The organism is Clostridium sediminicola (genome assembly GCF_050402865.1).
GTDB lineage: Bacteria > Bacillota > Clostridia > Clostridiales > Clostridiaceae > Clostridium_AF > Clostridium_AF sediminicola.
Genome location: NZ_BAABMF010000004.1, coordinates 115,343 through 230,685, shown reverse-complemented (window position 1 = coordinate 230,685; position 115,343 = coordinate 115,343). Strand labels below are relative to the sequence as shown.

Annotated in this window: 96 protein-coding genes and 3 pseudogenes (2 of these 99 running past the window's edge); 10 read left to right on the top strand and 89 right to left on the bottom strand. The window is 29.9% G+C overall.

The annotated features are described in order from the left end of the window. The 39 genes and pseudogenes from ACQ3F0_RS09835 to ACQ3F0_RS09645 form a co-directional block, all read right to left on the bottom strand. Positions 1-571 carry the 5' end (the start) of an alpha-glucosidase gene (locus ACQ3F0_RS09835; protein ID WP_428865056.1) on the bottom strand. 1,412 nt of this gene lie to the left of the window's left edge, so 571 of the gene's 1,983 nt are visible here — the first part of the coding sequence; the start codon lies at positions 569-571; its stop codon lies beyond the left edge, outside the window. Positions 572-635: 64 nt separating this feature from the next. Beyond that, positions 636-2,132 (bottom strand): tripartite tricarboxylate transporter permease, encoded by a 1,497-nt coding sequence (locus ACQ3F0_RS09830; protein ID WP_428865055.1) that lies wholly within the window; start codon positions 2,130-2,132, stop codon positions 636-638. A 3-nt stretch (positions 2,133-2,135) separates the two neighbouring features. Then, positions 2,136-2,588 carry a tripartite tricarboxylate transporter TctB family protein gene (locus tag ACQ3F0_RS09825; protein WP_428865054.1) on the bottom strand — a complete coding sequence of 151 codons (453 nt, stop codon included), beginning with the start codon at positions 2,586-2,588 and terminating at the stop codon, positions 2,136-2,138. Between the two features lie 88 nt (positions 2,589-2,676). Then, entirely contained in the window at positions 2,677-3,744 is a 1,068-nt protein-coding gene (locus ACQ3F0_RS09820; RefSeq protein ID WP_428865053.1) for a type 2 periplasmic-binding domain-containing protein, read from the bottom strand. A gap of 701 nt (positions 3,745-4,445) precedes the next feature. Next, complete coding sequence (locus tag ACQ3F0_RS09815) at positions 4,446-5,660, bottom strand: ROK family protein (RefSeq protein ID WP_428865052.1); 1,215 nt, start codon at positions 5,658-5,660, stop codon at positions 4,446-4,448. Positions 5,661-5,875: 215 nt separating this feature from the next. Next, positions 5,876-7,438 (bottom strand): AAA-like domain-containing protein, encoded by a 1,563-nt coding sequence (locus tag ACQ3F0_RS09810; RefSeq protein ID WP_428865051.1) that lies wholly within the window; start codon positions 7,436-7,438, stop codon positions 5,876-5,878. A 109-nt stretch (positions 7,439-7,547) separates the two neighbouring features. Beyond that, a complete protein-coding gene (locus tag ACQ3F0_RS09805; RefSeq protein WP_428865050.1) occupies positions 7,548-8,660 on the bottom strand; it encodes an NADase-type glycan-binding domain-containing protein in 1,113 nt (370 codons plus the stop codon). Positions 8,661-8,808: 148 nt separating this feature from the next. Continuing rightward, positions 8,809-10,089, bottom strand: coding sequence for a hypothetical protein (locus tag ACQ3F0_RS09800; protein ID WP_428865049.1), 1,281 nt, complete (start codon positions 10,087-10,089; stop codon positions 8,809-8,811). A 147-nt stretch (positions 10,090-10,236) separates the two neighbouring features. Next, positions 10,237-12,012 carry an oleate hydratase gene (locus ACQ3F0_RS09795; protein ID WP_428865048.1) on the bottom strand — a complete coding sequence of 592 codons (1,776 nt, stop codon included), beginning with the start codon at positions 12,010-12,012 and terminating at the stop codon, positions 10,237-10,239. A gap of 144 nt (positions 12,013-12,156) precedes the next feature. Next, positions 12,157-12,717 carry a TetR-like C-terminal domain-containing protein gene (locus ACQ3F0_RS09790; RefSeq protein ID WP_428865047.1) on the bottom strand — a complete coding sequence of 187 codons (561 nt, stop codon included), beginning with the start codon at positions 12,715-12,717 and terminating at the stop codon, positions 12,157-12,159. Between the two features lie 63 nt (positions 12,718-12,780). Beyond that, positions 12,781-13,629 carry an Nmad3 family putative nucleotide modification protein gene (locus ACQ3F0_RS09785; RefSeq protein WP_428865046.1) on the bottom strand — a complete coding sequence of 283 codons (849 nt, stop codon included), beginning with the start codon at positions 13,627-13,629 and terminating at the stop codon, positions 12,781-12,783. Positions 13,630-13,670: 41 nt separating this feature from the next. Further along, entirely contained in the window at positions 13,671-15,515 is a 1,845-nt protein-coding gene (locus ACQ3F0_RS09780; RefSeq protein ID WP_428865045.1) for an MASE3 domain-containing sensor histidine kinase, read from the bottom strand. A 307-nt stretch (positions 15,516-15,822) separates the two neighbouring features. Further along, positions 15,823-15,996 (bottom strand): MYG1 family protein, encoded by a 174-nt coding sequence (locus tag ACQ3F0_RS09775; RefSeq protein ID WP_428865176.1) that lies wholly within the window; start codon positions 15,994-15,996, stop codon positions 15,823-15,825. Next, on the bottom strand, positions 15,993-16,520 hold the full coding sequence (locus ACQ3F0_RS09770; protein ID WP_428865044.1) for an AAA family ATPase: 528 nt from the start codon (positions 16,518-16,520) through the stop codon (positions 15,993-15,995). The genes ACQ3F0_RS09775 and ACQ3F0_RS09770 overlap by 4 nt, the downstream gene beginning before the upstream one ends. Positions 16,521-16,809: 289 nt before the next feature. Continuing rightward, the gene (locus tag ACQ3F0_RS09765) at positions 16,810-18,402 is read right to left on the bottom strand and encodes an AAA family ATPase (protein ID WP_428865043.1); all 1,593 of its coding nucleotides are present in this window, start codon (positions 18,400-18,402) and stop codon (positions 16,810-16,812) included. A gap of 101 nt (positions 18,403-18,503) precedes the next feature. Continuing rightward, on the bottom strand, positions 18,504-21,620 hold the full coding sequence (locus tag ACQ3F0_RS09760; protein WP_428865042.1) for a hypothetical protein: 3,117 nt from the start codon (positions 21,618-21,620) through the stop codon (positions 18,504-18,506). 8 nt (positions 21,621-21,628) lie between these two features. Then, the gene (locus ACQ3F0_RS09755; RefSeq protein ID WP_428865041.1) at positions 21,629-21,961 is read right to left on the bottom strand and encodes a hypothetical protein; all 333 of its coding nucleotides are present in this window, start codon (positions 21,959-21,961) and stop codon (positions 21,629-21,631) included. 143 nt (positions 21,962-22,104) lie between these two features. Beyond that, positions 22,105-22,230, bottom strand: a pseudogene (locus ACQ3F0_RS09750) (HIT family protein); the annotation flags it as partial. A 47-nt stretch (positions 22,231-22,277) separates the two neighbouring features. After that, entirely contained in the window at positions 22,278-22,925 is a 648-nt protein-coding gene (locus ACQ3F0_RS09745) for a hypothetical protein (protein WP_428865040.1), read from the bottom strand. Between the two features lie 219 nt (positions 22,926-23,144). After that, positions 23,145-23,744: a DUF3841 domain-containing protein gene (locus tag ACQ3F0_RS09740; protein ID WP_428865175.1), complete on the bottom strand. Its 600-nt coding sequence runs from the start codon at positions 23,742-23,744 to the stop codon at positions 23,145-23,147. 122 nt (positions 23,745-23,866) lie between these two features. Continuing rightward, positions 23,867-24,673 carry a flavodoxin family protein gene (locus tag ACQ3F0_RS09735; protein ID WP_428865039.1) on the bottom strand — a complete coding sequence of 269 codons (807 nt, stop codon included), beginning with the start codon at positions 24,671-24,673 and terminating at the stop codon, positions 23,867-23,869. Positions 24,674-24,754: 81 nt separating this feature from the next. Beyond that, positions 24,755-25,462, bottom strand: coding sequence for a PadR family transcriptional regulator (locus ACQ3F0_RS09730; protein ID WP_428865038.1), 708 nt, complete (start codon positions 25,460-25,462; stop codon positions 24,755-24,757). A gap of 103 nt (positions 25,463-25,565) precedes the next feature. Beyond that, complete coding sequence (locus tag ACQ3F0_RS09725; RefSeq protein ID WP_428865037.1) at positions 25,566-26,726, bottom strand: iron-containing alcohol dehydrogenase; 1,161 nt, start codon at positions 26,724-26,726, stop codon at positions 25,566-25,568. A gap of 38 nt (positions 26,727-26,764) precedes the next feature. Next, positions 26,765-27,562 (bottom strand): HAD-IIA family hydrolase, encoded by a 798-nt coding sequence (locus ACQ3F0_RS09720; protein ID WP_428865036.1) that lies wholly within the window; start codon positions 27,560-27,562, stop codon positions 26,765-26,767. A 20-nt stretch (positions 27,563-27,582) separates the two neighbouring features. Beyond that, positions 27,583-29,757, bottom strand: a complete 2,175-nt coding sequence (locus ACQ3F0_RS09715) for a beta-galactosidase (protein WP_428865035.1) — start codon at positions 29,755-29,757, stop codon at positions 27,583-27,585. A gap of 13 nt (positions 29,758-29,770) precedes the next feature. Beyond that, on the bottom strand, positions 29,771-31,108 hold the full coding sequence (locus tag ACQ3F0_RS09710) for an L-fucose/L-arabinose isomerase family protein (protein WP_428865034.1): 1,338 nt from the start codon (positions 31,106-31,108) through the stop codon (positions 29,771-29,773). A gap of 32 nt (positions 31,109-31,140) precedes the next feature. Beyond that, positions 31,141-31,992, bottom strand: coding sequence for a class II fructose-bisphosphate aldolase (locus tag ACQ3F0_RS09705; RefSeq protein WP_428865033.1), 852 nt, complete (start codon positions 31,990-31,992; stop codon positions 31,141-31,143). Between the two features lie 26 nt (positions 31,993-32,018). Beyond that, a complete protein-coding gene (locus ACQ3F0_RS09700; protein ID WP_428865032.1) occupies positions 32,019-33,017 on the bottom strand; it encodes a dihydroxyacetone kinase subunit DhaK in 999 nt (332 codons plus the stop codon). Between the two features lie 48 nt (positions 33,018-33,065). Continuing rightward, positions 33,066-33,701 (bottom strand): dihydroxyacetone kinase subunit DhaL, encoded by a 636-nt coding sequence (gene dhaL, locus ACQ3F0_RS09695; RefSeq protein ID WP_428865031.1) that lies wholly within the window; start codon positions 33,699-33,701, stop codon positions 33,066-33,068. After that, complete coding sequence (locus tag ACQ3F0_RS09690; protein WP_428865030.1) at positions 33,702-34,550, bottom strand: sugar phosphate isomerase/epimerase family protein; 849 nt, start codon at positions 34,548-34,550, stop codon at positions 33,702-33,704. 71 nt (positions 34,551-34,621) lie between these two features. Beyond that, a complete protein-coding gene (gene ulaA, locus ACQ3F0_RS09685; RefSeq protein WP_428865029.1) occupies positions 34,622-35,929 on the bottom strand; it encodes a PTS ascorbate transporter subunit IIC in 1,308 nt (435 codons plus the stop codon). A gap of 176 nt (positions 35,930-36,105) precedes the next feature. Next, on the bottom strand, positions 36,106-36,405 hold the full coding sequence (locus ACQ3F0_RS09680; RefSeq protein WP_428865028.1) for a PTS sugar transporter subunit IIB: 300 nt from the start codon (positions 36,403-36,405) through the stop codon (positions 36,106-36,108). A 44-nt stretch (positions 36,406-36,449) separates the two neighbouring features. Beyond that, a complete protein-coding gene (locus ACQ3F0_RS09675; protein ID WP_428865027.1) occupies positions 36,450-38,471 on the bottom strand; it encodes a BglG family transcription antiterminator in 2,022 nt (673 codons plus the stop codon). 295 nt (positions 38,472-38,766) lie between these two features. Then, positions 38,767-39,237 carry a C-GCAxxG-C-C family protein gene (locus tag ACQ3F0_RS09670; RefSeq protein ID WP_428865026.1) on the bottom strand — a complete coding sequence of 157 codons (471 nt, stop codon included), beginning with the start codon at positions 39,235-39,237 and terminating at the stop codon, positions 38,767-38,769. Positions 39,238-39,435: 198 nt separating this feature from the next. After that, the gene (locus ACQ3F0_RS09665) at positions 39,436-39,921 is read right to left on the bottom strand and encodes a hypothetical protein (protein WP_428865025.1); all 486 of its coding nucleotides are present in this window, start codon (positions 39,919-39,921) and stop codon (positions 39,436-39,438) included. Between the two features lie 434 nt (positions 39,922-40,355). Continuing rightward, the gene (locus ACQ3F0_RS09660; protein ID WP_428865024.1) at positions 40,356-41,372 is read right to left on the bottom strand and encodes a GGDEF domain-containing protein; all 1,017 of its coding nucleotides are present in this window, start codon (positions 41,370-41,372) and stop codon (positions 40,356-40,358) included. A 41-nt stretch (positions 41,373-41,413) separates the two neighbouring features. Next, positions 41,414-43,420, bottom strand: a complete 2,007-nt coding sequence (locus tag ACQ3F0_RS09655; RefSeq protein WP_428865023.1) for a sensor domain-containing diguanylate cyclase — start codon at positions 43,418-43,420, stop codon at positions 41,414-41,416. Positions 43,421-43,608: 188 nt separating this feature from the next. Then, the gene (locus tag ACQ3F0_RS09650) at positions 43,609-45,315 is read right to left on the bottom strand and encodes an ATP-binding protein (RefSeq protein WP_428865022.1); all 1,707 of its coding nucleotides are present in this window, start codon (positions 45,313-45,315) and stop codon (positions 43,609-43,611) included. Positions 45,316-45,365: 50 nt separating this feature from the next. Beyond that, entirely contained in the window at positions 45,366-47,165 is a 1,800-nt protein-coding gene (locus ACQ3F0_RS09645; protein ID WP_428865021.1) for a glycerophosphoryl diester phosphodiesterase membrane domain-containing protein, read from the bottom strand. Between the two features lie 437 nt (positions 47,166-47,602). Between ACQ3F0_RS09645 and ACQ3F0_RS09640 the strand changes: the two genes are divergently transcribed. Continuing rightward, positions 47,603-48,421, top strand: a complete 819-nt coding sequence (locus tag ACQ3F0_RS09640; protein WP_428865020.1) for a hypothetical protein — start codon at positions 47,603-47,605, stop codon at positions 48,419-48,421. Positions 48,422-48,549: 128 nt separating this feature from the next. After that, on the top strand, positions 48,550-49,209 hold the full coding sequence (locus ACQ3F0_RS09635; RefSeq protein WP_428865019.1) for a cytidylate kinase-like family protein: 660 nt from the start codon (positions 48,550-48,552) through the stop codon (positions 49,207-49,209). A 77-nt stretch (positions 49,210-49,286) separates the two neighbouring features. Here ACQ3F0_RS09635 and ACQ3F0_RS09630 read toward each other — a convergent pair whose 3' ends face one another. Both ACQ3F0_RS09630 and ACQ3F0_RS09625 read right to left on the bottom strand, forming a co-directional pair. Further along, the gene (locus ACQ3F0_RS09630) at positions 49,287-50,231 is read right to left on the bottom strand and encodes an MYG1 family protein (RefSeq protein WP_428865018.1); all 945 of its coding nucleotides are present in this window, start codon (positions 50,229-50,231) and stop codon (positions 49,287-49,289) included. Positions 50,232-50,323: 92 nt separating this feature from the next. Next, on the bottom strand, positions 50,324-50,629 hold the full coding sequence (locus tag ACQ3F0_RS09625; RefSeq protein ID WP_428865017.1) for a cupin domain-containing protein: 306 nt from the start codon (positions 50,627-50,629) through the stop codon (positions 50,324-50,326). A 230-nt stretch (positions 50,630-50,859) separates the two neighbouring features. On the opposite strand from ACQ3F0_RS09625, the gene ACQ3F0_RS09620 reads away from it, so the two are divergent. Further along, entirely contained in the window at positions 50,860-51,042 is a 183-nt protein-coding gene (locus ACQ3F0_RS09620; RefSeq protein WP_428865016.1) for a hypothetical protein, read from the top strand. Between the two features lie 90 nt (positions 51,043-51,132). Here the strand turns inward: ACQ3F0_RS09620 and ACQ3F0_RS09615 are convergent, their stop codons facing one another. From ACQ3F0_RS09615 to ACQ3F0_RS09605, 3 genes are all read right to left on the bottom strand, one after another. Beyond that, a complete protein-coding gene (locus ACQ3F0_RS09615; RefSeq protein ID WP_428865015.1) occupies positions 51,133-51,414 on the bottom strand; it encodes a hypothetical protein in 282 nt (93 codons plus the stop codon). 45 nt (positions 51,415-51,459) lie between these two features. After that, a complete protein-coding gene (locus tag ACQ3F0_RS09610; RefSeq protein ID WP_428865014.1) occupies positions 51,460-52,101 on the bottom strand; it encodes a TetR/AcrR family transcriptional regulator in 642 nt (213 codons plus the stop codon). Between the two features lie 153 nt (positions 52,102-52,254). Continuing rightward, a complete protein-coding gene (locus tag ACQ3F0_RS09605; RefSeq protein ID WP_428865181.1) occupies positions 52,255-52,572 on the bottom strand; it encodes a hypothetical protein in 318 nt (105 codons plus the stop codon). Here ACQ3F0_RS09605 and ACQ3F0_RS09600 point away from each other — a divergent pair. Next, positions 52,469-52,753, top strand: a complete 285-nt coding sequence (locus ACQ3F0_RS09600) for a helix-turn-helix domain-containing protein (protein ID WP_428865174.1) — start codon at positions 52,469-52,471, stop codon at positions 52,751-52,753. The genes ACQ3F0_RS09605 and ACQ3F0_RS09600 overlap by 104 nt on opposite strands. Then, complete coding sequence (locus tag ACQ3F0_RS09595; RefSeq protein ID WP_428865013.1) at positions 52,725-52,871, top strand: helix-turn-helix domain-containing protein; 147 nt, start codon at positions 52,725-52,727, stop codon at positions 52,869-52,871. The genes ACQ3F0_RS09600 and ACQ3F0_RS09595 overlap by 29 nt, the downstream gene beginning before the upstream one ends. A 105-nt stretch (positions 52,872-52,976) precedes the next feature. Here the strand turns inward: ACQ3F0_RS09595 and ACQ3F0_RS09590 are convergent, their stop codons facing one another. From ACQ3F0_RS09590 to ACQ3F0_RS09565, 6 genes are all read right to left on the bottom strand, one after another. Next, positions 52,977-54,893: a DUF3604 domain-containing protein gene (locus ACQ3F0_RS09590; RefSeq protein WP_428865012.1), complete on the bottom strand. Its 1,917-nt coding sequence runs from the start codon at positions 54,891-54,893 to the stop codon at positions 52,977-52,979. Between the two features lie 72 nt (positions 54,894-54,965). Continuing rightward, on the bottom strand, positions 54,966-55,694 hold the full coding sequence (locus ACQ3F0_RS09585) for an N-acetylmannosamine-6-phosphate 2-epimerase (protein ID WP_428865011.1): 729 nt from the start codon (positions 55,692-55,694) through the stop codon (positions 54,966-54,968). 11 nt (positions 55,695-55,705) lie between these two features. Continuing rightward, the gene (locus ACQ3F0_RS09580) at positions 55,706-56,173 is read right to left on the bottom strand and encodes a PTS sugar transporter subunit IIA (RefSeq protein ID WP_428865010.1); all 468 of its coding nucleotides are present in this window, start codon (positions 56,171-56,173) and stop codon (positions 55,706-55,708) included. A 2-nt stretch (positions 56,174-56,175) separates the two neighbouring features. Beyond that, entirely contained in the window at positions 56,176-57,543 is a 1,368-nt protein-coding gene (locus ACQ3F0_RS09575; RefSeq protein WP_428865009.1) for a sulfatase family protein, read from the bottom strand. A 41-nt stretch (positions 57,544-57,584) separates the two neighbouring features. Further along, positions 57,585-59,168, bottom strand: coding sequence for a PTS transporter subunit EIIC (locus ACQ3F0_RS09570; RefSeq protein WP_428865008.1), 1,584 nt, complete (start codon positions 59,166-59,168; stop codon positions 57,585-57,587). 273 nt (positions 59,169-59,441) lie between these two features. After that, the gene (locus ACQ3F0_RS09565; RefSeq protein WP_428865007.1) at positions 59,442-60,158 is read right to left on the bottom strand and encodes a GntR family transcriptional regulator; all 717 of its coding nucleotides are present in this window, start codon (positions 60,156-60,158) and stop codon (positions 59,442-59,444) included. A 118-nt stretch (positions 60,159-60,276) separates the two neighbouring features. Between ACQ3F0_RS09565 and ACQ3F0_RS09560 the strand changes: the two genes are divergently transcribed. After that, entirely contained in the window at positions 60,277-60,513 is a 237-nt protein-coding gene (locus ACQ3F0_RS09560; RefSeq protein WP_428865006.1) for a TetR-like C-terminal domain-containing protein, read from the top strand. 51 nt (positions 60,514-60,564) lie between these two features. Here ACQ3F0_RS09560 and ACQ3F0_RS09555 read toward each other — a convergent pair whose 3' ends face one another. The 27 genes and pseudogenes from ACQ3F0_RS09555 to ACQ3F0_RS09425 form a co-directional block, all read right to left on the bottom strand. Next, the gene (locus ACQ3F0_RS09555) at positions 60,565-61,860 is read right to left on the bottom strand and encodes a competence protein CoiA (RefSeq protein ID WP_428865005.1); all 1,296 of its coding nucleotides are present in this window, start codon (positions 61,858-61,860) and stop codon (positions 60,565-60,567) included. Between the two features lie 25 nt (positions 61,861-61,885). Then, on the bottom strand, positions 61,886-62,251 hold the full coding sequence (locus ACQ3F0_RS09550) for a nuclear transport factor 2 family protein (protein WP_428865173.1): 366 nt from the start codon (positions 62,249-62,251) through the stop codon (positions 61,886-61,888). An 18-nt stretch (positions 62,252-62,269) separates the two neighbouring features. Beyond that, positions 62,270-62,542, bottom strand: a pseudogene (locus tag ACQ3F0_RS09545) (nucleotidyltransferase family protein); the annotation flags it as partial. A gap of 5 nt (positions 62,543-62,547) precedes the next feature. Next, a complete protein-coding gene (locus ACQ3F0_RS09540) occupies positions 62,548-62,985 on the bottom strand; it encodes an HI0074 family nucleotidyltransferase substrate-binding subunit (protein ID WP_428865004.1) in 438 nt (145 codons plus the stop codon). A gap of 104 nt (positions 62,986-63,089) precedes the next feature. Then, positions 63,090-67,976 carry a DUF4132 domain-containing protein gene (locus tag ACQ3F0_RS09535; protein ID WP_428865003.1) on the bottom strand — a complete coding sequence of 1,629 codons (4,887 nt, stop codon included), beginning with the start codon at positions 67,974-67,976 and terminating at the stop codon, positions 63,090-63,092. Positions 67,977-67,984: 8 nt separating this feature from the next. After that, the gene (locus ACQ3F0_RS09530) at positions 67,985-68,404 is read right to left on the bottom strand and encodes a hypothetical protein (RefSeq protein WP_428865002.1); all 420 of its coding nucleotides are present in this window, start codon (positions 68,402-68,404) and stop codon (positions 67,985-67,987) included. Between the two features lie 214 nt (positions 68,405-68,618). Beyond that, positions 68,619-69,566: an AEC family transporter gene (locus ACQ3F0_RS09525; protein WP_428865001.1), complete on the bottom strand. Its 948-nt coding sequence runs from the start codon at positions 69,564-69,566 to the stop codon at positions 68,619-68,621. Between the two features lie 220 nt (positions 69,567-69,786). After that, positions 69,787-70,617: a 5-dehydro-4-deoxy-D-glucuronate isomerase gene (gene kduI / locus ACQ3F0_RS09520; protein ID WP_428865000.1), complete on the bottom strand. Its 831-nt coding sequence runs from the start codon at positions 70,615-70,617 to the stop codon at positions 69,787-69,789. 394 nt (positions 70,618-71,011) lie between these two features. Further along, positions 71,012-72,775: a sodium:solute symporter family transporter gene (locus ACQ3F0_RS09515; protein WP_428864999.1), complete on the bottom strand. Its 1,764-nt coding sequence runs from the start codon at positions 72,773-72,775 to the stop codon at positions 71,012-71,014. A gap of 589 nt (positions 72,776-73,364) precedes the next feature. Next, on the bottom strand, positions 73,365-74,105 hold the full coding sequence (locus tag ACQ3F0_RS09510; protein WP_428864998.1) for an SDR family NAD(P)-dependent oxidoreductase: 741 nt from the start codon (positions 74,103-74,105) through the stop codon (positions 73,365-73,367). A gap of 74 nt (positions 74,106-74,179) precedes the next feature. Further along, on the bottom strand, positions 74,180-74,671 hold the full coding sequence (locus tag ACQ3F0_RS09505) for a flavin reductase family protein (RefSeq protein WP_428864997.1): 492 nt from the start codon (positions 74,669-74,671) through the stop codon (positions 74,180-74,182). Between the two features lie 77 nt (positions 74,672-74,748). Then, complete coding sequence (locus tag ACQ3F0_RS09500) at positions 74,749-75,096, bottom strand: cupin domain-containing protein (RefSeq protein WP_428864996.1); 348 nt, start codon at positions 75,094-75,096, stop codon at positions 74,749-74,751. A gap of 54 nt (positions 75,097-75,150) precedes the next feature. Further along, complete coding sequence (locus tag ACQ3F0_RS09495) at positions 75,151-77,037, bottom strand: heparinase II/III domain-containing protein (RefSeq protein ID WP_428864995.1); 1,887 nt, start codon at positions 77,035-77,037, stop codon at positions 75,151-75,153. Next, entirely contained in the window at positions 77,021-79,111 is a 2,091-nt protein-coding gene (locus ACQ3F0_RS09490; RefSeq protein ID WP_428864994.1) for a DUF4962 domain-containing protein, read from the bottom strand. The genes ACQ3F0_RS09495 and ACQ3F0_RS09490 overlap by 17 nt, the downstream gene beginning before the upstream one ends. A gap of 541 nt (positions 79,112-79,652) precedes the next feature. Next, positions 79,653-81,779, bottom strand: coding sequence for a DUF4962 domain-containing protein (locus ACQ3F0_RS09485; protein ID WP_428864993.1), 2,127 nt, complete (start codon positions 81,777-81,779; stop codon positions 79,653-79,655). Between the two features lie 32 nt (positions 81,780-81,811). Beyond that, the gene (gene kduD / locus ACQ3F0_RS09480) at positions 81,812-82,573 is read right to left on the bottom strand and encodes a 2-dehydro-3-deoxy-D-gluconate 5-dehydrogenase KduD (RefSeq protein WP_428864992.1); all 762 of its coding nucleotides are present in this window, start codon (positions 82,571-82,573) and stop codon (positions 81,812-81,814) included. Between the two features lie 283 nt (positions 82,574-82,856). Next, complete coding sequence (locus tag ACQ3F0_RS09475; protein WP_428864991.1) at positions 82,857-83,612, bottom strand: IclR family transcriptional regulator; 756 nt, start codon at positions 83,610-83,612, stop codon at positions 82,857-82,859. 573 nt (positions 83,613-84,185) lie between these two features. Further along, on the bottom strand, positions 84,186-85,316 hold the full coding sequence (gene uxuA, locus ACQ3F0_RS09470) for a mannonate dehydratase (RefSeq protein WP_428864990.1): 1,131 nt from the start codon (positions 85,314-85,316) through the stop codon (positions 84,186-84,188). Positions 85,317-85,475: 159 nt separating this feature from the next. Further along, positions 85,476-86,546, bottom strand: a complete 1,071-nt coding sequence (locus ACQ3F0_RS09465; protein ID WP_428864989.1) for a type I phosphomannose isomerase catalytic subunit — start codon at positions 86,544-86,546, stop codon at positions 85,476-85,478. Positions 86,547-86,643: 97 nt separating this feature from the next. Further along, positions 86,644-87,918: an MATE family efflux transporter gene (locus ACQ3F0_RS09460; protein WP_428865172.1), complete on the bottom strand. Its 1,275-nt coding sequence runs from the start codon at positions 87,916-87,918 to the stop codon at positions 86,644-86,646. A 351-nt stretch (positions 87,919-88,269) separates the two neighbouring features. Then, positions 88,270-89,019 (bottom strand): SDR family NAD(P)-dependent oxidoreductase, encoded by a 750-nt coding sequence (locus ACQ3F0_RS09455; protein WP_428864988.1) that lies wholly within the window; start codon positions 89,017-89,019, stop codon positions 88,270-88,272. Continuing rightward, complete coding sequence (locus tag ACQ3F0_RS09450) at positions 89,019-89,372, bottom strand: cupin domain-containing protein (RefSeq protein WP_428864987.1); 354 nt, start codon at positions 89,370-89,372, stop codon at positions 89,019-89,021. The genes ACQ3F0_RS09455 and ACQ3F0_RS09450 overlap by 1 nt, the downstream gene beginning before the upstream one ends. A 47-nt stretch (positions 89,373-89,419) precedes the next feature. Continuing rightward, a complete protein-coding gene (locus ACQ3F0_RS09445; protein ID WP_428864986.1) occupies positions 89,420-90,622 on the bottom strand; it encodes an enolase C-terminal domain-like protein in 1,203 nt (400 codons plus the stop codon). A gap of 154 nt (positions 90,623-90,776) precedes the next feature. Beyond that, the gene (locus ACQ3F0_RS09440; protein ID WP_428864985.1) at positions 90,777-92,405 is read right to left on the bottom strand and encodes an extracellular solute-binding protein; all 1,629 of its coding nucleotides are present in this window, start codon (positions 92,403-92,405) and stop codon (positions 90,777-90,779) included. Positions 92,406-92,510: 105 nt separating this feature from the next. Then, positions 92,511-93,389 (bottom strand): carbohydrate ABC transporter permease, encoded by an 879-nt coding sequence (locus ACQ3F0_RS09435; RefSeq protein ID WP_428864984.1) that lies wholly within the window; start codon positions 93,387-93,389, stop codon positions 92,511-92,513. 12 nt (positions 93,390-93,401) lie between these two features. Beyond that, positions 93,402-94,346: an ABC transporter permease gene (locus ACQ3F0_RS09430; RefSeq protein ID WP_428864983.1), complete on the bottom strand. Its 945-nt coding sequence runs from the start codon at positions 94,344-94,346 to the stop codon at positions 93,402-93,404. A gap of 156 nt (positions 94,347-94,502) precedes the next feature. Next, positions 94,503-94,910: a hypothetical protein gene (locus tag ACQ3F0_RS09425; RefSeq protein ID WP_428864982.1), complete on the bottom strand. Its 408-nt coding sequence runs from the start codon at positions 94,908-94,910 to the stop codon at positions 94,503-94,505. A gap of 297 nt (positions 94,911-95,207) precedes the next feature. Here ACQ3F0_RS09425 and ACQ3F0_RS09420 point away from each other — a divergent pair, with 297 nt between their 5' ends. Next, on the top strand, positions 95,208-96,230 hold the full coding sequence (locus ACQ3F0_RS09420) for a LacI family DNA-binding transcriptional regulator (RefSeq protein WP_428864981.1): 1,023 nt from the start codon (positions 95,208-95,210) through the stop codon (positions 96,228-96,230). A gap of 371 nt (positions 96,231-96,601) precedes the next feature. On the opposite strand, the gene ACQ3F0_RS09415 is transcribed toward ACQ3F0_RS09420, so the two are convergent. From ACQ3F0_RS09415 to ACQ3F0_RS09370, 10 genes are all read right to left on the bottom strand, one after another. Then, on the bottom strand, positions 96,602-96,775 hold the full coding sequence (locus ACQ3F0_RS09415) for a Spo0E family sporulation regulatory protein-aspartic acid phosphatase (RefSeq protein ID WP_428864980.1): 174 nt from the start codon (positions 96,773-96,775) through the stop codon (positions 96,602-96,604). 138 nt (positions 96,776-96,913) lie between these two features. Then, positions 96,914-98,677: a sodium:solute symporter family transporter gene (locus tag ACQ3F0_RS09410; RefSeq protein ID WP_428864979.1), complete on the bottom strand. Its 1,764-nt coding sequence runs from the start codon at positions 98,675-98,677 to the stop codon at positions 96,914-96,916. Between the two features lie 180 nt (positions 98,678-98,857). After that, the gene (locus ACQ3F0_RS09405) at positions 98,858-100,228 is read right to left on the bottom strand and encodes an MATE family efflux transporter (protein WP_428864978.1); all 1,371 of its coding nucleotides are present in this window, start codon (positions 100,226-100,228) and stop codon (positions 98,858-98,860) included. 86 nt (positions 100,229-100,314) lie between these two features. Then, positions 100,315-101,055, bottom strand: a complete 741-nt coding sequence (locus ACQ3F0_RS09400) for an SDR family NAD(P)-dependent oxidoreductase (protein ID WP_428864977.1) — start codon at positions 101,053-101,055, stop codon at positions 100,315-100,317. A 41-nt stretch (positions 101,056-101,096) separates the two neighbouring features. Next, positions 101,097-101,588 carry a flavin reductase family protein gene (locus ACQ3F0_RS09395; protein ID WP_428864976.1) on the bottom strand — a complete coding sequence of 164 codons (492 nt, stop codon included), beginning with the start codon at positions 101,586-101,588 and terminating at the stop codon, positions 101,097-101,099. Between the two features lie 77 nt (positions 101,589-101,665). Then, positions 101,666-102,013 carry a cupin domain-containing protein gene (locus tag ACQ3F0_RS09390; protein WP_428864975.1) on the bottom strand — a complete coding sequence of 116 codons (348 nt, stop codon included), beginning with the start codon at positions 102,011-102,013 and terminating at the stop codon, positions 101,666-101,668. Between the two features lie 44 nt (positions 102,014-102,057). Continuing rightward, the gene (locus ACQ3F0_RS09385) at positions 102,058-103,944 is read right to left on the bottom strand and encodes a heparinase II/III domain-containing protein (RefSeq protein WP_428864974.1); all 1,887 of its coding nucleotides are present in this window, start codon (positions 103,942-103,944) and stop codon (positions 102,058-102,060) included. After that, positions 103,931-106,018 (bottom strand): DUF4962 domain-containing protein, encoded by a 2,088-nt coding sequence (locus ACQ3F0_RS09380; RefSeq protein WP_428864973.1) that lies wholly within the window; start codon positions 106,016-106,018, stop codon positions 103,931-103,933. Before ACQ3F0_RS09380 ends, ACQ3F0_RS09385 begins: the two co-directional genes overlap by 14 nt. A gap of 49 nt (positions 106,019-106,067) precedes the next feature. Further along, positions 106,068-107,174, bottom strand: coding sequence for a type I phosphomannose isomerase catalytic subunit (locus tag ACQ3F0_RS09375; protein WP_428864972.1), 1,107 nt, complete (start codon positions 107,172-107,174; stop codon positions 106,068-106,070). 11 nt (positions 107,175-107,185) lie between these two features. After that, the gene (locus tag ACQ3F0_RS09370; RefSeq protein WP_428864971.1) at positions 107,186-109,129 is read right to left on the bottom strand and encodes a heparinase II/III family protein; all 1,944 of its coding nucleotides are present in this window, start codon (positions 109,127-109,129) and stop codon (positions 107,186-107,188) included. Positions 109,130-109,382: 253 nt separating this feature from the next. On the opposite strand from ACQ3F0_RS09370, the gene ACQ3F0_RS09365 reads away from it, so the two are divergent. The 3 genes and pseudogenes from ACQ3F0_RS09365 to ACQ3F0_RS09355 all read left to right on the top strand — a co-directional run. Next, positions 109,383-110,381, top strand: coding sequence for an ABC transporter permease (locus tag ACQ3F0_RS09365; protein ID WP_428864970.1), 999 nt, complete (start codon positions 109,383-109,385; stop codon positions 110,379-110,381). 10 nt (positions 110,382-110,391) lie between these two features. After that, on the top strand, positions 110,392-111,273 hold the full coding sequence (locus tag ACQ3F0_RS09360; RefSeq protein ID WP_428864969.1) for a carbohydrate ABC transporter permease: 882 nt from the start codon (positions 110,392-110,394) through the stop codon (positions 111,271-111,273). A 152-nt stretch (positions 111,274-111,425) separates the two neighbouring features. Then, positions 111,426-111,613 (top strand): annotated as a pseudogene (locus tag ACQ3F0_RS09355) (transposase); the annotation flags it as partial. A gap of 227 nt (positions 111,614-111,840) precedes the next feature. On the opposite strand, the gene ACQ3F0_RS09350 reads toward ACQ3F0_RS09355, so the two are convergent. Next, positions 111,841-113,487 (bottom strand): type 2 periplasmic-binding domain-containing protein, encoded by a 1,647-nt coding sequence (locus ACQ3F0_RS09350; RefSeq protein ID WP_428864968.1) that lies wholly within the window; start codon positions 113,485-113,487, stop codon positions 111,841-111,843. A 197-nt stretch (positions 113,488-113,684) separates the two neighbouring features. Next, positions 113,685-115,343: the 3' portion of a helix-turn-helix domain-containing protein gene (locus ACQ3F0_RS09345; RefSeq protein ID WP_428864967.1), read on the bottom strand. Its footprint extends 687 nt past the window's final position; only the last 1,659 of its 2,346 coding nucleotides appear in the window; the start codon falls outside the window, past its right edge — the gene reads right to left on this strand; its stop codon occupies positions 113,685-113,687.

Genomic DNA, 115,343 nt, shown 5'->3' with positions numbered 1-115,343 from the left:
AATCAAAATCACTATAATAAGATGTATCCATATGAAAGATATACTTATCGCTTGATATAAATGTCGGCTGTGGAAAATTCGTTGTATAATAGTCCCCACCACCAATTCCCATTTGATCTGCCTGGAAGGTAATTAAAGAGGTGTGGTCACGACCCACTCCCGGTTCAGAGGTCCAAATTGGGAAATTGCGACCCTTAAGATTCAAATATGAAAACTGTTCACCACAACCGAAAAATCTTTCTTCTTTTCTTGATTTCAATACAAAGAACATTCGGTTGATTCTATCATCCATTTCAATATTATCAATGACAAAACTATTTCCTTGTAGCTTCATTTGCAATGTTACTTTATAGTCGCAGTTACTGAAGGTTGCACAATCACCATTGAAATCAACGTTCTTTAGGGGAATTTTTTCAATGGTTTTGTCTTTAATTTTAAAATCACCTAAATGTTGTTTAATTGATTCTTTCCCTATTCCTACATAAATAAATGGACAACTTTCCTTATGCTCGATGACTGCCACGCCATTACTGTAAATTGAAAAGGAATTATCTTTTTTTATAAGTTTCATAATGCACCTCGCTAAAATTTTTCAAACACAAAACACATCAGCCCATTGCTGCCATTTCTTCCTCTTATGCTTTGTTCATCTTTTCCACTTTCTTGTTAACCTTCATAAAGGAGTAAACAAGAACGGCTGTTAAAATTAGGATAATAAGGCTTACAGGACGTTTAAAGAAAATCATAATATCTCCATTATAAATAATCATACTGTTAACAAAGTTTTGCTCCATAATAGGGGCCAAAATCATACCCAGCATAATCGGAATCACTGAAATATCTAGTTTCATTAAAATATAACTGATGATTAGTATACCCATCATCAAGATAACTTCATATACAGAACCATTGGCAGCAAAAGCACCTGCAAAACAAAACGTAATAATCAAAGGTCCCAGATAGCTGTATCTTACTTGGACAATCTTTGCCACTTGTTTTGTGAAAACCAATCCAATAAAATATAGTAATATATTAGCAATCAAAATACCGAATATAATAGCATAGGCTGTTACCCCCTGCTTTGTAAACATTGTGGGACCAGGAATAATACCATGCAAGATAAATGCACCAAGCAAAATTGCAGTTACCCCGTCTCCAGGAATACCTAATGTAAGAAGTGGAATCATAGCTGTACCAACAATAGAATTATTGCTAGCTTCTGCTGCTGCAATTCCCTCTAGGCTTCCTTTTCCAAATTCCTCCGGGTGCTTTGATGCCCGTTTAACTTCGTTATAACAAAGAAACTGAGCAACTCCACCGCCAACTCCCGGCATGGTTCCGATAATTGATGAGATTCCCGTTGACCTGAGTATTGCAGGCATAATGGATTCTCTTTCCTTATTGGTTATACCTTCTTTATCGATTTTTGATATATCACCTAGGGCACCCTTTGTATTAATAAAGTCTCGCGCTTTAATCATAACCTGCGTAAGGGCTATAAATGCAATCATTGCAGGCATAATAGATAATCCTTCATATAAAAGCATGGTTTTAAAAGAAAATCTAGAAACCCCAGTGACACTATCCAGCCCGATGACGGAAATAAACAATCCTAAAAAACCACCAATAACCCCTTTAAAAATATTATCTCCACTTACACCTGCAATCAATGAAAGACCTAAAATAGCAAGGGCAAAATACTCTGTTGAAGTAAAATTGGATACCAATTTTGAAATCAACCCTGATGTAAACAAGAGGATCAGAGATGCTATGATACCGCCAATAACGGAAGCGAACAGGGATACGTCTAAAGCTTTTTTAACCTTACCTTTTTTCGCTAGGGGATATCCATCAAAAGTAGTTACTATAGCTGCATTGGTTCCAGGCGTGTTCAATAGAATTGCACTGATGGAACCACCATACATACCACCAACATATACGCTCAGCAAGGCAATGATTGCCGTTGAAGGTGAACTAAACGAATAGGTAAGGGGCAACATCAGTATGATTCCAAGTGTTACTGTAAGACCCGGAATACAACCCACAATCATTCCTAAAATAAGGGATAAAAAAATAACTATAAAATTGTATAAAGACAAGACTTCTAATAAACCACTCATTATAGTTTCCATGACTTAACCTCCAAATGCAGGAAGAGAAATGTTAAAAATCTCGATAAACAGGTAATAAACACCGATCCCTCCCAGTATTGTGAATCCATAAATAAAAAGTTTTCTTTCCCCAAGGGCAAAAAGCAAAATAGGTAAAACCACCACTACACTTACGATAAAACCGAATTTCAGCATAACAACCCCAAATAAAACCATAATACCAAGTATCGTTAGTGCTGCCTTTTCGATTTTAAAATCAAAAACAATAATCTTTTCTTTCTTAAAAACAAGACTTTGAATAATTAATGCAATAGAACAAATCAATGTACCCCATAAAATGATATAAGGAATAATACGCGGGCTGGGACCGCCGTTATCATATGCTGGGACTGCTACTTGCGAAGGAACCAACAAAATAAATATGATACTAAATATTCCAAATATTATCCCGCTGACTAAATTCGTCCGAATTTTCATTTCAAACCCCCTAAAATGTTTAAAATATAGGGAATTACAGCAGTAAAAATCTGTAATTCCCTTTTGTTTTTAAATATAGTACAATCAATTACTTACCGCTAAGCAATTCGAATGCATTAACTGCCTTTTCAATTCCAGAATCCATAGCCGCTTGAGCATCATCACCGTAAATTTCAAGACGGTTCAAGCCGATTTCACTAATCCAGTCACTGAATTCAGGTGCATTCCAAACTTCTTTACTGATTTCAACAACCTTGTCAGCCCATGCCTGATCCATTCCAGTACGGCCTGCAAGGAAGCCTCCTGCTGGAAGAATTGATCCTGAATAATCTTTGTTAGGATTAAGTGCAGCATGTCCATTATTTACTAATCCTGGAACAGTTATAGGACCATCAGGACCTACCAATCCTTCATATGGGTTTTCAGAGAATGCAAGAACTGGAATCAATGTTCCTGCTTCAACTTCTTCCATACCTGCTTGTGTTGTTCCGACAAATACGTCAACTTCACCATTTGAAAGACCTTGCTTTTGTGCAGCACCACCATCATAAGAAACAACTGTAACTTTACCACCTTCAACGGCTAACAAAGAACCAAGAGTTAAATGTGGGTCAGACAACGGATTACCACCAGACATTTTTAAATTTCCAGCTTTTGCTTTTTCTATTATATCTTCAAGAGTATCTCCAGGATTTGCGTAGAGAATCCAAGTTCTATCATCAACGCATGCTAACGGTTTGAATGCACTTAAATCATAAGGAACCTCTTCAGTACCGAAAGTTTTACCAAGTTCGTATCTATAAGCATTACCATATCCAAGTAAAAATAGTTCTTTTGCATTTTGATCAATATTTTGGAAGTATGCTGCTCCAACAAACCCGTCGCCACCAGTTTTTTGTTCTACAACGAATTCATACTCTGGAAATAATCCCCCTGCAACCTTTGCATACTTTCTACAAATTGCGTCAGCTGTTCCACCAACACCGTAAGGACAAATAACCTTAACAACTTCCTTTGTTCCCGATGAATCGGTTGAGCTGGACTCCGCTTTTGCAGATGAAGACTCACTGTTGCTCTTTTGCTGGCACCCTATCGCTGCAACCATCAAAGACATTGCCATTACTAATGCTAAAACCACCCTAAAAAATCTTTTCATATTTTTTTACCTACCTTCCTTTTATTATTTATATATTGTGGCAAATTTGCCATTTACCATCTCATTACCGTCAATATACACAAAGTATTCGATATCGTTTTCAATTGAAGATTTATAACTGGTGTTAGTCCTACAGATTGTCCTATTAATAAATTCCCATTTAACATTTTTAACTCTACAATAGTTTTTTTGCAATCCTTTACAAACTGGTTAAGTTTTTCATATTAAATCTGCGCCAATCTAAATGGAGTGTTGGCACCTCTAATTCTTTTTCTACTGCATTCATAATGTTCATTGTTCGTTTATTGTAAAGTAAATTTATTGATTTATCTAAAACGATAAATCACCTTTTCTATAATGTACCATTCCTATATTAAAATGTCAATGTTTTTTATCGTTTTAGATAAAAAACTTTGAATTTTTCCAATTCAATAATTTAAAACTCTTGTGGAATACCTTATAAATCATATCTATAAAGCAAAAAAGCAAAACAAAATTGCGAATGAAGCCACAATTTTGTTAACATTCTCCATCAGACTACTTAAGATTGCATTCATCAGCATTAACGCCAATTAATTGTATTAGTCACCTAAAAAATGCACTCTAGATAACCCATGCAGAAATTATGTAAAATAAACACTTTTAAGTTCGATTTTTATCGTTTGCGATATAATTAGTTAATAAATTACTTCAAATTCACATTAATTACCTTCAACTTCCATAAATTCCTTTTCCATAATAAGCATTGCAGCCCCTATAGCTCCTGTATATTTTTCGATGGTAATACACTCGACATCAAAATTTTTAATCAACACAGGCGTAATATTTTCTTCTAAAGTCTTATAAACCTTATCCGAAAATAGCTTTCCTCCAAGACCACTTCGACTAGCTACAATCACTCTCCTAGGATTTAAAGTAGCTAATACCGGTGCAAGACATTGTCCTAAATACATAGCCACTTCCTCCAAAAGATTTTTAGCATCCTGGTCTCCTTCTAATACACTTTTTACAAATAGTTCCATACTAATCTTGCTAAAATCTCCATGAATTTGTTTTTTCATATCTCCAAAATAACCAAACATCATTCTTTCGATAATCTTAGTTTTTATAGCTTTAAATGACACTTCAGTATCAACACATCCTTTTCTTCCACAAGAACACATCCTGTCCCCATTAACAAGTCTCATATGTCCAATTTCGCCAGCATTTCCGCCATTACCTTTAAACAGCTTGTTATCAATAATCGAAACTATTCTCATTCCGTATTCCATAGATACTAATACAAAATCATCAGATATTTCTCCACATTTTAGCCATCGATATGCTACAGCAAGGGTGTTTACATTATTTTCGATAACAACCTCATACTTAAACTCTTTTTCGATAATTTGTTTTACCATAACATTATCCCAACCTTTTATGTAAGGATAATCCAATCCTATTCCACTCTCACTATCAACATATCCAGGCAACCCAATTCCTATTCCCAAAACTCTATCTAGTCTTTTTCCTAGAAATTTTAGAGCATCACGTATATTCTTTTTAATCAAGTTTATAACTACATCAACTGTTTTTTCATCATAAATCTTATCCCTGAACTCATATATCACTTCAAATTCAAAATTAATCACAACACAATTCATTTCATTAGCATTAAATTCAACACCAATAAAAAATTGACCATCTGGATTAATATGTAGCCAAGTAGGTTTTCTACCTGCTTTTACCGCTACGCATTCTTCTTCAATTAATAACTTATTCTTTAGCAGATCATTAATTGTATTTAGCACAGTAGTCATACTATAGGATGTGATTTTTTTGACATCATGCCTAGAAACTTCATCTGTATAACGAATAGTTCTAAGAATTTTATTTCTTTTCATATTTTTTCGATTTCCAACTAACCCTTCTTCCATAATCCCCCTCCTCACCTATCTCTTCATGAATATATTATAGAGTATCCTTAAACTTGATGTCAATATTTCATATCCATAGGCAACATCAAAGAACAAACTTAATTAGTAACAACCCTCACAGGAATGTCATCAACTTAAGAATACACAATTAAAAAACCACCATAGTGGTGGTTTCAAATACTATCATAAAAATTAATCATATTTTATTACCGAATCTAAACATAAATCTCAAATATATTTTTTCCATCAGTACTTATTTTTTCTTCTTTGAACTCTTTATTTTTATTAAAGTTAAAGATTAGTAAATACCCTTTATCCAAACCATGAATATCTAAATAATCACAAAGCTGTTTTATTCCATCTTCATGATACTTAGAACCTCTCCATATTTTCATTTCAATAATATATTTAAAATTATTATAGGTTATTACTAAGTCCAATCTTTTTTCTTCTGATATTTGGACTTCTTTAAAATCAAAACCAGTCCCATTAATTATAGGTTTTATAAATGCTAAAAATAATAACCTGCCATGATGCTCTATAAACTCCTGGTCTTTAGATGAGTATTGTTCTTTCATAAATTGTTGAAATCTTTTAAGAATTTTTTCTATATCAAGCTCTCCATTTTCTTTTATAAAGCTTGACTTAATGTTGTATAAACTCATATTTTTAGCTGTTGTTCTTATCTTTGATATCATATAATTATATATTATTTCCTCAAATATCTTGCTACTTATTTGTACTCCTTCTTCACCTTTTTTAAATATGCCATAGGTTAGTCCTATGCTTATTGTTGGATCTAATGGGTTGAAAATTATTTGCTCACCTTCAATTAAAATTCTCTCTGTTAATTCATAAAGTTCATTATTATTTTCTAAATTTTTAACTATACTTTCAAATAAAGTATTGACTTCTTCATTAATTATTTTAACTGCTTTTTTAACTACTTCTTTAGTCCAAGGCTTTTTACAATCTTTATTTATTTTTTCATCTATAATCTGACAAAGTCTACTTACTAAATAAGGGTATCCATTTGTAAAAAAATATAATTCATCACTAATTGATTTAATATCAAAGTTTAAATTATTAACTTTTAAATATTCTTCTAACATTGTAGAAATCTCTTCTGGTAAAAAACTCATTTCTACATTAAAATCAACTGCTATATTCCATGGAGAATTATACTTTGTCTCTTCTTCAGATCTCAGCTTTAATTTTAGACTTTTAACATCATACATTCCAGCTAGAATAACAGATTTAAAAGTATAATCTTTACCAACTTCCCTAGCCAAATATTTATTTCTAAGCATTCCTATAAAACTTAAAAACAGTTGGTTATTTGAACTTTTATCTACTTCATCTATAAATAAAATAACTTCTTTTGAAGCTTTCTTAACAAAGTTGGTTATTGCCCTAGATAAATCTTTTATATTATGTACATTATTAGCTAAAGAAATAAGTCTTCTACTCTCTTCTTCATCAGTTAATTCTATATTCTCACTTAATAGTTCAATAAAAACCTTTGAAAACTCTTCTTCATCTTCAAAAACTTTATCTCCAATTCCTTCAAAGCTAATACTTATAACTAAATATTCTTCTCCAAGAGCATTAACTAGCCCATTTAAAGTTGTTGTTTTACCATATTGTCTTGGTCTATTTATAGTAAAATAAAATTCATTATCTATTAATTCTCTTATTTTGTTAAGCTTATTGCTTATATCAACCATATAATGTTTTCTTGAAACACAAACTCCAGTGCTATTAAATCTTTTTTTCATAAACTTAAGATTACACCTCCGTTCTTATATCCTTAATTATATCCAAGTAATCATTTTTTAACAATATAAAATATGGTGTATTTAAATACATTGTATCTATCCTGAAAGCTCAATATTGAGTTTTCGGTGGATAATCAAATTCACTTAAAATTTCCTTTGCAAACCCATCGTAAACCATGTCATCACTATTAGAATTAAAGTTATAATAAGGGTGATTTCCAATAATAAATTTTTTAAACAACATTCCATTTTTTGAAATATATTTTTCGCTACTGCCATTATCCCAAATGATTATTACATTGCCATCTTTCACTGACCATTTTCCTGCATAGTAGGAATCAGCCCCTTCATTCATAGAAACTTTTCCTGTTTCTAGCAAAGCAAAATTATAAGAACATTGAACTTGATCTTTCATGTAATCATATTTTTCTATAAGATGAAAATTTTCATCAAAAAATCCACCACCATCATTATCAAGGCAATAAGATCCTGCAAATGACGATTTATTATTTACAGGTTGAGTATTATCTGCTTTAAATTCAGTTGGTTCAGCATTATCTTTTGTTAATACTAAGTTTAAACTTTGATTATTAAAATTTAATTCACTAATACATAAATCATTATATTTAGTTCCTTTGTAAATTTTGGTAATAACTATCTTTACTCCAGTTATATCATGAAAATTAACATCACAGTTTTGCATAGTTAGTGTATTGTCATCAAAATTAAAATACCTTTTATCCCCCTTTGAAGATATAATTTCTATCTCTGCCACTCTATTATTCTTATTATAAGAGCTTTCACTTTTGGAATACCCATTAGCCAATTGTAAACTATCTAAGTTAAACTTTTCATTGCTATTAAAGGAAATCCATTCACCGATACCATCCCCCTTAGTGCCTTCAACCCACGCAGTAGACATATCACTATTAGAAATATTAATAATGCTATGTACATTTGTTTTTCCGCTAACTGTTTCCTGAAGTGTAGAAGATGCTTCTACAGTAAATGTTATTTTATCAATTTCTACAATATCACTTACTTCTGGTTCTTCTATTGAAATATCTGATTTTTTGTCTGAAATATTATCATTAGCTTCAATAGATGATGAGTTGATTTTAATAGCTTGTTCATGAGTTTTTCCACAACCTGTAGTCATTACTGTGATAGCTATAAGTCCAATACATACCAACATAGTAATTAATCTTTTATTCATATTCATAAAACACTCCTTATTTTACAATGATATCTAAATTATATTTTATCACAATTTTACAATTTTCTTTGTCGACTTATGGAATAGAAAAACAAAAAAAAGCAGTCGAAGTAACTTTACATCACCTCAACTGGCTCACCAAATTTATTATGATTTACATATCCTTATCCGTAAATCTCAGCACCTCAATATTAATAAGTGTATTTACTCCATCTCTGCCTTTAACTGAGTCAGTTACTAGAGTAACATCATTTTTTTGCTCTACAGTATATTCCCTTGAAGCACCATGAAACTGTACAATATCATGACCAGATTTACCATCGATTGTATTTACGCCGCTATTTACCATCAAGATATTGTCAAGTGCATTTGCAGAAATACTACTATCGTTAGTACCAGTTAAGGTGACGCACTGAAGATATTGTGACTTTGCTGTATAGGGTTTGTCCTCAGCACGTGTCATAACAAATTCACCGTTAAATGATGGATCAATTCTCATCATCTGTGTGATATTTTCAGGTAAAAAACTCTCAAGTGCTGCTTTGCCCATTGGATCTTTAGCTGTAATTTCATTACGATTTTTTGCACAATAGGTTCCCCACATTCCTCCTTTTCCATCAGTCCAAGGTTCCCAGAGACCATAGTAGCTGTCAATTACAGAAACAATGTATTCCTGTTCAAGACTGCCCTCTTTAGAAAGTTCCTTAAGCCAACTAGCTGAATTCAAACCCCAAAGACCTTTTTTACCCCAATCAGATTCATTTGCTGGAAGAGCATTGTTCTTTCCTTGTGCAATAATTTTTGAAATTTCAGGATTTGCTCCCGGATTTTGCATCGTACCAATACCGTAATCGTGAACCATGTGGAAAATTTCCTCAAAGGATGCATCGCGATGCTCATAATCGCAGTCGATATACCATTTTGATCCAACATTTGCAATTTCCATCTGATTCAAATTCTGACCGAGCATCATTGCCCTTGACGGTGTTTTACCATCTCTGTCGGCTCCATTAGGTATTATTAGTGTAGTTCCAGTTTCCGACATTCTATTTGCTATAGTTGTCTTATCGATTTTGTCATTACTTTTCAAATAAAAACTCAGCATATCGTAGGCATATAAAAGCTGTTCATCTGTGACCTTGTCCATTGCAAGCAGACGAATTGGCTTACCATTTGGTGCTGTATAGTCAATATATTTACTATAAAATTTCTTTGCTGCACCGCTCAACGCATCCGTACTACGCACTATATCATATTCGTCTACATAATTGCTGTAGTTCGGATTACTAATACTTTGTTCTGTTTTCCATTTAGGAATATCAAGTTTTTCCACTGAAACCTTTTTAAATCCTAATCCCCAAAATTTCCACGCTGCGAAATTGAATGCAAGCAAAACAACGATAATAATAGAAATAATGATTTTCTTTTTATTCAAATTCCAAATCCCCTTTATATCTTTTTTTAAATTATAATAAAAAGATGTATCCATTGTGTGTCCAAAAAAACAAAGGCATATACAATAAAAACCACCAAAGTGGTGGTTTCAAATACTATCATAAAACTAACAATAAGTTATATTGCTTTAAACTAACTGATACTCCTTTAATATCTTTTCAATATCTGTACCTTCAATAGCTTTTAATGCCCTTTTCAGTACAAATCGTTCTTTAAATCCTAACTTCATATCGGTAATTTTTTTACCATCTCTTAGTTGAACAGTTGAATCGAATAAAGATCTTACATCAAAAACACTTCCCCATACTTCTGGTACGCCTCTATCTACATTTAATAGGGTATACACAGATTCCATTCCCGTACGAATAGAATACTCAGTAGTAAAAATCGTATCTCTAACTGTTTCTGCAAATTGTCCTATGAAGGCAAAGTTCACCGCTCCTTTAGGTACAACATCAGGTCTGTCACCTGCAGCTCTTGGCATAAAGAATGCTGAAATATACGGCATCATACATGGTACAGTATTTGCACTGTTTTCAGCCATATCTGGAATCTCATTTTCAGGCACACCCATATGATAAAGCCATTCCATACAAATTTCTTTACCGGTACAATCTCTCATAGCTTTCTTCACATAGTTACCAGGTTTATCACTAAATAATCCATAAATCCAACCGACTAATTGGTCTTTTGGTTGATTTCTAAATTGAGGTTGTCTGTTAAATGTCCAACTCATTAACCAGTTGGAATCTTTTACTGTTACTATACCTCCTGTAACTACATTTCCTGAAAACGGATCACGTTTACAGATTTTTTCAACATAGGGTGGAATTTTAGTATCCAATGTAGTCACTGTTGCACTAATCCAATTACACTGTTCTGGATTATGACAGAACTTTTCTGGATTACCGAAGGACGGATCTTGAGCAGCAATTTTGCGCCACATATCCCAACCGCCACCTTCTTTGATTTCCGTATTAAACGGTGCTGGTTCATTCTGACTTCCTAATGTTGAATTTTCAACACAACCACCATTAGTAATAAACACCATATCATCTTCAGTTAAATCAATGAATTCTTTTTTACCATCTCTAATAAACTCCAGTTTTTGAGCTACTTTTTTGTCTTTTCTAATATCAAACTGGATATTTACAACTTGGGTTCCGTAATGAAATTGAACATCAAAAGATTCAAGATATTTAATCATAGGTAAAATCATTGATTCATATTGATTATATTTTGTAAACCTCAACGCTTTAAAATCAGGTAATCCACCTACATGATGAATAAATCGTTTAATGTATAATTTCATTTCTAATGCGCTGTGCCAATTTTCAAAAGCGAACATGGTTCTCCAATACAACCAAAAATTAGTATTTAATACCTCATCACTAAACAACTCATCTATACGTTTATCATAAAGTTTTTCATCCGGTGTAAAAAACAATTTCATTATTTCGGTAGACGCTTTATCAGATAAACCAAATTCACCATTAGTTTGCCCATCTTCACCACGATTCATTGTTGCACGCATCAAAGAATAATTTGGATCTTTTTTATTCAGCCAATAATATTCATCTAGAACACTGACACCTTCTGTCTCAATAGAGGGAATATCACGAAACAAATCCCACATACATTCAAAGTGATTGTCCATTTCTCGACCACCACGCATAACATATCCTAAATTGTCATACTCATAACCATCACATGCTCCACCGGGAATCGGATCTTTTTCCAATATATGAATACGCTTCCCTTTCATCTGTCCATCCCTCACTAGAAAACAAGCTGCAGCAAGAGCTGCTAAACCTGAACCGATAATATAGGCTGATTTTCTATCAATACCTTCCGGCTTTAAAGGTTTTGCAAATGCTTCATAATTACCACTAGAATAATACATATTAGTACCTCCGTTTTAATTCAAAATCATAATATTTCTTATAACTTTATTTTAGTAGTAACAAAGATTAAATAAAATATACAAAAAAAGACCAATGATAAAAATTTTATCAAATAGTCCAATTTGTCTAAAAATTTGTTCCCGTTATTTATCTGTTCTATAATTCTCTAAAGCTTTTTCAATATCTCCTTCAATTAATATTCTCAATCTAGAAATAATTCGAGAAGGATTATCTTTCATATCATTTTTTATCCAATCTAATACAAGTCCTACAAAACCATACTTATAAAAATCAGCAATAAACCTTTGATCATCTTCCCTAACCTTTAATCCTTTTGATTTTTCTTTTACTACATTAATAAGCAATTGATATGTTACTTCATATAGGTACTTTTCCACTTGCTCACGACTAATACAATGATAAACATTCATAATAAAAGGTTTATTCTCAAGGACTTCCTCAAAAATCTGCAAAAATCCTTGATCCCAAGTCTCATAAGTTTTTTTACCTTCCAAGGCTTTCCTTGCATCTTCAGTACAAGACCATTCAACTAAGTCATATATATCTTTGAAATGATAGTAAAAAGTCATTCGATTAATACCACAGTCATTGGTAATTTCATTTATAGTTATTTTATTTAATGGCTTTTTTAATAATAAATGCTTCAAAGAAGCTTCTAAAGCCCTTTTAGTTAACGTCGACATATCAAACTCCTATCTAATATACTATATTATCAATAAGACTATTACAAAGTAACACTTGCTTTCTTAACCAATACCTCTTTTCTTACAATTGTTTTCTATCAACTTTACAGCCCAATCAATAATTTCATCATTTGCATCAACTACAAACTCTTGTCCTCTTCCTACTGATTGGAAATAATCTTGTTTCCAATTATTTTCTTTATGGTGACTTATATATACTTTTTTAAATATATCAGGTAAATCCCAACGAGATTTTGAATAACCTTCCTTAGATAATATTAGTTCAGAGCTATAATTAAAAACTCCATATCCTCTTATATTTTCATTCCAAGAAGCATTTTTCTTTGCAACATATATTTTATTATTAACTTTATTTCTACCTACATGAGGATGATATTTCATCCAACTTGGAATGTTATCTTTATCCGGATCATTAATTATTTCATGTACTTGCATATATCCATAAAGTATATGTTTACCATCTTTATCACTTGGGTCAAAAACTAATTTATTATTTTTATAAATAGTTCTTCTAAACCATCCAAAAAATAAAAATATATCATCTTCTTTTACACCTCTATTTTCTAAATGTTTTTGAGCACCTCCACATTGACCAAAAACACCTCTCCATTTTTCATCTCTTTTTATAGCATTAAAATTTATATCTGGATCAAAATGACAAGTCGTATCCTTGTTAAATTCATTCCATCCTTCTGCTGAATGTATTCTTTTCTTAAAATTAGTTATAACATCATAATAAGTATTTGATTTATCATATCTTAAATCACTATATTTTATTAAATCATTCTTATCTGGTATAGGTAATGAAATCATTTTTCCATCTGATAAAATAGGACTTGGACACCCTCCAGACTCAGAATCAAAACCTTTTCTACTAAAAATTATTTTCAAAATCTTGTCTCCCCTTTAAAATAATATGTTAATACGTAAACTTAATATATGTCTGAGAATTCAATTTGTATTTGTTCTTTATTTTTATTAATATCACATGCAGCTATTTCTTCCAGAGAGTTTTCTACTAGTTTTTGGTCAGGGAGTTCTATAATAAATTCACTTCCATATCCTAGCTTACTTTTTAAAGTAATTGTGCCTCCTTGAAATTTAACAAAAGACTTAACAAGTGATAAGCCAATACCACTTCCTTCACGATTTCTTGAAAGAGATTTATCAACCTGTATAAATCTATCAAATACTATTTTCTGCTTATCTTCTGAAATACCTATTCCCGTATCTTTTACTGAAATAACAATACTTTTGCCTTTATCCTTTAAGTTTACAAATATACTTCCATTTTTGTCTGTAAACTTTATTGCATTAGATAAAAGATTAAGCAATATTCTTTCCATTTTATCTGGATCACATGTCATTATCTTTTCTTCTACATCAGTATCGAATATTAAATTTATATTTTTATCTTCAACATATTTTGCAACTGATAAGGTAATATCTTCAACAACATTGACAATATTTAATTTTTTTAGATTTAATCTGAAATAACCAGCATCTATTTTCGTAATATCAATTAAATTGTTAACTAATCTTATCAATCTGTAACAATTTTGTTTCATCATACCTGAGTACTTTATCATTTTATGTATTTCACTTTTACTTGATTTTTCACTTAGAATCAAGTTGAACATCTGTATTGCCCCTAACATTACAGTAAGCGGGGTTCTAAGTTCATGTGAAATATTGGCTATAAATTCAGTCTTTACTCTATCGTATTCAAGAGCCTCTTTTAACAATCTTTCCTTATCTTTAACACTTTTACGTAATTTTTCTGCTTGCTTTCTCTCAGTTATATCTCTTACAACACTCAAAATGGTTTGCTTTCCGTTCCATGGAAAAGAAGTTGAAACAACTTCAAGATCTACATTTTTTCCATCTGACCTAACAATCTTATATTCGCAGTAGGGACCAACATTTATATTATTCTGTATATCATTAGCTCTTTTGTCAAAAGTTTGGTGAAATTCTCTATAAATAAAATCTTTTATGGATTTTCCAATTAGCTCTTCACTCTTTTTTGCTCCAAACAACTTTGTTGCAGCTTCATTAACAAATATCATATTAGATTCAATGTGAATAAAAATTGAATCAGGTAAAAGTTCTACTAAAAGACGATATTGTTCTTGACTTTCTTTTAATTCTTTTGTTCTTTTTTCTACGGTTTTTTCTAAGCCTTGATTAATTTCTTTAATTCTTTTGTACATTATGGCATTTTCAATTGAAATAGCTGCCTGAGAAGATAATATTTTTAATACTTCAATGTGAATTCTATTAAATACTCCAATGGAGATATTGTTTTGTAAATAAGTAACCCCTATTAAATTTCCTCTATAAATTATAGGCATACATAGAATAGATTTTGACTGATTTCTTACTATATACGGATCAGTAGAAAATAACTCTTCATTAGATGCATCGTCTAAAACTATGGTTTCCTTTGTTCTTATTGCATAATTCACAATACCTTGACAAATATCCTGGCATTCTTCTAAGGGAATGCTCTGCATAACTGACATATTCTCATTATTGATTTCACATTCAATAAGGAATTTATCTTCTGACTTCATTATAAAATATCCCTTTTCAGCACCTGAATTTTCCACAACAATTCTAAGGAGCTTTTCAAGTAACTTATCTAACTCAATTTCCCTAGAAATAGTTTGAGATGCTTTGATAACTGCATTCATATCTATTACATTTGTATTGAATGGAAAATCATATTTTATATCTTCAGGAGTAAAATCATATCCTTTTTGTGCCAACATCATTCCCCGCTTTCACCTAGTTTTTTTCTAAATTAAAATTATAATATATTCTATATATTCTATTTATTCTATGTTTTTCCTTGTTAAGTGTCAAAATTTTTCAATGTTAAAAAAGATTAGTGAATTTAAATATTATATACTAACAATACGTAAAAACTTTTTCAATAATTTTGATTTTGTTTAAAAATGTGACAGAAAGCCATGTGACATTTTTTAAATTTTTATTTACATAAAAAAAACTGCTATTGGCAGTTTTTCTATGTTTATATCCCTTATGCTTTTATTTAAACTATTTACCCTTTAATATTTCTTATTTTTTTCCAAATAATTTTCTTGCAATCTTTATGACTTTATTTATTATACTTTCATGTTCATAAGGCTCATTGATTGCAATTTGTGCTAATTCTTTAATTCTTTCTAATGAACCAGTTCCAGCAATAAATCTTCCAGTATGACAGAATACTGCATCACTAACTCCCGTTATTTTTGCAAGTTCTTCCTCTCTTTTACCAAGCCAAGATTTAGGAATGATAACATCTTTATAGAATCAGATAAATCTATTATATCTGACTTTTTATTAATTATAGAATTATAGTATTCCTTATCAACTTTCTCAATTTTCTCTGTATTTAAGCAATACTTATGTTCCTTATATAATCTACTTAATAGATTTCTTAATCCTGCATGTAAATATTCAAAAGAACTGTGCTTTTCATCTTTAAAGCTTAAATATATAACGGGATACTTACCTTGAAGATCCATAATTTCTTTATTTTTCTCTATATTAAGATCTTTAAAAAGATGTTTATTGTCTTTTTCATTTTTCTCGAAAAAATATTTAATCATGCTCATATTAAGAGTTTTCCCAAACCTTCTGGGTCTTGGTAGTAAAATAGTTTGGCCATGACTCTCCCAAAACTCTTTTATTAATAAAGACTTGTCAACAAACAAATAATTTTCTTCTATTAACATTTTAAAATCACTTATTCCTATTGGGATTCTTTTCACTGCTTTCACCTACTTTACTTAAGATTTATATTAGTTTAGAAGTGGTTTATCTTTATCATTAATTATATCCAAGTAAGCATTTTTAACAATACATTATATCCGATTAAGTATTTTTTAATATTTATTAGTTTACTGCCAACTCCGCTCTTTGCAAACTTGGCTTAACTGAAATTATAAATATAGCTAATACCATTACAATATTATTAGCTATATTTAAATTAAAACTTTTGAAAAAGAAAAAAACTCACGTCGTAAAATACGACGTCAGCCTAGTTAGGAACATATATTATTAAACAAATGCTTCATAAATCTTTTTACTCTTACCATTTACAATAGCCACTTCTTCTTTAACTTCAGTAATATTAGCTTTTTCTTTTCTGAAATCAAAAATTAGTAGGTACCCTTCATCTAACCCATACTGCTCTAGATATTCTCCAAGCTGTAATAGCCCTCTTTTGTGGTATACTTCACCATACCACTTTTTCAACTCTATTATATACATTTTTTCTTTATAAGTTATTACTACATCAAATCGTTTTTCTTCAGCTCCTTGCACTTCTTTGAATGCAAATCCTATCCCATTTACAATAGGACTTATAAAAGCTAAAAATACAAGCCTTCCATCTGCTTCTAGAAATTCTTTCCGCTTTTTAGAATACTCTTTTTTCATAAATTCTTGGAACTTTATTAGTATTTTCTTTACATCCAAAGTTCCATCTTCTTTTATAAAAAAAGATTTATAATTATAATCTGACATTACACTCTTTCTATCTTGTCTTATAATTTTTATCATCATATGATCATATAAAAGTTGCTCATATATTCTATTATTAATTTTACATATGTTTTCTTTATTTTTCAATAAACCATAAATGGTTCCCAAATTTATAATTTTATCTGTTTTAATATAAGAAATAGTTTCTCCATCTATAATAATTTTTTCTACAAATCTATATAACTCTTCATTATTTTCAATATTCTTTATCAAAGAATCAAAGTTGGTATTGCTATCTTTTAATATTTCCTTAACAGCCATATCCATATATTCTTTTTCCCATACAAATTTATCCACTGGCATTATTCTCTCATCAATAATTTTACACAATTTACTCACCAAAAATGGATATCCTGAAGTATAGTAATATAGCTTTTCTGAGAAATACTTTCTATCTAGTGATACTCCCTTATTTTCAATGTAATCATCTAACATTGTTTTAATTTCTTCAGGTGAAAAACTCATATCCACAGTGAAATCTGAAGCAATATTCCAAGGGCTATTATATTTTTCTTCTTCCCCTGGTCTTATTCTTAATTTTAAACTCTTTACATCATGTACTCCAGCTAATATAATGCTGTGAAAGGTATAATCTTTTTTTCTCTGTGCTAATAAATACTTATTCCTTAGCATACCTAAAAAGCTTAAAAATAATTGATTGTTGCTGCTTTTGTCAACCTCATCTATAATTAAAACTACTTTCTTATTTACCTTTTTAATAAATTTAGCTATTGCTTTAGATAAATCTTTAAAAGAGTTCACTTCATTTTCTAAACCTTGTAAAAATAAAGCCAACTCTTCATCATCAAAAGCCAAAGTATCTGCCAGTATATCCAAAAATTCTTTTGAGAATCTTTTTTCTTTCTCAAATATTAAATCTCCAATACCTTCAAAGCTAGTAGAAATCACTAAGTATTCTTCGCTGTTTTCTAAAGCTCTTTCTATCATATATATAGATGTGGTTTTTCCAAATTGTCTTGGTCTATTTATAGTAAAATATTCTCCATCTTCAATAAGCTCCATTATTTTTTCAATTTTATTCGATATATCTATCATAAAATGCTTCTCTGGTATGCACGTACCGGTAATATTAAATCTCTTTCTCATGATTATCACCTCTTACTCTTTATTCTACCATAAATGCTATCTTTATAAACTTTCAAAGAAAACAAAAGTAAATTTTCCCATAAATTCAAGGAATATACAAACTAAAACAACCTTGTCTGTTCCTCCACCTTAAATCTTGAAGGTACCATAACTTCAATATCTTCTTCCTCGCCTACCATGTGCTCACTTTTTAAATATTTAACCCCAGCTCTTAATTTTGATGGTACAAGATTTAATACATAAATATTATCAAATCTATTGTATATAGAATCTCCACTAAGTCCAGTTAAACATATAAGTTGAGTATTGCTTTTCTTTGCAATATCTATAAGAGGTTTTAATAAATGAGCCGAAGATGTTTGTGCAAATGGATTATCCATGATAAGGACTTTTCCTTCTTCTTTTCTGTTAAATATATCTGTTTCATCTTTTCTCATATAAGATAATAAACTTGAAAGTACTACAAATGCTGATAGGAAACCTTCTCCCCCTGAGTTTGTGGAAACTTCATTCCAAGTTATTAGTCTTTGTTTTTCTTCCTCTATTTTATATAATTTAATGATTATTGAACTTATAGATACTACTTCATCATAAAGCTTAAATATATTTATCCTATTCCCTACTGTTTCTTCAATGCTTTCATTTTTCTCTAGAGTTAATATACATTCATCCCTTAGGTTTTCAAAGTAATCTTTTAGTCTAATCTTATATATTTCTTTGTTTTCTTCCCAATCTGTAACTGAAATATTTAGCATTTTTACTCTTTTATTTCCTATTGTTATGGATGAGTTATTATCAATTCTTCCGATATTTTCATGAACTTCATTTATGTATTCTAATAGACTTTCTAAAATATTAAATTCTTCCTTTTCAATAAGTTCTATATCATAAGCAATTTTGTCCATAAGTTTTTTATAACAATCTTGGAGCATCAATAATTGTTCTAAAAGTTCCTTTGGAGTTGACACAAGTTTTCTAAGAGTGTTTATAGGGTCTATAAAGAATGAATCCTCTTTAAATTCCTTTTTATCTGCAATATCAAACATTATATCTCTTAGTAAGTTTTCTTTTTTACTCTCATCTTTTTTAAGATTATTTAAGTCCCTTTTTAGTTTTCCTATAGTCTCATCCAAATTATTAAACTCAAATTTAATAGTAAGTTCTTCTCTAATATTTAAATTGCTATGTTCGCTTAAATTACTTAAATTATTAGTTATTCTCAGATTTAGTTTATCTAGTTTATTCTTTTCTTTTACTTTATCATCAATTTTTACATTTATTATTGCCTTTTCTTCACTGTAATTCTTCTCAAATATTAGGCTTTTATCCTTGGCTATATTTTTATCAAACCTTAATTTTAGTTCTTTATAAAACCTATCAAAATCAGCATTTGCAACTCTTAAGTTTGATTTTATTTCTCCCAAAACTTCTTTTAGTTTATTTAAACTATTTTCTTCTTTTTCGATATTTTGTTCTGTTTCTCTTTCCTTAAATCTATCATAGATTACAGTGGTATATTCTTTTTCCTCCAAAGCATATTGGTTTACTTTAAAATCAAGATCCTCATCTACTTCGTTAAATCTTTTTGTAGCCATTTCTTTTTTACTTTGTAGCTCTTCTTCTGAACTCTGAATTTTCTCAGTTAAAGCATTATATTCTGAAATTAAATCTTCTTTGTCCTTTTCTATGATAGAACCACTTTTATATGCTTCAAATTTGATTGAATCTTTTGCAATTCTTTCTTTTTCACTTTTATGATATCTTATACTTTCTTCACAATCATATAATTCTCTTCCGATTTCTTTATTTCTTTTGCTATCTTTTTCAATTTGAGAATTAGTAATTTTGATTCTTTCTTCAAGATTTAATAGAGAAGCTTTATTTTTTTTATATTCCTGGTATTCTTCTCTTAATCTTTCAAAATCTTTCCCTTTTCTTTTATTCTTTTCAATTTCCTTATCAAAACTAGATAATTCCTTTTGGATAGACTCTATAGAAGTTTTAAAATTTGAGATTTCTTTCTCTAGCTTTATTTCTAATGCTCTTAATTCTTCACTTTTATTCTTTAAAACTTCAATTTCTTTTTTTAATCCCTCATAGTTTTCTTTATTTAATAAAGAATTTTCTATAAAACTTTTCTTCTTAGAATAAAACTCTATGTCCTCTTCTTTTGAAATAATTCTATCTATTGTTTTATCTAACTCAGCTTTTTTATTCTGCATTAATTTTTCTAATTCTTTTTCGTTTAAAAGCTTATTATTAAAAGATACAAAGAATTTCAAATTATTAAAATGTAATAGATTCTCCTTTGTACTATCTAGTGCTTTTCCTAAATCTTCTCTTTTAATTATTGGAATTGGAGTAGATGTAAATATTTCTAAAGATTCATTTTCTAATATCTCTATTTCTCTAGCATCCATAATTATAGAGTATGGAATAAAAGGATTATTTTTTATAAACTCTTCATTTTCTTTAGAATCTCTGCCATTTTTCTTAATCCAATCCATTCCGTATATTATATTTATATCTTTTTTCCTAAAAGCTTCTTCAATTTCTTTTGGTATTTCTAACACTCTTCCTGATCTAAGTTTTTCTAATTCTTCTTTTTGTTTATCCATTATTCTTCTAAGCTTTCTCTCATCTTCTTTTATAAAATTTATTTTTCTTAGAAAAGCTTCAATAATTTCATTAGATTGGAATAATTTATCTTCTTCAAAATCTATATATTTGATTTCTTCAATTCTTTTTTCTATTTCCTTCTCAAATTCATCTAAATTTTCTTTTTTACTTTCCAAATTATATTTTGTAGAATTTATTTCTAAAGAATTATTTATTTTTTCTCTTTCTTTACTTTTTATTTCATATTGATTGTTCTGCAGCTGCTCGCCTAATTTTTTTCTTTGTTTTTCTAAATTCAAAGCATTTTCCTTAATAGATTTATCTAGTTTTACAAGCTCTTCCTCATCTAAAAAGCCCTCTAAATTTCTAAATAATCTTTCATCATATTCTTTATTAAATTTAGTTTCTTCCTTTTGAAATCCATAAATAACTCCTAATAATCTACCGCTTCTATTATTTAAATCCACAATAGTCTTTCTGTTTATTTTTAAATTTTCTTCGTTCTCCCCTTTTTCTTCTGTAAGACATTGCTTCAATTCAATTTTCTTCTTTTCTTCTTCTTTTGTTTTAATTAATTCTTCATTAAAAACTTTTCTCAATGTATAACCTAAATCATTGATAATTGCAAAATATATTCTCTATGTTTCTCATATTTATCTAAATGGTTTTTATAATAACTTATATCAAATCTTGTTGATACTCTAAAACTTAATTCTTCTAAAAAATCACTGTAGTCTTTCTTTTCCTTCACTACTCTATATCTTTTATAAAGCTTTGGAGTTTTTCCATTGCCACCACTATTTTTTATTGGATTTATTTCTTTCTTTTCTATAAGATCATTTACTAAATCACATAGTTTTTTATACTCTCTTATCTTAAAGATTTTTTCTATTTCTTCTAAATTAATAGTTTTTTTCTTTAGACTTTTTAGTTTAGACATATTTTTCACATCCCATTTTACCAATTGTTCCATGTTTTCTTCTACATTCAATTTATATTGCTTTTTTAACAAAAACCTCTTTTCTATCTAATTATACCCTAAATCATTAGTTGGTAAAACAAGCATGGTTTAAGTATGAATAGTTATAGAGACAAACTTCTTCCACCCCTTGGATTCTCAAAATCACCTTTGTATCTTGGAATAAGATGTACATTAAGGTACATTATAGTTTATCCAGCATCATATCCAATATTTATCCCTACATTGTATAGAGATTTTACTGTGAAATTTGATTTAATCTCCATTCATTAATGTTTTATTTTTTCCTTACAGGTTTCCCATCTGCAACCTTCAACAAATTATTCAACAATCGTTCCTTCTCAACAACCTTACCCAAAATACTATATTTCTCCATGCCTTCACCATTTAAATAAATATTAAGCTTATTAAACAAGCAGTCATCATGTAGATTATTAATAAATCCTTTCATCTCATCAACAGTATAATCCTTGTTTTCTATAAACTTCTGTGCTTCAATAAGCTTACCTTTTCTGTATGTAAGCACAAACATTCTACATGATTTATAAATAGAAACATAATCTAGTTCTTCTATCGGAGCTAAAAGTACACTTTCCTCAAATAATTTCGGCATATTAGCTTTAAATAACATCAATATGAATTCAGATATTGCTCTTTTATCTACATCAGTTGCATCATCTGGAAAAGATACAAAAACTTTTGGTCTTAGTATCAATGTATTCTTTAATATGTCCCCTTTAAAACTCTTATTCAAATCTTTACTTACCTCATTTATATCAATCTTATCCTGAAATAAATTCGCGTAAAGAGGTACATTAGGGTAAGTTTTTATATTTTCGAATTTATATTCTATTACATCTTCTCTTTTTTTACTTTTAACAATTATTTTGTTTTCTCTAAAAATTACTGCGTATACATTCCTCATTAGTTTGCTCCTTACTATATTATTGTTTAATAATACGTTCATCAGTTAATTTTTTCCTACTATAGTTTACACACTTATCTATAATTCTATCACAAATTCACAGTTAAACTTATTAGTACATAGTACCATTACGATAAAGATTTCTTAGCTGTTTACTTTTACTTTTTTATCCATACAAAAAAACTGCCACAATAGGCAGTTTTGTTTTTAACTATTTTATTATCTAGCAATAAATTCTTTTACATCTACTACACTTTCCCAGCGTAACTCACAAATTGTAGCTTGAATAGATTTTTCATTTTCAGTACCATTTATATATTCATCATATCTATCCAAGTCAAATATTAAATTCCAACTTTCCTTTACTTTAGCTCTTAATTTATTTAGTTCTTTGGAATTTTTATTAAAGTTCTGTAAGTCAAATAATGTTATATTATTTTTATCCATTTCTCTATAGAATAAATTATCATCTTCTTCATTTTTAGGTAGATACCAGTAATTCAATACATAATGAAATAAATCAAAATTGGATAACAGTACTTTATCCTCTTCAATTTCAAATTCAATTCTATATAGTTTTGTTCCTTTCTCTGCATAGCCACTACATCTCAAATCAGGCTTCCTTCTCTTAGTTCCTCTCCACTGATACCAAGCCCACACTGGATACTTTGATGAATTAGAATTCTGCACTTTCAATCTTTTATTCATTTGGTAAACCATCCAATCGTAAGCCATTCTAAAATCATCATCAACAAACTGTGATTTACCCTGTAATTTCTTATTAGCTTTTAATTCATTAAATCCATTTTTATCTTTAATCGTCCAAAGTTTTATAATAATTCATCCTTTACTTTATTTGATAAAATAAGTTTAATGTTATTCTACCAAACAGTAAAATAATATTCTAGAGTAAACCTGTTTTATTTCATAAAACTCATATTTTAGCTTTGACCTATTTTATTCTTCAACCTTCTACCTGCTAAATCAACAATAGCCCTTAAAATAGTTCCAAATATTTTTTTAAAAGGATTCAATCTTGTATCATAAAAATAGTATGAGTTCAACCATCCCTTATCATGCCAATAATCATAATCAGCTTGTGAAGTAAAAGTCTTTGATCTCAAACAATTAAACATAAAAATTTCATAAAAAGAAGGAATTTCTGAAATCCCACTTCTAATGACTCCCTTAAATCTATCAGCAAGTTTATTAAGATACGATGTCATCTTATTATGATAACCTTCATCATACCCCCAAACAGAATTATCTTTCTTATCCTCAAAATACATAGGAGAAATAATATTAATACTACCAATTAAATTGCATCCCCATCCAGTAACTGTCATTTTCATATACTTACTCACTTGTTTATGTCCTCCACCATCACTAGTAACTACAATTATAGCAGGCACTCCAACTAATTCCTGTCGATGAAATAAAAAGGACATTCTATCAATAATTCTTTTTAATAGTGCTGGAACTTGATATGCATATACAGGGGTTGCAAATATAATTCCATCAGCAGCCATTAATCTTTCTCTTATTAAATATACATCATCTTTACAAGGACAAAGTTTTTCACTCTTCTTAAAGCATAAACCACACCCTATACAGTCTTCAATTTTATAGTCCTTTAAAAAAATATAATCATAAGTAATATTCTCAGCATCTAATCTTGATTCAATTTCCTTACACACATTAAAACTATCTTTTTTTCTTGGACTCCCTATTAATACAACTATGTTCATTTTGTTCCTCCTCGCGTACTATCCAACGTTGGATAGTGAGTTTATTTTTTTATCCTATCCATTAAAAGATAGGATAAAATATTATTTACTCAACTTTTTTATTAACTCGTCTAATTTTTCTGATGCACATTCTGGATTATTTAAGATTTCTCTCTTTAAACTTTCAATTGAATCGTTTGTTGATGCTTCAATTGTCTCAGAGTTCGAAAAATCAATGCTTGCAATAAGATTTGATATTTCTTCACTTGTCATAATGCATTTATCCATTTCTTTAATAAGTGCTTTATGCCATTTTATTTGGTATTCCACATTGTTAATCATCATTTCAAAAGAAATTCTTTCAACCTCTAAACTGTTCTCATTGACTTTGATATTCTGCCATTTCTCTAAGTATGCTATTTTATCTTTTAGCTTATTAATATGATTATTTATTTTTGAAATCATAGTTTCTTTATCAAGTGTATTTAGCAATGGATAAATGATGAACTTATCCGAACCAATTGAAAATAGTTCACTATCTAACTCTTTTTTTACTAGTTCCTTTAATTCATCTCTACCTTTATCAGTTATTTCATAAATTTTTCTAGCTTTTGAACCAGAACCAATTTCTTCTTTTAAAACAATAAACCCATGTTTTTCAAGCTTGTTTAGAGCATAATAAATAGATCCCGATTGTATTTTAGTCCATTTGTCCATGTGATTTGTTTGAATAAATTTTTGAATCTCATATCCATGAGTAGATTTAATACTTAAATAATATAAAATTAATACTTTAACTATGTTTCTCACCCTCTTATCCAACATTGATTGTATTCTTATTATATAACCAACATTGGATATCGTCAACTATAATATAATTCTTCTCATGAGATAATTTATTAAATGTTATTTTTTAACTAATTACCCTTTTATAGATTTTCTCAATATCTTTTTTGTTTAAAGTTAAAGGATTCAAACTAGTACATCCATGAATCGACGCATCCTGTATCATCTCAACTATCTTTATATTATCGATTATATTTCCATCTAATTTTAAGTCTACATCTATATCGAAAAATAGCTTTTTAATTAATTCTATTAGTTTATCTGCAGCTTCCTCTTTTGCAATAACTTTTGATGGTTCAATATACTTCACTACATTATAAAACTCTTCTTTTAAAACTCCTTTATTGTATTCAATCATAGGAATTTGAAGTACCCCAACGGTTAATCCATGAGGCAGATTACAATGCCCTGAAAGTGGACACCCAAGACCATGTGGAATAGTTGCTCCGCAATGACTCATAGCTGAGCCGGCCATAACAGACGCAAATGCCATCTTTTCTCTTGATTTTATTGTACCCTTGTGCACGGCTTCAGGTAGATTTTCAAATACTAATTTTATTGCCTCTAAAGCCCAAACATTTGTAAGTGGATTTTGAATTGATGATGTGTATGCTTCCAATGCATGTCCTAAAACATCCAATCCTGTATAAGCAGTTATTTTTGACGGTAATTTAAGTGTTACTTCTGGATCTACAATTGCAATTTTAGGGTAAATACTAGCACTTGTTAAAGAATCCTTAATTCTAGTATTTTCATCAGTTATAACAGAATACATTGATACCTCAGATCCTGTTCCTGATGTTGTAGGAATAGCAATTAGTGGAATAGCATTTTTAATTTCTTTTTTATCTACACCACGTCCGTCTAAATACTCATACACACTTCCTTCATTAATTCCCATAACAGCTATTCCTTTAGCTGTATCAATGCTACTTCCTCCACCAATGCCAATAATTAAATCACATGGTTGCTCTTTTACAAAAATAGCACCTTCATCAATTATATGTACTTCAGGATTTGGTTCAACTTTATCAAAAATTCTGTAATTCACATTACATTCTTTTAATTGTTTTACTACTGGTTCTACTATCCCAATATTTACTAGATTTTCTTCCGTAACAATTACTAGGTTTTTACATTTTAATTCTTTTATATAATTTCCTAATTTTTGAATTTTCCCAGTACCAAAGTCAATATTTGTACTTAAATAAAATCCGAATTTATTCATACTTTACCTCCTTGTTACCAAAAATCTGATATTTTATATTAGTTTTGTAATTCTTCGTCAATATACTTCAAAGATGGAAATATAAAATCAGCATTTACATCTGAATTTTCATAGTCTTGAAGTTTGGTTTCTCCTGATAACACCAAGATTGATGTAACTCCTGCATTCTCTCCAGTTTTTATATCCGTATATAATCTGTCCCCCACCATTGCAACTTTAGATTTATCGTATCCATATTTTTCACATAGGGATTCTATTATTGTTTTATTTGGTTTTCCCACTACATAAGGTCTTTTTCCTGTAGAAGCGTTTATTAGGTCAATCATAGCACCTGTATCAGGCATAAATTTTTCATCTTCTAGAGGACAATTATAATCTGGGTGTGTAGCTATATATTCAACTCCGTCTCTTATTAAATCACATGCTATCCATAATTTTTCATAAGTTAGTGTAGTATCAAATCCTAGCACAACGAAATCTGGACGAATACTTCTATCTTTGATTAATTCAAAACCTGCTTTAATAAATTCTTCTTCTAGTAATGCGGTACCTAATAAAAATATTTTTGCACCCTGTTTTCTATTTTTCAAATATATTGTTGTTGCCTCACCAGATGTAAATACTCTGTTTGGATCTACTTCACATCCCAGCCCTGCTAATTTCTTCTGATATGCATATTTATTCTTCGATGAGTTATTTGTAAGAAACAAAAACTCCTTATTTTGAGCTTTAAGTGTATCAAGAAACTCTAAAGAACCCTCAATTATTTCATTTCCCAAATAGAAAGTTCCATCCATATCTAGTAGAAAACATTCAATATCTTTTATGTTTTTCATTTTTTCATCTCCCTCTTTCGCTATTTCAATTTCAATAGCAACACTTGGTTTTTAGTTATAGTCACATTCCATTGTAATTTTCCATTTTTATAAGTTAATTCATAATTTTCTCCTGTAATTAAGTCCACTGCAGTACTATAAGATTTATCTACTTTAAGAGAGATTCGTACAGCTTTCTTTCCATTAACGAAGAAATTAGGATGATTTTTAAGAACATAATTCGTTACAAATATATATCCCTTATCTTCCCCTTCTAAATAATGACCGTCTATTTCTTTATCTTTTCTGTTGGTATAGTCTAAAGTTAAAGTCTGCTCTACTCCTTTATCCAATAAAACCTGGTCAATTATATCCCAAAGCAAATATGAATCATTTTCTAAATATGCAACATCTGCATGTGTAGCAAAGAATAAACCATACCCCTTACCATATGAATTCAATGTAACTGCAGGAGAATCATCGTCAAATCTAGCTATTACTTCAGTGTTTTTGCTAGCCATAGATAAGGTTTCTTTGTGCCAAAAACCCCCATAGTTTTTATTATTTAATGTAACATTTGGATTTGTCTTAGCATCCGTTTCTTTTATTTCAATTCCGAATACATCACTTAAACCGAAGCATGGAACTTTATGATTGTACCAACCATGTTTACCCAACATTCCGCATCTTGGGCCACCAATAAAGATACCTCCTTGATTCACGTAACCTTCCAATCCTTTACTTAATTCTTCATCTATAACCGCCAACATAGGCGCATAAACAGCTTTGTATCTATTAGCATATCCATTTTTTATAAGTTCAGGTGTTACAAAATCAATTGCATACCCCTTTTGCCAAAATACACTATAGGCACCTCTCATAGCCTTCAAAAGGAATTCTTCTTGTCCCATTCCATTCATTACTATTGCGTTTTCTTTCGATATCAATATTGCTATATCTCCAGTTGGATTATTAGTCTTAACAATATCGTTTCCATGTTCAGCTAATATAGCGCCTATTTTCCCAGCCGCATCTGTTCTCTCTGTAGGATTTCCATCTAAATCAACTATTGCACCCCAATGCAGAGGTTGAAAATCCCATTCTCTCCATCCTTGATACAAAGTTAATTTTGCATCATGGGCTATGGCTTCAAATACATTTCTAATTAAATCAAAACCTTTTACATTTCTACTTGGTCCTAACACCCATCCATTAATAGGACCGCTTTCTGTTTCTAAAAGCCAATAATTTTTCCCTAATGGTTTAGACGTACTCTTAGCCATATCCAAAAACATAGATGCAAATTCAGGCATTTTTTCTAATTTATCTCCACTACCTGGATATAAATCATATCCTATATAGTCCACAACCTTTGCCATTTCGAACTGATCTATAGCAGTTAATACTGCTAATGGATCTTGAGATTTTAAGAAAAATGTATTTGTAGATGTTGGGTGATCTTTGTCTATTGCTTTTATAATGTCATTTTGCCAAGAAACAAAATTAACATAGTTTTTCATGGAAAATAATCTCCAATCAAGCCATCTGGTAACGCTTGACCAACTCACTGGTTTTGTCTTTGGTGCTTCTATTTCTTCCCAAGTTGTATGGCAGGTATTTGTTGCGCCCCATCTATATGCAAAATTCAACTCATCCAAAGTTTTATATTTTTCCTTTAACCACTTTCGGAAGTTATTCTGAGTATGTTCACAATAACAATAAATATCAACTCCCCCTTGTTGAAGAGGCATAAATGGATGTCCTATTTCATTATGAATCTGATATGCATTAAGTGCAGGATGATCTTTATATCTATTTATCAATGTGGTTATATATCTTTCACTTTCTTTTAAATACCCTTTATGGTCAATGCATGCCCAAGTATAAGAAACATTATTAGGATATTGCTCTCCATGATTATTTAGGATATTTGAATCTGGATATTCTTTATGTATCCAATATGGTGGAGATGCTGTACCAGTTCCTAATAGTATTTCAATCCCATATTCCCTACATAAGTCAAAGAATTCATCTAGAAATCCAAATTCAAACTTTCCTTTTTCTGGTTCGATACGATCCCAAGTATTAAATAGTTCTGCTGTACGTATCAGATTTATACCTGACTCTTTCATTAGTTTTAAATCTTTTTTCCAATCTTTTTTATCGTGCATCAAAGGGTAGTACCCTGCTGCGTATAAAAATTTATCCTTTTTCATAGTTCTCCTCCTGCTAGCATTTAAGCATTTTTATACCTGTCCACTTACATACTTCTGTTAGTTCTTTCTCAATATCAGCATAGACAATAGCATAATGATGTTCTATTCCGTTATTCATAATAGTATCTATAACTTTTTCAGGAGATGACTTGAATTTTATATCTGCTTGATTTCCTGATAAATCTCTATCTTCATCAATTCCAGTACCTTTTGCCATGAATAAAAGATAGCCTTCTTTTGCTTCTTTAAGTTTTAATACAGTTAGAGCTCCTTGCTTCATTTTAAATTCAGTAGCAAATCCCATTCCGTTCTTAATAGTAGGATGTTCTATATATTTTGTTGTGCAACTATCTTTTGCAAGACAAATTGGTGCTGGTCCACAATGCCACATCTTTGCAATACCTTCTTCATTAACATTAACAAAATCAGCAAAGAAGCTTGGCTCACTAGTTATTAAATATTGAATGTACATAGTTGTAAGGCCTGTTATATCCCCTTCACAAGAAGTCATGATTCCTTCATTATTTAATCTAGCAACAACCCCACAAACACTACAGTTATAAAGTGACTGGAATTCTGGCCAACATTTTATAGTAAATGCATCTATATTATTTTCTTCTTTGAAATCCTTTATAGCCAAATAAATCCTAGCTGTCTTTTGAAGCATTTCATCAGTAGTTGTAATTGCTGATACTTCATTTTTCATTTTCAAAACTTCACTATTTACTCTTTCTTCACTAATGTTTTTAACATCATTTAACAAACTAGCAATTGAGTAATATCTAATTTCAGGCCCTATTTCAAATCTCAAACGTAGCTCATCTGCATTTGAAAGATAAAATCCAGGAACCCTTCCCCCAATTACACAGAATTTGCTTTTTTTAAGTTTTGATTTGATTTCTATTGCTTTTATTGTTCTATTGATTTTTTCATAAACTATCTCTTCATCTACGCTTCCATAAACATAACTATATTCTTTTTCTGCTTTTTTTAGAAAGCTTCCATACATATTTAGTCCACATAAAGAATTCAGTGGTAATCCACGGAAACCTTGAATATAAGGTTCTCTAAATCCCCATAATAATAGTGGTGTTTCCCTAAATAGCTCTATAACCTTTGTCATTGCACTTCCAAAAGAGTAAGTTCCGCATTGTATAATCAATAAATCTATATTTTCATTCTTTAATTCCTGTAAAGCTTTTTCGATTTTTTCTTCTTCTATCAAAATATTATCTCTATAAATAAGCTCATATTTTTCACTTTTTAATTTTTCAATGGTAATCTTTAGATTATCCTCTGCAATATCGTATCTGAAATTTGGGAAACCAAAAGATAATAATCCTACCTTCATGAAATTCCTCCTTAATTCTCAATTGTTAATTTTTAACTCTTAATTCTCTTACATAGTTCTATTTTATTTACAGTTTTCTTTATCATTCTTTGTCTTGCTTCTTCTTGAGCAGACATCATATATATTTTATTGTTATTTGTGTATGCCTCTATGAAACCTTTCACAAATTCCGAATCTATTTCTGTATAAAAATTTATTTTTCTAATTCCTAGTTCAATAGCTTTCTTTATATCTTTGTCTGGAATACCCGTCCCCCCATGTAATACTAGTGGAATTTTAGCTTCATTATAGATAGCTTTAAGTCTTTCAAAATCAAGCTTTGGCTCAAATTTATATTCTCCATGAGCATTTCCTATGGATACTGCAAGACAATCAATTCCAGTACTTTTAACAAAATGTGCTGCTATTGAAGGGTCTGTCATCAAGGCTTTAATTGAATCATTAGATTCTCCTTCTGCCCCTGCTACTCTTCCAAGTTCTGCTTCAACAGTTATCTCTTTGGGTTTTGCATAAAGAACAACTTCCTTAGAATTCTTCATATTTTCCTCTAAAGATACCTTTGAACCATCATACATAACTGAAGTAAAGCCTGCATCAATTGCTTCTTTACATTCTTCTACTGTTTCTGCATGATCTAAGTGAAGTGAAGCTTTTATATCATATTTTTTTCCAAGAATTTTCACTATTTCAGCTATTTCCTCATAAGTAATTTTTTGAATTTCTAATTGAATAGGGGCAACTTGAAGTATAACTGGAAAATTTGCAATTGAAGCTGCTTCCATTACAGCTTTAATAGTTTCCATATTACTAACATTAATAGCTGCAATACCTTTTTTACTTTTCTCTGCATATTGAAGAAGTTCTTTCATCCGTACTAAATTCATATATTCACCTACTTCTTGAATTTTAGCTAAATTTTAAATCCAGGTGCATCAGTTTCCTTAGCCCACATTTCTTTCATTTCTCCCTCTAATTTGCAAAATGCAAGTGCTATTCCACCCATTTCTTGGGTAGTTATATAGCTACCAATAGCAGGTTTATAAGCTGTAATACCTTTTTCTTTAAGAATTCTTTCTACTTCATTATAGAAAATCAACAATTCCATATACGTAGTCTGTCCACATCCATTAACCAAGACTGCAACTTCATCCCCATTTACATATGGTTTATCTTGGATCAATTGTTCACACATAACCTCTGCAATTTCTCTTGCAGTTGAGATTTTCATTGTATGTGCAGCAGCTTCTCCATGGACTCCCATACCAATTTCTATCTCGTCATCCTCAATTTCAAACATTTGATATCCAGTTATTGGTGAAGTTCCTGGTAAAGTTGCAACTGTTAAGGTTCTTGTATTGTCTCTAACCTTTTTCGCCATTTCCACAACTGCCTCTAAATTATGTCCTTCATTTGCATAAGAACCAACAATTTTATAGTTAAATAGAGTTCCTGCTGTACCTCGTCTTTCCTTTGGTTCTTCTTTTGGTGCAGACGCGATATCATCATATAAAATAACACCTTCACAATTAAAATCATCATCCTGTGCCATGTCTATAGCCATCTTTGAATTCATCACATCTCCTGCATGATTTGAGATTAATACACATACCCCAGCGCCTTTATCCGTTGCTTCTATTGCGTCATATAAAGAATCTGGTCCTGGCGCAGCAAAAATTCCACCATAAACATTAGCTGTCAACATATTTTCTCCTACAAAACCTATGCATGCAGGTTCATGACCTGACCCATTTCCGATTATTACAGCTACTTTACCTGTGTCAACGTTTTTCTTCATAACTACATTACTGTTAGGAAGTTTAACAATTTTATCACTAAATGCCTTAACAAATCCTTCAATTGTATCTTCAACTAATTCTTCTGGATCATTAATAAATTTTTTCAATTTCATTTTTATCATCCTTCCTATATGTCTTAATTCACACTCTGTATATTAATTTTATTTATCTATATTTGCATATTCATCTATCTTCTTAATTAAATAATAAAAAGATGTAGCCCCTGCATCTTGATGTCCTATAGATTTTTCCTGTAAATATTTTGAACGACCCATTCTTGCTCTTAGTGGAATCGTAGCTTTCACTCCATCATCTGCAGCCTTAACTGCACTCTCTAAAGCTTCTTTTAAAGTCATATCTGAATCTTTTCCATTTTGTAAGGCTAAAACTGTAGGATGTATAGAATCAACCATAGTTTTATCTCCTACTTTTGCCCCACCTAAATCACATATTTTATACTCTGCATTTGTAATTCCTTCACATAACTCAGCTAAATCAAAATTATCTTTTCCTTTACATGCTTTAGATAATTCTAAGAATATTGAGCCAAATAATGGACCCATAGCTCCCCCCATAGTTGAAACCAAAGTTCTTCCATATGCTTTGAAATAATCTCTACATGTCCCCTCTTCCATGGTCTCTAGTTTTGCTTTAGCAGCTTTTGCCCCTCTAGCCATTGTTATGCCATGATCCCCATCTCCAATGATTGCATCATATTTTGATAGTTCTTCTTTTTTCGCTATATACATTTCTGCAATATTTATTAGCAATTCTTTTACTTCCATTGGTGTGAACATTTACTTTACCTCCCCAAATAATTTTCTCATAAACTTAATACCTTCTCTTGCAGCAGTATTTCCATCTTGCTGAATATTTCTCCATATATATACGTCTTTGCCTACACCGCAATTAGGCATAACGAAATTTTCAATTGTAATCCACCTATCATAACCTATATAATTAAGGGACTGTTTTACTTTTTTCCAATCAATGCTTCCTGTGCCAGGGATGCCTCTATTATTTTCACAAAAGTGGATATGGTGTATATCTTTATTCCCTTCAACAATAGCAGAATACATATTTGTTTCTTCAATATTGGAATGGAATGTATCAAAATGTAATTTTACATGCTCACTATTAATTCTTTTTAGATATTCTTTTCCTTCGTTAACTGTATTTAAAAAATATGTTTCATATCTATTCAAAATCTCTAAGGCAAGTACCACACCTCTTTTTTTCCCGTACTCTCCCATTTGGTTTAATGCTTCTAAACTTCTCTTTATATCTTCTTTTCCTTCGGTTCTTGTCTTAAATTGCCCCCATGGTGCATAAAGAACTCCACCCAAAACATCACTTTCTAACTCATTACATATATCAATACATTTTTTAAGATGCTCAATTCCATTTTTTCGAATTTGTAAGTCAGCTGAAGATATATCTATTGAAGGGTTAAGTCCTGTACCACAGGTACATATTAATCCATTCTCTTTTAGCAATTTCTTAGCTTTCTTCACATCAAATTCTTCTGGTGCCATCAATGGAAATTCAACCCCATCATACCCGTAGTTTTTTACCAAAGTTAGATATTTAAAAACATCTTCTGACCACTCTTTTGTAAAAGTTGATAAATGTATTCCAAACTTCATATCCTCACCCCTCATATTTTTTTAAAAATATGACACACAGAATAGTGTGTCATATTGGGTTATTTATTTTTTTAAAAAAGTTTAGCGAAGAATGAACCAATTATACCCCATATAGAGAAGTCATTTCCTCCAAATGCCTGATTAAATCCTGCAACAGTATTGAATAAAGCAGGCATTGCAGCATTTACAAGTAATACCATTACGATACCACTTACTGCACTTGCAATTATTGCACCTCTACGTCCACCATAAGCATTTGCAAAAATTGCAGCTGGTGCTACATCGAAGAAACATGCTACTGTTAAAGGAATTACTGCATAAGTCATTGTACCTGTTGAAGCCATTACAACTATAGTCAATATACTTGTAACCATACTTACTAAGAAACCAATTATCAATGCATTTGGTGCATAAGGGAATACCATTGGAACATCTAATGCAGGAATAGCATTCGGTATCAATTTATCTGAAATACCTTTGAATGCAGGGATAATTTCTGCAAGCATTAAACGAACTCCTGTAAGTAAAATTGTAAGACCTGCTCCAAATGTCAATCCAGCCATTAAACTGAATGAGAATAAATCATATTGCATACCACCAATAGTTGCAATACTTCCTAAAGCTCCACCAAACACATCTAGTCTTGCTTCTGCCCCTATTATTAACCCAACAATTATATAAGTAATAAATAATATTAATGAAGTTGAAATTGTAGTGTCCTTAATGAAATCTAAATAAGCAGGAACTTCAATATCTTCAGTAGTTTTGTCTTTGTTTCCAACTAATTTACCAACACCTGCTCCTATAAAACAAAAGATAGAAGTAGTATGTCCAATTGTAAATTGATCACTTCCTGTAACTTTTTTAACTAATGGTCTCATAAGTGCAGGAACCACAATAATGTAAATTGAAAGTAAAACTGTAGCAAATACTATTAGAGTTGTACCAGTTAAGCCACCCTCTACTCCACCAGCTATAAAGATATAAGACATCCAGAAGAAAATGTGCCCTGTTAAGAATATGTTCTTTATAGGTGTGAATCTTGCAACTATTAAGTTGATTATAAAAGCTAAAATAATAACGATACCTATTTGACTACCATAATCACCTATAAAATTTACCCAAGCAGCAGGATCAAATTGATTTGCTTCTGGAACAGAGTATAAAGTTGAAAATGCACTTGCAAGTGGTGAAAGTGATGCAGCAATAATCCCAACACCTTTAAATAAAGCAATTACTCCAATAATTGTCTTAAAAGTTCCTTTTATTACGTCACTAATACTCTTTCCTTGAATCAATAATCCTACCATTGCAATTACACCTAAAAGAATTGGTGGTTGCTTGAAAATATTGTTTGTTAAGTAGCTAATAAATGACATAAAATGACCTCCCACGTTTTTGTATTTACTCCCATTTCTACGAATTATTGGAAGCTTTATCCTAAAGGTATCCATTTTCTATATAAGTAAAATCATGAAATTAATCTACCTATATAGAAGGACCCTCCAAAATCAATTTTTCATTGGCATTTTTTAATAGAAATGTTTCCGTTTAACTATTTATTCTTAGTTAATTCTTCAATAACAGGCATCCCTTTTTCTTCAATTTCACTATTGTTCATAAAATTATTAATTTTAACTAAAGGAACATTTACCTTTTCTAAAAGTTGATCATAGAGCTCAGCTGATGTAAAAATCATATCTGTTGGCACAGATGAAGCTGTAGTGATATCTGAATTGGTAACTTCTGCATTCACACCATTTTTCTTTAAAACATTTTCAATATTCATCCTTAAAATCAAACTTGTTCCCACTCCAAAACCGCAAACTGCTAGTATTCTTAATCTTTTAGCCATGATAATACCTCCTGAATTTTTTAATATTCTGTTTAAACTATATTTTATTCTTCTCCAATAATCTTGTCATAAATTTCATCACAATCTTCAGAATCTAATAATAATTTAAGATTTTTCTCTGATGATAAAAACTGTGCTAAATCTTGTAGAGCTTGTAAGTGTGCTTCTCCTGTATTAGCTGCAAATGCAAAAACCAATTTTACTGGATCATTGTGTTTACTTCCAAATTCTACTGGTTTAGTAAGCGTTATCATACTCATACAAGTTTCTAGTACTGTTTCATCAGGTCTAGCATGAGCAAAAGCAACCCCTGGCATAATAACAATATAAGGTCCTAAATCTTTTATAGCTCCTATCATACTGTCAACATACCCTTGTTTTACTTTCTTTTGTGATACTAATATGCCCCCTGCCGCTTCAACAGCTTCCTCCCAATTATTCGCTTCTACTTTAAGTCTTATGGATTCTTTCTTTAGAATGTCTTTAAGCATAAGCATTTTCACTCCTTCCTTTTCGCAATTGTATTTATATATAAGTCTAAATTTGTTTAGTTGAATCATTAGTTGATTGATTTTATAGATGTCATCATTGTTTATGAAAGGACTGATTTCAATTACATCTGTATCTTTTATATTCATTTTCGTTGTTGAGATTACAAAATTTATATCTTTCTTGAATGTTTGATAATCATATACAGAGCATGTTTCAACCAGATTTAAATCTGGAAACTCTTTTTTGATTTTTGTTGATATAAGGCTCAAAAACGATATCCCCTCTGGACAAATAATCAATGCTTTTAATTTAGTAGATTCTTCTTTTACTCTTTCATGGGCTGCACGTATATGAAGTGCAATGTAAGCAATTTCATCTTCACTTACTCTTTTCTCAAATATGTAGTCCATGTTTTCAATAACTTCACTTACTACTTGGAATACAAAGGGATAGTTTGTCTTTATTTCATCTAGATATTTATTTTGAATCTGATTATCATTATATATCCTTGCCATTGCACTCTTTAAATGAAGTACAAGACCATTGAATAATTGTACATCGTGCTTAATTTTAATATTAATAATTTTTTCAACTTCATCAATCACTTTAGTTGCACATTCTACTATCTTCTCATCTGCTAATTCAGTTACATTGATTTTTTTTAAATCATTTATTGAATTATAGGATTTAGATTCAATAATGTATTTTGCCATTTCATTTATTTCACCCATGGTTACTACAACTCTACTGAATGATGTTATTTTATTAATAAGTTCAATAGACATTTCATATTCTAAAGTTCCAAACATTGAATCAGATTTTTTCTCAATAATATTACCATTTTCAGTTCTTCTAATTAGTATTTCTGAATATAACACCAGCTTTATTAAATCAAAATCAGTTAAGTAATAATTGTTGATTTTTTCTACATAAGCTAAGTATTCTGCAACTTTCTTCATTTCTTCTATATGAATGTATGAGCTATAGTTAAGCACTATTTCATTGATTTCATCAAGTGTTTGCTCTTCTCTTAATAACTTTGCTAGATTTTCATAATCTACTATATCTAAAAATATTTTTAATAATAACCTACGAATTCTTTTTTCACTGCCTTCAATATAAAATCCACCTTTTGTACTTTTAGATAATTTTATTTTGAACTCATTTAAAAATTTCTTTGTATCTTTTAGAATTTTCATTATAGTATTTCTGCTTAGAAATAGTTTCTTGCTAAGTTCTTCAATTGTTAAAGGTTTACAGCTGATCAAAAATTCCAGAATTAAATACTTAACTCTTTCTTTGTCAGATAAAACTCTATTTTCAATAGATAAAAATTTTAATTTTTCTAATAAAATATGCCGATCATTTTGTGTCTTAATTATTACACCTTTTTTGGGCACTTTCATTAATGTTGTTTTATTTTCGTTTAACCAGCTTTCAATTAGTTCAAAGTCATATCTTATTGTTCTAGTGCTAACTCCATATTCTATAGATACATCATTATATTTAATAGGTTCATAACTATTTATAAGTAACTCAACAATACTGATTTGTCTTGAGTTTAAACAAAACAATGAGTCTCCTCCTATCCTTCATATATTTTACTAATATAGATTAGTATACGTACCCTAAGATGTTTATATTATTTACTCTTTCCTTCTTAGTTATAACTTAACATTATATTTCTGCTTTTACCAGTTTAAATCATTTCACTTTTTTGTGAAACCATTACTACGTCAGATTAAAGATTTCTGACAATTCATATTGTGGTTGAAGTTCAACTAAATTACTTTTTGTGGATTAACCAATATATATGAAATAAAAAAAGGGCTAAATTAATTAAGCCCTTTTTCATATTATATCTTTAAATTATTTAAATACCTTTGATAGAATGCCCTTATTTTCTAAGATTAGTTCCATAACTATTTGGCAGGTATCTCCGGTGACTCTTGTACATCTTTCTTTATGCTCTTTTGAACCAAAATCATAATCTCTAATCAACACCCTACAACAGGCACTTCCATTTTCTTGTCTAAATTTGTCATGAAGCTCTTTTGACAATTTCATTACTTTTCTATTACTTCCACCAGGTTTCTTTCTTCCAAAAACTAATCCTAGTGCACATTGACCTCCTGAAATTGCTCCACAAGTACAGCCTGCTCCACCCATGCCTACAGGAAACCCAGACGTTAAACTTACATATTCTTGAGGCATTCCGCATTGCAAAACTTCATTAACCGCAGCTAACACTGCTTCTGAACAAAGATACGTACCTTCTCTATAGTATTTTCTTGCTAATTCTACTGCTTCATTTATTAGTTCTTCATTTTTATTTTTCATTTGTTTCACTCCGTTTTAGATACTTTATAGTTAGCTTGATTTTTAACACTTAATAATATTATATCACCATTTACATATTCATCATATCTAACCAAGTCAAATACCAAATCCCAACTTTCCTTTACTTTAGCTCTTAATTTATTTAGTTCTTTGGAATTTTTCTTAAAGTGCTGTAAGTAAAATAATGTTATATTATATTTAAAAATAATATTTATATCTTTGCTTACCAAATAACACATATAAGAAAGGAAGAAAAAACATCGGTACCATAAGTAAATAAACATTGATATTAGTTGCTTTCATCAAAACTGATAAAACCCCACTATATATTTCTAGTGGAACAAATAGCCCTAATTCTACAATCATCATAAGAGAATAGAGCCCCACTGCTTGAAATACTTGTTCTAAAGCAAATACCACCACATAATATATACTTACTATAGCTGCCGATTTAGCAATTTCTTTTTTATTCATATCTTTAAAACACATTACCCCTGTTCCTAAAAATAATACTAATGATAGTATAAGACGAACTGTCATTATAGTATTTCCCATTTCAATAGTAAATTCTGATGTCCCTTTTACAATAAAAAAAGTACTGACATGTGTAATAATTGCAATAGTAACTCCCGTTATAACTGACACTACTGGTACTCTCCAAAGTTTTTCTTTCATAATATTCATAAAAGCCCTCCATTTTGTGATTTTAGCTTACTCGGCACCTATATTTTATCTTATAATAGTAAATTTTCCAATACTAACTTTAATTTTATTTTGTGAAGTTATAAATTGCAAACAAGTTCGCAATTTATAGTGACAAGTTACAAGTGATAAGTGACAAGTTGTGGATACCTTTCGCAAGCGAAAGCTTTTAACTAAATAAAAGATAAAAAGATTCCTTTTGCATCAGCAAAAGAACATTATTTCAACCATACATTCGATTGAAGGAACGTGCGAATATGGCTGAACTTGAAAATCCCAATTTATAAGCAATTTCGGTGATAGAAAGTTCATGGTTATATCTGAGGAATCCTGCAGCATGAATCCTTGAGATATATTCCTTTTCAGTTTTTGTTAATACTCTTTTCATCAAAACTACACATCCTTTATCAAACAATTTATAGTTGACAATTTTCAGTATCTGATATAAAAATTATTTGATCCTTGCCATTTTCTTTACCCATGTAAAGAGCTTTATCAGCATTTTCTATTACTTGCTCTACTGCTTCATTCTTCTTCCATAAAACAACTCCAGCAGTAAAGGTAATTCTCTTTTCACTCTCTAGCCAAGAAAAATGGTGTTCTTTTAAATCATTTTGAATTAATTGTAATTTATGCTTAAGAATATTTTTAGAAGAAGCAAAAGATATAATGATAAGCTCTTCTCCTCCATATCGGATTCCATATTCAGTTGATTTTATTCTTCTTTTTATAATATCAGATATAACTTTTAGAACCTCATCTCCATTAATATGTCCATATTCATCATTCACTTTTTTAAAATTATCTAAATCTATTAAGACAATATAAGCTTTATCATTTTCCTCTAGAAGAAATTTTTCTGCCATTTTTAATGCTCTACGATTATAAAGTCCTGTAAGTTCATCAAATATTGAAGCTTCCATAGCAGATTTTCTCCTTACTTCGGATTTAAAAAGTATCCTAGCATAGTTTTGCAATAATAAAGAAATCGCCAATATCATACCTAATCTAATAATTAGACGCCTTAAATCGTGTTCTAAGTTACTACTTGTCCAAATAATAACAATGGAATAACATATAACCGTCCAGCATGTTAATATCAATAAATCCTTCCACTTCATACATAGAAGTACATAGCTAAATATTATTATATATCCAAGATAAAAATCACTACGAATTCCCCCACGAACAGCTATAGCAATAGAAAGTAAAGCCACATCTAAATATATCATATTATAATCCATGTTTAGTTTATTTGGAAAGATATCAAGGACAGCAATAAAAGCTATAATTGCATATAAAAACCCTATACCAGCCAAAAGGATGATATGTTTTTGATAGTCAGATATACTTACTAATGATAATGCTAATATAATTCCTATTATACGTACATGAAAATGAATTTTTCTAATCTTGTCCATATTATTATTCACACTATACTCCTTACATTTTTTAATAAACTTGATTTATTAAATCAAAACTCAACCCTATTTCTACCATTATTTTTAGCTTTATAAAGATTTTCATCAGCAGATTTAATAAGACCCTCACTGCTATGGTCTTTTAGATTATTCACCCCAACACCACAACTAATAGTTATTCTTATTCCATCGGTAAATTTATGGTTTTCTATAGCTATTCTAAGTTTTTTAGCCATACTCACTACTGTTTTTGAATTATTATCTGTAACTATAATTAAGAATTCCTCTCCACCATAGCGACAAACATAGTCATTATTACTTACCACAGATTTCATCACCTTAACTGATTCTATTAAAACCTTATCTCCTACTACATGACCATAAGTATCATTTATTTTTTTGAAGAAATCAATATCACACATAATAATTGAATAAGGAACTTTATTTGCGGATAAATCTCTAAGCTTTTTCATAGAAAAGCTTCTATTATATGCTTTTGTCAAAAAGTCTTTAGATGTTTCTTCTAATAATAGCTTTTCACGGGTTTTAAGTTTTTTGTTTAATGCTTCTATCTTTATTAAGTTTTCTTTTATATTTGTAATATTTGTTGAATTTAAAATATATCCTACTATATCTTGTGATTTATTTTCTATGACACTAATAGTTGTCAAAACCAAAACATGTTCACCCTCATCGTTCATTATTACTTGTTCAATATTTTGTATAATTCCATGATTTTCTAATATTTCCTTGTAATATACCTTATCTATAGAATCAAGGAACAAGTCTTCAATGGATTTACCAATAATTTTATTTGGATCACATTTAAGGTATTCTAAAAGAGTATCATTCACTCTTAGTATATAAAAATCCGTATCTAAAATAGCCAAAAAATCACCAAATGAATCTAATACAGTTTTTAGATAATCGTTTGAAACTAAAGTACTGTCCAATACATTTGTCATCTTCCTAAAAGATTTCACTAATATTCCAATCTCATTATCTGAATTATATACATAATCAAAATTTAAATTAGTAGGCGTTATTTCATTTACAATTCTAGAAAGTGTAATAATAGGCTTTGTAATAAATCTAGTAGTTATAAAGTAGATAAATAATATGCTAAAAACAATATATAAACTAATTTTTATCAATGCACTCTTCTTAATCTTTTTTAATTCTAAAATTACACTACTAAAATCATATTTTATCTCAATAACCTTTTGAGCATCATCTAGTAAGTATGGTAAAGAATCTACTAATATATACTTTATTGAAGGATGTCCATTTTTATCAAATATAGTTTTATTACTTCTATTTTGAAATACTTTATCAATAATTGATACTAACCTACCATCTTTGGCAACTTTATTATACCCTAAGTTATAATGACGCTGATCATATACATTGACACTCTTTATAAAAGAATTATTCTTTAATATATCTTCTTCTATTGATCGATAATCTAGTTTTTCTATATATTTATTTAACTCTGATGAGTTAATTCCAACTTCAAGAACGTATTTATGATCAGAAGAAGATAGATAACCCCATTTTCTCAATTCTTTTGTTACTAAATCTGTAGTTACCTTAGATATAGTTATCGAATCATTAAGTCTAATATCTGTTAGTCTATGAAAAAAATCTGTAAACTCACTAAAATCGATTCCTAATGCAGCTTTTAAAGTTGAATAGATAATTATACCATTTTCATCTATTATATAAAAATCCATCAAGTTACTATAAGTAGATTTTAAATCTTCTAGATTAACCTTTTCCGCATTCATATCAATGTTTTCATAAGCTTCTTGAAATTCTACCAGCGCCTCTTGCATTAAAGGTTCGTAATATCTTGCAACTAATTCATAGTTTTTTTCAGTATTTTCAATTGTATTTACTATTGTATTTTCTGATAATTCTAAATTTTTATAAGCTTCGTCTATAATATGTGTTTTTTTTAATTCATAGTAATTAAATGCAATAAAAGAAAGCATTGGAATAATGATAAAAAGAGTTATTAATATGTATGAATACTTTATTGACATTTTTTTAATTCTCACATAAACACCCCTCATTGCTCTTGAGAAATTGAACTTCTTATAGTTTTTAATTATTAACTTAAAATACTATATAAGTTTAATTTTATCACATATTGTCAATTCATGTTGTGCTTTGATGGGTAATATATGTAAATAAAAAAACTGCAAGTCAGCAGTTTTCACTTTCTAAGTTTTCCATATATTTTTCTTTAAATTTCTTTATTAACAACACACTTATCTCCTACAAATACAATAGCCCACTTTTTTAAATTTTCTATATTATTAAGTTCGTATGAATTTTTATACTTTTGGAGTTGAATTATTGCTTCATCTAATTTTTCTTTAACTATTAGCGATCCCTTATCTTCATATTCCTTTTTAGAAATATATTTTAATTCAAAAATCGCAAAGTATGCTGGCTCAACATTCACTTGCTTTAAAAGTGCTATATCAATATACCCGTTTTCTACTTCATATTCTGATTTTACTAAATATATTTTACTTAAAAAGCAATATGTTAAAAAAATTAATTTTACATATTTTTCATCAAACTTTATATAATCTTTATTAGATAGTTTATTTAAGGTTTTCTCAACAATCTGTATTAACTCAGAATTATCAGCTTTTTGTGCTATAGATTTTATAGAATTCCTAATATCCGTAGTATTTAACTCATATTCCATATCTTCTTTAAGTTTCTTGCCAAAATAATCAAAATATAATTCCCTTATTACATTATTAGGTACTGTTAATACTACATCCCCTAAATCTTCTCTTTTTATAGTGAGCATTCCTAAATAAAACAATAAAGATTTAAAATCATCCTCTTCAAAATCTTTTTCCATGCTAAACTGACTAGTTATAGCTGTTATTATTTCTTCACCCTGTAATACTTTATCTAATACTTTCATGTTCTTATTTTTATCTTTTAATTCAAATATGTATCCAAGCTTACCATAATCACTAGCAATATTTTTATCTATTAGCTCTCTTGGACCCTTGCCAAAATCTTGATAATTCTTCAAATAATATAAAATCATATCACTATTGAACAGCCTTGTTTCTGCACTTTCAGAAAATAAATATCCATTATAATTTAGTCTAAGCTCCTTAACCAAATCATCTAATTTTTCTTTTTCCAAAGTCTTTTTAGATGTATTTAATATTAATGCTCTTACTTCTTCTTCATTAAATCCCATCATTTCGTTAAATCTAAGATCTCTTGTTATATCACTAGCAATATTAAACCCTGAAGTTAAACTATCTAATGTTATAGGACTTACCCCTGTGGCAAATATTCTTTTTATTATACTTTCAGTTCCTATTTTAAGCACTTCATACCATTTTCTAACAAACCCAGTTTTGCTTATTATTTCAGAAAACATATCTGTTTTAAAACTTAATAATTCATTAGCAAAATGATCATATTCATCAATAATAACATACAAAGGTTTATCAATTTTATATGTTATGTCTCCTAAAAAATCTTCGAAAACAGATGCTGGAAATCCTTTATTATTATAATTTAATTCTATATTATACTTATTACCAAACTCCTTAAAGGAATTATTTATTGTTCTTAAAAAACTTTCTTCTAAACTTTTTTTTGAATCAGTATCTAACTTAGAAAAATTGAACTTAAGTACATAGTAGTTGTTCTTTTCTTTTGTAGTATTTTTACCTATATAAGTATCTCCAAATAACTTATAAAAATCATCTTTTGTATTTATATCATAATAATTTTCTAAAACAGAAGTAAATAAACTTTTGCCAAACCTTCTTGGTCTTAAAAAAAATATAAATGGAGCATGCAAATTTTCTAACACTTCTATATGTTTTGTTTTATCTACAAATATATAATTATCTTCTACTAAAGTCTTATAATTACTAATTCCATAAGGTAACTTCTTACTCATCAAAGTACCATCCCTCTACTAAACTATTTTAATCATATCTCTATTATATCCTAACCAATGGGATTGTTAAACATTATATCCTTTGCATCCTCTTTCTTCTCATCAATCAATTCTTTTAAAGTCGCCACATTATCAGTAATAATATTATCAACACCATACTCTAATATACTTTCCATACTTTCAGTTGTATTTATAGTCCATACATGTACTTCTCTACCGATTCTATGAGCATTAATCACAAACTCTTCATTTATATTAGTTTCTTCCACACTGTAAAAATCTAGATTTAATTTTTCTAGATCTCCAAATGCAGCAAACATAATATATCCCGTCTTTATTTTTGGTTGGAGTCGTTCAACTTCTTCTAGTGCTTTATAATCTAGAGAAGAAACAACACATTGGGAAATTAATTTCTTTTCTTCTATTAACTTCACAACATCTTCAATTAATGTTGTATCTGTTTCATTTATTTTGAGTTCAATATTTAAGAGAATTTTACCCTTAGAATAATCTATAACCTCTTCCAAAGTTGGTACCTTCTCTCCTTTAAATTTTCCATCAAACAGATAACCTGCGTCTAATTTTTTTATGTCACTAAGATTTAATTCCCATACATTTTTATCAACACCAGTTGTTCTTTTAAAACTTTTATCATGAAGTAGGACAAGCTTTCCATCTTTTGTTTGCTGCACATCTATCTCCGCATAATCAGCTCCATTTTTGATAGCCGAATCAATTGCAGCTAATGTGTTTTCGGGAGCATCAGTAGAACTTCCTCTGTGTGCAGTTATTTTTACTGAATATTTAGTGTTTTCCATTTCATCAACTACAACATACATATATAGTGTTGAAAAAATAATGCTTATAACTAGAACTATACTTAATATATATTTATTTTTCATTAGCTTGTCTATAAAGTGATCTTTAATCTTATATTTCAATTTAAGCTCTTCTTTTTCCTTAGAAATATGCAGGTACATTTTCGTTAGTAAAATCATTTGGAATGGAGTAAATATAAAAGAAATAGCTGTGAATATTACAAATCCAAATCCAATCAAGATTAAAATAATTATTTCTATTGAAATACTCTGCAGAATAAATATCAAAATAATTGAAAAAACTAAATAGATTAATATCCCTATTCCAACAATTATTATGTTGAATACACCCATTAGAAGAGTATATTTTACTATATAACCAAAATTATTTTTTACCATCTTTGAACTTTCTTTTAATGGACGCTTTACTCTTTTATTGTTTTGTATTAGTATATTCAAAGAAAACATCCATCTAATTGAAAGAATAAAAAATATAATAAAAACTAAGGCTAAGTAAACTTGGTAAGATAATTTTGAATTTATCACATCCATAATAAATCCAGGTATTTTTAAGTTCTGGAGGACACTTGTTTTTAAATCATTATTTAAAAAAGGTGCGATTAAAAACAAATAGCACACTATAAATAAACCATCAATTCCAAATAAATATTTCATTTTGCAAACACAATATTTAACTATGCTTTGAAAACTACTTTCTTTATACCCCAATATGCTCTGGTAACTAATAACTAATAGTCCTCCAAGCTCAATTAGTATTACCAATAATCCAAAAATAAGACCTATTAAAATTAAAATACCTCCTTGAGGGGAAAGTAAAAATTTTTGAATAAGACCATTAGTTAAATAATCGTACCCTCTACTTCTCATTAGTATACCTGATATAAAGGTTAAAAATGGAATAAGTATGATTGATAGGATAATTTTCGTACAAATTTGATATTTAACAAATCTTCTTATGTTCATCAACAGGATTTTTATATTATCTTTATATTCTCTATATAACTCTTTCATTATTTCTCTCCTAATTTTCTTGATTTATTTAAATGATATTACCTTATTCAAAAAGCAACTCACACTTATCATACATTAAGCAGTCCCATATATGTCAAGTGTATTTTTTTATCCATTCTAGTAAAAGTGTGTAGTCAAGTACACATTAATGCGATATTATAGATGTAAAGTATAAACATCCTTTACAAACAATATTTATGATTTATATAACGTAAGTTATGATTCTCCCTTTTACTTTAAGTATTTTAGTAAGGATTATATTAATAAACTTTTTTACGAAGCTAGATTAAAAGTATCTAACTCCGAATTAATTAAGCATGATATTGATTTTTGCAGTTTTATGCCTCATAAGGATATTAAAAGCAAACATTTTGACATAGTATTTGTTAAAGGGTTATTTGATAGAAAATAAAATTATTGACATAGGGGGCGTTTTCATGAAAAAGAAAATTAAAATAATTGTAATTACTCTACTTTTACTTATTTTGTTCATACCTATTTGTATTATATATCTAATAAGACCAACTAAAACACTAAATCTTCAATACACTTCTTTAGATTTAAATAAAAAAGCCATTAGAGAATTACTAGAATTTGATGATAATATTTCTTTAACTGATGATGATCTAACTAATTTATTAAAAGAAAATTTAGCACAAAGCGAGAATGAGTCACTAGATTATATTACAGGTGTAGATTTGGATATAAAAGGCGATTTAGTAAATCTCTATGTGAACTTAGAATATGGTATTTTTAAAGTAGGATTTAGAGGGGTAGCTTCCCTGACTCTTGTAGAAAATGATTTAATTGTGAAGCCTAAAAATTTTTACTTAGGAAGAATTCCAATCTCACAAAAGAAGGTATTGTCGTTTTTAGACAAGCTAGATATTAAAACATCTTATATTAATGATAATGGAAAATTTGTAGTAGATTTATCAGAAATAACAAATGAAACTGTTTTATACTTCGTAAATATTAACGATATTTCTCTAGAAAATAATAACTTAAATATTTATTTAGATCCACCAATGGAACTTTTATGCACAGCATTATCTAAATATATAGATAAATCTTTAGACAACAGTATAGTAGGAAAAATTGCAAAAAAAGAAATTTCTAATTTACTAAAAAAATACGCTAATACTAATATCAGCAATAAGATTATTGAGGAAATAACAGAAACCATAAATACTATGACAGATGAGGAAAAGAAATTACTCCTTAAGAAGTTTTTTAATTTTATTAGATCATATTAATCATGAAATTAGTATATCCTTGTATTAATTATTATTTAAGCATATAATTAAACTGTAGACGATTACATTTTTTTTAACTGAAAACTGCCAAATGTAACTTGTGAACTAAATAGAGGGAGGTTTAGATTATGAAAAATAACTCACCATTAGTAATAACAATTAGTCGTCAGCTTGGTTCCGGGGGATCATATTTAGGTGAAAAACTAGCTTCTGAATTAAAGTTTTTATATCTTGATCGAGAAATTATAAAAATGACCTCTGAAAAACTAAACATTGATAGCGAAAAAGTGGAAGCTCTTGAAAAAAGAAATTACAATTGGTTTGATATACTATCCTCTTATTTGGATTATAAAAAACCCCATTTGTACTTATACCCATTTGTAGTTGTTCCTATCGGCAACTATACTCCTACTAGTAAAGAAGTTTATAAAACAGAAGCAGGCATAATTTTAGATGTTGCACAAAAGCAATCAGCAGTTATTTTAGGACGAGGTGGAAATTATTTATTAAAAGACCATCCAAATCATATCAGTATATTATTATATGCAAATAAAGATTTTCGTCGGAAACGTGTTCAAGAAGCATACAAAATTTCAGAAGAGGAAGCTTTGAAAATAATAGAGTCTACTGACAAAGAACGTGAGAAATACGTGCATACTTATACCAAACATGATATGACAGATGCACTGCAATATGACCTCTGCATTGATACAGGTGTTCTAGGACTTGAAGCAGCAAAAGATATTATTTTGGCATATATTCGTACTAGAAATGGAATATATATTTAAATTACACTCCTTTGATAAAAATTCTGAAAGCTCAATTTTGAGCTTTCAGAATTTTTCAATATTATTTTAAAAGGACTCTATTTTCCAAATAATTTTCGTATAATTTTCTTAATTTTATCTATTTTATTTTCATTTTCATAAGGCTCATTAATTGCAATTTGTGCTAATTTTTTGGTTCCTTCTAATGAAACAGCTGCAGCAATAAATCTTCCAGTATGGCAGAATACTGCATCACTAACTCCAGTTACATTTGCAAGTTCTTCATCTCTTTTACCACGCCAAATTTCAGGAAGTTTTTTCTTGTCCTCCCCATCTTTTCCTCGTATAGTTTGTAGAAGATAATTAGTTTTTGATTTGAAAATTACAAATAATATTTCATCATTTTTATCAACTTCCTTAAGTGCTTCTATATATGGACAATATGTATCCAATATCAAAACTTCTGGCATTTCCCTAGCTTCATATGCTTTAATTACTTTTCCTTTAGCTTTAAGCACAGACATTTTAAAGTTTATTTTGTTATTTAAAATTGATGTTGCAAATTCAACTGCTTTATTAAAATGCTCGTTTTCATTATTTTCTTCATACCATAATGGATTAAATCCTGATAAAATCGAGGATACATTCATCAAAGGAATTGTAGGTTTATCTATCCATATACCATTATCCAAAGCATCTATTCCTTCAATTAAGCTTCTATCAACAAAATTAAAAATATCATCAATTTCCTCTTCATTTAAGGCTTCATTTTTAAATCGTATTACATCTCTTCCAAACTTCTTCCATACAAGTCCACAGGATGAAAATGGTATTTCATCTTCTCTAAGTTCTTTGTCAATACCATGATGGTCTAATTCTCCACCATTGACATCATAAACTATATCTAATCCATTCAATATTTCTTTATTTCTTGTCCTTGTCAATTCTGTTATGAAAATCTCATTTAGAATAGCTGTTGCCATAACTTCATCTGCATGAAATTTCCCATCATGTGTTCCTATTCTCTTAAACTCTTTATTCAATTCTATATCAACTACCTTTTCCCTCTATATTTTAAGCAATTTCAATTGTAACATTTCTAAGAAATAAAATATACTTTAAATTTTCCGTTGTATTATATATCAACTTTATCCTTTTGTTGATAAGGTGAAAGAGCAAAAGCAGCTTTCGCCACACTATCTGTAGTATTCTTCAAATAATGAGCTTCCCCTGGCGCCACATGTATAAAATCACCTTTCTTACAAACAACAATTTTACCATCAACTTCAAATTCAAGTTCGCCCTCAAGAATAAAAAAATTCTCGTTCATTTTCATTAATCTTAAACATAAAACTCCTGCACAAATAGCCGCTCCCAAAGCAGCTGGAAATACATTTAAAGTTGGCGATTCAATTGATGTTCCTGGTATAGGATCACTCAAAGTAGAAGCAAACTCTATCCAAGAATATTCTTATACTGCAGATGATTCTGGTATTGTGTTACTTCCAGAACGTGTTGTATTTACTAAGGATAATATAGATGATTATGATTTCTAAAAAATTTTAATACTAAACCCAGCACTATATATAGATAAACTTATGTAATGTTTGTCTCAAATCTGCTGGGTTTGAATAATGAAAATTATTAATTATAAATGAAGGAGGAAATTAAATGGCAGATAATATAGGTAATAAATTAGCAAAAGATTATAATGTGGATATCCCCTACTCCCAAGAAAGTTTTTACGTTAAAGGAATGAATGACATCGATTGGGGTGTTCTAAATGATGATATGAGCCATAAAATTATCGGTGTTAATATTGAAGATGCAATTCTTCCGGTGCTTCAGGAGTAGATATGGGTAGAAATATATTCTAAGCTGAAGATTCAAAAGCAATGTGTAAGTCAGTTGCTAAAATTGTACATGAAGGCTTTTCAGAATTTTTTATTTCACTCCAGTATTTTTTTTAATATTTACTGCATTAGACGCGACTGTACTGACACCAGCTATTACAGACCCTATTCCTAATAAACCACGTCCCAATAACAATCCAGTTGTACCAACAAGAATAAGCCCAATACCTACACTCCCACCAATTACTGATCCAATGCATGATACTTTTTTTGAAGGATGAGTTAATTTTTCTACAGTGCACATTGATTTGCTTAAAGTTTCTTGTGAAATTTTTTTTGTTGCTTCAGTTAACTTTCCATTATATTTTTTCATAAAGACCTCCAAATAATTTTCTTAAAATTTTGAAAAAATAAGACTCTATACAAGTGTAAAATCATGAAAATCATTAAGTGCCTCTATAATGTCATCATCAATTACAGGCAAGCCCATACCATCAAATAGTTTTTTTAGAAAATTTATCTTTTCAATAAATTGTTCTTTACTAACAACAAATACAGATGGATTTAACCAAATATTTAATAAAAGCATTACAACTTCGGACAGTTCTTTTGGATAAGTGGCATTTATAGAACCATCTTTCATGCCCTCTTCAATTACTTCCTTCAATAAAGGTGCATATCTTGATACAGCTTGATTGAGCTGTCTTGATAAAAATTTTGGATTTTTCATCAATGTTGGTGATGACCGATAAAACTTTTGTTGTTCTTTATTTGATATAGATTGACTAAAAATTTCTTTTATTTTTTGTAATCCATTCAATGATCTATCATCTTTTATTTTATCAAATGAATTGCTATCTTGGTACATTCTCAAAGTAACAGCATCAATGATTTCTTCTTTTGATTTAAAATGATGATAGATTGCTCCTTTACTAAGATCTCCTAAATTATCAACTATATCTTGAATCGTCGTCTTCTCATAACCTTTTTCTAAAAATAATTTAAGTGAAATATCTAAGATACGATTTACTGTTATTTCTGGATATTTATTTCTAGCCATTTGACTCCTTCTTTCATACATTAGTTTGGTATGTTTTAATATTAGCAATTTATAAAAAATTTGTCAAGAATTTTTACTGAAATCAACAAAACTGCCCTCATTTAGGCAGTTTCATATCTTTTCAATTGTTTAAAAGGTTTCGATTTATCCAAGCTACTCTTCAATAGTCCTTCTAACCGCACCTTGTCCTTTTATCATCTTAACAAACATGCTTTCAAACTTATCTTCTAGACCTATCTCATACAGATTGATACCAAAGATTTCTTCATTAGATAGAATATCATTAAGGTCTGCAGTAGTATCTCTCATGTTTATCTTATCCATTGTTTTCTTAAGAATATCTATCATTGGGTCTGGACTTAAAGTTATTTCCTTACCTTCATCATCTACTCCCATTAAATATCTACACCAACTAGCTATTGCAAGTGGAATCCCCACAAGACTAGCAGGTTCAAGGGCATTATCCGACAATTATGCTAAACCACTTACTCTATCTAATCTTGCTGACTCAATCAAAATAAGCCCGTCTTATTTAGGTAGTATTTTTAAATCTGTAACTGGTAAATCTCCAATAACCTATTTACTTGAAATTAGGATTCATAAGGCAGAAGAATTACTTAAAGATGGGAACCCCCGTATCAGATATATATGAAAAAGTAGGGTTTAATGATTTGTTTTATTTCAGTAAATGCTTTAAGAAATATGAAGGAATATCTCCATCCCATTATAAACAAATGTTTTATAGTTATAATTACCATGATAATGACTAGAAATAATATATACCTATAAGATGGTTATACAACAAAAACTGCCCACTGGGCAGTTCCTTTGATTTATACTATCTTTAATATTTTTACATAAACTATAATTACTTATTAATTTAACGAACTAAACCATATAGGACTTGACCATGCCATATGTTCATCTATTTGTTTCATTCTAATATAATAATAAGTATCTTTACTTATTACGCTATCATCAATAAATTCTATTTCTGTCCATTGTTTATCACATTTAGTAGAATACATAACTTCTCCATTACAAATAATTTCAACTGACTTTATTTGCTTTGGTGCAGCTAAAGTACATTTAATACGTCGTGGTTCTGTAAAAGTTTTACCTTTATAATATACTTCTTCCCCCATAAAAGATTCATTAATATTAAAATACATTATCATTCTTGGATGGGTAGAAGCATATGATTTTCTGTTATATAAAGCTTCATATACTCCTTTTCTTGTTAATTCTTTTGCATAAACTGCTGTAACTCCTCCATGACCCGGCATAGCATCATGATCATCACTACTTGCAGTAATTCCCCATTTTCTACCCTTATTTAAAAAGTCAACTATCGTATTACCTGGTATATTAGATTTTGCTTTTAATAACATAGGATGATTTTCATTTTCGAATCTTCCCCATTGACTTGAAAAAATTTCTCCTAGTCTTTCTATATTTTCATTATTTTTTTCCCAATTATCATAATTGAAACCATTATTTTTTGAATCTTGGTCATCCTTTGATTTTCTACCACCACAATAACGATGGAGATGAGGTATTGTTAAATATTCTTTATCACCATAATATTCCCATACATCAGGTATATCTTTAACCCATTCTTCTGGGTAAGAGAATTTACTTAAGGAGTCAGAAAATAATACTACTGTATCTCCTCTTTTACTATGAAATTCAAACCCAGGAAATGCAACAAACTTACCTTCTTTATAATTAATATCAGCTTTTTCCCCAATTAACTTCCACATTTCTTTTGTTATATTCAAACTCTTATCTTCATTAAATTCAAAAGTCTGTTCAGATAAGCCCATAAAATCAATATTAGCTACATCTTTTGCATAAGTATATGCATCTTCTGGAGAAGCTCCCCCATTGTTATCTTTTATATTAGCTGTCAAATTGGAATGGCTGTGCAAATCTCCCCAATAAATGTTATAAGGTGAATTTTTACATAGAATTATAGACTTTTCTACAAATAACTCATCATCCACTTTAACATCTACTTCAAATATTCCCTCTTCATTTAATTCTAATAAGTATATACCATTTTTAACTTGTCCCTCATTAATAACAACACCATTGTTTTTGAGATCCTTTATACTAATCTCTATATCTGATGTATCATAATCAAAAATAGGATTATTAAATTTATCTTTAACAAAAATTTTTATTTCAAATCTCTCGCCTACACTTATTAAATTTGGTGTTATAGTTGTTATAATTTTTTCTTTTCCTGGTATAACTTCAATAGGTTCAAATCCATTTAATTCTTTGTACTCTTTATTCCCTTCTATATCCACAAATACTTTATAGTTAAGGAATGTTCCTTTTTTCTTATGAGAATTATGTCCCACTCTAGTAGGTGGAGCACATCTATCCATCCATGCTCTACTAATTCCGCCATAGTGTATAAAAATCTTTGTACCTTCTTTGATTTCTTCTTCTACAATAATTAAAGCCACCCGAGTACTATCCGGCCATCTTTTGATATGCGAAAAATTAGTTTCAATTTTATTAGCCTCTGTTGTTATTTTTAAATTTTCATCTTCACAATATGCATATAAAAAATTTGATTTCCAATAATCATATACTTGTACATATTCTTCTGACCTTTGATGTTGAAAAGCAGGCAAAATAACTTTTATAGAACCACCTTTTTTTATACCTTTTGCACCAGCAACATAAGTTATTACCCATTCCAATTCCCCATCAACTTCTATCTTAGATTTTGAATCAACATGAATGTCACCATAAAAATTCAGCTGTTTTTTGCTCATTCAATTCTCCTCCAGTTTTGATAAATAAAAAAATCATAAGCCCTTGAATGCCCCATACATAACCAGTTGCTACTAGTAATATAACGGCATAGATTTATTGTATTTATTCAGCTTTCGAGTATATCGCAAAGTTGTCAAATGAGGGCGAGTTATCGCACTTCCCACAACCACTGCATGGGCTCCTAAATAAATACTCTCAACAGCCTCTTCTGGAGTATTTATTTTTCCTTCCATAAATACATAACCAAGGCCTTCACATTCTCTAATAATCTTTGCTAACATCTCAAAATCTGGACTATCTATAGATTTAGGGTTATCATTAAATCTATATAAAGTTGGTGCAACTATATGAGCTCCAAGTTTTAGAGCATTTACTGCTTCCTCAGCATTTCGTATATCAGCTAATATTAATATGTCCGGGAATTCTTTTTTGATTTCTTCAATAATAGTAAAAGCTTTTTTCCCTTGGGCATTGTACCTATCAGTAGCATCCACAGCAATAATATCCGCACCTGCTTCAATAACAGCTCTTACAGCTTCCATTGTAGGAGTTATAAATACTGGGCTGTTTTCGCTATGAATTTTCCACAACCCAATAATAGGTAACTCAACTGCTTCATTGATACTTTTTATATCTTCTGGTGTATTTGCACGAATACAACATGCGCCACCCCAAACAGCAGATTCTGCCATTTTAACTACAATACCTGGCAAATATATAGGGTCATCTTTTTTAGCTTGACAAGAAACTATAAGGCCATCTTTCATACTTTCAATAAGTTTGCTTTGCTCTTCATTCATCTCTTTATCCCCTATCTGAATTCAACTATTTTCTTTTGACCTACCTCAACTAGCTTTCCTTCTTCATTGATTTTACATTTTTCACCGGAAGTAGCCATTACAATAACATCAGTTGCTACCACTTTATCCTTAATATTTTCAAAGTCTACTGTCATGAGGAGATCCCCTTGCTTCACATCTTGATTTTCTTTAATATATGATTTAAAACCTTGTCCTTTAAGTAATACAGTATCTATTCCTATGTGAATCAATAACTCAACTCCATTATCACATTGAATACCAAAAGCATGCAATTCATTTGCAATAAATACTATTGTTCCATTTACAGGAGATATAATTCGGTTATCTACAGGTTCAATTGCAAACCCGTCACCTAGGCTTCTACTTGCAAATGCTTCATCATTTACTTTCTCAATTGATTTCAAAACCCCTTTTGCAGGGGAGATAATTCCACTTTTTTTATTTATAAAAGAAAACATATTTATCCTCCTATATAGTTTCCAATGTAATCATTAGGATCTTTTGAACCCGCATGTAAGCACTCATTTTTGTTGACTTTCCATCCTTGTTGAACCGAAATATTGCCATTTAAAATTGGGTCCTTAGTCTTTTCCTGGATTTCATTCATCCTATTTCTTAGTTTTTCTAGTACATCTTTATATTTGTTATCATTGACAACATTGTTTCTTTCCCCTACATCATAAGTGAGATCATACAATGCTTCCTTATATTTTTCTACTTCTTGCAATCCATTATTCATGTAATACTCTTTTGAAATAGAATCATCAATATTAGATTTATTGATTTTCATATAATCATCATAATAGCGAATATATTTATACTTTTCAGTTCTTATACTCCTACAAGGTTCATAAGAAGTATGAAAATTAATTTCACTAAAAATATCTTCTCTCACTTTGTAATTAGTATCCTGAAAAATTCTTTCAAAAGATTCACCTTCCAAATAATTTGGTTTTTCAAGATTCAACAAATCACATAAAGTTGGAAAAACATCAATATGTGAAACTAATTGATCTGCAACTTTACCATTGACCTTACTTTCTGGAACACGTATCACTAAAGATACGCCAATACCCGTGTCAAACAAGTTGCACTTAACAAATGGCATTGCAATACCATGGTCTGTAGTAAATATGATGATGGTATCTTCGTATATTTGATTTTCTTTTAATGCATCTAAAACAATCTTAAATGCATCATCAAACCATGAAGCTGATGTTAAAAATCTAGCATAATCTTTTCTTATTATCTCATTATCAACCAGTGGATAAGGAGGCTTAACATAATTTTCATTTATTCCTTCTTTCAATTCAGTAGGATACCTTCTATGAGTAGAGTACATTCCAAATGATAAAAAGAAAGGTTTATCTTTTTTATTTTCTTTTAACCAAGATTTTATATTTTTCGCATTTTCAATATCCCATTTAACTAATTCTTCTTGACTTAATCCTTTATTGCTAGATGTGATATCCAAATCATATCCAATTATATTTGCTCCTTCTTCATGATTCAAATAATTTCCTGCTTCATGTTGTATCCCACACAAAACCGTTTGATAGTTGTTCCCTTTTAAAAAATTCACAAGATGCTTTGAATAGTCATTCAAAGCAAATCCCCGCTGTGATAATCCTAGCATTCCATTCTGATGTGGATAGGTTCCTGTGAGAAGACCTGCTCTACTAGGAGAGCAGGTTGGACCAACACAAAAGGCTTTTCTAAAAAGAAGTGCGTCCTTTGTAAATTCCATTAAATTTGGTGTTGGAACATTATATCCATATGGACTTAACATTTTTCCACTGTCATGGGTGTGGATATAAACTACATTCATTAAATAACCCCTTTCTATATAAGTCAAATTAAAATATTCTGTTATAATGTTTCAATATATTCATCTACCTCTGTACGTATCAAATTAACTTTTGGACCATATATTACTTGAATATTCTTTCCTCTAACTATTGTATTGTAAGCACCCGTTGCTTTAAATCCATCTTTATTTACAGGTTCTAATTTCTTAACTGTTACTCTTAACCTTGTTGCACAGTTATCAATTTCAACAATATTATCCAAGCCACCCAAAGCTTCAATTATTTCAGATGCTTTTCCTGACTCATAAGAACTATTTAATTTTTTCTCATCAGTATTTTCATCTTCATCTCTACCAGGTGTTTTAGCATTTAATTTTAGTATCAAAGTTTTAAATACAAAATAGTAAAGAATAGCTATAGGTATACCTAATGCAAGAATCCATAGATATCCTGTCTTGGCATTGCCTTGGAAAACTCCAAACAATAGAAATTCAATAATTCCTGCTGAGAATGTTGATCCAATTGTTATGCCAAATATTGATGCTACCAAGAAAGAAAAAGCAAATAATATAGCTTCAGCTACAAACAATAATGGTGATGCAAATAAGAATGCAAATGAAATAGGTTCAGTAACTCCTGTAATGATACATGTTAATGTTATAGATGCAATAAATCCTGCTGTTGCTTTACGTTTTGGTCCTTCAGGTATTGTTTTGTACATTGCATAACAAGCCGCTGGTAAACCAAACAACATGTGAAAATATCTTCCCGAATTGTAAAGACCAATATTTGCAAAGAATTTTGTTGTATTAGGATCAGCTAATTGTGCTAAGAAGATTTGTTGCCATCCTTCTATAACAACACCATTTACTTCTAAAACTCCACCTGCAGCTGTTGTCCAGAATGGAAGATAAAAAACATGGTGCAAACCAAATACATAGAATGTTCTTAAAAGTAGTCCATATAAAAAACTTCCTAATAATCCAAGTCCCTGAATTGCTGTACCAAGAAAAGCAATTAAATTAGCTACCTGTGGCCAAACAAGAAACATTACAAATCCAACAAATATAAATACAAATGTATTAACAATTGGTACAAATCGTGAACCTCCAAAGAATGCTAAAAATTCAGGAAGTTTTGTTTTGTAGTATTTATTGTGAACAAAAGAAGTTACTATACCAGCAATAATCCCTCCAAACACATTCATATTCAAAGTATGAATGCCATATTGCATTACTTGACCGTATAATCGAACATCCTCACCTGCTGGAGCTAGTTTACCAGTTATTGATAAAAAAGCATTTACTGATGTTAATAACACAAAGTATCCAACAACAGCAGCTAAACCTGCCGTTCCTTTTTCACCCTTTGCTAATCCCACTGCAATTCCTATAGCAAATATCAACGGTAGTGCCATGAACACACCTTTACCAACACTAAGTAAAATTGAGAGTATGTTTTGCAAAATATTGCTTTGTAAAAATGAATATGCTTGTACAGTTGCTCCTGATGATAAAGCTGCAGAAACACCTAATAATAAACCTGCTACTGGTAATATTGAAATTGGCAATAAGATTGATTTACCGAGTCTTTGACCTAATCCAACAAACTGTTCACTGAATGATTCCATAAATTTATTTTTCATAATCATTTCCTCTCCAATAAGTTATTTTTTAATAAATATTACAAAAAACTGAAGTGCCTTAATAATGCTAAAAAAATCTTAATAAATAAAAAATATTACGCTTACCCGTTTACTTCTCACTTATACTTAATATTTGATGACCTCCCTTTATTTATCTTTGATTACTACTATACCTTCTCCGCTCAGCCATGTTGTATTTACATTGTATAACTTTACAACGGTATTTGTCAATACAAATTATAAATATGTTAATACAAATTATATGAAAAAAATTTATCTAGTCTTAATTGATGTATACTGATATTTCTCAGAATTTAAGATCATTTCAGTATAATCAAGAACTTTACCAGTATCTAAATAGGTTGTATTCATAACTTTAATCAAAGGTTTATCTTCTGATACTTGTAAATATTCAGCTGTTTTCTTATCAGGAAGGATTGGTGTTATTATTTGTTCACTATGATCAATAATTAATTTTTTTTCTTTCTCATAATACTGGTATTTTGATTCTTTCAGTTGGTTATATGTTAAATCTGGAAAATCATCAACACTAATATAAGATATTTCTAATACCATTGGTTCATCGTCTGCCTTTCTCAATCGAATCACATAGTAAACTAATGCATTTATATCTTTCTTTAGAACCTCACAAATTGTTTTATCTGCTTTTATTATTTCAAATTTTAGTATTTCTGTACTTGGGGTTTTTCCCAATTCTAATATTTCTTCTTTAAAACTCTTTATTTCAGTAGCTTTTCCAATTTTAGGACAAGATCTAGCTACAACAGTTCCACTCCCTTGATTTCGTATAAGATACCCTTCTTTAACTAAATTATTTGTTGCTTGCCTTACAGTAACTCTACTAACATTGTATTGTTTCGCCAATTCCATTTCAGTAGGTATGAAATCATCTACTTCATACAATCCTCTATTGATTTTTCCCAATAAATCATTTTCTATTTTTTTATAAAGCGCTTCTTTTCTAGCCATTGTATCTCCTCTATAAACATAAAATTCATTAAACTTTCTTATTAATAATAATATCAACAATGTATCCATAGGTCAAATAAATCCAGTATGGAGAAATCATATTGAATTTTTAAATCTATTGCAGCGTGACAACTTACTATACTTTTTATTAAAGGAATTTGAGCAACTTCTTAGTATTACTAGAAAAACTGTTATGCCAGAAATCAAAGAATCCTCCATAACAAAAGAGGAACACTATGCCCTAGCCTTTCATATTGGAGGATTTTTTAATCTTTTAATAAAATGGTTATCACAAGGAGCAGTAGAATCTCCTGAAGAAATGGCTTCTATCATGAAAACTCTATTTCCAGAATAGCATTTTTCATTTTTGAAACTTTTCTGTGTGAAGTTTTTGTTTCATTTTATCTCACTCTCTGTTCTGCTTTTCCAAATCAACATTAAAAGAAACTTTACAAACTGGATAGTTACTACATTGAATAACTGCGCCAAAGTTTCCATATTTTCGTTTCAGTACTCCCTTACATATAGGGCATACTAATTTTTTATAAGACTTTTCTTCTATTTCTAATTCACAGTATCCAAGACCTGCTTTATCCATCAACTGAGTATATATTTCATTAATTTCTTCATTTTTATGATACAAATAATTATACTTAAAGATAGCTGTTATAAACTTAAAATGATTAGAGTTACCATTAGCTCTAAAAAACATTGCTACTTCTTCTAATTGTCTTTCATCTCCATTTAAAATATGCTTGATTTTATTCTTATAAGGAGCATAATCAGAAAAATAAGTAATTGTTTTTTCTTCAATTTCCTCTAACATATCAAAAAAATTATCCCTTTTATTCTCTCCGTCATCTATGGAATTTACTTCTAATGACTCATCTATTTCTTTTTTCTGGAGGATGCATTTATTGCAATGCTCGTCCTCAAACTCTTTATTTACTTTTTTATACTCCTCAATAAAGTCACACTCTATAAATCCCTTAGAATTTATTCCAATATCATTAAGATTATATACTTTTATATATAACTCCTCAAAATCATTGTTATTGTTATATGGATCTGAATATCTCATATTCTTTGCAAGGACAATTTTTGAATTATCTACATCTAAATAAACAGCTACTTTTTCCTCTTCATTTAACATTATCTGCTGAAAAAAAGTTACTTCCACTTGTTTTTCTTTTGTTTTAACATTTTTCTCATTGCCACCAATTAGCCATAGGACATTAATATTTGCTTTTTTATAATCCTTATGTCTCCCCTGCCATTCATGCAAATCTAGCTGAGTTCTTTGATATTCCACAGCCAACTTATCGCCATTACTAAATTCCATATACAAATCTGCTCTTCTTCTATTTGGAAATCTATGATTTATAATAGGCTGTATTTCTGGATATTTTTCTTTAAAATAGTGATACAAAATCATTTTTGCTTTTTTATGATTTTCCGATTCTCTCAAATTGTTATGACTAAATGGACACTTGTAATCTGCCGCTTTATGAGAAAAATGAGGTACTCTTTTCCTTGGATCATTAGCTCTCAATAAAACTTCCATACCGCATTCTGAGCATAGTAATTCTCCATTTCTCCCAGCTATTCTCCACTGTTTTTTTAGTTCATAATTTAAAGCATAATTTACATTAGTCACATCATAAGCGCAAATATGTTTCCCTTTGTACAAACAAGTTTCCATTTTTTATATCACCCCATTTTATTAGTTAAGAGTTAGTTCCTTGGTGGAAAACCATTTTCCATGTATCATTTGAAAGTTTCCATATAGAACTACGAAGTGAATATTTCTTTGTTTCATCTAATTCACTATGCTTTATTAACTTATATGTAGTCAGTACACAATCACTTGAAAGCTGTTTTATTTCAAACGCTATTATCTGCCACTTTAGTTCAGATGATTTACTCTCATTATCCCAAATATCGCCATTACTATAATGATATATCTTTCCTGAACTACAAAATTCAATAAAATCTTCAGAAAGTAATTCACTAATTTTTTTAGCCGATTGCCTAGTTTCTGGTTTTAATAATTCATTTTCTAATTCAAGAATATGGTTTTGTAACAATTCCATTTTTACATTACTATAAATCTCAATTCCATCTCTCTCTATTTGTTTTCTAATCTCCTCATTTAAAGAATCCTTAAAAAGAATATCACAAGTATAAATTCCAACCAACTCATCAATTGCTTCTACAATAGTTCCTCTTTTGTCAGTAGAGCAATCTATACAAATATCAATATCAGAATTTTTTCTCTCAGTACCCTTTGCTCTAGAACCAAATAAAATTACACTATTTATTTCTTCTGTGTTAAGAAAATATTGAATTAAGTTTTCATATACCGTTTCGTTTATTCCATACATAATTATCACATCACTTCTTTAGAAATATTAGATAATAAACCTTCTATTGCATCTATGTATTTATCTATTATTTTGTTTTTTATTTTATCATAATCTTCTTCGTTATAAATATGTGCAGTGCTATTTCTAGATAGTAAAATATCGTTCCAAACATTAATATCAGTAATAAGCCCTTCTTTATAAGCTTGTTTATAACATCCTCTTGGGTTATTTATTTCCAATCCGGATTCTTTAAAAATTTTAGATAATAACTTCCACGTCAAATCTTCCAAAGTCTCATACTTTTTTATTATTGAATCTCTATATACTTCTTTTGTAATTTCATCTGGATTATCTAATTTTAAATAATTATCTATAATATTTTTTAAGTGAGTAAACATTCTATAAGTATGGTTATAAGTTAATTTTATTGATTCTTTATATTTATCTAATATTCCGCTCAAATTACATATTCCTCCATGTTCATCTTCTCTATTAGCTTTTTGTTTTTGCTTATATTTAAATTATACCATAGTGAAACATTTTTATTCTTTCATAACGCTCTTAACTAAATAAACTGATCCAATATACTTGGATCCTTAATCTTATTATCCTCCGCTAGCAGCAAAATCTTTGAAAGAACTTCCGTTGTTTTTGGATCTTCATCAAGGAAAGGTAAAAAAATTCGTCCTCTATGGGCACTGTGAACTGGTACAATATAAATAGCTCCTTTAGCCATTTTATGAACCATCGCGCTGCCAAGATGAACAGTATAATCACCATACTTTCCTTTGATAAAGCAATGTGACCCTTCGATTCTAACATTGTCTAGTTTAAACAGTCTAACGGATTCTCTAACAATAGCCGCCCTCATATCAACAGTTGACAGACTAGCTTCAGGATCTACGCCTCCTACATGAGCCATACTAACCACTAAATCCAAATCACGCATTACTTCAGAAAAGATTTTTTTCTGAATATCATCAATCTTTATAGATTTATATGTTTTTCTATTATAAAAATGAACTGTTTCAAGGGTTGGTGATTCAATATCAGCCGGCGAAAACCAATCTGCCATTGCATACACAGTTGCAATAATATCCTCATCATGATAAACCTTTTGCAGTCCTTCCTCATAACTCACTGTCCAACCTCTAGTTCTTAAAAGAGCAACAGTTTTTTGTGGTTGTACTTGATGACCTGAATATCTTCTAGAAAGTGTGCCTTCTAACAATTCATCCTCAGTTGGTACATAAAGTTCTCTAAAAACCTGTTTGAATGGCTGCTTTATCTTATTTACATATATATACTCTTGTAACCTGCTCCATTGTCCACTTTTATATAAGTCATAACTATGAGCAATTCTTACTTCATCATTTTGAGAAAGTTTTATTTCCTCTCCATCTATTGCATTAATATTATTTTCGTCTAAGAATCCAAATTTGTTATGGCTCATTAAAACCAAATCTTTAATAATACCCTTTAGTACAGGATGTCGTCCAATATTTTTGATTTCCTCAAATGTAAACGCCTCCCCCTTATTCATAAACTCTTCGAAAAGTAATCGTGCTCTAATCTTCTGCTCTTTCAAATATTTCTGTAGTTCCTTAATCTCAATAATATAAGACTCTTTCTTTAGCCTACTTGGAATATTTTTCAGCTTTTTATCCTTTTTCATAGTTATGATTGAAGCCTCTCCATCTTCATTAATGTGGAGATATATTTCAACATCTTGAACTTCTCTAGGTTTATAAAACTCTTTTATCCAATCTATCTTCATTATTTCTACATTCCAGATTAATCTGCTTACATCACTAAAACCAGTTGTCATGGCGAGATTCGCCAATGCAATATTAGCAGCTTTTCCTTCACTAGCTCTTCTCATTGATCCATACTTTTTACTTTCTTTTATAAACTGCTGAATATAATCGTATCGCTTAAGTATATCCTCATCTCTATTTTTCTCTAATGGCACCAAACCAAATGCCATCAATTTATCTTTATTTCTAGTTCTTATAATTAACTCTTTAAATTCCTCCTTATCAATCTTTCCAAGGGCTGCATCCGTGTACATCTGCGATCTTTTATGATTACCACCAGCTGAAATATATTTTGACGCTTTGTAAACCTGTTTGAATCGCTCTTCACCAATAGTTTCATAAGCTTCCAAAAACCAGTTTTTATCAAAAGTCCCATCATTAAAAGCTTGAGGTGTTATTGAAGAATATCTGGCAACAACCGTCTCTTTTTCAGCAGAAAAACTTTCATTCACATGAGCATGAAAATACCAACAAGTCATCTTAAGACCAGGCCAACCCAGATATTCCTGTACAAGTTCAATCCATTGAGGTGCATACATAGCGCCTTCAATAAGACGACTATCCTTAATTTTCTTACCTTCCATACACTTACGAAATTTCTCAATATTATCATTTTCTGTTGGATATGAATTCTTAAGTAATTTGCTGAACATCTCTTTTTTAGTTCCACCATCTGAGCCAATATATGAGTACCCTCTCACAAAAGGTTCTTTACCAAGACCTACTATTAAATCAATAAAAAAGTGTGTTCCATAGAATTTACCAATATTTCCTGCAAGATGACTAACTTCCGTTGGAATATCACCACGTTTTAGTTCTAACTGAAGTATTCGGCTCAAAACTTTATCTAGTTTCTCTGTAATATAAGGGCTATCAATCTTTTCCCTACGTCCATAACTGTAATTATTAGTCAAATTTCTAATATGAGTACTAGAATTAGGACGAGCAATAAGTTCCAACAAAACTTCATCATCAACCTGTAATCCTAACTTTTTAGCTTTATCCCAGTCATTTATAGAAATATACCCATATGATTTATACTCTGCCTTCTTGTAATAAGCATATCGTATAGCAAAGGATTCTAAAAAGTTTTTATCTGACTCATATTGCTGCATCCATCTATCCCAAAACGATATTTCAGGTGCATTAACAAAAATATCTTTTCTATTACCATAAAAATATCCTCTATTCTCGTCTTTGAAATAGTATTTTGTGAAGTTTTCTTCCGGTACTTTTTTTAGGATATATTTCATTACATCTTTGGCTATTTTATAAAATTCATTGCCATGGTATTCATATTTAAGAGCTCCTAAAAGCTCCTTTATGTGTCCTATATATGGAATATCTCTTAACTTTTCCAATGATTTATACACAGTTTTCATAGGAAATAGCTTGTTCAATAATTTTAAATACCAATCATTCACATCTTCGAATTTATGTCTGTCAATTACAAAATACAATTGTAGCAAATTACATGGGGACAGTTCTTTCCTTTTGAAAAATTCCTTCCATACTTTAGCTAATGGATAATCCTCCAAATGATAATCTCTATCCTCTTTATAAACAATTGGATTAATACAATAACCACTACCAAGAACTGTTTTTTCATTTCTTCCACTGCCCCAAACCTCTGTATATTCATATTCACGGTTTTCATCAATCAAAAGGGAAAGTTCTTGAAAAAGCTGAACTATATCATTTTCCTTCATTGAAAATACCTTTGCTATATCAAAGCATTCATTAAACTCTATTGTAGGTGCTTCAAATGTTTTATCCTTATTGACTAATCCGAATCCATTCTCCTCAGAGTATTCATCTAAAGTTTTATCCTTCATCTTGTTCAAAATCAAAAGTTCTTTTTCACTATAATCATCATGTAAATTTGCTATCTGAATTCCCTTTTCATATAAATATTTCCGCTTTTCATCTTCTTTAAGAACACGAAGCATATCAAGCCCCGCTTCTCTTCTATTTTCGTTATCATTACGCAAAATTCTTTGAAGCATTTGGCTAATCTTCTCTGGTTCTCTCTTTAAAAGTAAATTAATCAAAAGCTTTTTTAAATCACCATTCTTTGTCTTTAGCATATCTTCAAATTTCAAATATTCAGCATCATTAATAGCAAGTTTCTCAATACTTTTAACCGCCTTTTTACGTATATTAAAACTACGATCTGACAATCTATCAAATAACCACTCTCTTTGCTTAACTGTTCTTGGATTTCGAATTACATAATCCAAAATATTTTCTCTCACATCCACACTCATTCTTTTGGAATACAACAGTATATCATCCACTAAATCCTCATCCGTGTCATCATTACTTAACTGCATACTCATCATACCAATGACATCTTCAGCTCTCAAAACTACTTCACCCCATGGAAATACACTTGGTGAATAAATTTTCTCCTTTTTAGGCATGTTATCAAGAAGTTTTTTGAATTCCAAGTATATCTCTCTTTTTTTCACAATTGAAAAGCCAAAGATACGATTATATTCATTTAAAACATATTTATAACCATAACCTTCATAAAGGACAGCATTACGAAGTACCCATGCTAATACTTCCTCTTCATCTATATCTAAATATTTCATAGCAACAGCTGATTCAAAAAATTTATTACCAGTTTGATTTAAAAAATAAAGACCAGTGAGTTGTTTATTCTTTTTATTGCTTTTCATTAATCCATCTATCATTGATTCTACATCAACTACTTCAATAACCCCTTGCGCCCATAATGCCATATATATTTGTAAATTATCATCTGATTGGAGATAGTTCTTTCTTAAACTATCCTCAGTAAGACATTCATATCCAATAGTGAAGCATTTTTTAATAGAAGACGCTTTCTGTGCAGTGATAGATAGACCTGTCCATGTATCAAATGCTCTTACAACCGAACTAAACCTACTTAGATTATTATCTAATATAATTTTATAAATATATATAAATGCCCCTAGCTGACACTCATCAATACTTTCCAAAATACTTTGACGTAATCCTTCTTGTAATTTTGCAGCCAATAAAAGTTTTCCAATAAGCTGCCACCCTTCTTCTCGTTTTGCCTTTAATAATCCGCTAATAATCTCTCTTGTTATAACAAATGTATTATTATCACCATTTATTTTATCTTTAATTTTGTTAAATATCTCATTATTACCCTTATTAATTTCCATAGCTATTAATTCTGAAATAACTCTTCCATCCACAAAATATTTTTCTCTATACTTCCCCTCTAAATAATCATCAAGAGTAAATTTTTTTTCTTTTAATTGAATCAAATCAATTAAAATATCAATATTATTATTAATATATATCAAAGAATCCTTACTACTTCTAAAGGACCTTCGCAATATATCATTCATATAAGTATACTCAGTTGAGTGGTCCCATAGATACTTTGCTTTCTTGGCCCATTCATCCCCAAAAATATGTAATAAAATAGAATAATGATCCCCTATAAATATATCCTGAATAGCTTTAATGTCATCAGTAAGTAACATATTCTTCAACTGTTTTTTAGCTTCTTCTCTTTCAATAAAGTTTTTATTCTTACTAGCCAATTCAATAAGCATAATTATTTTCTTATACCGTGGATTAACTGTTTTGATAAACTCTTTAAACATATTCATCTCTCACCTCACCATAATCTTCCTGCCAACATTACCAATCGCACAAAAGTTATGTTATCATCTTCTTTTAAATATATACTTTCCTCTATATCTTCTATCTCTTCATCATTAATAAATACTCTATAAATTCCATCATTAAAAGCAAGAAGTGCCGTCTCAATAGCTTGTTTCTGCTTTGCTTTTTTCTCATTATAACAGAATCCAAAATTGATTTTACCAACCTTAGAATTCTCAACAATCACTTTATCAGAAAGGTAATCTAGTATTTGATTTTCTCTTTGCTTTTCATTATATTTGTTAACATTATCTAAAACTATATGGGTAATAAAATCCTTTAATGTATAAATATCATCATTGATTTCTATCTCCTGCTTAGTTATAAAATTATTTTTCTTTCCTAGTTGCTTTACAGACGCATATACTCTCATAATTTCTCCCTATAATGTTTTCTGAAAACTCACTTTTGAGTTCACTTGTCACTTGTCACTATTATAACCTTGTTTTAAACATTCTTCATTAAAATTTATACTTTCTTTGATATATAAAAAACACTCCCTTTCAAGTAAATTTTAACAGTTTTTTAAACCGTATCTACTTAAGAGGGAGCACTTTACTTTGCGACTAAACTCTATATACTACTATTTATATAATGCCTATAGTCTTGAAGAAAAACACAAATAGAGTCATTGAAAATACTGATAAGATTGTTGTTATCATAATTATATTCGCACTCAGGTCCTTATCTCCATTCATTGCAGCTGTCATAATGTAGGAAATCGTAGCGCTTGGAACACCAAATAGTACATAAATTAATAATATATCATCATTTTGAAAACCAATTCCTATAGCTAAACTAACGGCTATTAACGGTATAATAACTAATTTTATTGCGCTTGCTAGAAATGATACTCCTAAATTTTCTACCGACTTCTGTAAATTAAAAGAAGCTCCTATTGTAATTAATGCTAATGGGGTTGCAAGAGCTTTGAAATAACTCATAGTTCTTGTTATTATTACTGGTAATGCTAATCCTGAAAGTGATACTACAGCCCCCATAAATATAGCAATAATCAATGGATTTTTAGCTATATTATAAATGGTTCCTTTAATACTTACTTTAGATTCTCTTTTTTCGTCTGTAGAAGTAAGTATAATGATAGCTAATATATTATATAATGGTATTATTATTGCAATAGCTAAAGGTGCTTTTAATCCTATTGCACCTGTTATATTCTCCATAAGTGATAATCCTATGTATAAAAAATTACCTCTAAAAGAGCTATGAATAAATGCTCCTATCTGAGATTTCTTTTTAATAAGCAATAAAGCTAATATCCAAATTATCACAACACTTAATACAGTTCCTAATATAATAAATGATATAAATGTAACATCAAAATATTGATCAAATGAGGTTTTTGACACATCATTAAACAACTTGATAGGTAACGCTACATTAAAGATAATGATATTTGCAGTTTTTATAAAGTTATTGTCAATTACTCTTTTTTTCTTTAACATATAACCTATACACATTACACAGAATATGGGCGTTGCAATACTAATACTAAATATAAAATTTTCTAACATAGATTATCTCCTTTGTATATTCATGATAAAAATATAATTAATTATTATATCATTACTCTGCATATATTTAATTCATCAGCATTATCATTTGTGTAGTATCCAGTGATATTTTTTAATCTATGAATAATTAGGGTTAACTTCCCATATTTATTATCTGACTAACAAACCACCATCAATTGCAAGAATGTGTTCATTCATATAATCAGAGCTTATGATGCTATTAGTATAAATCTTTCATAGCAATGTTATCCATATCAGTGAATGTTTGATTCTCTCCAATCATTCCCCAGATAAATGTGTAACTCTTGGTTCCAACTCCAGAATGAATAGACCAGCTAGGTGAAATTACAGCTTGTTCGTTTCTCATAACAATGTGTCTAGTTTCATTTGCTTGTCCCATCATATGGAATACTGCTGTTTCTTCATCCATATCGAAGTATAAATAAACTTCCATTCTTCTCTCATGAGTATGTGAAGGCATTGTGTTCCAAATACTTCCTTGTTCTAATATAGTTAATCCCATAACTAATTGACAACTTTCACATACTGCAGGATGTACATATTGATAAATTGTTCTAATATTTGCTTGCTCTGCGCTTCCCAATTTAACTGGGTTAGCCTTGCTAATCTCTATTTTAACTGTTGGATAAGTTTTGTGTGCTGGTGCACTGTTAATATAGAATTTTGCTGGTTTTTTAGCATCTTTGCTCTCAAATTTAACCTCTCTGATTCCCATTCCTACATAAAGACCATCTTTTTCACCTAATTCAAAAACTTTTCCATCTAAGGTGACTGCTCCTGCTCCACCAATGTTGATTATGCCTAGTTCTCTTCTTTGTAAGAAAAAGTCAGCTGCAAGCTCTTTTCTCCCTTCTAATACAAGTACTTTATCTGCAGGACAAACACTTCCTACTATTATCCTATCAATGTGGCTATATACTAATTTCATTTCTCCTGGTACAAATAGATCTGCTATTAAATAGTTTTCTCTTAATTCCTCTGTTCCATAAAATTTTGAATCATCTGGATGTGACGAATATCTAACTTCCATATTAATTAATCCTCCTGAGTATATATATTATTTTAGCCGTTAGGCTTTTATTTTTTCCTCCATTATGGCATTCTATAGATAACCAAACTCAACAAAATAATCACAGTGAAGGAAAATAACATGGTTTGTGTTAATAAAATAAAAGCTTAACATTTTTGATTTTTTATGATTTTAATTCATCAGCATTATCATCTGTGTAGTACTCCGCAATCTTTTGTATTACAATATCTTTATTCGTATGTTTTTAAAGACAAATTTGTCAAAATAAAAGCAATAGTTAGAATAAATGAATTATTAGACTTCTTAAAAGATGAAAAAACATTAAAAACGGCTTAATAGCCGTTTTTAATATAATAAATTTTATAATTAAAATAGAAAAGCTATTTTGTACCCCTTATTTAAGCTCAATTGTTTTTTTCTCAACAACAGTTACAGATTTTACTAGCACAGTTCCCACAAGAAGGACTATTCCACCCACTGCAATGAAAACTATTCTCCCCCAAAGTGGATTTGGTATTAACAGAAGTGCAATGATACCAGCTCCTCCTGCCTGGATAAGTCTTCCCAACATCAACCTTTGCTTATTATCCACTTCTGTTTCATCGTCATAATCAGCTACTACTTCGGTATTTGTATTGTAGAAGAATAAGTCTACCTCTTTTTGCCTTTCCTCTGAATGTCCCTTATAGAATAATTGTGACATTAAGAAAAAGGTCATTGTGATTCCAAGATGAAGTGCTACACCTAAAGTAATGGATCTCATATCACCAAATTCTCTGCTTGTAAGTGGTTCAGCAAGACCTAAGAATTTTTGCATCATTTCTGGAGTTATTACAAAGGCAATAAAGTATGATACCGCCATACCTACTAATACAGTTCCCCAACCAGCCCAGTCTGGAGTCTTCTTCACAAAGAATCCTAAAATTGAAGGAATTAAGATTGGGAATGACACTAAAGTAGTAATCATCATCATCATCTCAAATAAACTTGATCCCTTTAGATTGTTCAGAAATAATCCTACGAAAATGATAATTGTTCCAAATATTAACGTTAAAATTTTACTAATAATCAACATTTTCTTGTCATCAGCATTCTTATTTATAATAGGTCTATAAAAATTCTTAACAAAGATTCCTGCATTTCTATTAAGGGCAGAATCCATAGATGACATAGTTGCTGCAAATACCGCTGACATCATCAAGCCTACCATTCCTGTAGGCAACTCATTTCTTACAAACACATAATAAGTTGCATCTTTAACTTTTTTTCCAAGCATTGCAAGTCCCCATGTTGATGGATCCGGATAATTTGCTGCCACAAACCATGATGGAATAAACCAGATAACCGGACCTATAAACATCAGACAACAAGCAAGTAATGCTGCTTTTCTAGCATTTTTTGTATCTTTTGCACAAATATATCTATATGAATCTATCATATTGTTGGTAGTAAGAAACTGTTTTGCAAATACCGCTATAACCCAAGCTCCAAATAAAAATACATAGTTAACATTCTGACCTACAATAGGCATATCAGGTAATCCTTTTTCTAGTATAGGAGTAACCCCACCAGATTTCACCACGGCTACTATTGTTGCTACAGTAGACACTGCCATGATTATTACCATCTGCATGAAGTCAGAAGCTACTACTGCCCAAGACCCTCCTGTTACTGACATTATTACCACTACTAAACCAGTGACAATAATCGTGTGAGGGATAGATATATCGAATACAGCACTTACAAATACAGCTAGTGCATTCAGCCATATACCTGCCGATAAAATACTTGATGGCATAGTTGCCCAAGTAAATACCTGCTCATTCACTTTACCATATCTCAATCTGATACCCTCTATTGGAGTAACAACTCTCATCTGTCTTGCTTTTGCGGCAAAGAATAAATAGTTACATAAATAACCTACCGCGTTACCAAAAAAGATGATTACTACTGCCCATCCATCAGTAAAAGCCTTTCCTGCAGCTGCCGTAAATGTCCATGCACTAAACTGCGTCATAAATGCCGTAGCTCCTACCATCCACCATAACATCTTTCCTCCGCCTCTAAAGTAATCACTTGTAGAAGATGTAAATGTTCTAAATAACCAACCTATTGCTACTAGAAATGCAAAATATACTATTACTACTAATATATCCATACTATAGATACACCCCTTTTTCTTTGAATATTTTTTATATCGATGATTTTAAAATTAAGTGCAACAAAATATATCACAAAAGTACTTTAGCTGAAGTTTCTACCTTAGAATTATCCTTGTTCTATAATTAATTTCTTTTTTATAAGTCCCATAGTATCATATCTACATAACGTTTTCAGTATTTTTTTAGTGCATATCCAATTACATTCCCCCCTTACTTGTTTCGTTATTACGAATATACACTCATTACTTCATCATTGATGTTGTAAAATATATTCTTATTATTTTCTTATATGCGAATCAAATTCAGTATCACTTCAAAAAAAATATCAGTTAAGACATTATTATTATTGTCCTAAAAACCTTATTTACTACTTCAAAAACTCCTTCATGTAACAATTTCATTAAATCCCTATTCTCAATAACCAATAACATACTGATTAATCATTAAGAACCCATCTCCAATAGCTATAGCCAATTTATGATTTCTTCTCTGCATGTATCAATTACTTTACTCAAATAAATTCACCTCAATAAATGAAACAGTACATAAATACTATTTCATTTAATACCAATAATACCAAAACTTTTATAAGAAAGCTTGTCCCCCATTGATTTGGATAACTTCTCCAGTAAGATAAGATGCTTTATCTGAAACTAAAAATTCTATAACTGAAGCAACTTCTGATGCTTCGCCAAATCTTTTCATTAAGATTCCATTCTTCCAGCCTTCCATAATTTCTCTTTTTGTAGCTGAATGGAATGCAGTATCTATAGTTCCTGGTGAAACAGCATTTACTCTAATACCATATTCAACTAAATCTTTTGCTAAAGCACGAGTCATAGTTAAAACTCCAGCTTTTGAAGTACCATATATTCCTGCCCCGGGACCACCTGCATTGTAAGAAGCAATAGATGCAAAGTTTATGATTGAAGGATTTTCACCTTTCTTTAAGAAAGGTATAGCTGCTCTAGATACAAAGAATACGCTATCTAAGTTTAAAGCCATAACTTTTCTGTAGAATTCAGTAGTCATATCTTCAAATCTAGATCTTCCACCTAATCCGCCAGCACAGTTAATTAACGTATCAATTTTATCATATTTTTCTCCGATATCTGCAAACATTGCATTTACTGCATCTTCATTTGTAATATCAGCTTCAAAATATTCTGCTTTAATACCTTCATTTTTTAATGTTTTTAATGCTTCATCTGCTTGATCTTGAACAATACCATTAATAATGATATCATATCCAGCCTTTCCTAATTCTAAAGCTGTTGCTAAACCAATCCCTGTAGTTGCCCCTGTAATTAACGCAATTTTTGACATTTAATTTCCTCCTAGTTTGTACAATTTATTTTTAATTAATTTTAGCTATATGATAATATCTTTTTATGGTGATTTTAGAGAAGTTCAATTTTAGAGAAGTCAATGCTACCTTTATCATCAACTATTTCTTTATCACTATGAACATATTCGATTTTACCTACAAACATTTCATGTGAGCCAGTAACTATAGAATCCACTACCTTGCACTCTATGTTTATAGGACAATCTGCTAATAAAGGAGCATTTACCTCTATTCCTTCTTCAACCTTAATGTTAAGTTTTGAAAATTTATCTTCATCCCTACCACTATGACTACCCAAATAGTCAAACATTTCTTTTTGTTCTTTTGTAACAATATTAACTACAAAAGATCCTGTCTCCTTCACCATTTTATAAGAATGTCGTGACGGAACAATACCTACCATAAGCATTGGTGGATCAAAACTACAATTACAACAGTATGCTACTGCTAATGCATTATTTTTACCATCAATACCTCTACAAGAAACTAGTATTTTAGGCATTGGTTGAAAACATCCTTTCATATTCCCTTGAACTTTTTCCATAATGATTCCTCCTTGTTTTTATCGATCCTTTTAAATCTATAATGTGAGGCTATATTTCCATAATTAATAAATATTTATTAGTTATTCTTACCTAAAAAATCTTTCCTTTGTGGTGTGAAAATATCTAATAATACAGTGTCATCTTCTAAAATTTTTGCACCATGCACTAAATTTGGTGGCATATAAACTGAATCACCTGCGCCAATAATTGTTGTTTCCTCTCCAACAGTGAACTCTAGTTTTCCTTTTGTACAATAAGTTACTTGCTCATGGAAATGCTCATGCATAGCACCAATAGCACCTTTTTGAAAATGAACTTCAACAATCATCATATCTCCACCATGAGCCACGATTTTTCTTTCGATTTTATCCTCTACTTTTTCTAATTCAATATCTTTGTTATGAAAAAAATATTGTTCTCCCATTAAATATCCCTCCTTTAATTTATATATAATCCTTATGAAAAATTGATTTTATAATTAAACCAATTTCCAACTTCCTTTAAATGTTGCATTATCAGTTTTTTCTCGTAAAACAATTGAAGTACGTATAGATGAAACAGGATTGTCATAAGTTTCAACTATATACATCTCTTTATTTGTAATATTTAGTTCGCTTCGAATAAGGGTACCATCCAACTGCCATTCTAAAACAATACAATTGCTATCATTCACTATTTTTTTCACATCTTTTATATGCTGATAACCATTAGTATCATAGCCTAAATTACCAGGTTCATATTTTAATTTAGATACTAATTTAGCTTGACTATGGAAAAACCAATCATATGTATGCTCTTCTGAGGAATTTATTGTAAACTCATCATTGAAACCATCTGGAAGTAAATCAATTTTTCTTGTATAATCTACTCCTTCATAAACATTTTCTACAGTTGCATGTAGGCTTGTATCTGTAAATTCTAATATTTTACCACCTTCAGTTGACACATGATTTCTTCCATCAACCACTACTGTATTATGAGATGAGGACATTCTATGCCACTCATTGCACAAACGTGATCCATAGCCTGCATTAGATAAATCTCTAGTTAATATCGAATTCCCTATCATAACTTCGATATTCATTTTATCCGGATGAGCATGGGATGGTCCTCTATGCCCATATTTATAGAATACATTTATCGTGTTATTTCTTAATGTACCATAATAAGATGATTCAAAGTTATTTGAACTACGTTTGATTTTTTTCATAGTACTAAAATCTAAATCAGGATTGAAAGTTAATCTTTCTAATGGAATTTCATTTTGGAAATAATATGGCCTTGATAATGGAATTGTTGCACGCTCTAAACTTCCTTTCTCAATATTCTTCAAGAAGTTACCTACTTCACTATTTTCTCCAAAGATTTTAGTTGCTATATGATAAATGTAACTATAAGTTTTCAAGTTAACATTTGGCCATCCATCATTAGGATTAGGTAAAATATCATTATCAAATGCATAATAATATGCAGACTCAAACATTTTTCTTATAATAGCTTCTTCTTCACCAAAATCATAATCATAAAGTTTAGTAAATAAAAGTAAATTTGTTACACCTTCTAATAAAAAGAAATTATAATGAATAGATCCTTCATACCAAAATCCTTCTTCTGTAACACCTTCTCTTAATTGATTTCTAATTCCAAATTTGCTATTGAAAACTTTATCTAACAATTCTTGATTCTTTGTAAATAAAGCTACAATCCCTAAAGCGCTATTTACCCAACATGGAATATTATGAATTCTAATCAGCTGTGGTTTTAATAGTTCAGTTGCAGGAATGAATAATTTTTGATTTATCTCATCCAAATATTCTTTTCCAATTTCAGCTTTTACCATTTGCAAAGCATTGATTATACGTACTAAAATAATCGCTTCATTTAATGCCTGGGGCATTATTTTTGCAGCGCCACCAACATCGTATGTTAAATCATCAATAACTTTATCCTTAGCATGGATAATAAATTCCTTATAGTGATCTGCATAGAAAGATAAGATTTTTTTTATATAGTCTAAATATCGTTCCTCACCTCTTACTTTATAGAGAACTGCAGATTTTAATAATGTTGTAATAGCAGTGTTTCTATAAAAATACACCCATACATTATCAAACATTTGTCCTTTAAACTCTCTACCACATATTTCACATATGTGAGAATGGGGTTTTTCAAGGTCAAATATAAGTCTTCCACCATCTTCTTCACAAAAATAGTTATGACCCCACTCACTCATTTTGCTAGAATCATCTTCAAAACTGGAAGCAAAGTCAGTAACTTCTTTATCCATCTCATTTAACATAGGATAATATACTTTTTTACCTTGATCTAATTCTTTAATCATTTGTAAATCACTGAAATAATTCATTTTCTACCTCCTGAATCGCTGTTGTAGGAAAACTATTCTGTACTAACTTTTTCTTACCTATTTCAAAATCTGTACAACTTGATGCCATAAACTTTTTCAATTCATCACCTTTATATTGTAATAATACTAGCTTTGCATTAGCTTTTATTGTCTCAAACTCTATTTTTCCAGATTTTGAGATCAAGAATATCTCTTTTTCGTTATTATCTTCAATAACAACACCTTGTGCCCCGTTAGTATGAATTTCTTTAACGCTCTTTTGTTCTTCATCAAAAGCTCTTCTAGTTGAAAGAACATTTAAGAAATATGTGTCTTTTGATTTAATCTTATTCTCAATATTAATTGTTTTCATTTTAGTTTCTTTAAATTTATCTGGCTCTTGTGTTGTCATGATAGCTCTTACATTTGTTTTCTTAAAATTATAACTACACTCATTTGGCATAATTGAACATAATCTCATTTTTGCAGGTCCATTTTCATATTCAAAGACATTCTCTGTTATTTTATCTGGAATAGTATCTGAATGCATTGTCCAAGTATATGTATGTTCTAAATCACTCATCAGCTCATCTAATATGATAAAATAACCTTTTTCAGTATAAACAACATTTCTAGCAAAACGAGTTAATTTTAAACTTGGTTCATACATCTTATGGGCTTCACCAACAAAGTAAGTTATACCTTTTTCACTTTTAAAAACTTCTATATCTGCAACCACATCTTCTGGTGTTTCTTTCCAAATATTATTTCGACCTTCATTAGGATAGCCTTTTCCATCTATAGTAACAACATTATGTTCACAAGCTTTAACTGTTCTATTGTAGCCTTCATCTATTGCTAAATAAGCATCATGAGCATGTAGAATAAAACTATTATTGTCAGGATGTTGATGTGATAATCCTCTAGTTTTCCAACCTTTTTCTCTAAACATATCCCAAGATTGTTTCCACTGTTTCTTACCACCTGGGTGCCCTGATTTAAATGAAAAATGAATCGCATCTCTTTCCCAGCTTGAACGTACTACAATTAATCCTAAATCTTCAAAACATTTTACCAAAGGTAAATCTTCAAATGTTTTTTCCTCTACTTTTGGATTAAACCATAGTAATTCTAATGCAGCTTCAGGTAGAATGCCAGGTTTTACACCACTTTCATATTGTTCTCTGTATAAAAATTTTTCTCGAACAATGTTGCCTAAATGTTGCGCATGTTCATTGTTATATTCATCTGCTACTTTGTAATATATAGCTGCAGAATGTCCACTTCTTCTATCATGACAATCCCCAAAATTAATAATTTCTTCTAAATTTGGAGCTGCTTGATACAACCTATAGTAAAAAGTATTTTTCAAGAAATTACACTGCTTAAAGTAATCAATATTTTCTGCATCTTTTAGCAAATGTGCATATACAAATAACCACATAGCTCCATAACGCCAATATACAACCCCTTCATAATCACTTCCATCATCAGCCATAGCATTATATACTATATTGAAATTTTCTTTTGCCATATCAATACATTGTTGTGACTTTTCATACTCTTGACCTAAAGCATATCCTGCTGTTGACAAGCCAGTTAAATTGATCCAATTATGGTTTTGCCAAAATGCTGTTGACCAACCTTCACCTTCTGTTTTTACTTTAAAATCATACATTCTATCTGCCTGTAAAATTAATTTATCTTTCAATAGTGTTTTCTCTTCTGCTGTTAATTCATCTTTTAACCAATCATAAGATAAACTAAGACCAAACAATAACCATGCTGCACTTAAATCTACATCCACCAAATGTGCATTACCCCAATGAGGATAATTTACAGCTGTAAAAATCCATCTTTTTGCTTCTTCAAGATAATGTTTTTGCTTAGTTAAAAGATAAGCTAAAGTTAAATTAACAGATGCAATCCCCATAAAGGTTGTACTTTTTGCTGGATGTTCTTTTGGCAATTGTTCATTTGCATACAAACGACATACTTCATATAGTCGTTTAAAAAAAGGCTTACGTATAGTTTTTATTTCTTCTCGTAATATATCAATATCCTGCGAAATGAATAAATATTTTCTGTTTGTCATCTTTACTACCTCAATTTCTTAACATTTCGTTTACTGTATCATAATTCAACTTCTTCAAGTTGTGGGTTAACTACTTTACCATCATGGAATATTTGTATATGCGAACCATATTCATAGTTATTCCTAAAAAAAATGTTATTTATTAACTCATATAGTTTCATACTTATGTCTTTATAAAACATATTTATCATTACATTGTTCGCATTTGCAAACTTAATACTAATATGCGTACTGCGTTTTTTATTATAACGCGAATCATTATTATTGTCAAAGATTTTTTTGATTAAATTCATCACGAATAATGTATAATTTTAGGGTACTATTAAATATTCAATAGTGCCCTAAATAACCCAATGTACAATGAATTTCATTCTGATTACCTATCTTGCATGTTGTGATAATGGCTGAGGCAGGTTCATATTTATATAGATAAATTACTTTTCCTTTATTTTCTTTTCCTAAAAAGACTGTCTTACTTATTTTGTTTTTTCACATAAACTATTAATATAAAGAAGTCTTGAGTTAGTAACTCTTTAACTTTTTATTCAAACTTTGTAAAGTTATTACTTCTAACATCTCTTTGAAATAATCTTTTACCCTTTATTTCAAGAAATGTTCCTTGATAAACAGCATATTTAACTAATTGTTCCTTGTCTTTTATAATTGAAATCCAATTTGCATCTGATACAATACCACAATAATCTATTTTGCACTTTTCTGAATATATAAACTGTTCAATCTTATGACCTTTCTTAACTTCAACACCAATAAAACCATCACCATCAATAGATTTTACTTCTAGTAATTCATCTACAAAACTAGATTCAGGGTGTAATATATTTAGAAAATGTACGTCTTTTTCTTTACTTTCGTTTTCTATACAAAGAGTTTTTAATTTTATTTCTCTAATATCATCTGGTCTTTGAGGCGTCATTATTTCACGAATTACCGTTTCCTCTACTCGACATTCTAAGTTATTAGGCAAGATAGGATATATATTTAATGACCCTTTACCATTATTAATCTTATACGCATTTGTACCATTTATTTTTTTAGCATATTGTTCCGAATGTAGTCGCCAAGTGTATTTATGTTCTAACTTACTTTTAAGTTCATCCAACATAATAAAATAGCCCATTTCACTATAAAAAATAAACCTCGCATTACGGGTTAATGCCATTTCCGGGTAATATAACTTGCTAGATTCTGCAATATAATATGTATATCCCCCTTCACTGATATAATCTTCAACTTTTGCAACGGCTTCTCTTTCTACATCTCTCCATGCATTATATATCCCTTTACAGTTTAAATCAAATAATTCAGGATCTTCCAGTGTACCTTTATCCCATATTTTTTCTCCAACACATCCTGTATCATCTACAGTTATCATATTATGAATCTTTGCTCTTGATGTTCGATGAAATCCTTCATCTATGGCAAGAGAGCTGTCATAGCCTATTAAAATAAAGCTATTAAAGTCTATGTGATAATGGGTTAAACTTCGTGTTCTCCATCCATTCTTTGTGTCAACTTCCCAAGATTTCTCCCATTGAGTATGCCCTCCTGGAGCACTTGACTTAATCGAAAAGTGTATTGCATCACGTTCCCAAGACGAACGAATGACTGCAAGTCCCAAATCCGGAAAATATCGAGTCAAAGGAAGATTATCTGGTTTTTCCTCAGAAATATCTTTGTTATACCATATATATTCCAAGAAAGCCTCTGGCATAATACCAGGAAAAATTTTACTTTGGTAAGCCTCTCTAAACAGAAACTTATTCTTTACAAGGTTAGCAAGCCACTGTGCGTGTCCGTTATTATACTCACTAGCCATTTTGTAGAAGGCTGCTATAGAATTAGAACTTCTTCTATCATGAACATCTGAAAAATTAATATTTTCTTCCCAGTTAGGAGCTGATTGATACAATCTATAGTAAAAAGTATTTTTTAGGAAGGATGTATTAAAATAATCTATACCTTCATTTTCTCTAATTAAATCAGCTGCGGTTAACATGAAGTTTATAGCATATCGCCAGTAACCTGTTCCTTCATAATTACTACCATCTACCGGCATCCAATTAAACACCTTTTCAAAATTATCCTTAATCACATCAATCCAACATCTTGCTTCTTCATATTCTGGGGCTATGGCATAAGCTGTTGTTAATAAACCTGTATAATTAATCCAATTATGATTCTGCCAATAATCTGTTGACCAGCAATTTCCTCTATTCTCTTCACCGTAATTGAACATCTTAGAGCCTTGTAAAATTAGCTTATCAAGTATTTCTTTCTTTTCTTTCGGACTTAAATAATCACTAATCCAATTGTAGGATAAGCCAAATCCAAACAATAACCACGAGGCACTTAAATCAACATCAACTAAAAAACCATAACCCCAGCACTCATAACGACATGCTGTAAATAGCCATCTTTTAGCTTCTGTTAAATAATGCTCTTGCTTAGTTAATAAATAAGCTAAACTCAAATTAGCTGCTGCCATGCCCATATAGGTAATACTTGTAGACGGATGTTCCTCTGTAAGTTTTTGACTTTCGTACACTTTGCACTGTTCTAATAGCCTTGTAAAATGAGATTTTCTAACAGTTGATTTTTCCTCACGTAATTGTTCAATATTATTATGAATCAATAAATATTTTTTCATAAATTAATCTCCTTATATTTATTCCCTGATTGTTATCTAGCGAGCCATCCACCATCAACCGCAATCGTATAACCGTTGATATAATTTGCATTAGCACTTGCCAAGAATACACATGTACCTGCTAAGTCTTCTGGGGTTCCCCAACGATTAGCTGGAATGCGCCCTAATATTTCCTTTGATCTTACAGGATCATTTTGCAAATTCTTCGTATTTTCAGTAGCCATGTACCCTGGAGCAATTGCATTAATATTGATGCCATATTTTGCCCATTCATTTGCCATTAGCATTGTAATTCCTTTAACTCCTGATTTTGATGCTGTATATGATGGTACTCTAATTCCGCCTTGATATGATAGCATGGAGGCTATATTGATGATTTTCCCTCCAGTTCCTTGTTCAATAAATTGTTTAGCTACTGCTTGGGCAAAAAAGAATACTGTTTTGACATTAATATTCATAACATCATCCCAATCTTTTTCACTAAAATTCACTGAATCTTCCCGCCTGATTATACCAGCATTATTGACTAAAATATCAACATGACCATATACTTCTACTGCTTCAGTTACGATGGCCTCTATTTTATCAATTTTCATTAGGTTTGCTTTAATATGATAGAATTTTCTACCCAATGCTTCAATTTTTTCTTTTGTTTCTGGAGCTGGTGAATAGCCAACACCCACAATATCTGCTCCTGCTTCGGCTAAACCAAGAGCCATTCCTTGTCCAAGTCCTCTGCTACATCCTGTAACAATAGCAACCTTTCCTTCTAAATTAAATTTATCTAATATCATTTTTTTCTCCTTTTTATTGAAATTATTCATATCACTATCAAGTATTTGTATATACGAATCTAATTCATGATTATTTTCAAAAAAAAATGCTATTTATTAACTCATATAGTTTCATACTTATGTCTTCACAATATATATTTATTATTGTATTATTCGCATTTGCAAACTCAATACCAATATACGTACCACGTTTTTATTATAACGCGAATCATTATTATTGTCAAAAATTTTTTCCATTAAATTCATTACGGATAATGTATAATTTTAGGGCACTATTAAATATTTAATAGTACCCTAAATAACCCATTTTCCTTGAAATTAATTCTGCTGCATTTTTAACTAATTCAAATTCCTCACTATAATCTCTTCCCTCAACATACATACCAGATATACTTATTGCGGCTTCAAATAGTCCTTCATGATTAAAAATCGGTGCACCAATACAAAACATATGTTCCTCATATTCTCTATCATCTACCGAATATTTTTGCCTATTTACTTGTTCAATATTTTCTATTAATTCTTTTTTATCTGTTATTGTATAAGGTGTCCTTCTATTTAATTCTAATTCATTAATTCTTTCTTTATAGTCTCCAGAAAAAGCAAGTGCACATTTACCTAAAGATGTACAATGAATTTCATTCTGATTACCTATCTTGCATGTTGTGATAATGGCTGAGGCAGGTTCATATTTATATAGATAAACTACTTTTCCTTTACTTTCTTTTCCTAAAAAGATTGTCTTACTCATTTTATTTCCTAAATTTTCTAAAATCGGTCTGGAAATATTAATTAAATCTGCATTGTTAATATATGAATTACCAATAGTAAATGCCCTTATCCCTATTGAATAAATTTTAGATCTTGCGTCCAATATCTCAACCATCTCTAATTCATTAAGTGTATGTAAAATATCAAAAGCACTAGTCTTTGGTATACCCATATCTATAACAATTTCATTCAATGACATTCCTTTTGGATTTTTTGAAATTAATTCAAGCATTTCAATAGTTCTTTTTGTGGTTCTATTAACTTTCATACTTTCCCCCTAATTATTAACATTAATAAATACTATCTTGCATTCCATATAATGATTAAGATACAAAAGGTATCTTAGGGTTTCATCAAATAGTAAATTATAAACAAAAATTGTCAAAACTTCATTACCGAAAAGTCATAATTACGAAAGGTGTTTGTATACACACTCTCACTATTATTCTAACACAAAACTTTTCAGATGTCTCAATAGATTATTATGAAACTTATAATCTAGTTTCCATTTCGGTAATATTCTATCATTCAACTAAAAATTTCTGCTTCTTTTTATGCTTCCATTAATTCACTAAAAACCTATTTTTCATCTAATTCTTCGTATAATAAAAGCCCAGAATCTGATGTTTAATTACCGCCATTGAAATTAATTTTTACTTTTCTTAATGAAATTCATTGGTTTTTCACATAAACTATTAATATAAAGAAGTCTCCTTTTTGGTTTTGGTTGAGCTTAGACACTCATACAGTACCAATCTAGAGACTTTTTTAATATACTTTTCTTCTATACATTAAAGACAGCCGATTTCCAAATTTTTTAAGAAATCTAAGGAATTCACTTTTAATCTACGAATAATTGAGGTTTAATTGTATTTTTATCCAAACATTCCCATATACCTAATATATATTGTGCTCCTAAAGCTCTATCATAAATCCCATTACCTGGTTTTCCATTTTCTCCCCAAATCATTCTTCCATGATCTGGACGAATATATCCGTTAAAATCATTATCGTGCAATGCCTTTAAAAGTTGAACCATATCAATAGAACCATGGTCAGAAAAATGTGCACATTCTTCTACTGCATTTGGAATACATTTTACATTTCTAATATGTGCAAATGGAATTCTATTCATTTTAGAATATTTTTTTGCCAATTCTACTATATCTGTATCTGGATTACTTGCCAATGTACCACTACAAAATGTAATACCATTATATGTACTATCATAACAAGCTAATAATTTATCAATAGATGCTTCATCTATAATCAATCTAGGCACACCAAAAATGTCCCATGGTGGATCATCCGGATGAATAGCCATTTTAACATCACAACTTTCTGCTACAGGGATAATTTCATTTAAAAAATATTTTAAATTTTCCCATAAACCTTCTTTTCCAATATCTAAATACTGTTGTCTTAATTTTTGTAGTTTCTCTATAGAATCTTTAGTATAATATCCTCCTAATTCTAAATCAGTGGTAAGTTGTCTTTTATAAATATATTCTGAATGTTCTTTATGCCATTCAGAGATAGCTGCATCATTTGTAAAAGGATTAATTCTATCTGTATCCTCTTTATAAAATACTGATACCGTTGACTCATCTTCTAGCTGTTTATATATATCCGTTCTAGCCCATCTAAAAATTGGTCTAAAATTATATACTATTACTTTTATTCCCGCGTCTGCTAAAGCAATTATATTTTTTTTATAATTATCAATATATTTATCCCTAACTGGTAATCCTAGTTTAATACTACTATGAACTGGTAAGCTTTCAAATACTTCAAATTTTAAGCCACTTTCATTAATTGTGTCTTTAAATTTAGTAATTTTTTCATGCGGGATAACTCCCCCAACACTCTCTGCTTTAATTTCTGTTACAATTGTTGAAACACTAGGAATTTGACGAATATATGATAATTTCACTGGATCACTATTACCAAACCACCTAAATGATAACTTCATAAATCTACTCCTTTCTTACTTATATTAAGTCCTTTTCAAAGTCTTTCTTTTAATAAATCGGTTTATAACATCTGTAAAAAAACACTTCTTTATTTACTAAATCAATCAGTCTAGTATAATACATTCTAATTAAATTACTATCAACCCAATCTTTCATAGCTATAGTTTTGGAGGGAAACACCTAATAATTTCAATATCTTCATTATTATTTTTACATGTAATTTTTTTCACAAAAGCTGGTATAAATACTTTATCTCCCTTTTGTATTTCTATTTCTCCAAACTCATATATAATACGTCCTTTTCCTTTCATAACAATAAGAATAGAAAATGATTTTGTATATCTTAATTCAACACTTTTATCAACCACAATTTTATCCATTGAAAAACATGGTGTATCCTTATATCTAATCAAATGCTGTTCATTGCATGTGGTTGACCATTCTGCTTTTAGTCTCCAGTTATTTAATACTTCTTCCTTTGAATATCCACTATACTCAAAACAATCAAACATTTTTTTAAACCCTAAACCCTGATGGCATAATTCATCAGGAATGTTATAGCCATTTGGAGTGCTTCTTTCTACTCGAACTGTGTAATCGGTAGGCTCTTGTATTTCAAGTATAAAACAGCCTGCACCAATTGCATGGGGCATGCCCCCTTCAATCAAGTAAACTTCCCCTGGCTTAACATAGATTTTATGCATACAATTTAGCATCCCATCTATATCTTGCTTACTGAATTTTTCCTCCCATACTTCTTGCGTTATTCCTTGTTTAAATCCAAAATATATGTGTGGTTCTTCACCATTAATACTTCTACCTCCTAAAATATACCATGCCTCAGTTTTCCCAAAATTAGAATTAAATAATGATTTTGCTTTTTCTTTGTTAGGGTGTACTTGTATAGATAATCTCTCTGCAGCATCTAAAAGCTTGACCAAAACACCTGTGTCATGTCCAAATTGCTTTACATGGCCTTCACCTAAAAACTTATTTGGGTCAGATTCAATAATCTCTAACAAAGTAGCTATCTTTCCTTTATTTAGGTTTACTTTGCTTAATCCTTCACTTTCATTAGAATTAGGGTTAATAGCTTTTACAACTGAACCAATCCATTCCTCTGGAAAGTGTTTATCTGTAGTTTCAGAATCACTAAGAAATTTTTCGAGCTTCTTACCACCTAAATATGTTCTCCATACTCGATTAGTATTTAATTTTAATAACTTCATCGTTCAGTCTTCTCCTTTATCTAAGTTAATAATAATTTATTTAAAAAACAAACAAAGAACCATTATTCTTAAGCTGTATACATTTGATACTACACTGTTACTCACCTACTAGTTTTAATTTTGTGTGATTTTTGAGGTATAATATTAATGCAAATAATCCAGTTAATATATTACTAAAAAGCATTCCATACCAAATACTAAATTCCTCAAATTTTGATAAATGTGATAATAATATGACCAGTGGTAATCTAAAACAATATATCCTTGTTACACTAATGACTAAATTAAATTTAGTATCCCCTGTTCCTTGGAAAACGCCACTAACAACTTGAAATATAGCCCATGGAATAACTGAGATTGAATATACGCCCATGGCATTCATTGTATGATATATTACATCTTCATCTCCATTTGCGAATAGAGCTGCAACTTTATGTCTAACAGGCAATACTATGCTTATAATGACTATCGAGACCATTATAACAATGAAAAAAACTTTCTTAACGCCTTCTCTAGCTCGTTCTGCTTGATTGGCTCCTAAATTTTGACTAATAATAGGCACTAATCCTGTACCAAAACCTGTCACAATGTTAAAAAATAAAGAATTAATCCTATTAGTAATGCCATAACCTGCTAATACTTTTTCCCCATAGCTAATGACATATTTATTAAGTATAATAAAACTAAAAGAAACAGAAGACCTTTCAATAATGATTGGTACCCCTATTAATAATAGTGCTAGTATAACCTTCTTATCAAACCTAAAAAACTTCATTGATAAAGTCATAATTGTTTTTCTCAAAAACAAATCGAAAAATCCGTAACTAGTTAAAATAACATTGCCTACTATTGTTGATAAAGCCAAACTCTTGATTCCCATACCCAAATGAAAAATCATAATATAAGTTAATAAAATTTTTACCGCCATGGCAACTAAGTTAACAATTAAGACTTTTACGGTATCCCCATTTGCTCTTTTTATAGCAAGATAAGCTGAGTTAATAAAAATAAGTGGAGCACTAAGTACTGTTAATTTAAAATAAATATTTGCCGATTTAAGTATACTGTCTGTAGCTGAAGCAGCTATTAAGATTTCTTTTGAAAATATAAAGCTAATGCATGCAATGATAATACCAAGAAAACCAGCAATGGTTAATAGTTGAATGGTAACACTTTTAGCTTTTCGATAATCGGCTCTTCCTATTTCTCTTGCTATAAGACTTGTACCTCCAACTGCCAATCCATCGCTTATAGCTCTAACTAAATTGTTAATCGGTCCTACAAAAGTTATTGCAGCAATTTCCATACTACCAATATTTGCTACAAAAAAAGTATCTATTAGACTATAAGTCGAATGTATAAAATTATTGATTGCTATTGGAACAGCTAATAAAAGAATGGCTTTATATAAATTACCATTTAATATGATATCTCTACGTTTTAGTAGCTTATTATCAAAAATAAGTTTTATCTCTAAATGTTAAACTCATTACTTCTAACATCTCTTTTAAATATTCTTTTTTCCCTAAATTTAAGGCCTGTTCCCTGATAAATGCCATTCTTAATAAGCTTTTGACTTTCGTACCACCTACACTGTTTTAATAACATTATATATTTATTCACAAAATGAGTCTCCTTACATTAAAATCCTAGATTATTCATAACAGATACTAAGGAATAATCCAGGTTTCATAATACTTGATAAACTTATTAAATTTTTTTCTTACAGAAAATCTTGTCCACCGTTAATTTGAATAATTTCACCAGTTAAGAATGAAGCTTTTTCGCTGACCAAAAATTCTATTACTGATGCAACTTCTTCTGGTTGACCAAATCTTTTAAGCAAAATATTATTTTTCCAAGAGTTGAATAAATCAATATTCTTCTCTTTTGTAGCTTGATGGAATGGTGTATCTATTGTTCCTGGTGATACGGCATTAACTCTGATACCATATTCAGCCAAATCTTTAGCCAATGCTCTTGTAAGTGTTGTAACAGCACCTTTTGAAGTCCCATATACACCCGCACCTGGTCCACCAGAATTCCATCCAGCTATAGATGTGAAGTTTACAATTGAAGGATTTTCACCCTTTTTAAGTAATGGGATTGCTGAACGTGTTACAAAGAATACACTGTCAAGGTTTAAAGCCATAACCTTTCTATAAAAGCTTGTCTCCATGTCTTCAAAACGACTTCTTCCACCTAGTCCGCCTGCATTGTTAACAAGAACATCTATTTTTTCATATTTTTCACTTATTTCATAAAAGCTCTTTAGAACTTGATCTTCATCTGTTACATCAAACATAAATAGTTCTGTTTCAACACCTAAATCTTTTAACTCTTTTAAAGCAGTTTTTCCTTGTTCTTCATCAATTCCATTTAAAATTATTTTATACCCGGCTTGACCAAGTTGTTTAGCAGTAGCAAGGCCTATTCCGCCTGTTCCTCCAGTTATTAATGCATATTTACTCATTATTTTTCCTCCTTAACATTATTGATAAAATCTTGTCTACATGGTGTGAAAATATCTAATAATTTTCCTTTCTTAAGGCATACTGCCCCATGAGGAATATTAGGTTCCTTAAATGTACTATCTCCTGCTTTAACTATTTTTTTGTTCCCATCAATATTGAACTCAAACTCACCTTCTAAAATATATGTAATTTGTTCATGAGGATGCGTATGTATAGCCCCTACAGCATTTTCCTCGAAATGAACTTCTACAACCATTAAGTTATCGTGATAAGCAAGTATTTTCCTCTTAACACCATTACCTAGATCTTCTAATTTAGTATCACTATTTATAAAATAATTTTTTATATCCATAAATAAAACTCCTTATTTTTATAGTAATTTAAACTGCTTTTTCAAATTTATGGTTTAACAGATGTTCCATCAGGTAACCTTGGATTTGTCCATTTAGGAAGTTCATTAATACATGGATATAAAAGAGCTTTCTCTTCATCTATATCAACACCTAATCCTGGTTTATCAATTGGATAAAAATATCCTTCAACTGGTTCGGGAGCTCCAATAAACACTTCTCTCATTGCATCATTGATAGCACAATATTCTTGAATTCCTGCATTGGGTGAAGAAATATCTAAATGAATGTTGGCAGCCATTCCAATAGGTGTTAAATCCGGTGCACCATGCCATGCAGTTTTAACTCCAAATATTTCAGAAAATGCAGCTATTTTTTTAGCAGGAGTAATACCTCCAATATCACTAATATGAATACGTATAAAATCTATTAACCTTTGTGAAATTACACTTTTCCATTCAGAAGTATTACTATATAGTTCTCCCATTGCAATAGGAGTTGCAGTTTGGTTTCTTAGCATCTTTAACCATTCTTGATTTTCAGGAGGTAAAATATCTTCTAAATAAAATAAATTAAATTTTTCTAATCTCTTTGTAAATTGAACAGCTTTAACTGGATCTAATCTTTCATGTACATCATGAAGAAAATACACTTTTTCTTGTATAGTCTTACTTAAGTATTCTAGTAATTCTATTGTGCTTTCCATATACTGTTCTGGATCAAAATATACTCCTTCAGGTAAATTCTTTGGTGTATACAAGCTATTAAAGTTACCACCATATTCTCCAATTTGACAACGAATATACTTATAACCTTGACGCATAAATCCTCTAATATTATTTTCAACCTCTTGTAGTGAGTTGCCTTTTGCATGTACATAAGCCGCTATTGCTGATCTTGATTTCCCTCCGAGTAATTGATATAGAGGCATATCCGCAAGCTTACCTTTTATATCCCATAATGCCATATCAATACCAGATAAAGCATTATTTAAAATAGGTCCATTTCTCCAATATCCACTAATATGTGCTGAATGCCAAATATCTTCAATATTTCTAGGATCTTTTCCAATTAGAAATGGTGTTAAATACTCCTCTATCGCTACTTTTACAGCTAAATATCTTTGATGTAAAGTCGCACACCCTAACCCGTATATTTGAGGATCAGATGTCTCTATCTTAACAGTCAACAAATTTTTACCATTGGGATTACAAGCGATTACCTTTATATTTTTTATTGTTAAATTACTCAAAATTTATTCACCTTTCTTTCAGTAATGTAGGGAATTAATATTACCAACTAATTCCCTACGTAAAATCATCAGTATGGTTTAATGAATATAGTATTGATACTTTTAATTCTATTTATAAATTTATATAGCTAATAACAAATAACTGTTTGTCTATTTATTTCATATTTTCAATATATCTAGCATATGCATCTTGATATACCTTCTCAACTTCTTCCAAACCTAATTTTTGTACTTGTGTTAAGTATTCATCCCATACTTCATCGGTAAGTTTTTCATAAGGTTGACTTATCCATGTATGTACAGATTCATCAAGGAATGTATTAATATTAGATAAATATTTGTTTAATATATCTAATTCTTCACTTGTATATACTAATGTAGGTAATGTAGGTACATCAAACTCTCCTGAACCGTAAATATCAAGAGCCTTTAAGCCACCTTCACTTGTCCATTGACGCTCATACTCATAATCTTGTTTAAATCCTATAAATAATTGAGCACCAATTTTATCTCTTAAGTAAAGATTAACAGGTTTCCCTTCTTCATTATTAAGCACTGAATCTTTGAAAGTAGGAACTCCATTAACGTAATCCCATTGTTGTCCTTCAACTCCAAAGTTTGCAACTGTTCTTCCATACTCTGTAAACATCATGTCAAAAAGTGCAACTGCTGCTTCAACATTTTCACACTTTGCTGAAATTGCCCAACCATTATTTTTTATTACAGGTCTAGTATGTTCATTAACTTGTTCACCATTAACATTTGTAGGTGGTTCAAATGGAACAAAGTCAAATCCTTCTACAATGTCTTTTTCATTGTATCCACTTGTAGATGCCATCCAATCATATGTCATAGCACCTAAATCATTTAATAAGAAATGGTCTCTTCTAGAATTAGGATTCGTTAAATATTCGTTATCTATTATACCTAGGTCATACCATCTTGATACATTTTTTATAGCCTCTTTAAATTCTGGTTGAATCCATGCATGATATACACCATTATCCTTAGGGATAAATCTTTGAGAAAAACTGTCATTAGCAAACACTCTAGTTCCAAATAAATTTGCTAATCTAATGACTTCTTCGGACCTTCTAGCAAAGAACCCAAATTCATCTTTTTCACCATTACCATTTGCATCAGAATTAATTAATGTTAATAATGTTTCTTCTAACTCTTGAACTGTTGATGGAATTGGTTTATTAAATTTGTCTAACCAATCTTTACGTATAAAATATGTCTTTGATGTTGTAACATCAGATTGCATATATGGAATATAATATATATTTCCATCTGGTGCTGTAATTGATGCAGCTACTCTCGGATCTTTTTCTAAAAATGCAGAGAAATTTGGCATTTGATCTAAATAATCATTTAAAGGTACAAATGCTCCTTCTGCACCAAACTGCATAAACATATTTCCTAGCTTGTCTCCTGCATAAATGTCATCTGGAAAGCCATCTGCTGCGCTTAAGTTGAATTCACCAAGACTATCTCCAGCTCCTGGATTGGCTGTACCAATAATATTGATACCAGTTTTTTCTGATAAATATTTATAAAGTGGCAAATCAGTAGTTATTACATTTATGTTTTCTTGTGATAAATGAATTTTTAAATCCACAGGTTCTTCTACTATTTGTCCAAACTCTCCATTGTATACAACATTAGAGTTTTTTGTATTTCCTCCCTCACCAGTACCTTTCTCAGTGCTTCCACCACTACATGCTGATAAAATCGTCATTGACATTACTGCTGACAATATTAAAGATAAAGTTTTTTTCATAAATCTTTCCTCCCTTAAATTTAGTTTAGAGTTAGTCATTAGTGTATATTAGCAATACACAATTTATGTGAACAAGCATAACTTGTCCTCATCATTATTAACTTGTTATTCTTTTACTCCACCTAACATAATCCCTTTTTCAAAATACTTTTGTATAAATGGATATATAATAATAATTGGAATTAATGCTGCAATAATCGTTGCATAAATAATTGTATCTGGAGAATGTGCAGCATTAGTAAGTATCCCCTGATCTGACATCAAAGCATCTCTCTCTACAATTATCCTTCTTAAGTAAACTTGAAGAGGTATTTTATTTATATCTTTTATTAAAATCATAGTCCAGAAATAACCATTCCATCTACTAATTGCATAAAATAATGTTACTGTTGCTAAGGCTGCCTTGGACAAAGGCAAATATATTTTATATAAAATTGTAAACTGGCTAGCTCCGTCAATATATGCTGCTTCATCTAAAGATTGTGGTACAGATTCAAAGTAACTTCTTAAAATAATAATATTAAAAGCTAAAACACCAAATCCAATAACAATACCTACTCTATTATTTTCTAAACCAAGTTGTTTAAAATTCAAATACTTTGGAACAATACCTGGGTCAAACCATATAGTAAATGCTAGTAAAAAATTAAATAACCTTCTTAAACGTAATCTTTTCTTTGATAATGCATATGCTGCAAGTATAGATATAAACATACTAAATAATGTACCGAAAAACATATAAAATAAGGTATTGCCATAAGATTTCCAAAAAGTTAAATCTGTTAATATTACCTTATATGCAGAAAAGGTAAAATCTACAGGCCATAAAAAAACACTACCACGTGCAACTGCGTTCCCACTACTTAATGATGATACCAATATAAATAATGTTGGATATAATGCAATGAGTCCAACTATAAATAATACTATGTAATTTGCCGTCATCAATGTCTTTTCACTAGTATGAATATTATTCTTTTTCATATTACCCTCCTCCTACCATAGTCCAGTATCTGTCATTTTTTTGGTAATTCTATTTGTAGCAAATACAAGTAAAAATGCTATTATTGAATTAAACAATCCTGCAGCTGCCGCAACATCTAGCATGCCATTTTCTTTCAATCCAATTCTATAGATATATGTGCTTATTATATCTGCTACTTCATAGGTTTGAGGTGTGTAAAGCAATAAGACTCTTTCATATCCAACATTTAACAACTGACCAATTCTTAGGATTAACATAATAATGATTGTTGGGACAATGCTTGGTATAGTAACATACCATATCTGTTGGAGTTTAGTAGCTCCATCTATTTTTGCTGCTTCATATAAAATAGGTGAAATACTAGCCATAGCTGCAAAATATACAATGGAATTAAAACCAGACGTCTTCCAAATATCTGAAAGAACAAAAATTGATCTGAAAAACTTAGGTTCTACTAAAAAATATATTCCTTTTTCAATTATGCCTAAACTAATAAGAATGTTATTTATTACTCCGATATTTGGCGAAAGTAATGAAATTATAATTCCCGCGATAACAACATCTGAAAAAAAATAAGGTAAATATACAATTGTTTGAACTGATTTTCTGAAAAAAACTTTTTTTACTTCATTAAACATTATCGCTAGTATTATTGGAATTGGAAATCCGAATAAAATATTATAAATACTAATAATTACTGTGTTTTTAAACGCTCTCCAAAAAAATACTGATCCAGGACCCGTTAGAAGATATTTAAAATGTTCAAATCCTACCCAAGGACTTGCTTCTACTCCCTTAAATACACTATAATCTTTAAATGCTATCACTAATCCATATAATGGTTTATAGGCAAAGAAACAAAGCCAAACAAACAGCGGTAACAACATTACATATAGTTGCCAATCTTTTCTTAGAACTTCTTTAGCATTGCTAAACCATCTATTGCTTTTTACCACAATTATCTACCTCCAATATGTAATTTAGTATTTTTCATCTATGAATTTATCTGTATTTACAAAACTAACACCTACCTTTCATTCATTTATATCTAATCCTATGGTTATTCTTAAAAAAGTAATTTAGTTGAACTTACTTTTTGTGGTTTAACCATCCTATTTATCATTAACGAATAACGTTTTTATTTTAAATAAGAGTTGATATATAATTTGATAAATAATTGCAAAACTTATTGGTTCAATTGAAATTTCCATGAATTTATAAAATATATTATGAATACCAGCTATTATCGATACTATTATTAGTGATAATAATATATTTTTTATTATTCCAAACTTCTGTAGACTTTTATTGCTATTTTTTCCATATTTAATAGTGTTTATTATTGGTTCCGAAAAGAAATAATTAATAACTCCAATAATAAGAGCAACTTCTATATATGATTGATTCAGCATAAATACACCAATGTATGCGCCCAGCCCAGCTGCATAACATCGAATTGCAAATTCTATGTGTTCTCGTTTACATTCAGCTAAATACTTTGTAATTCTCGTATCAATCACTTCCTCTCGTTTTTTCTATACTTCTAGATAAACCGATTTATGATATTAGTAAAAAAATTTAACTAAATATCCTGAATCTTTTACAGCTAAACCGTTTTAGAAGATTCGTAAAAAAAATAAACTTTTTATTTACTAAATCGTTTTATCTAATTTCATTATACATCCCAATTAATCTTTTTGTCAATAGATTTTTTTTTTGCAAAATAAGTATGCATAGTGTATAATGATGCCTAGTTAGCACTTATATTCAAATTTATCCATAGAATTTGGAGAATTCAATTTAAAAGGAGAGGCTAAATGAAACAGGTGAAATTAATTGATGTTGCTGTCAAAGCTGGTGTATCTAAAAGCACCGTTTCACAGTACTTAAACGGTCGATATGAATATATGTCAAAAGATACAAAAGAGAAAATAAAATGTACAATTGAAGAACTAAACTATATTCCCAATTCTATTGCTAGAAGTTTAAAAACAGATAAAACAAATACTATAGGAGTTATTGTTCGTGATATTACTGGTTTTTTCACAAGTAATGTACTACGAGGAATTGATGATTATTGCAAAAAAAACAACTATAATGTTCTAATTTATAATACAGACTATGATCCTGAAGTTGAGAAAAAATCTATTAGTATTTTAAAAATGCTTAGAGTAGATGGGATTATAATAGCTTCCTCTGGTCAAAATAATGAACTATTAAATAAAGAAAATATTAATGGAACTCCCATTGTTCAAATGCATATGGAATATGATAATTTAAATATCAGCACCGTATTGTCAGACTATAGAACAGGTGCCTTTAATGCAACTGAGTATCTTATTAATTTAGGGCATAAAAATATTGCAATAATAACACAAGAGTACAAATCTATCCGTTCAAGATACGATAGAATTCTTGGTTACCAAGACGCATTGATTAAAAATGGACTTACTGTTGATCAAAACCTAATAAATGTTTGGGATAGACCTTTTGGTATAAATGACTCTTTTGAGGCTTTATTAAGAAGTACAAACCCACCTACAGCAATATTCACTATGCATTCGGCCATTACTATTGATTTGCTTAATTATTTAAATACTCATAATATTAATGTACCTGAAGACTTATCATTGATTGGATTTGATGAATTGCCATTAGCAAATCTATTGAAAACTCCAATTACTGTTGTTAATCAATCGCCCTATGAAATAGGAGAGAAATCAGCCGAATTATTATTATGGAAAATAACCCATAAAAAAGAAACCTTAAATAAAAAAATAGTTCTTCCATGTGAATTAATAATTAGAGATTCGTGTAAGAGTTTACATAATTCCAGGTAATTATTTGTTATAGTTACTATTTTTATACACCTAAAACTATCTCTAAATAGAACTTATATTGCTTAAGTTTCTCTTTCTATATTGATGTAAGTACCTTTCTATCTAAATAACATCTTAGTTATGATCAATTTTCAATGTATTTGATTAAAATAAAAAGTTACTGAACATATATAAATAAGCTATTCACTTTTTTTAAAGTAGATAGCTTATTATACATATATTTACTTAATCCTAAATTGAGTTATTTTTCTTTGTCTACTACATGATTTCTTATGAATATTGATTATTAAACAGACACTTTATATTTACATACTTTATGTATTCAAGATAAGTAATGCAGTAATCATAGTATCCTATAATTACTAACCCACTCATAATTTCTTATAAGTATTTTGAGAGAAAAGATACCTGCTAATAAAATGATCCATTACTTTACTAACTTCAAGTACTTCATCTATCAATAAATTTGAAAGATTTTTTTGAATTAGCTTATTCAATTCATCCCTTTTTTCGTTTATCTTGAATTCATATGTTTTATATTTCATCCCTTTATATCCCACAATTATATGTCTACTCTCCTTATTATTCCCCAATTATTGATAAATTCATATTTGAAAATCTGATTGTATTGATAAATATTACATAATCTTAATATAAACATTAAAAATAATGATATTTGGAGTTTATTTAATCTCAATTGTTTTTTTCTCAGCAATAGTTACTGATTTCACTAGCAGCGTTCCCACAAAAAAGACTATTCCACCCACTGCAATAAAAACTATTCTTCCCCATAAAGGATTTGGTACTAATAGAAGAGCAGTAATACCGGCTCCACCAGCCTGGATAAGTCTTCCCAACATCATCCTCTGCTTATTATCTACTTCTACTTCATCATCATGTTCAGCTATTACTTCAGTAGATGTATTATAAAAGAATTGGTCCACCTCTTTTTGTCTTTCCTCAGAATGTCCCTTATAAAATAATTGTGACATTAAGTAGAAAGTCATAGTTATTCCAAGGTGGAGAACTATACCTAAAGTAACTGATCTCATATCTCCAAATTCTCTGCTTGTCAATGGCTGAGCAAGACCTAAAATATTTTGCATCATTTCCGGCGTTACTACAAAGGCAATAAAATATGATACCCCCATACCTACTAATATAGTTCCCCATCCAGCCCAATCTGGAGTCTTTTTCACAAAAAATCCTAACAATGAAGGGAGTAAGATTGGGAATGCCACTAAAGTACTAATCATCATCATCATCTCAAACAAATTCGTTCCCTTTAGGTTGTTTAAGAATAAGCCTGCAAAAATGATAATAGCTCCAAATACTAACGTTGAGATCTTACTCACAACTAACAGATTCTTTTCATCAGCATTCTTATTTAAAATAGGTTTATAGAAATTCTTTACAAAGATTCCTGCATTTCTATTAAGGGCAGAGTCCATAGATGACATAGTTGCTGCAAATACCGCAGACATCATCAATCCTATCATTCCTACCGGCAGCTCTTTTCTTACAAAGACATAATAAGTTGCATTTTTAATACTTTTTCCCAGCATATCAAGTCCCCATGTCGATGGATCTGGATATTTCCCTGCCACAAACCAGGCTGGAATAAACCAGATAAGTGGACCTACAAACATCAGACAACAAGCAAGCAAAGCTGCTTTTCTCGCATTTTTTGTATCCTTTGCACAAATATATCTATAGGAACCTATCATATTGTTTGTACTAAAAAACTGTTTTGCAAATATAGCTATAACCCAAGCCGTAAACAGGAATACATAATTGATATTCTGTCCTGCAATAGGCATCTCAGGTAATCCTTTTTCAAATATAGGAGTGATTCCACCAGATTTTACTACGGCCACTACTGATGCTACAAAAGATACTGACATGATTATTACCATCTGCATGAAGTCAGAAGCTATTACTGCCCACGCTCCTCCGGTTACTGACATGATTACCACCACTAAACCAGTTGCAATAATAGTATGAGAGATAGATATATCGAATACAGCACTTACAAAGATAGCTAGTCCATTTAACCATACAGCCGCCTGTAAAATACTTGATGGCATAGTTGCCCAAGTAAATACCTGCTCATTCACCTTACCATATCTCATTCTGATACCCTCTATTGGAGTCACAACTCTCATCTGTCTTGCTTTCGCAGCAAAGAACAAGAAGTTACAGAAATAACCTACCGCGTTGGCAAAAAAGAGAATTACTATTGAAAATCCATCAGTAAAAGCCTTTCCTGCCGCTCCTGTAAATGTCCATGCACTAAACTGTGTCATAAATGCCGTGGCTCCTACCATCCACCATAACATCTTCCCTCCACCTCTAAAATAATCACTTGTAGAAGATGTAAATGATCTAAATAACCAACCTATTGCTACTAGAAATGCAAAATACACTATTACTACTAATATATCCATAATATAGATACACCCCTTTTTCTTTGAATCTTTTTTATTTCGATGATTTCAAAATTAAGTACAACGATATATTCTTTTTAACATACAATCTAGCACTTTCTTATATACGAATCAAATTCGATGTATTTATTGAAAAAATAGCAATCAGAATATTATTAAAAGTGTCCTAAAATCCCTACATTACTCACCTGCTATTTTCAAATTAGTTTTTGCCCAGTTTGTTTTAAAATAAAAGATTAATGAAAATATAGCTGTCAAAATATTACTGAATAGCATTGCATACCAAATACTATACTCCCCCAAATTAGTATAATTAGAAAATACAATAACTATTGGCAATCTAAATATATATAATCTAGTTAAACTAATATATAAACTATACTTTGTATATCCACTACCTTGAAATACACCTATAACAACTTGAAAAATTGCCCAAGCAACTACCGATGAAGAATATACTGTCATTGCATTTATTGTATATGATAAAATTATTGTATCCTCTTTTGCAAATAGAGTAGCTATTTGCACTTTGAAAATTAATATACACACAATAACTACTATAGATACACTTATTGAAATAATCATTGTTTTTTTTACTGCTTCTTTAGCTCTATCAATCTGATTTGCACCTAAATTCTGACTGATAATAGTAACAAGAGCAGTACCAAATCCTGTAACACTACTAAATGCCAATGAATTAATTTTATTTGTAATCCCATATGCTGCTAAAACTTTTTCTCCATAAGCAATAACATACTGATTAACCATTAAGAATCCATATGAGATAGATGATTTTTCTAAAATCACTGGTATAGCAATAATAAACAAAGCATAGAGAACTTTACTGTTAAATTTAAAATTTTTGAAAGATAATTTCATATTTGAAATTTTATAAAACATATCGTAAGTTGCAAATACAGATATACATACACTAGCTATTATAGTAGAGTATGCCAAACTTTTTATCCCAAAATTTAGTTTAAATATAAATATATAAGTTAGTAATATTTTTAAAAGCACTGCCCCAAAATTCACATACATTGCTGTTAATGTATCTCCTTCAGCTCTCTTTATTCCTATATATGAAGTGTTTATAAAAAGAAAAGGCGAACTTAAAATAGTCAATTTAAAGTATGTATGCGCTACAGGCATTAAATTCTTTGTACATTTTAATAACCTCAAAATATTTTCAGAAAATAAGAATCCCATAATTGAAACTATTATTCCTAAAATTATTGATATCCCTATAAGTTGCAGTGATATTTCTTTAGCCTCTTTATACTTTACATTCCCCACTTTTCTTGCGATAAGGAAAGTTCCTCCTATCGCAAGTCCATCTCCAATAGCTATAACCAGAGTATTTAAAGGCCCAACGAAAGTAATTGCTGCAACTTCTCCGCCTCCAATATTTGCAACAAATAGAGTATCAATGAAGTTATATGCTGCATTAATAAAATTATTTATAAACAAAGGGATAGATAGTAAAATAATAGTTTTCCATAAACCACCATTTATAATTTCTTCTCTGCGTGTATCAATTACTTCGCTCAAATAAATTCACCTCAATAAATGAAACAGTATATACATACTGTTTCATTTAAATTTAAATCATATATATAATCTACTATCACTGCTACCTAAAGGAAATCTTGTCCACCATTGATTTGAATAACTTCTCCAGTAAGATAAGATGCTTTATCAGATACTAAAAATTCTATTACTGAACCAACTTCTGATGCTTCTCCAAATCTTTTCATTAAAATTCCATTTTTCCAACCTTCCATGATTTCTCTTTTTGTAGCTGAATGGAATGCTGTATCTATAGTCCCTGGTGAAACAGCATTTACTCTTATACCATATTCAACTAAATCTTTTGCTAATGCACGTGTTAATGTTAAAACTCCAGCTTTTGAAGTACCATATATTCCTGCTCCTGGACCACCTGCATTGTAAGATGCAATAGATGCAAAGTTTATGATTGAAGGATTTTCACCTTTCTTTAAGAATGGTATAGCTGCTCTAGATACAAAGAATACGCTATCTAAGTTTAAAGCCATAACTTTTCTGTAGAATTCAGTAGTCATATCTTCAAATCTAGATCTTCCACCTAATCCCCCAGCACAGTTAATTAACGTATCAATTTTTTCATATTTTTCTCCGATAGCTGTAAACATTGCATTTACTGCATCTTCATTTGTAATATCAGCTTCAAAATACTCTGCTTTAATACCCTCGTTTTTTAACGTTTTTAATGCTTCATCTGCTTGATCTTGAACAATACCATTAATAATGATATTATATCCAGCCTTTCCCAATTCTAAAGCTGTTGCTAAACCAATCCCTGTAGTTGCCCCTGTAATTAACGCAATTTTTGACATTTAATTTCCTCCTAGTTTTTACAATTTATTTTTATTTAATTTTAGAGAAGTTCAATTTTAGAGAAGTCAATGTTACCTTTATCATCAACTATTTCTTTATCACTATGAACATATTCGATTTTACCTACAAACATTTCATGTGATCCAGTAACTATAGAATCCACTACCTTGCATTCTATGTTTATAGGACAATCTGCTAATAAAGGAGCATTTACCTTTATTCCTTCTTCAACTTTAATGTTCAGTTTTGAAAATTTATCCTCGTCCCTACCACTATGACTACCCAAATAGTCAAACATTTCTTTTTGTTCTTTTGTAACAATATTAACTACAAAAGAGCCTGTCTCCTTCACCATTTTATAAGAATGTCGTGACGGAACAATACCTACCATAAGCATTGGTGGATCAAAACTACAATTACAACAGTATGCTACTGCTAATGCATTATTTTTACCATCAATACCTCTGCAAGAAACTAGTATTTTTGGCATTGGTTGAAAACATCCTTTCATATTCCCTTGAACTTTTTCCATAATAATTCCTCCTTGTTTTTATCCATAATTATAAATTTATAATATGGGACTATATTTCTATAACTAATAAATATTTATTAGTTGTTCTTACCTAAAAAATCTTTCCTTTGTGGTGTAAAAATATCTAATAATACAGTATCATCTTCTAAAATTTTTGCACCATGAATTAGATCTGCTGGCATAAAAACAGAATCACCTGTACCAATAATTGTTGTTTCATCTCCAACTGTAAACTCTAATTTTCCTTTTATACAATAACTTACTTGCTCATGAAAATGCTCATGCATAGCACCTATAGCACCTTTTTGAAAATGAACTTCAACAATCATCATATCTCCACCATGAGCCACGATTTTTCTTTCGATTTTATCCTCTACTTTTTCTAATTCAATATCTACATTGTGAAAAAAGTATTGTTCAGCCATTGAAATTCCTCCCTAATTTTATATTTTAAATCCACTTTATATAGTTAACCTAGCTTCCATGAAGCTTTGAATGTAGCTTCATTCCCTTTTTGTCTTAAAATTATAGAAGTACGTAATGATGAAACTGGGTTATCAAAAGTATCACAAATAAACATTTCTTTTTCTGTAATGTCTATCTCACTTTGAATAATCTTTCCATCTAATTCCCATACTAATGAAACTACATTATTATCACTAACAACTCTTCTAACATTATTAATATGTTGGTATCCATTTTCATTGAATTCTAAAGAAGCAGGCTCATAATTTAATTCTGATAATAGCTTAGCTTCACTGTGGAAGAACCAATCATATGTATGTCCTTCTGAAGAGCTTACTGTAAATTCATCATTAAATCCAGCTGGAAGTAAATCAATTTTTCTTTTATAATCTACTCCTTCATAAACATCTTGAACTTTTGCATATAAATTTTCATCTGTGAATTTTAAGATTATACCACTTTCAGTTGATACATGATTTTTTCCATCAACCACTACTGTATTATGAGATGAGGACATTCTATGCCACTCATTGCACAAACGTGATCCATAGCCTGCATTAGATAAATCTCTAGTTAATATTGACTGTCCTATCATAACTTCAATATTCATCTTATCTGGATGAGCATGTGAAGGTCCCCTGTGCCCATATTTATAGAATACATTTATCTTGTTATTCCTTAATGTACCGTAATAAGATGATGCAAAGTTATTTGAACTTCGTTTGATTTTTTCCATAGTACTAAAATCTAAATCAGGATTGAAAGTCAATCTTTCTAATGGAATTTCATTTTGGAAATAATATGGTCTTGATAATGGAATTGTTGCACGTTCTAAACTTCCTTTCTCAATATTCTTCAAGAAGTTACCTACTTCACTATTTTCTCCAAAGATTTTAGTTGCTATATGATAAATGTAACTATAAGTTTTCAAGTTAACATTTGGCCATCCATCATTAGGATTAGGTAAAATATCATTATCAAATGCATAATAATATGCAGACTCAAACATTTTTCTTATAATAGCTTCTTCTTCACCAAAATCATAATCATAAAGTTTAGCAAATAAAAGTAAATTTGTTACACCTTCTAACAAAAAGAAGTTGTAATGAATAGATCCTTCATACCAAAATCCTTCTTCTGTAACGCCTTTTTTTAATTGATTTCTAATTCCAAATTCGCTATTGAAAACTTTATCTAATAGTTCTTCATTCTTTGTAAATAAAGCTACAATCCCTAAAGCGCTATTTACCCAACATGGAATATTATGAATTCTAATCAGCTGTGGTTTTAATAGTTCAGTTGCAGGAATGAATAATTTTTGATTTATCTCATCCAAATATTTTTTTCCGATTTTATCTTTTACCATTTCTAAGGCATTAATAATACGTACTAAAATAATTGCTTCATTTAATGCCTGGGGCATTATTCTGGCAGCACCACCAACATCGTATGTTAAATCATTAATAACTTTATCCTTTGCATGGATAACAAATTCCTTATAATGATCTGCATAGAAAGATAAAATCTTTTTTATATAATCTAAATATCTTTCCTCACCTCTTACTTTATAGAGAACTGCAGATTTTAATAATGTTGTAATAGCAGTATTTCTATAGAAATATACCCATACATTATCAAACATTTGTCCTTTAAACTCTCTACCACATATTTCACATATGTGAGAATGAGGTTTTTCAAGGTCAAATATAAGTCTTCCACCATCTTCTTCACAAAAATAATTATGACCCCACTCACTCATTTTGCTAGAATCATCTTGAAAAGTTTCAGCAAAATCAGTAACTTCTTTATCCATATCATTTAACATAGGATAATATACTTTTTTACCTTGATCCAATTCTTTAATCATTTGTAAATCACTAAAATAATTCATTTTCTACCTCCTGAATCACTGTTGAAGGAGAACTATTATCTAATAATTTTTTTTCCCCTACTGTAAGCTCTTTACAATCCACTGCCATAAACTTTTTCAATTTATCATTTTGATATCGTAATAATACTATCTTTGCATCAGCTTCTATTATTGCGAAGTTAATTTTCCTAGATTTCGAGAATAGAAAAATTTCCTTTTCATTTTTATTTTCAATAATAACACCTTGTGTTTCATTGTTATCAATTTCTTTTATCCTATTTTCTTCTTCATCAAAAGCACTTCTTGTTGAAAGAACATTTAAGAACCATGTGTCTTTTGATTTTATTTTATTTTCTATATTAATAGTTTTCATTTTAGTTTCTCTAAATTTATCTGGTTCTTGAGTTGTCATTATGGCTCTTACATCTGTATTTTTAAACTTATAATTACACTCACTTGGCTGAATTGAATACAAACTCATTTTTGCAGGTCCATTTTCATATTCAAAAACTCTATCCTCTATTTCATTTGGAATTGTATCTGCATGCATTGTCCAAGTATATGTATGATCCAAATCACTGACCAATTCATCCAGCATTATAAAATATCCTTTTTCGGTATAAATTACATTTCTCGCAAAACGAGTCAATTGCAAACTTGGCTCATACATTTTATGTGCTTCCCCAACAAAATAAGTAATCCCCTTTTCACTTTTAAACATTTCTATGTCAGCCGTAACATCTTCAGGTGTTTTCTTCCAAATATTGTTTTGACCTTCATTTGGATAACCCTTTCCATCTATAGTAACAACATTATGTTCACAGGCTTTGACAGTTCTATTGTATCCTTCGTCTATTGCTAGATATGCATCGTAAGCATGTAGAATAAAACTATTATTGTCAGGATGTTGATGTGATAATCCTCTAGTTTTCCAACCTTTTTCTCTAAACATATCCCAAGATTGTTTCCATTGTTTCTTACCACCTGGGTGACCTGATTTAAATGAAAAATGAACAGCATCTTTTTCCCAGCTAGAACGAACTACAACTAATCCTAAATCTTCAAAATATTTTACTAATGATAAATCCTCAAATGTTTTTTCCTTTACTTTAGGGTTATACCAAAGTAATTCAAGTCCTGCTTCTGGTAAAATTCCTGGTCCAACACCACTCTCATATTGTTCTCTATATAAAAATTTTTCTCGAACAATGTTGGCTAAATGTTGCGCATGTTCATTGTTATATTCATCTGCTACTTTGTAATAAACAGCTGCAGAATGTCCACTTCTTCTATCGTGACAATCGCCAAAATTAATAATTTCTTCTAAATTTGGAGCTGCTTGATACAACCTATAGTAAAAAGTATTTTTCAAGAAATTACATTGCTTAAAGTAATCAATATTTTCTGCATCTTTTAGTAAATGTGCATATACAAATAACCACATAGCACCATAACGCCAATATACAACCCCTTCATAATCACTTCCATCATCAGCCATAGCATTATATACTATATTGAAATTTTCTTTTGCCATATCAATACATTGTTGTGACTTTTCATACTCTTGACCTAAAGCATATCCTGCTGTTGACAAGCCAGTTAAATTGATCCAATTATGGTTTTGCCAAAATGCTGTTGACCAACCTTCACCTTCTGTTTTTACTTTAAAATCATACATTCTATCTGCCTGTAAAATTAATTTATCTTTCAATAGTGTTTTCTCTTCTGCTGTTAATTCATCTTTTAACCAATCATAAGATAAACTAAGACCAAATAATAACCATGCTGCACTTAAATCTACATCCACCAAATGTGCATTACCCCAATGTGGGTAATTTACTGCTGTGAAAATCCATCTTTTTGCTTCTTCAAGATAATGTTTTTGTTTAGTTAAAAGATACGCCAAACTTAAATTAACAGATGCTATTCCCATAAAGGTTGTACTTTTTGCTGGATGTTCTTTTGGCAATTGTTCATTTGCATACAAACGACAAACCTCATATAAACGCTTGAAAAAAGGTTTCCGTATGGTTTTAATTTCTTCTCGTAATAAATCAATATCCTGTGAAATGAATAAATATTTTCTGTTTGTCATTTTCACTACCTCTTTTCTATATAAAAAACCGGACTATGTTGATCATATATTATTGTGGAGGGTAACATCCTATAATCTCCAGAATAGACTCTCTATTATTTTTATAAGTGATTTCTTTTATACCCTGTGGAATAAAAAACATATCTCCTTGCTTAATGTCAACGACACCATCTTTATAAATTAATTTCCCATTACCACTTAAAGCAATAATTACTCTAAATCCGGATTTATGAATGACTTGAAAATTATCTTTTATTGTGAATTTTTTCATTGAAAAACACTTTGTATCCTTATTGCCAATTAGGACTGTTTCTTCTCCACCCGGTTCTTCTCTTGATATATTTGGAGTCTTATACCATCTATTGAGTGTCTCTTTTCTTGAAAGTCCTTCATAATTAAAACATTCAAGCATTTTTTCAAATCCTACCCCTTGATGACAGAGTGTATCTGGTAACTGGCTTCCATCAAAAGCAGTTTTCTCTACTCTCATGGTATAATCTGTCGGCTCTTGTACTTCAATTAGAAAGCATCCACTACCAATAGCATGTGGAACAGAACCTTCTATAAGGAATACATCACCTGATTTAACGTAAAATTTATGAAGAGAATTGATCATAGCATTTATATCCTGTTTTTCAAAAAACTCTTCCCATTTTTCTTTTGTTATATGCTCTTTGAATCCCAACAGTACATATGGTGGTTCTCCATTCACTCTTCTACCGCCAATAATATACCATGCCTCTGTTTTACCAAAGTTAGAGTTAAAAAACTTTTTAGCATAGTCTTTATTTGGGTGAACCTGGATAGAAAGCCGTATTGCAGCATCCAGTACTTTTGTAAGTACTGCCATGGTATCTCCATATTTGTTCACATGATTCTCACCAAGAAAAGCTGTACTATTTGAACTTATAAGGTCTATTAATTTAATTGTTTTATTACTATCAATCTGTACAAAACTAAGACCCTCATCTTTAATATAATTTTTATTTCTAGCTTCTACTATAGATCCAACCCATTCTTCAGGTTTATCACTATCTTGTACAGTAGATTCACCTTGCCATTCTTCAATAAGCTTCCCTCCAGTGTAAGACCTCCAAACTCTATTGTTCAATAGCTTTAAAGGTTGGCAAGAGAACTTAACTAATTCTAAATCCATAAACTCACCTCTTATTTTAAAGTCCATTCTCCACTTTTAGGAGCCAATATTTTATGTTTTTTTCCTCCATAAGAAACTTCATATGCTATTTCTTCACCATTTTCTAATTTATTGAACTTAGGTAATTCAATTATTTTCCCTTGAATAGGGAATATTAAAGTATGGAATACTATTTCTCCCTTACCCTTACTTTTGTAAGATACTTCTGGTGCTTCTTGTAATTGATCATAATATGGGCAGTGCCATCCTCTAAATGGTTCTTCATTCCCTTTAAATATTTCAGGCTTAATAACATTTACTTCTGGTTGAGCTAGAATTAAATTAGCATCCTCGAATTCTGTACAAACATATTGTCCATTATTAACAGTTTTAACTTCTCCACTTATATAGTGCCAAATTTGTTCTGCTTCATGTTCTTCTTCAGAAATTATAGTATCTCTAACTATCCAAAAATAAGGTTTTACAAATATTGCTTGTCTTTTATGAATCACATCTTTAACAATAACCTCTTTAAGAGTAATTAACCCTTTCTCTTTAAGTAGCTTTTCATCAACCTGTGATGTTTCAGTACCATAACCTGCATCAAAAATTCCTTCAGCAAAATCGTAATCATCCTTTATAATCATATTTCCTTTTGCATTACCAGGAACCTGATTATATCCATCTACAATTACACTATTATAGGAAGCTGTAGCTTTAAAATATTTAGCTTTATCAAGCCAATCTGTAATACCAGGACTAGTAGTGTATCTCCATCTTCCACTATTCGCCAAGAAGTTTCTTCCATATGCAGACACTTCAATATTAAGCTGGTCTTCATTCATATGATTAGTTCCCCAATCCCCCATATCAATGAACATATATAAAGCCTTCTTGCTCCAATCACTTCTCATAACACCAATACGAGTTTCTGGATAAAAATAAGAGTTTTCAGAAGGAGCTACCCCTTCATTTCCATCTGTTAGTCTATACTTAATTTCCTCAACATTAAAAGCATTTGCTATTTTCTCTAGTTGGATTTTTCTATTAGTTGAAGTATTTGAATCATTTGTTATAGGTATAGAATAATCTGGCTTTTCTTGATAGAATTCTGCAATGCCGGCTTTATAAAGGTTGTCTATGTATTTTTTAGGGAAAATTTCCTCATATCCATTATTTTTACCCACTTCATAAAAGGCAAAAAAATTTCTCATTGCTACCCAATGATAGCCACCAGACATTTCTTTAGTATATCCATCTTCATAAAATTCCTCTTCCCACATGCCCATAAGGAAATCAATAGAATACTTAAGCCACTTACTTGAATTTTTAAATTCCTTATAAAAAATACTTACTATACCAAGGTCAGCCACCTCTAAACAAGCATGATTTCCAGTTCTCCAGTGATACTTAGATAGGAAGTCAGCATGATCATAAATTGATAGCAAAATCCTTGCCCAGCTTTCTGGCGTCATAGATTTACTATTAATGATTTTAGATAAAGCTACAGGCCAATTTTCACCTACTCTACCAGCTACTTCAAACGGTCTCCATGTAGACTTTTTATATTCTAAATAAGGCTTTCCCTCTGGATTATATCTAGGCATTTTTTCAATATAATCAAGCATATGATTAATTATTGTTTCTGCATACTTTTCATCATCTGTTTTTTCGTATTCATCTGCTAAATACATAAAATATCCTTGGCGGACAAATCCACCATTCCATTCCAAATCTCCATTAGGTGTTCCATACCAATCAATTCCATTACTCATGTCCATACTTAAGCCACAAAATGAGAATACATTATTTATATATCCCTCTATTTCTACTTTAGTTCCCTTTGACATTATAGGACCTACTTCCTCTAACCTATAATCCTTTACTCTTTTGGGAAGATTTTCTCTATAAAATTTTAAAATATCTTCAAGAGAATTAAATTCAATTTCAAGAATATGATTTAATCTGTTTACCATTTACATCATCCTTTCCCGTTTTGTGAAAAATCTTATGGTAAAAAGTATAAAACAAAACTCCAAAAATAGAAGAGTCTGTTCTTTTGTTTAATGTACTATTCTTTTGATTTTAGAATTTTTTTGTAAATTCAAAAGATAAGTCAATATTGAAAAATATAGACTCTTCATATATATATATACCCTAGGTATAATCAGATTTAAGTAATCTTTTCTTTATATATTAATAAAAAATTAAAATTATAGGAGGTTTAAAATGTTATTTACAAAAAAGAGAACTGAAAGAAATTTCAACACTTCATTAATCAAAAAGAAGATAAGGAAAAATTCAACAACTCAAAAAGAATCTTTTTTTAATTTATTTAAGAAAGATCTAAAGAAAAACAAGAATCTATATATAATGTTGATACCAGTAATTTTATATTACTTGATTTTTCATTATCAACCTATGTATGGTGTACAAATAGCTTTTAAGAATTATTCATTTCGAAAAGGTATTTTAGGAAGCGACTGGGTAGGATTAACACATATTAAGAGCTTCTTCAATAGTTATTACTTTGTTCGTTTATTAAGGAATACGTTAACATTAAGTGTAAACGACTTAATTTGGGGTTTTCCTGCACCAATAATATTAGCACTATTAATCAATGAAATAAGAGGTAATCGATTCAAACGTTTAGCACAAAGCATAACATATTTACCTCATTTTATTTCTTTAGTTGTAGTTTGTGGAATGATTAAAGATTTCTTTTCAATAAACGGACTTGTTAATAATGTTATTACACATTTTGGTGGACAAGCAATCAATTTCTTTGCGTTAGGAAAATATTTTGCACCAATTTATGTAGGGACAAATATATGGCAACAATTAGGATGGAGTACTATTATTTATCTTGCTGCTTTAACAGCTATAGATCCTGAATTATATGAAGCAGCAAAAATCGATGGTGCTAATAAATTTAAACAAATACTCCATATTACTCTTCCGTGCATTATGGGTACTATTATTATTCTATTTATACTAAGAACAGGTAAAATGCTAAACGTTGGTTCTGAAAAAGTACTTCTTCTGTATAATTCAACCATTTATGAAAAAGCAGATATCATCTCTACATTTGTATATAGAAAAGGTCTTGAAGAAAGTAATTATAGTTATGCAGCAGCTGTAGGACTATTTAATTCTGTTATAAACTTTATATTATTAATATCAGTTAACAAGCTAAGTAAAAAATTTAGTGATAGTAGCTTGTGGTAGGAGGGGTAAAATGAAAATTAAAGTTAGTAAAGGTGAAAAGATTTTTAATATTTTGAATATAATATTTATGATTCTTTTAATGATAGTAATGATGTATCCTTTTTTACATGTAGCATTTGCATCAGTAAGTGATTCAAATCAATTAATACAGCACAATGGATTTTTACTAAAACCAGTAGGCTTTACATTAAGTGCATATAAATCTGTATTTGAGAATAAGCTCATTTTAAGTGGATATATTAATACATTAATCAACTTTATACTTGCTGTTAGTTTAAATATTATCTTGACTACATTAGGGGCATATGCTCTGTCAAGAAAAGATTTCTTACTTAGAAATCATATAATGATGCTTATTACATTCACCATGTTTTTTAATGGTGGTTTAATTCCAAATTACTTATTACTTAAAAATTTAGGATTAACAAACACTCGTTATGCTTTAATAATACCAACAGCTATTAGTGCCTATAATTTAATAATCATGAGAACTTCATTTCAAAATATACCTGAAAGTTTATTTGAGTCAGCAAAGCTTGATGGTGCTAATGATTTTACTATACTAACTAAGATAGTAGTACCTCTTTCAATGCCTGTAATTGCAGTAATGCTTTTATTCTATGGAGTTCAAAACTGGAATTCTTGGTTCCCTGCATTTATATATTTAAAGGATAGGGCTTTATGGCCTCTGCAGCTTGTATTACGTGAAATAGTTATAGCAAATAATCTAGATGAAATGATAACAGGTGCGGACGTTTCTGATAAGGAAGCCGTAGGGGAATCAATCAAGTATGCTACTATTATGGTAGCCACACTTCCAATATTATTAATATATCCTTTTTTACAAAAATACTTTGTTAAGGGTGTAATGATTGGAGCTGTAAAAGGCTAATATTTTTTCTTGATTTCATTAATAAAAACCTCCTATTTGAATCATTATTGTAATTAATAAAATAATAATTCAAATAGGAGGTTTTTTAATGCTTGTGAGTCTAATAATATGCTGTAAAAAATTTTGTGTAAACTGAATAAAAGTAACTTCTTCTCAATAATTTAGATCACAAAATATTACCATTAGTATCAGAATGGCAAAATAAGTCTTTAGAAAGCACATATTCATTTGTATTTATGGATTCTATACATTATAAAGTTAGAGAAGATAAACAGGCTGTAATTAAAGTTTCATATGTTGTGGATGGATAGATGAAAGCAGCAAATTCTATCTTTCTGTATAAAACAATCTTAAAAATAGAAGTGTTCTAAATGTTCTTAAGTTATGAGAGTTCAAATAGTCAATTTAGAAAGATTACCAAGGCTAAAATGATATTTATAGCCTCTATAATAATATTATTTTTTTAATGTAACAAAGTTAAATAGCTTAGTTTATGCTTAAAAATACTATAAATAATAAATAAAATAAATAGGGCTAGGAGTTTATAATGCTCCTAGCCCTATCTATTTACTTAGTCTTTTTCATTAATTTATCATATGATTCTTGGTAATTTTCAACTACTGATTCTATATTCATTTCTTTAATTTGCTCTACAAATTTATCGTAATTCTCAATTGGTTCAATTCCCATTATAAATTTATTAAACATTTCATCTACATAAGTATTTACTTCAGCTAATATATTTGTGTTCTCAAGAGTTTTATCATCTGAAAAATATAGTAATGGTAAAATTTTCGAAGTATCTCCCTTGCTCCAAATAGCAGATGCTGCTATTTGTTGTGGTAACGATTTTAATTCTCTAAATACATCTCCATTATCTTTTATTGGCATTTGTGTCATTGTTCCACCAGCATATTTAGCCGCTGCTTCTTCCTTTGATAAATTATCTGGATTGTTAAGAATTAAATCAGTATAATGTTTCTTACCATCTGTAACATTATAAGCTTGACCTTCAATACCCCAGTTATATAGAGTGTCTGCTTCTTCACTATAGTGCCAATCTAACCACTTAACTGTTTCAACAATGTATTTATTATTTGCACCTATAGAAGCTCCATGAGGTGCCAATTTAGCAAATGCGTCGACTGCTACATAACTCTTTCCATCTGGAGCCTTTGGCATAGGTACTCCTACTAAATCAAACTCCTCACCTTTCTTTGCATTTAAATATTTTCCAAGGTTTCCTGATAGTGCAGCATAGTATGCACCACCTTTGTCCCCTGTAATTTTTGCATCAAAATTTTTGGATTCCTGTACAGCATATTCAGGATCTATCAATCCTTCTGAATACCATTTTGCCATTGTAGTAATAAAATCCTTATATCCTGCTTCAAGAGGACCATATTTAACTTCACCATCATCAACAAAAAAATCATCTATAACACCAAAAGCTATTGAAAAGTTATTCAAGCATTTGCTTGTCTTCTTTCTAGACGCTGAAACAAATGGAACCTCGTCTTGTTCACCATTTCCGTTTGGATCTTTTTCCTTAAATGCCTTTAAAACAGTATACCATTCATCAATAGTAGTTGGCTCTTTTAGATTTAATTTATCTAACCAGTCTTTTCTTAGTTGGAAGCCTGAGTTTGCTCTAGTTATTGGATCAATTCTTAATTGTGGAAACATAAAAATTCGTCCATCATCTGTTGATATTTGGTGTAATAAATCTGGATGCTCCTCTATTAACTTTTTCAGATTAGGAGCATATTTATCTATATAAGAATTTAATGGTATAATTAATTCATCGTCAAGTAATTTCTTAGGTCCACCAGTTGCTTTGTATACATCCCAGATGATATCTTCAGGTTCTCCTGTACTGAACATTAAATTCATCTTAGGTCTTGGGTCAGTATAAGATTCTTCACGCCACTTAATATTTATATTTGTTAATTTTTCTGCCTCTTGATGTATGGTCATCTCAGAGTACCCTTTCATTTTGGATGTTATATACGATTCAGGCATAGCAAAGTAACTCAATGTGATTTTCTCTTCTGATATTGGTAATGTGATTTTTTCTGCTTCATTACTTGTTAATTCTAGATTATCCATACTGAAATCCACATCAGTACTTTTGGGCTCATTAGCACAACCAGTAAAAGAAGAGATTGTTAAGGCTGATGCCAATAACATTGCATAAATTTTGTTTTTTTTCATTTTGTTTCCTCCCAATTTTTATAGTTTATGCAGTGACACTATACATATCACCGCAGCTGTACAACCCCTATTGTAAACCTTTAAATTTATTGATTGAAGAGTCTATTCTTTTGAACTATCAGCTTATATTTTGAAAACCGTTAATAAGACCATTGTAGTTTTTTATAACAATGGTCAAAATTTTATATTCTATGTTTTTATAATCCTATTTCATTCTTTTTCATTGCTTTTCTGTATCTACCCGGAGTATTTCCTTCGTATTTTTTGAAAGCTCTGATATAAACGCCGCTATTAGCATATCCTATCTTTTCTGCAATGTCTTGCATTGTTAGCGAAGTACTACTCAGGTATTCTTTTGATTTATTTATTCTTAATCGGCTAATATAATTTATGAAATTTTCTCCAACCTGTTCCTTAAAGAAATAGGATAAGTAGGATGAGTTAATACCTAAACTAGAAGCTACACTTACCAAACTTAACCCATTGTCACCATAATTTTTTTCTATGTAATCTATTATCCTATCTCTAAGCTCAATATTATGACTCTTCTTAGTACTGTTAATGTAATTACACAGAGTTAGGTAAATATCTCTCAATTTTTCATGCATTTCTGGAGCAGTCCTACATTTTAGTAATCGGTTTAATACATTAAAATTTTCTCCGAATACTTCGTTTTGAGCAATATGTAGTTCATCCATAACTTTAATAGAAGTACTTATCATATCAAAAAACAGACAACGAGCCATGTCTAATGATTGCTCAATGCACCCAAAATTTTCACTAAAGATATTTTTAAGTATCATATTAACCTTATCAAAATCTCCTGTTTTAATACTATTTATTAGGTTCATCTCGGTTTCAAAAGTATATTGATAATTTCCAGCAGTATTTTCTATTTCTTTAAAGTTGATAATACTTCCAGATCCTTTAATCATCTTATAATTTAGTGCCTCTTCTGCCTCCTTAAAACATTTACTAATATTATCAACACCATCATAAATAGAGCTAATACCTATGCTAGTAAATATATTAAATCTATTAGATATCATTCTTTGACTTTCATATGCAAAATGTGCAAGTTGGTCACATTCTAGTTGGTAATTATTATTTGAAACAGATGAATAATTTATTATTATTGCAATATGATCTAAATCAAAATCAGTAGTATAAACTATAAATAGTTCAGAACCTATTTCTTCCATTATATTACTTACTATTAGTTTAACCAAAGCATTTTCTTGTAAAGAATTATCTTTTATAAATCTAGTACAATCATCAATATGGATTTTCATAACAACAAATCTATTCCCATTAAATGTTATTCCTGCATCTAATAAATTTTCAGTTAGTTTATCAGAATTATAATTTGTCCCTTTTAAAAGTTGACCAATCAAATCTGCTCTAAGTAAAGGATTTAAACTATTCATTTTTTCCTTTATTATTGTATTTTCTCTAATGGTATTAGATGTAACTCTCTGAATGAAACTAAAGGAATCTTCAATATTGTTATACTCTGATGGTTGGTAGCCAATAAACTCCATTAATTTTTCTGAAGTTTTTCTTATTGGAGCATAATTTTTTTTTGACATTGTCAAAGCAAGAAATATTCCTAAAATTAACTGTACCAGAGTTATACTGAATGTAACTTTTTTTACCAAAGAAATTTTTTCATAGAAAGAAGTCATAGGTACAACTGAAACATATCTCCATTTGCTACTCCTGGAATTTTCGGAGCTTACTACCACTTTCCCAAACTTAGTATTATAAAAATCAGACCCTGTATATAAGTTTTCTTTTTTTATATCATTGATAAGTTCGTTATTTCCTATGCTCATAATGATTTCATTGTCATTATT

What these genes read in the sequence shown, in the direction of transcription:
- ACQ3F0_RS09830 (WP_428865055.1), bottom strand. Translation starts at nt 2,132, where the DNA reads ATGGAAACTATAATGAGTGGTTTATTAGAAGTCTTGTCTTTATACAAT.
- ACQ3F0_RS09825 (WP_428865054.1), bottom strand. Translation starts at nt 2,588, where the DNA reads ATGAAAATTCGGACGAATTTAGTCAGCGGGATAATATTTGGAATATTT.
- ACQ3F0_RS09820 (WP_428865053.1), bottom strand. Translation starts at nt 3,744, where the DNA reads ATGAAAAGATTTTTTAGGGTGGTTTTAGCATTAGTAATGGCAATGTCT.
- ACQ3F0_RS09815 (WP_428865052.1), bottom strand. Translation starts at nt 5,660, where the DNA reads ATGGAAGAAGGGTTAGTTGGAAATCGAAAAAATATGAAAAGAAATAAA.
- ACQ3F0_RS09810 (WP_428865051.1), bottom strand. Translation starts at nt 7,438, where the DNA reads ATGAAAAAAAGATTTAATAGCACTGGAGTTTGTGTTTCAAGAAAACAT.
- ACQ3F0_RS09805 (WP_428865050.1), bottom strand. Translation starts at nt 8,660, where the DNA reads ATGAATATGAATAAAAGATTAATTACTATGTTGGTATGTATTGGACTT.
- ACQ3F0_RS09795 (WP_428865048.1), bottom strand. Translation starts at nt 12,012, where the DNA reads ATGTATTATTCTAGTGGTAATTATGAAGCATTTGCAAAACCTTTAAAG.
- ACQ3F0_RS09790 (WP_428865047.1), bottom strand. Translation starts at nt 12,717, where the DNA reads ATGTCGACGTTAACTAAAAGGGCTTTAGAAGCTTCTTTGAAGCATTTA.
- ACQ3F0_RS09780 (WP_428865045.1), bottom strand. Translation starts at nt 15,515, where the DNA reads ATGATGTTGGCACAAAAAGGATATGATTTTACTCCTGAAGATATAAAA.
- ACQ3F0_RS09765 (WP_428865043.1), bottom strand. Translation starts at nt 18,402, where the DNA reads ATGAGAAAGAGATTTAATATTACCGGTACGTGCATACCAGAGAAGCAT.
- ACQ3F0_RS09755 (WP_428865041.1), bottom strand. Translation starts at nt 21,961, where the DNA reads ATGTCTAAACTAAAAAGTCTAAAGAAAAAAACTATTAATTTAGAAGAA.
- ACQ3F0_RS09745 (WP_428865040.1), bottom strand. Translation starts at nt 22,925, where the DNA reads ATGAGGAATGTATACGCAGTAATTTTTAGAGAAAACAAAATAATTGTT.
- ACQ3F0_RS09735 (WP_428865039.1), bottom strand. Translation starts at nt 24,673, where the DNA reads ATGAACATAGTTGTATTAATAGGGAGTCCAAGAAAAAAAGATAGTTTT.
- ACQ3F0_RS09725 (WP_428865037.1), bottom strand. Translation starts at nt 26,726, where the DNA reads ATGAATAAATTCGGATTTTATTTAAGTACAAATATTGACTTTGGTACT.
- ACQ3F0_RS09720 (WP_428865036.1), bottom strand. Translation starts at nt 27,562, where the DNA reads ATGAAAAACATAAAAGATATTGAATGTTTTCTACTAGATATGGATGGA.
- ACQ3F0_RS09715 (WP_428865035.1), bottom strand. Translation starts at nt 29,757, where the DNA reads ATGAAAAAGGATAAATTTTTATACGCAGCAGGGTACTACCCTTTGATG.
- ACQ3F0_RS09710 (WP_428865034.1), bottom strand. Translation starts at nt 31,108, where the DNA reads ATGAAGGTAGGATTATTATCTTTTGGTTTCCCAAATTTCAGATACGAT.
- ACQ3F0_RS09705 (WP_428865033.1), bottom strand. Translation starts at nt 31,992, where the DNA reads ATGAATTTAGTACGGATGAAAGAACTTCTTCAATATGCAGAGAAAAGT.
- ACQ3F0_RS09700 (WP_428865032.1), bottom strand. Translation starts at nt 33,017, where the DNA reads ATGAAATTGAAAAAATTTATTAATGATCCAGAAGAATTAGTTGAAGAT.
- dhaL (WP_428865031.1), bottom strand. Translation starts at nt 33,701, where the DNA reads ATGTTCACACCAATGGAAGTAAAAGAATTGCTAATAAATATTGCAGAA.
- ACQ3F0_RS09690 (WP_428865030.1), bottom strand. Translation starts at nt 34,550, where the DNA reads ATGAAGTTTGGAATACATTTATCAACTTTTACAAAAGAGTGGTCAGAA.
- ulaA (WP_428865029.1), bottom strand. Translation starts at nt 35,929, where the DNA reads ATGTCATTTATTAGCTACTTAACAAACAATATTTTCAAGCAACCACCA.
- ACQ3F0_RS09680 (WP_428865028.1), bottom strand. Translation starts at nt 36,405, where the DNA reads ATGGCTAAAAGATTAAGAATACTAGCAGTTTGCGGTTTTGGAGTGGGA.
- ACQ3F0_RS09670 (WP_428865026.1), bottom strand. Translation starts at nt 39,237, where the DNA reads ATGAAAAATAAAAATGAAGAACTAATAAATGAAGCAGTAGAATTAGCA.
- ACQ3F0_RS09665 (WP_428865025.1), bottom strand. Translation starts at nt 39,921, where the DNA reads ATGAATATTATGAAAGAAAAACTTTGGAGAGTACCAGTAGTGTCAGTT.
- ACQ3F0_RS09650 (WP_428865022.1), bottom strand. Translation starts at nt 45,315, where the DNA reads ATGAGTAAGAAGTTACCTTATGGAATTAGTAATTATAAGACTTTAGTA.
- ACQ3F0_RS09645 (WP_428865021.1), bottom strand. Translation starts at nt 47,165, where the DNA reads ATGAAAGAGTTATATAGAGAATATAAAGATAATATAAAAATCCTGTTG.
- ACQ3F0_RS09640 (WP_428865020.1), top strand. Translation starts at nt 47,603, where the DNA reads ATGAAAAAGAAAATTAAAATAATTGTAATTACTCTACTTTTACTTATT.
- ACQ3F0_RS09635 (WP_428865019.1), top strand. Translation starts at nt 48,550, where the DNA reads ATGAAAAATAACTCACCATTAGTAATAACAATTAGTCGTCAGCTTGGT.
- ACQ3F0_RS09620 (WP_428865016.1), top strand. Translation starts at nt 50,860, where the DNA reads ATGGCAGATAATATAGGTAATAAATTAGCAAAAGATTATAATGTGGAT.
- ACQ3F0_RS09615 (WP_428865015.1), bottom strand. Translation starts at nt 51,414, where the DNA reads ATGAAAAAATATAATGGAAAGTTAACTGAAGCAACAAAAAAAATTTCA.
- ACQ3F0_RS09610 (WP_428865014.1), bottom strand. Translation starts at nt 52,101, where the DNA reads ATGGCTAGAAATAAATATCCAGAAATAACAGTAAATCGTATCTTAGAT.
- ACQ3F0_RS09595 (WP_428865013.1), top strand. Translation starts at nt 52,725, where the DNA reads ATGGGAACCCCCGTATCAGATATATATGAAAAAGTAGGGTTTAATGAT.
- ACQ3F0_RS09590 (WP_428865012.1), bottom strand. Translation starts at nt 54,893, where the DNA reads ATGAGCAAAAAACAGCTGAATTTTTATGGTGACATTCATGTTGATTCA.
- ACQ3F0_RS09585 (WP_428865011.1), bottom strand. Translation starts at nt 55,694, where the DNA reads ATGAATGAAGAGCAAAGCAAACTTATTGAAAGTATGAAAGATGGCCTT.
- ACQ3F0_RS09580 (WP_428865010.1), bottom strand. Translation starts at nt 56,173, where the DNA reads ATGTTTTCTTTTATAAATAAAAAAAGTGGAATTATCTCCCCTGCAAAA.
- ACQ3F0_RS09575 (WP_428865009.1), bottom strand. Translation starts at nt 57,543, where the DNA reads ATGAATGTAGTTTATATCCACACCCATGACAGTGGAAAAATGTTAAGT.
- ACQ3F0_RS09570 (WP_428865008.1), bottom strand. Translation starts at nt 59,168, where the DNA reads ATGAAAAATAAATTTATGGAATCATTCAGTGAACAGTTTGTTGGATTA.
- ACQ3F0_RS09565 (WP_428865007.1), bottom strand. Translation starts at nt 60,158, where the DNA reads ATGGCTAGAAAAGAAGCGCTTTATAAAAAAATAGAAAATGATTTATTG.
- ACQ3F0_RS09555 (WP_428865005.1), bottom strand. Translation starts at nt 61,860, where the DNA reads ATGGAAACTTGTTTGTACAAAGGGAAACATATTTGCGCTTATGATGTG.
- ACQ3F0_RS09550 (WP_428865173.1), bottom strand. Translation starts at nt 62,251, where the DNA reads ATGGAATTGTTACAAAACCATATTCTTGAATTAGAAAATGAATTATTA.
- ACQ3F0_RS09535 (WP_428865003.1), bottom strand. Translation starts at nt 67,976, where the DNA reads ATGAATATGTTTAAAGAGTTTATCAAAACAGTTAATCCACGGTATAAG.
- ACQ3F0_RS09530 (WP_428865002.1), bottom strand. Translation starts at nt 68,404, where the DNA reads ATGAGAGTATATGCGTCTGTAAAGCAACTAGGAAAGAAAAATAATTTT.
- ACQ3F0_RS09525 (WP_428865001.1), bottom strand. Translation starts at nt 69,566, where the DNA reads ATGTTAGAAAATTTTATATTTAGTATTAGTATTGCAACGCCCATATTC.
- kduI (WP_428865000.1), bottom strand. Translation starts at nt 70,617, where the DNA reads ATGGAAGTTAGATATTCGTCACATCCAGATGATTCAAAATTTTATGGA.
- ACQ3F0_RS09515 (WP_428864999.1), bottom strand. Translation starts at nt 72,775, where the DNA reads ATGGATATATTAGTAGTAATAGTATATTTTGCATTTCTAGTAGCAATA.
- ACQ3F0_RS09510 (WP_428864998.1), bottom strand. Translation starts at nt 74,105, where the DNA reads ATGTCAAAAATTGCGTTAATTACAGGGGCAACTACAGGGATTGGTTTA.
- ACQ3F0_RS09505 (WP_428864997.1), bottom strand. Translation starts at nt 74,671, where the DNA reads ATGGAAAAAGTTCAAGGGAATATGAAAGGATGTTTTCAACCAATGCCT.
- ACQ3F0_RS09500 (WP_428864996.1), bottom strand. Translation starts at nt 75,096, where the DNA reads ATGGGAGAACAATATTTTTTTCATAACAAAGATATTGAATTAGAAAAA.
- ACQ3F0_RS09495 (WP_428864995.1), bottom strand. Translation starts at nt 77,037, where the DNA reads ATGAATTATTTCAGTGATTTACAAATGATTAAAGAATTAGATCAAGGT.
- ACQ3F0_RS09490 (WP_428864994.1), bottom strand. Translation starts at nt 79,111, where the DNA reads ATGACAAACAGAAAATATTTATTCATTTCGCAGGATATTGATATATTA.
- ACQ3F0_RS09485 (WP_428864993.1), bottom strand. Translation starts at nt 81,779, where the DNA reads ATGAAAAAATATTTATTGATTCATAATAATATTGAACAATTACGTGAG.
- kduD (WP_428864992.1), bottom strand. Translation starts at nt 82,573, where the DNA reads ATGATATTAGATAAATTTAATTTAGAAGGAAAGGTTGCTATTGTTACA.
- ACQ3F0_RS09475 (WP_428864991.1), bottom strand. Translation starts at nt 83,612, where the DNA reads ATGAAAGTTAATAGAACCACAAAAAGAACTATTGAAATGCTTGAATTA.
- uxuA (WP_428864990.1), bottom strand. Translation starts at nt 85,316, where the DNA reads ATGAAGTTATCATTTAGGTGGTTTGGTAATAGTGATCCAGTGAAATTA.
- ACQ3F0_RS09465 (WP_428864989.1), bottom strand. Translation starts at nt 86,546, where the DNA reads ATGAAGTTATTAAAATTAAATACTAATCGAGTATGGAGAACATATTTA.
- ACQ3F0_RS09455 (WP_428864988.1), bottom strand. Translation starts at nt 89,019, where the DNA reads ATGAGTAAATATGCATTAATAACTGGAGGAACAGGCGGAATAGGCCTT.
- ACQ3F0_RS09450 (WP_428864987.1), bottom strand. Translation starts at nt 89,372, where the DNA reads ATGGATATAAAAAATTATTTTATAAATAGTGATACTAAATTAGAAGAT.
- ACQ3F0_RS09440 (WP_428864985.1), bottom strand. Translation starts at nt 92,405, where the DNA reads ATGAAAAAAACTTTATCTTTAATATTGTCAGCAGTAATGTCAATGACG.
- ACQ3F0_RS09435 (WP_428864984.1), bottom strand. Translation starts at nt 93,389, where the DNA reads ATGAAAAAGAATAATATTCATACTAGTGAAAAGACATTGATGACGGCA.
- ACQ3F0_RS09420 (WP_428864981.1), top strand. Translation starts at nt 95,208, where the DNA reads ATGAAACAGGTGAAATTAATTGATGTTGCTGTCAAAGCTGGTGTATCT.
- ACQ3F0_RS09415 (WP_428864980.1), bottom strand. Translation starts at nt 96,775, where the DNA reads ATGAAATATAAAACATATGAATTCAAGATAAACGAAAAAAGGGATGAA.
- ACQ3F0_RS09410 (WP_428864979.1), bottom strand. Translation starts at nt 98,677, where the DNA reads ATGGATATATTAGTAGTAATAGTGTATTTTGCATTTCTAGTAGCAATA.
- ACQ3F0_RS09400 (WP_428864977.1), bottom strand. Translation starts at nt 101,055, where the DNA reads ATGTCAAAAATTGCGTTAATTACAGGGGCAACTACAGGGATTGGTTTA.
- ACQ3F0_RS09395 (WP_428864976.1), bottom strand. Translation starts at nt 101,588, where the DNA reads ATGGAAAAAGTTCAAGGGAATATGAAAGGATGTTTTCAACCAATGCCA.
- ACQ3F0_RS09390 (WP_428864975.1), bottom strand. Translation starts at nt 102,013, where the DNA reads ATGGCTGAACAATACTTTTTTCACAATGTAGATATTGAATTAGAAAAA.
- ACQ3F0_RS09385 (WP_428864974.1), bottom strand. Translation starts at nt 103,944, where the DNA reads ATGAATTATTTTAGTGATTTACAAATGATTAAAGAATTGGATCAAGGT.
- ACQ3F0_RS09380 (WP_428864973.1), bottom strand. Translation starts at nt 106,018, where the DNA reads ATGACAAACAGAAAATATTTATTCATTTCACAGGATATTGATTTATTA.
- ACQ3F0_RS09375 (WP_428864972.1), bottom strand. Translation starts at nt 107,174, where the DNA reads ATGGATTTAGAATTAGTTAAGTTCTCTTGCCAACCTTTAAAGCTATTG.
- ACQ3F0_RS09370 (WP_428864971.1), bottom strand. Translation starts at nt 109,129, where the DNA reads ATGGTAAACAGATTAAATCATATTCTTGAAATTGAATTTAATTCTCTT.
- ACQ3F0_RS09365 (WP_428864970.1), top strand. Translation starts at nt 109,383, where the DNA reads ATGTTATTTACAAAAAAGAGAACTGAAAGAAATTTCAACACTTCATTA.
- ACQ3F0_RS09360 (WP_428864969.1), top strand. Translation starts at nt 110,392, where the DNA reads ATGAAAATTAAAGTTAGTAAAGGTGAAAAGATTTTTAATATTTTGAAT.
- ACQ3F0_RS09350 (WP_428864968.1), bottom strand. Translation starts at nt 113,487, where the DNA reads ATGAAAAAAAACAAAATTTATGCAATGTTATTGGCATCAGCCTTAACA.